Origin of the sequence: Megasphaera elsdenii DSM 20460 (assembly GCF_003010495.1) — a bacterium.
GTDB lineage: Bacteria > Bacillota > Negativicutes > Veillonellales > Megasphaeraceae > Megasphaera > Megasphaera elsdenii.
Genome location: NZ_CP027570.1, coordinates 1,088,530 through 1,203,872, shown reverse-complemented (window position 1 = coordinate 1,203,872; position 115,343 = coordinate 1,088,530). Strand labels below are relative to the sequence as shown.

The 115,343-nt window shown below is 51.1% G+C and carries 118 protein-coding genes, 7 tRNA genes and 1 riboswitch (2 of these 126 only partly in view); of the genes, 21 read left to right on the top strand and 104 right to left on the bottom strand.

Annotation, left to right across the window (positions count from 1 at the left end; genetic code table 11):
• The 14 genes from C6362_RS05675 to C6362_RS05610 all read right to left on the bottom strand — a co-directional run.
• Nucleotides 1-1,221, bottom strand: partial view of a nucleotide sugar dehydrogenase gene (locus C6362_RS05675; RefSeq protein WP_014015777.1) — the 5' portion only. Its footprint begins 12 nt before the window's first position; the window shows 1,221 of its 1,233 coding nt (coding positions 1-1,221); it begins with the start codon at nt 1,219-1,221; the stop codon falls past the left edge of the window.
• A gap of 64 nt (nt 1,222-1,285) precedes the next feature.
• Nucleotides 1,286-2,803: a murein biosynthesis integral membrane protein MurJ gene (gene murJ, locus C6362_RS05670; RefSeq protein ID WP_014015776.1), complete on the bottom strand. Its 1,518-nt coding sequence runs from the start codon at nt 2,801-2,803 to the stop codon at nt 1,286-1,288.
• Between the two features lie 19 nt (nt 2,804-2,822).
• A complete protein-coding gene (locus tag C6362_RS05665) occupies nt 2,823-4,094 on the bottom strand; it encodes an O-antigen polymerase (protein WP_014015775.1) in 1,272 nt (423 codons plus the stop codon).
• Nucleotides 4,095-4,123: 29 nt separating this feature from the next.
• Nucleotides 4,124-4,933, bottom strand: coding sequence for a glycosyltransferase family 2 protein (locus C6362_RS05660; RefSeq protein ID WP_014015774.1), 810 nt, complete (start codon nt 4,931-4,933; stop codon nt 4,124-4,126).
• 3 nt (nt 4,934-4,936) lie between these two features.
• Nucleotides 4,937-5,977, bottom strand: coding sequence for a glycosyltransferase family 4 protein (locus tag C6362_RS05655; RefSeq protein ID WP_106699286.1), 1,041 nt, complete (start codon nt 5,975-5,977; stop codon nt 4,937-4,939).
• Nucleotides 5,978-6,010: 33 nt separating this feature from the next.
• On the bottom strand, nt 6,011-6,796 hold the full coding sequence (locus tag C6362_RS05650; RefSeq protein ID WP_014015772.1) for a glycosyltransferase family 2 protein: 786 nt from the start codon (nt 6,794-6,796) through the stop codon (nt 6,011-6,013).
• An 85-nt stretch (nt 6,797-6,881) separates the two neighbouring features.
• On the bottom strand, nt 6,882-8,252 hold the full coding sequence (locus C6362_RS05645) for a sugar transferase (protein WP_014015771.1): 1,371 nt from the start codon (nt 8,250-8,252) through the stop codon (nt 6,882-6,884).
• Nucleotides 8,253-8,956: 704 nt separating this feature from the next.
• Nucleotides 8,957-9,655 carry a CpsD/CapB family tyrosine-protein kinase gene (locus C6362_RS05640; RefSeq protein WP_014015770.1) on the bottom strand — a complete coding sequence of 233 codons (699 nt, stop codon included), beginning with the start codon at nt 9,653-9,655 and terminating at the stop codon, nt 8,957-8,959.
• The gene (locus tag C6362_RS05635; protein WP_014015769.1) at nt 9,643-11,100 is read right to left on the bottom strand and encodes a GumC family protein; all 1,458 of its coding nucleotides are present in this window, start codon (nt 11,098-11,100) and stop codon (nt 9,643-9,645) included. Before C6362_RS05635 ends, C6362_RS05640 begins: the two co-directional genes overlap by 13 nt.
• Nucleotides 11,101-11,126: 26 nt before the next feature.
• Nucleotides 11,127-11,783 carry a polysaccharide biosynthesis/export family protein gene (locus tag C6362_RS05630; RefSeq protein WP_014015768.1) on the bottom strand — a complete coding sequence of 219 codons (657 nt, stop codon included), beginning with the start codon at nt 11,781-11,783 and terminating at the stop codon, nt 11,127-11,129.
• 19 nt (nt 11,784-11,802) lie between these two features.
• Nucleotides 11,803-12,597 carry a tyrosine-protein phosphatase gene (locus tag C6362_RS05625; RefSeq protein WP_014015767.1) on the bottom strand — a complete coding sequence of 265 codons (795 nt, stop codon included), beginning with the start codon at nt 12,595-12,597 and terminating at the stop codon, nt 11,803-11,805.
• Between the two features lie 61 nt (nt 12,598-12,658).
• A complete protein-coding gene (locus C6362_RS05620) occupies nt 12,659-14,188 on the bottom strand; it encodes a capsule assembly Wzi family protein (protein WP_014015766.1) in 1,530 nt (509 codons plus the stop codon).
• 237 nt (nt 14,189-14,425) lie between these two features.
• Nucleotides 14,426-14,899: an 8-oxo-dGTP diphosphatase gene (locus C6362_RS05615; RefSeq protein ID WP_014015765.1), complete on the bottom strand. Its 474-nt coding sequence runs from the start codon at nt 14,897-14,899 to the stop codon at nt 14,426-14,428.
• Between the two features lie 7 nt (nt 14,900-14,906).
• Nucleotides 14,907-15,329 (bottom strand): DUF3783 domain-containing protein, encoded by a 423-nt coding sequence (locus C6362_RS05610; RefSeq protein ID WP_036203215.1) that lies wholly within the window; start codon nt 15,327-15,329, stop codon nt 14,907-14,909.
• A 221-nt stretch (nt 15,330-15,550) separates the two neighbouring features.
• Here C6362_RS05610 and C6362_RS05605 point away from each other — a divergent pair, with 221 nt between their 5' ends.
• Nucleotides 15,551-15,832, top strand: a complete 282-nt coding sequence (locus C6362_RS05605) for a transposase (RefSeq protein WP_014015018.1) — start codon at nt 15,551-15,553, stop codon at nt 15,830-15,832.
• Nucleotides 15,829-16,743 carry an IS3 family transposase gene (locus C6362_RS05600; protein WP_014015019.1) on the top strand — a complete coding sequence of 305 codons (915 nt, stop codon included), beginning with the start codon at nt 15,829-15,831 and terminating at the stop codon, nt 16,741-16,743. The genes C6362_RS05605 and C6362_RS05600 overlap by 4 nt, the downstream gene beginning before the upstream one ends.
• 591 nt (nt 16,744-17,334) lie before the next feature.
• Here the strand turns inward: C6362_RS05600 and rplQ are convergent.
• Genes rplQ through rpsJ form a run of 31 tightly spaced genes read right to left on the bottom strand, consistent with a single transcriptional unit; the run spans nt 17,335 to nt 32,048 of the window.
• Nucleotides 17,335-17,673 (bottom strand): 50S ribosomal protein L17, encoded by a 339-nt coding sequence (gene rplQ, locus C6362_RS05595; protein WP_014015763.1) that lies wholly within the window; start codon nt 17,671-17,673, stop codon nt 17,335-17,337.
• 17 nt (nt 17,674-17,690) lie between these two features.
• Nucleotides 17,691-18,671: a DNA-directed RNA polymerase subunit alpha gene (locus C6362_RS05590; RefSeq protein ID WP_014015762.1), complete on the bottom strand. Its 981-nt coding sequence runs from the start codon at nt 18,669-18,671 to the stop codon at nt 17,691-17,693.
• A gap of 52 nt (nt 18,672-18,723) precedes the next feature.
• Nucleotides 18,724-19,113, bottom strand: a complete 390-nt coding sequence (gene rpsK, locus C6362_RS05585; protein ID WP_014015761.1) for a 30S ribosomal protein S11 — start codon at nt 19,111-19,113, stop codon at nt 18,724-18,726.
• A gap of 28 nt (nt 19,114-19,141) precedes the next feature.
• Nucleotides 19,142-19,510, bottom strand: coding sequence for a 30S ribosomal protein S13 (gene rpsM / locus C6362_RS05580; protein ID WP_014015760.1), 369 nt, complete (start codon nt 19,508-19,510; stop codon nt 19,142-19,144).
• Nucleotides 19,511-19,532: 22 nt separating this feature from the next.
• Nucleotides 19,533-19,646 carry a 50S ribosomal protein L36 gene (rpmJ, locus tag C6362_RS05575; protein ID WP_007391661.1) on the bottom strand — a complete coding sequence of 38 codons (114 nt, stop codon included), beginning with the start codon at nt 19,644-19,646 and terminating at the stop codon, nt 19,533-19,535.
• Between the two features lie 23 nt (nt 19,647-19,669).
• Nucleotides 19,670-19,888, bottom strand: coding sequence for a translation initiation factor IF-1 (gene infA, locus C6362_RS05570; protein WP_014015759.1), 219 nt, complete (start codon nt 19,886-19,888; stop codon nt 19,670-19,672).
• A gap of 14 nt (nt 19,889-19,902) precedes the next feature.
• Nucleotides 19,903-20,172, bottom strand: a complete 270-nt coding sequence (locus tag C6362_RS05565; protein ID WP_014015758.1) for a KOW domain-containing RNA-binding protein — start codon at nt 20,170-20,172, stop codon at nt 19,903-19,905.
• 2 nt (nt 20,173-20,174) lie between these two features.
• Nucleotides 20,175-20,927: a type I methionyl aminopeptidase gene (gene map, locus C6362_RS05560; RefSeq protein ID WP_014015757.1), complete on the bottom strand. Its 753-nt coding sequence runs from the start codon at nt 20,925-20,927 to the stop codon at nt 20,175-20,177.
• Between the two features lie 2 nt (nt 20,928-20,929).
• Nucleotides 20,930-21,580, bottom strand: coding sequence for an adenylate kinase (locus tag C6362_RS05555; protein WP_014015756.1), 651 nt, complete (start codon nt 21,578-21,580; stop codon nt 20,930-20,932).
• Between the two features lie 16 nt (nt 21,581-21,596).
• On the bottom strand, nt 21,597-22,859 hold the full coding sequence (secY, locus tag C6362_RS05550) for a preprotein translocase subunit SecY (RefSeq protein ID WP_014015755.1): 1,263 nt from the start codon (nt 22,857-22,859) through the stop codon (nt 21,597-21,599).
• Nucleotides 22,860-22,871: 12 nt separating this feature from the next.
• Entirely contained in the window at nt 22,872-23,336 is a 465-nt protein-coding gene (gene rplO, locus C6362_RS05545) for a 50S ribosomal protein L15 (protein WP_014015754.1), read from the bottom strand.
• Nucleotides 23,337-23,357: 21 nt separating this feature from the next.
• Nucleotides 23,358-23,537 (bottom strand): 50S ribosomal protein L30, encoded by a 180-nt coding sequence (rpmD, locus tag C6362_RS05540; protein WP_014015753.1) that lies wholly within the window; start codon nt 23,535-23,537, stop codon nt 23,358-23,360.
• Between the two features lie 18 nt (nt 23,538-23,555).
• On the bottom strand, nt 23,556-24,056 hold the full coding sequence (gene rpsE / locus C6362_RS05535; protein ID WP_014015752.1) for a 30S ribosomal protein S5: 501 nt from the start codon (nt 24,054-24,056) through the stop codon (nt 23,556-23,558).
• Between the two features lie 18 nt (nt 24,057-24,074).
• Entirely contained in the window at nt 24,075-24,437 is a 363-nt protein-coding gene (gene rplR / locus C6362_RS05530; RefSeq protein WP_014015751.1) for a 50S ribosomal protein L18, read from the bottom strand.
• Nucleotides 24,438-24,467: 30 nt separating this feature from the next.
• Entirely contained in the window at nt 24,468-25,010 is a 543-nt protein-coding gene (gene rplF / locus C6362_RS05525) for a 50S ribosomal protein L6 (protein WP_014015750.1), read from the bottom strand.
• A 20-nt stretch (nt 25,011-25,030) separates the two neighbouring features.
• Nucleotides 25,031-25,423 carry a 30S ribosomal protein S8 gene (rpsH, locus tag C6362_RS05520; protein ID WP_014015749.1) on the bottom strand — a complete coding sequence of 131 codons (393 nt, stop codon included), beginning with the start codon at nt 25,421-25,423 and terminating at the stop codon, nt 25,031-25,033.
• 31 nt (nt 25,424-25,454) lie between these two features.
• On the bottom strand, nt 25,455-25,724 hold the full coding sequence (gene rpsN, locus C6362_RS05515) for a 30S ribosomal protein S14 (protein ID WP_014015748.1): 270 nt from the start codon (nt 25,722-25,724) through the stop codon (nt 25,455-25,457).
• A gap of 18 nt (nt 25,725-25,742) precedes the next feature.
• On the bottom strand, nt 25,743-26,282 hold the full coding sequence (gene rplE / locus C6362_RS05510) for a 50S ribosomal protein L5 (RefSeq protein WP_014015747.1): 540 nt from the start codon (nt 26,280-26,282) through the stop codon (nt 25,743-25,745).
• 21 nt (nt 26,283-26,303) lie between these two features.
• Nucleotides 26,304-26,621, bottom strand: coding sequence for a 50S ribosomal protein L24 (rplX, locus tag C6362_RS05505; RefSeq protein WP_014015746.1), 318 nt, complete (start codon nt 26,619-26,621; stop codon nt 26,304-26,306).
• A 16-nt stretch (nt 26,622-26,637) separates the two neighbouring features.
• Nucleotides 26,638-27,006 carry a 50S ribosomal protein L14 gene (gene rplN, locus C6362_RS05500; RefSeq protein WP_014015745.1) on the bottom strand — a complete coding sequence of 123 codons (369 nt, stop codon included), beginning with the start codon at nt 27,004-27,006 and terminating at the stop codon, nt 26,638-26,640.
• A gap of 25 nt (nt 27,007-27,031) precedes the next feature.
• Entirely contained in the window at nt 27,032-27,286 is a 255-nt protein-coding gene (gene rpsQ, locus C6362_RS05495) for a 30S ribosomal protein S17 (RefSeq protein WP_014015744.1), read from the bottom strand.
• A 43-nt stretch (nt 27,287-27,329) separates the two neighbouring features.
• A complete protein-coding gene (rpmC, locus tag C6362_RS05490) occupies nt 27,330-27,530 on the bottom strand; it encodes a 50S ribosomal protein L29 (protein ID WP_014015743.1) in 201 nt (66 codons plus the stop codon).
• A gap of 1 nt (nt 27,531) precedes the next feature.
• Nucleotides 27,532-27,957 (bottom strand): 50S ribosomal protein L16, encoded by a 426-nt coding sequence (gene rplP / locus C6362_RS05485; protein ID WP_014015742.1) that lies wholly within the window; start codon nt 27,955-27,957, stop codon nt 27,532-27,534.
• On the bottom strand, nt 27,957-28,625 hold the full coding sequence (gene rpsC, locus C6362_RS05480; protein WP_014015741.1) for a 30S ribosomal protein S3: 669 nt from the start codon (nt 28,623-28,625) through the stop codon (nt 27,957-27,959). Before rpsC ends, rplP begins: the two co-directional genes overlap by 1 nt.
• A 13-nt stretch (nt 28,626-28,638) precedes the next feature.
• Entirely contained in the window at nt 28,639-28,974 is a 336-nt protein-coding gene (rplV, locus tag C6362_RS05475) for a 50S ribosomal protein L22 (protein WP_014015740.1), read from the bottom strand.
• A 13-nt stretch (nt 28,975-28,987) separates the two neighbouring features.
• Nucleotides 28,988-29,263 (bottom strand): 30S ribosomal protein S19, encoded by a 276-nt coding sequence (gene rpsS, locus C6362_RS05470; protein WP_014015739.1) that lies wholly within the window; start codon nt 29,261-29,263, stop codon nt 28,988-28,990.
• 24 nt (nt 29,264-29,287) lie between these two features.
• Nucleotides 29,288-30,115, bottom strand: a complete 828-nt coding sequence (rplB, locus tag C6362_RS05465; protein WP_014015738.1) for a 50S ribosomal protein L2 — start codon at nt 30,113-30,115, stop codon at nt 29,288-29,290.
• 30 nt (nt 30,116-30,145) lie between these two features.
• Nucleotides 30,146-30,430: a 50S ribosomal protein L23 gene (rplW, locus tag C6362_RS05460; RefSeq protein WP_014015737.1), complete on the bottom strand. Its 285-nt coding sequence runs from the start codon at nt 30,428-30,430 to the stop codon at nt 30,146-30,148.
• Nucleotides 30,430-31,053, bottom strand: coding sequence for a 50S ribosomal protein L4 (rplD, locus tag C6362_RS05455; RefSeq protein WP_014015736.1), 624 nt, complete (start codon nt 31,051-31,053; stop codon nt 30,430-30,432). Before rplD ends, rplW begins: the two co-directional genes overlap by 1 nt.
• A gap of 30 nt (nt 31,054-31,083) precedes the next feature.
• Nucleotides 31,084-31,722 carry a 50S ribosomal protein L3 gene (gene rplC / locus C6362_RS05450; RefSeq protein ID WP_014015735.1) on the bottom strand — a complete coding sequence of 213 codons (639 nt, stop codon included), beginning with the start codon at nt 31,720-31,722 and terminating at the stop codon, nt 31,084-31,086.
• 14 nt (nt 31,723-31,736) lie between these two features.
• Entirely contained in the window at nt 31,737-32,048 is a 312-nt protein-coding gene (gene rpsJ, locus C6362_RS05445; RefSeq protein ID WP_014015734.1) for a 30S ribosomal protein S10, read from the bottom strand.
• Nucleotides 32,049-32,573: 525 nt separating this feature from the next.
• Here rpsJ and C6362_RS05440 point away from each other — a divergent pair.
• Together C6362_RS05440 and C6362_RS05435 are read left to right on the top strand one after the other, a co-directional pair.
• A complete protein-coding gene (locus C6362_RS05440) occupies nt 32,574-32,855 on the top strand; it encodes a transposase (protein ID WP_014015018.1) in 282 nt (93 codons plus the stop codon).
• The gene (locus C6362_RS05435; protein ID WP_014015019.1) at nt 32,852-33,766 is read left to right on the top strand and encodes an IS3 family transposase; all 915 of its coding nucleotides are present in this window, start codon (nt 32,852-32,854) and stop codon (nt 33,764-33,766) included. The genes C6362_RS05440 and C6362_RS05435 overlap by 4 nt, the downstream gene beginning before the upstream one ends.
• A gap of 224 nt (nt 33,767-33,990) precedes the next feature.
• On the opposite strand, the gene tuf (C6362_RS05430) is transcribed toward C6362_RS05435, so the two are convergent.
• From tuf (C6362_RS05430) to C6362_RS05385, 10 genes are all read right to left on the bottom strand, one after another.
• Nucleotides 33,991-35,184 carry an elongation factor Tu gene (tuf, locus tag C6362_RS05430; RefSeq protein WP_014015733.1) on the bottom strand — a complete coding sequence of 398 codons (1,194 nt, stop codon included), beginning with the start codon at nt 35,182-35,184 and terminating at the stop codon, nt 33,991-33,993.
• 31 nt (nt 35,185-35,215) lie between these two features.
• The gene (gene fusA, locus C6362_RS05425; protein ID WP_014015732.1) at nt 35,216-37,288 is read right to left on the bottom strand and encodes an elongation factor G; all 2,073 of its coding nucleotides are present in this window, start codon (nt 37,286-37,288) and stop codon (nt 35,216-35,218) included.
• A 39-nt stretch (nt 37,289-37,327) separates the two neighbouring features.
• Nucleotides 37,328-37,798, bottom strand: coding sequence for a 30S ribosomal protein S7 (gene rpsG / locus C6362_RS05420; RefSeq protein WP_014015731.1), 471 nt, complete (start codon nt 37,796-37,798; stop codon nt 37,328-37,330).
• A 56-nt stretch (nt 37,799-37,854) separates the two neighbouring features.
• Nucleotides 37,855-38,226 carry a 30S ribosomal protein S12 gene (gene rpsL / locus C6362_RS05415; protein ID WP_014015730.1) on the bottom strand — a complete coding sequence of 124 codons (372 nt, stop codon included), beginning with the start codon at nt 38,224-38,226 and terminating at the stop codon, nt 37,855-37,857.
• An 80-nt stretch (nt 38,227-38,306) separates the two neighbouring features.
• Nucleotides 38,307-38,552 carry a L7Ae/L30e/S12e/Gadd45 family ribosomal protein gene (locus C6362_RS05410; RefSeq protein WP_014015729.1) on the bottom strand — a complete coding sequence of 82 codons (246 nt, stop codon included), beginning with the start codon at nt 38,550-38,552 and terminating at the stop codon, nt 38,307-38,309.
• A 441-nt stretch (nt 38,553-38,993) separates the two neighbouring features.
• Nucleotides 38,994-43,250 (bottom strand): DNA-directed RNA polymerase subunit beta', encoded by a 4,257-nt coding sequence (gene rpoC, locus C6362_RS05405; protein WP_014015728.1) that lies wholly within the window; start codon nt 43,248-43,250, stop codon nt 38,994-38,996.
• A 26-nt stretch (nt 43,251-43,276) separates the two neighbouring features.
• Nucleotides 43,277-47,038 (bottom strand): DNA-directed RNA polymerase subunit beta, encoded by a 3,762-nt coding sequence (gene rpoB, locus C6362_RS05400; RefSeq protein ID WP_027895364.1) that lies wholly within the window; start codon nt 47,036-47,038, stop codon nt 43,277-43,279.
• Between the two features lie 237 nt (nt 47,039-47,275).
• Complete coding sequence (gene tyrS, locus C6362_RS05395; RefSeq protein ID WP_014015726.1) at nt 47,276-48,532, bottom strand: tyrosine--tRNA ligase; 1,257 nt, start codon at nt 48,530-48,532, stop codon at nt 47,276-47,278.
• 544 nt (nt 48,533-49,076) lie between these two features.
• On the bottom strand, nt 49,077-50,192 hold the full coding sequence (gene nhaA / locus C6362_RS05390) for a Na+/H+ antiporter NhaA (RefSeq protein ID WP_014015725.1): 1,116 nt from the start codon (nt 50,190-50,192) through the stop codon (nt 49,077-49,079).
• Between the two features lie 111 nt (nt 50,193-50,303).
• Nucleotides 50,304-52,217 carry a fructose-bisphosphatase class III gene (locus tag C6362_RS05385; protein ID WP_014015724.1) on the bottom strand — a complete coding sequence of 638 codons (1,914 nt, stop codon included), beginning with the start codon at nt 52,215-52,217 and terminating at the stop codon, nt 50,304-50,306.
• A gap of 453 nt (nt 52,218-52,670) precedes the next feature.
• Between C6362_RS05385 and gdhA the strand changes: the two genes are divergently transcribed.
• A complete protein-coding gene (gdhA, locus tag C6362_RS05380) occupies nt 52,671-54,020 on the top strand; it encodes an NADP-specific glutamate dehydrogenase (protein ID WP_014015723.1) in 1,350 nt (449 codons plus the stop codon).
• A gap of 93 nt (nt 54,021-54,113) precedes the next feature.
• Here gdhA and C6362_RS05375 read toward each other — a convergent pair whose 3' ends face one another.
• From C6362_RS05375 to C6362_RS05365, 3 genes are read right to left on the bottom strand one after another with little or no spacing between them, the layout of a single operon-like run.
• A complete protein-coding gene (locus C6362_RS05375; RefSeq protein WP_014015722.1) occupies nt 54,114-55,292 on the bottom strand; it encodes an amidohydrolase in 1,179 nt (392 codons plus the stop codon).
• Between the two features lie 18 nt (nt 55,293-55,310).
• The gene (locus C6362_RS05370) at nt 55,311-56,258 is read right to left on the bottom strand and encodes an AEC family transporter (RefSeq protein ID WP_014015721.1); all 948 of its coding nucleotides are present in this window, start codon (nt 56,256-56,258) and stop codon (nt 55,311-55,313) included.
• A gap of 1 nt (nt 56,259) precedes the next feature.
• Entirely contained in the window at nt 56,260-57,054 is a 795-nt protein-coding gene (locus C6362_RS05365) for a carbon-nitrogen family hydrolase (RefSeq protein ID WP_014015720.1), read from the bottom strand.
• A gap of 109 nt (nt 57,055-57,163) precedes the next feature.
• Between C6362_RS05365 and C6362_RS05360 the strand changes: the two genes are divergently transcribed.
• The gene (locus tag C6362_RS05360; protein ID WP_014015719.1) at nt 57,164-57,826 is read left to right on the top strand and encodes a uracil-DNA glycosylase; all 663 of its coding nucleotides are present in this window, start codon (nt 57,164-57,166) and stop codon (nt 57,824-57,826) included.
• A gap of 131 nt (nt 57,827-57,957) precedes the next feature.
• On the opposite strand, the gene C6362_RS05355 is transcribed toward C6362_RS05360, so the two are convergent.
• The 3 genes from C6362_RS05355 to C6362_RS05345 form a co-directional block, all read right to left on the bottom strand.
• Nucleotides 57,958-59,187 carry a [Fe-Fe] hydrogenase large subunit C-terminal domain-containing protein gene (locus tag C6362_RS05355; RefSeq protein ID WP_014015718.1) on the bottom strand — a complete coding sequence of 410 codons (1,230 nt, stop codon included), beginning with the start codon at nt 59,185-59,187 and terminating at the stop codon, nt 57,958-57,960.
• 110 nt (nt 59,188-59,297) lie between these two features.
• Nucleotides 59,298-60,629, bottom strand: coding sequence for an anaerobic nitric oxide reductase flavorubredoxin (locus C6362_RS05350; RefSeq protein ID WP_014015717.1), 1,332 nt, complete (start codon nt 60,627-60,629; stop codon nt 59,298-59,300).
• 35 nt (nt 60,630-60,664) lie between these two features.
• Nucleotides 60,665-61,312, bottom strand: a complete 648-nt coding sequence (locus C6362_RS05345) for a cupin domain-containing protein (RefSeq protein ID WP_014015716.1) — start codon at nt 61,310-61,312, stop codon at nt 60,665-60,667.
• Nucleotides 61,313-61,458: 146 nt separating this feature from the next.
• On the opposite strand from C6362_RS05345, the gene C6362_RS05340 reads away from it, so the two are divergent.
• Nucleotides 61,459-61,532 (top strand) — tRNA-Gly (locus C6362_RS05340).
• A 223-nt stretch (nt 61,533-61,755) separates the two neighbouring features.
• Here the strand turns inward: C6362_RS05340 and C6362_RS05335 are convergent.
• From C6362_RS05335 to C6362_RS05320, 4 genes are all read right to left on the bottom strand, one after another.
• Complete coding sequence (locus C6362_RS05335) at nt 61,756-62,184, bottom strand: Hsp20/alpha crystallin family protein (protein WP_014015715.1); 429 nt, start codon at nt 62,182-62,184, stop codon at nt 61,756-61,758.
• A gap of 138 nt (nt 62,185-62,322) precedes the next feature.
• Nucleotides 62,323-62,763 (bottom strand): Hsp20/alpha crystallin family protein, encoded by a 441-nt coding sequence (locus C6362_RS05330; protein ID WP_014015714.1) that lies wholly within the window; start codon nt 62,761-62,763, stop codon nt 62,323-62,325.
• Nucleotides 62,764-63,089: 326 nt separating this feature from the next.
• Nucleotides 63,090-64,412 (bottom strand): MFS transporter, encoded by a 1,323-nt coding sequence (locus tag C6362_RS05325; protein WP_014015713.1) that lies wholly within the window; start codon nt 64,410-64,412, stop codon nt 63,090-63,092.
• Between the two features lie 492 nt (nt 64,413-64,904).
• Entirely contained in the window at nt 64,905-66,866 is a 1,962-nt protein-coding gene (locus C6362_RS05320; RefSeq protein ID WP_014015712.1) for a heavy metal translocating P-type ATPase, read from the bottom strand.
• 179 nt (nt 66,867-67,045) lie between these two features.
• Between C6362_RS05320 and C6362_RS05315 the strand changes: the two genes are divergently transcribed.
• Complete coding sequence (locus tag C6362_RS05315; protein WP_014015711.1) at nt 67,046-67,939, top strand: ketopantoate reductase family protein; 894 nt, start codon at nt 67,046-67,048, stop codon at nt 67,937-67,939.
• Between the two features lie 136 nt (nt 67,940-68,075).
• On the opposite strand, the gene C6362_RS05310 is transcribed toward C6362_RS05315, so the two are convergent.
• The 24 genes from C6362_RS05310 to C6362_RS05195 all read right to left on the bottom strand — a co-directional run bounded on the left by C6362_RS05310 (nt 68,076) and on the right by C6362_RS05195 (nt 92,041).
• Nucleotides 68,076-69,224 carry an acyl-CoA dehydrogenase gene (locus C6362_RS05310; protein WP_014015710.1) on the bottom strand — a complete coding sequence of 383 codons (1,149 nt, stop codon included), beginning with the start codon at nt 69,222-69,224 and terminating at the stop codon, nt 68,076-68,078.
• 205 nt (nt 69,225-69,429) lie between these two features.
• Nucleotides 69,430-70,548: a 2-hydroxyacyl-CoA dehydratase subunit D gene (locus C6362_RS05305; protein ID WP_014015709.1), complete on the bottom strand. Its 1,119-nt coding sequence runs from the start codon at nt 70,546-70,548 to the stop codon at nt 69,430-69,432.
• A complete protein-coding gene (locus C6362_RS05300) occupies nt 70,548-71,834 on the bottom strand; it encodes a 2-hydroxyacyl-CoA dehydratase subunit D (RefSeq protein WP_014015708.1) in 1,287 nt (428 codons plus the stop codon). Before C6362_RS05300 ends, C6362_RS05305 begins: the two co-directional genes overlap by 1 nt.
• Nucleotides 71,835-71,855: 21 nt before the next feature.
• Nucleotides 71,856-72,632 (bottom strand): acyl-CoA dehydratase activase, encoded by a 777-nt coding sequence (locus C6362_RS05295; RefSeq protein ID WP_014015707.1) that lies wholly within the window; start codon nt 72,630-72,632, stop codon nt 71,856-71,858.
• Between the two features lie 25 nt (nt 72,633-72,657).
• On the bottom strand, nt 72,658-73,572 hold the full coding sequence (locus C6362_RS05290; protein ID WP_014015706.1) for a VOC family protein: 915 nt from the start codon (nt 73,570-73,572) through the stop codon (nt 72,658-72,660).
• A 26-nt stretch (nt 73,573-73,598) separates the two neighbouring features.
• Entirely contained in the window at nt 73,599-75,152 is a 1,554-nt protein-coding gene (gene pct, locus C6362_RS05285; RefSeq protein ID WP_014015705.1) for a propanoyl-CoA transferase Pct, read from the bottom strand.
• 681 nt (nt 75,153-75,833) lie between these two features.
• Entirely contained in the window at nt 75,834-77,354 is a 1,521-nt protein-coding gene (locus C6362_RS05280; protein WP_014015704.1) for an L-lactate permease, read from the bottom strand.
• Between the two features lie 282 nt (nt 77,355-77,636).
• Nucleotides 77,637-78,533 carry a mechanosensitive ion channel family protein gene (locus C6362_RS05275; RefSeq protein ID WP_014015703.1) on the bottom strand — a complete coding sequence of 299 codons (897 nt, stop codon included), beginning with the start codon at nt 78,531-78,533 and terminating at the stop codon, nt 77,637-77,639.
• Nucleotides 78,534-78,897: 364 nt separating this feature from the next.
• Entirely contained in the window at nt 78,898-80,085 is a 1,188-nt protein-coding gene (gene tuf, locus C6362_RS05270) for an elongation factor Tu (protein ID WP_014015702.1), read from the bottom strand.
• Nucleotides 80,086-80,233: 148 nt separating this feature from the next.
• A tRNA-Met gene (locus C6362_RS05265) sits at nt 80,234-80,310 on the bottom strand.
• Nucleotides 80,311-80,315: 5 nt separating this feature from the next.
• Nucleotides 80,316-80,391, bottom strand: a tRNA-Thr gene (locus C6362_RS05260).
• A gap of 57 nt (nt 80,392-80,448) precedes the next feature.
• Nucleotides 80,449-80,524, bottom strand: a tRNA-Met gene (locus C6362_RS05255).
• Between the two features lie 5 nt (nt 80,525-80,529).
• Nucleotides 80,530-80,615 (bottom strand) — tRNA-Tyr (locus C6362_RS05250).
• A gap of 6 nt (nt 80,616-80,621) precedes the next feature.
• Nucleotides 80,622-80,697, bottom strand: a tRNA-Thr gene (locus C6362_RS05245).
• A 202-nt stretch (nt 80,698-80,899) separates the two neighbouring features.
• Nucleotides 80,900-82,228 carry a replicative DNA helicase gene (gene dnaB, locus C6362_RS05240; protein WP_014015701.1) on the bottom strand — a complete coding sequence of 443 codons (1,329 nt, stop codon included), beginning with the start codon at nt 82,226-82,228 and terminating at the stop codon, nt 80,900-80,902.
• Nucleotide 82,229: 1 nt separating this feature from the next.
• Nucleotides 82,230-84,149 (bottom strand): Lon family ATP-dependent protease, encoded by a 1,920-nt coding sequence (lonC, locus tag C6362_RS05235; protein WP_014015700.1) that lies wholly within the window; start codon nt 84,147-84,149, stop codon nt 82,230-82,232.
• Between the two features lie 22 nt (nt 84,150-84,171).
• Nucleotides 84,172-84,618, bottom strand: a complete 447-nt coding sequence (gene rplI, locus C6362_RS05230; RefSeq protein WP_014015699.1) for a 50S ribosomal protein L9 — start codon at nt 84,616-84,618, stop codon at nt 84,172-84,174.
• The gene (locus C6362_RS05225; protein WP_014015698.1) at nt 84,615-86,630 is read right to left on the bottom strand and encodes a DHH family phosphoesterase; all 2,016 of its coding nucleotides are present in this window, start codon (nt 86,628-86,630) and stop codon (nt 84,615-84,617) included. Before C6362_RS05225 ends, rplI begins: the two co-directional genes overlap by 4 nt.
• Before the next feature lie 18 nt (nt 86,631-86,648).
• Nucleotides 86,649-87,605, bottom strand: a complete 957-nt coding sequence (locus tag C6362_RS05220; RefSeq protein WP_014015697.1) for a YybS family protein — start codon at nt 87,603-87,605, stop codon at nt 86,649-86,651.
• A 78-nt stretch (nt 87,606-87,683) separates the two neighbouring features.
• The gene (locus tag C6362_RS05215) at nt 87,684-89,345 is read right to left on the bottom strand and encodes a ribonuclease J (protein ID WP_014015696.1); all 1,662 of its coding nucleotides are present in this window, start codon (nt 89,343-89,345) and stop codon (nt 87,684-87,686) included.
• Nucleotides 89,346-89,550: 205 nt separating this feature from the next.
• Complete coding sequence (locus tag C6362_RS05210) at nt 89,551-90,402, bottom strand: hypothetical protein (protein ID WP_014015695.1); 852 nt, start codon at nt 90,400-90,402, stop codon at nt 89,551-89,553.
• Nucleotides 90,399-91,205: a bifunctional hydroxymethylpyrimidine kinase/phosphomethylpyrimidine kinase gene (thiD, locus tag C6362_RS05205; protein WP_014015694.1), complete on the bottom strand. Its 807-nt coding sequence runs from the start codon at nt 91,203-91,205 to the stop codon at nt 90,399-90,401. The genes C6362_RS05210 and thiD overlap by 4 nt, the downstream gene beginning before the upstream one ends.
• Nucleotides 91,206-91,226: 21 nt before the next feature.
• Nucleotides 91,227-91,724, bottom strand: coding sequence for a SixA phosphatase family protein (locus C6362_RS05200; protein WP_014015693.1), 498 nt, complete (start codon nt 91,722-91,724; stop codon nt 91,227-91,229).
• A gap of 14 nt (nt 91,725-91,738) precedes the next feature.
• Nucleotides 91,739-92,041 carry an ArsR/SmtB family transcription factor gene (locus tag C6362_RS05195; protein WP_014015692.1) on the bottom strand — a complete coding sequence of 101 codons (303 nt, stop codon included), beginning with the start codon at nt 92,039-92,041 and terminating at the stop codon, nt 91,739-91,741.
• A gap of 247 nt (nt 92,042-92,288) precedes the next feature.
• On the opposite strand from C6362_RS05195, the gene C6362_RS05190 reads away from it, so the two are divergent.
• Nucleotides 92,289-92,813, top strand: coding sequence for a nitroreductase family protein (locus C6362_RS05190; RefSeq protein WP_014015691.1), 525 nt, complete (start codon nt 92,289-92,291; stop codon nt 92,811-92,813).
• Between the two features lie 220 nt (nt 92,814-93,033).
• On the opposite strand, the gene C6362_RS05185 is transcribed toward C6362_RS05190, so the two are convergent.
• The 3 genes from C6362_RS05185 to C6362_RS05175 are packed head-to-tail and all read right to left on the bottom strand — an operon-like array spanning nt 93,034 to nt 94,942.
• Nucleotides 93,034-93,459: a Fur family transcriptional regulator gene (locus C6362_RS05185; protein WP_014015690.1), complete on the bottom strand. Its 426-nt coding sequence runs from the start codon at nt 93,457-93,459 to the stop codon at nt 93,034-93,036.
• Nucleotides 93,456-94,274, bottom strand: coding sequence for a metal ABC transporter permease (locus C6362_RS05180; RefSeq protein ID WP_014015689.1), 819 nt, complete (start codon nt 94,272-94,274; stop codon nt 93,456-93,458). Before C6362_RS05180 ends, C6362_RS05185 begins: the two co-directional genes overlap by 4 nt.
• Nucleotides 94,274-94,942, bottom strand: coding sequence for a metal ABC transporter ATP-binding protein (locus tag C6362_RS05175; RefSeq protein WP_014015688.1), 669 nt, complete (start codon nt 94,940-94,942; stop codon nt 94,274-94,276). Before C6362_RS05175 ends, C6362_RS05180 begins: the two co-directional genes overlap by 1 nt.
• Nucleotides 94,943-95,070: 128 nt before the next feature.
• On the opposite strand from C6362_RS05175, the gene C6362_RS05170 reads away from it, so the two are divergent.
• Nucleotides 95,071-95,997, top strand: a complete 927-nt coding sequence (locus tag C6362_RS05170) for a metal ABC transporter solute-binding protein, Zn/Mn family (protein ID WP_014015687.1) — start codon at nt 95,071-95,073, stop codon at nt 95,995-95,997.
• A gap of 28 nt (nt 95,998-96,025) precedes the next feature.
• Nucleotides 96,026-96,748 (top strand): HAD family hydrolase, encoded by a 723-nt coding sequence (locus C6362_RS05165; RefSeq protein WP_014015686.1) that lies wholly within the window; start codon nt 96,026-96,028, stop codon nt 96,746-96,748.
• A 10-nt stretch (nt 96,749-96,758) separates the two neighbouring features.
• Here the strand turns inward: C6362_RS05165 and C6362_RS05160 are convergent, their stop codons facing one another.
• From C6362_RS05160 to C6362_RS05145, 5 genes are read right to left on the bottom strand one after another with little or no spacing between them, the layout of a single operon-like run.
• A complete protein-coding gene (locus C6362_RS05160) occupies nt 96,759-97,598 on the bottom strand; it encodes a MetQ/NlpA family ABC transporter substrate-binding protein (protein ID WP_014015685.1) in 840 nt (279 codons plus the stop codon).
• Nucleotides 97,599-97,649: 51 nt separating this feature from the next.
• Complete coding sequence (locus tag C6362_RS05155) at nt 97,650-98,309, bottom strand: methionine ABC transporter permease (protein ID WP_027895413.1); 660 nt, start codon at nt 98,307-98,309, stop codon at nt 97,650-97,652.
• Complete coding sequence (locus tag C6362_RS12115) at nt 98,309-98,692, bottom strand: NIL domain-containing protein (protein WP_232501488.1); 384 nt, start codon at nt 98,690-98,692, stop codon at nt 98,309-98,311. The genes C6362_RS05155 and C6362_RS12115 overlap by 1 nt, the downstream gene beginning before the upstream one ends.
• 5 nt (nt 98,693-98,697) lie before the next feature.
• Nucleotides 98,698-99,339, bottom strand: a complete 642-nt coding sequence (locus C6362_RS12110) for a methionine ABC transporter ATP-binding protein (RefSeq protein ID WP_014015682.1) — start codon at nt 99,337-99,339, stop codon at nt 98,698-98,700.
• Entirely contained in the window at nt 99,336-100,490 is a 1,155-nt protein-coding gene (locus tag C6362_RS05145; protein ID WP_014015681.1) for an amidohydrolase, read from the bottom strand. The genes C6362_RS12110 and C6362_RS05145 overlap by 4 nt, the downstream gene beginning before the upstream one ends.
• Before the next feature lie 571 nt (nt 100,491-101,061).
• Here C6362_RS05145 and C6362_RS05140 point away from each other — a divergent pair.
• From C6362_RS05140 to C6362_RS05130, 3 genes are all read left to right on the top strand, one after another.
• Entirely contained in the window at nt 101,062-102,408 is a 1,347-nt protein-coding gene (locus tag C6362_RS05140) for an MFS transporter (protein WP_014015680.1), read from the top strand.
• Nucleotides 102,409-102,424: 16 nt separating this feature from the next.
• Nucleotides 102,425-102,853 (top strand): hypothetical protein, encoded by a 429-nt coding sequence (locus tag C6362_RS05135; RefSeq protein ID WP_014015679.1) that lies wholly within the window; start codon nt 102,425-102,427, stop codon nt 102,851-102,853.
• Between the two features lie 63 nt (nt 102,854-102,916).
• A complete protein-coding gene (locus tag C6362_RS05130; protein ID WP_014015678.1) occupies nt 102,917-104,317 on the top strand; it encodes an FAD-binding oxidoreductase in 1,401 nt (466 codons plus the stop codon).
• A 105-nt stretch (nt 104,318-104,422) separates the two neighbouring features.
• On the opposite strand, the gene C6362_RS05125 is transcribed toward C6362_RS05130, so the two are convergent.
• Nucleotides 104,423-105,571, bottom strand: coding sequence for an MFS transporter (locus C6362_RS05125; RefSeq protein ID WP_014015677.1), 1,149 nt, complete (start codon nt 105,569-105,571; stop codon nt 104,423-104,425).
• A 266-nt stretch (nt 105,572-105,837) separates the two neighbouring features.
• Nucleotides 105,838-105,936: riboswitch (SAM riboswitch) on the top strand.
• An 88-nt stretch (nt 105,937-106,024) separates the two neighbouring features.
• Here C6362_RS05125 and C6362_RS05120 point away from each other — a divergent pair.
• The 4 genes from C6362_RS05120 (at nt 106,025) to C6362_RS05105 (ending at nt 109,261) form a co-directional block, all read left to right on the top strand.
• Nucleotides 106,025-106,849 carry a MetQ/NlpA family ABC transporter substrate-binding protein gene (locus C6362_RS05120; protein WP_014015676.1) on the top strand — a complete coding sequence of 275 codons (825 nt, stop codon included), beginning with the start codon at nt 106,025-106,027 and terminating at the stop codon, nt 106,847-106,849.
• A gap of 141 nt (nt 106,850-106,990) precedes the next feature.
• The gene (locus C6362_RS05115) at nt 106,991-107,656 is read left to right on the top strand and encodes a 3'-5' exonuclease (RefSeq protein ID WP_014015675.1); all 666 of its coding nucleotides are present in this window, start codon (nt 106,991-106,993) and stop codon (nt 107,654-107,656) included.
• A gap of 10 nt (nt 107,657-107,666) precedes the next feature.
• On the top strand, nt 107,667-108,644 hold the full coding sequence (locus C6362_RS05110) for an AEC family transporter (protein WP_014015674.1): 978 nt from the start codon (nt 107,667-107,669) through the stop codon (nt 108,642-108,644).
• A 17-nt stretch (nt 108,645-108,661) separates the two neighbouring features.
• A complete protein-coding gene (locus tag C6362_RS05105; protein ID WP_014015673.1) occupies nt 108,662-109,261 on the top strand; it encodes a hypothetical protein in 600 nt (199 codons plus the stop codon).
• On the opposite strand, the gene C6362_RS05100 is transcribed toward C6362_RS05105, so the two are convergent.
• Nucleotides 109,258-109,782 carry a Gx transporter family protein gene (locus C6362_RS05100; protein WP_014015672.1) on the bottom strand — a complete coding sequence of 175 codons (525 nt, stop codon included), beginning with the start codon at nt 109,780-109,782 and terminating at the stop codon, nt 109,258-109,260. The genes C6362_RS05105 and C6362_RS05100 overlap by 4 nt on opposite strands.
• A gap of 13 nt (nt 109,783-109,795) precedes the next feature.
• Nucleotides 109,796-110,194 carry a NusG domain II-containing protein gene (locus C6362_RS05095; protein ID WP_014015671.1) on the bottom strand — a complete coding sequence of 133 codons (399 nt, stop codon included), beginning with the start codon at nt 110,192-110,194 and terminating at the stop codon, nt 109,796-109,798.
• 33 nt (nt 110,195-110,227) lie between these two features.
• Here C6362_RS05095 and C6362_RS05090 point away from each other — a divergent pair, with 33 nt between their 5' ends.
• Nucleotides 110,228-110,878 (top strand): tetratricopeptide repeat protein, encoded by a 651-nt coding sequence (locus tag C6362_RS05090; protein ID WP_014015670.1) that lies wholly within the window; start codon nt 110,228-110,230, stop codon nt 110,876-110,878.
• On the opposite strand, the gene gmhA is transcribed toward C6362_RS05090, so the two are convergent.
• The 4 genes from gmhA to C6362_RS05070 all read right to left on the bottom strand — a co-directional run bounded on the left by gmhA (nt 110,879) and on the right by C6362_RS05070 (nt 113,516).
• Entirely contained in the window at nt 110,879-111,436 is a 558-nt protein-coding gene (gene gmhA / locus C6362_RS05085) for a D-sedoheptulose 7-phosphate isomerase (RefSeq protein WP_014015669.1), read from the bottom strand. It lies immediately after the preceding gene.
• 8 nt (nt 111,437-111,444) lie between these two features.
• A complete protein-coding gene (locus tag C6362_RS05080) occupies nt 111,445-112,011 on the bottom strand; it encodes a beta-class carbonic anhydrase (RefSeq protein ID WP_014015668.1) in 567 nt (188 codons plus the stop codon).
• Nucleotides 112,012-112,022: 11 nt separating this feature from the next.
• A complete protein-coding gene (locus C6362_RS05075; protein ID WP_014015667.1) occupies nt 112,023-113,381 on the bottom strand; it encodes an NAD(P)-dependent oxidoreductase in 1,359 nt (452 codons plus the stop codon).
• Nucleotides 113,382-113,439: 58 nt separating this feature from the next.
• Nucleotides 113,440-113,516: transfer RNA gene (locus tag C6362_RS05070), tRNA-Arg, on the bottom strand.
• Between the two features lie 182 nt (nt 113,517-113,698).
• On the opposite strand from C6362_RS05070, the gene murQ reads away from it, so the two are divergent.
• Together murQ and C6362_RS05060 are read left to right on the top strand one after the other, a co-directional pair.
• Nucleotides 113,699-114,610, top strand: coding sequence for an N-acetylmuramic acid 6-phosphate etherase (gene murQ / locus C6362_RS05065; protein WP_014015666.1), 912 nt, complete (start codon nt 113,699-113,701; stop codon nt 114,608-114,610).
• Nucleotides 114,600-115,343, top strand: partial view of a PTS transporter subunit EIIC gene (locus C6362_RS05060; RefSeq protein WP_014015665.1) — the 5' portion only. It continues 642 nt past the right edge of the window; the window shows 744 of its 1,386 coding nt (coding positions 1-744); it begins with the start codon at nt 114,600-114,602; its stop codon lies beyond the right edge, outside the window. Before murQ ends, C6362_RS05060 begins: the two co-directional genes overlap by 11 nt.

Here is a 115,343-nt window from a genome sequence, read left to right as displayed (position 1 = left end):
AAACAAATCCCTCGTATAAACCTTTTCTTTTACATCATCCAAGCAATGGTCATAGCGATTAGCAATAATAGCATGGCTTCGTTTTTTGAACTTTTCTAAATTATTGACAACGACACTGCCAAAAAAGGTAGTCCCGTCTTCGAGCGTCGGTTCATAAATGATGACCGTCGCACCTTTTCCCTTGATTCGTTTCATGACCCCTTGAATACTGCTCTGGCGGAAATTGTCTGAGTTTGATTTCATGGTCAGGCGATATACCCCAATGGTCATAGCGTGTTCCATATGCTGGTCATATTTACTATTACCATGATAATATCCTGCAATTTTTAAAACTTCATCTGCAATGAAATCTTTACGGGTACGGTTTGATTCTACGATAGCTTCAATTAAATTTTCCGGGACGTCCGCATAATTCGCTAACAACTGCTTCGTATCTTTCGGGAGGCAATAACCGCCATAGCCAAAAGAAGGATTATTGTAATAGTCGCCAATGCGAGGATCCAGACAGACTCCCTTTATAATCTCTTGTGTATTCAAACCTTTAGCTTCTGCATAAGTATCTAACTCATTAAAATAAGAAACACGCATAGCCAAATAGGTATTTGCAAACAGTTTTACTGCTTCTGCCTCGGTCATTCCCATAAATATGGTAGGGATATCTTTTTTAATAGCACCTTCCTGCAACAAAGCGGCAAAAGTTTGAGCAGCTTTAACTAAACGTTCGTCCTGCAAGTCAGTACCTACAATAATACGGCTAGGATACAGATTATCATATAAAGCCTTGCTCTCACGTAAAAATTCAGGACTAAAGATAATATTCTTACTTCCCGTTTTTTCTCGAATGTACTTCGTATAGCCAACTGGAATTGTCGATTTGATAATCATGATAGCTTCAGGATTGCATTTCATGACAAGATCAATAACGGCTTCCACTGAACTTGTATCAAAAAAATTCTTATTGCTATCATAATTCGTAGGAGTCGCAATAATGACAATATCTGCCGATTTATATGCGCTTTCGCCATCTAGCGTAGCCTTTAAATCAAGATTTTTTTCAGCTAAATATTTTTCAATATAATCATCCTGAATGGGAGATTTTCGTTGATTAATTAAATCAACCTTTTCTGGAATAATATCGACAGCTACAACATGATTATGTTGTGAAAGTAATGTTGCTAATGATAACCCAACATATCCAGTTCCTGATACTACAATATTCATATAATACTTCCTCCTAACATTCAAACGCTATAATAAACAAAAAACAAATTATTTCTAATAAAGTCTACTTTCTTCGTATAATCATTCCATAAGCTATTTTAAACAATTGAATTCGGAAAAATATTCCTAATACAAAATATATAATAATACTCAAAGGTATCACCATCAGTAGTTTGATGACGTTGCTAACATATATATCTAATATAAACCAAGCTGGAATCACGATAGAGATAAGACTTGCAAAAAAGACTTTCAATAAATCTTTAATATCAATCGACAATCCTCCACTTTTTAAATATTTATCACATCCCCACCATAATAATATAGCCGTAATCCATGCCGACAAACTCGTAGCCAAAGCCAAACCGGAAATTCCCCAAAATCTAGAAAATACAATATTAAATATAATATTAATAATAACACCAAATATAGCATTTCTAACGGGAATGATAGTATTAGAATGCGAATAATAAAATCTAGACAATATCTCGCGAATTCCTACAAATATTATTCCAAAAGAGTAAAAAAACAAAGCGCTAGATGTCATATGAATAGCCGTTTGATCAAAGGCTCCTCTTCCGAATAAAGAATCGACAATTATATATTTATAAACTATAAGTCCCAAAGTTAATGGTATCAATAATGTAAGTGTAAAATTTAATGTTTGTTCTACAATATTTTTAGCGCTTTTAGAATCTCTAATCGAAATATAATGAGTGATTTTAGGATAACAAACCGTTGCAATAGGTTGAACAATTCCTCCTTGAATTAGCATTATCAAACTATTCGCATACGTTAACGATGATATCCCGCCGACAGATATTTGAGAAGCTAAGGTTCGATCTACTAGTGTGTTTAATTCATTTACAGAAACCCCAATAATTACCGGCCCTAATAAGCAAAAAAATTCACGAACTGAATCATCTTTCCAATTAAAATTGAAATGGAAATGAAATCTCAGTTTATGTATCGGATAAAATAAAAATAATAGCTGAACCCCTACAGCTAACGTACTTCCAATTGATAAAATCCATATATTAAAAAAAGATCCTAAAATAATAGATAATATAATAAAAATACTATTAGGAATAGCGGCAAAAGCAGTGGGCGTAAATATATTATTTGCTTGTAAGTAGCTATTATATACATAAATAAAAGTGGAAAAATAGAGGCTCAGCACACCAATTCTGGTAAACTGACAGGCATAATATAAGGTATCCCCATTAAATCCCATAGCAAATAATTTAACAATGGTAGGAGTAAAAATCCAAATTAAAATAATAATGGCTGTCGAAAAGCTTAATACCAAAGTAATAATAGCGTTAGTAAAATAATTTGCTTTATTATCCCCATCTTGGTTAAGTAATTTGTAATATATAGGGATGAAACATGTAGTTAATCCAGTTCCGACAAACTGAAAAAGAGTTCCAGGAATCGTTTGGGAAATTAAATATGCATCTGAAATGCCAGTCGCACCAAAATAGTAAGACAATGTCACTTCTCGGAGAAAACCTAATATCTTGGCTATAAGGGTAAATAAAATAACACCGCTAATGGCCTTACTCATCGTCTTGGTAATCATAAAAAACCTCGTAATATATTCAAGTATTTTTATCTATATGATGATACGCAATAAAAACATAAACTAATACTATAAAAAATGCTACTATAAAAGAAAGATATGTCCATGGCGAAATAATCATTCCATACAAAAAAAAGAAAAGAATGCTCATCGCAATAGGCACTGAAATAAAAGGATTATATGAAGAGTGAATTGAATTAATGGCAATCCTTAGAAAAAATCCTTGTAGAGATATAAATATTATGCCTCCAATAATGCCAAAATCCTCAACAATTCCTCTAAATACAGTATATACATTACTTGATGTCCCTAGTAAGGACGTATAAACACCTTGTACACGTTGTACAAGCCCAAGTACATTAGAAATTCCTAGAAATGTCATCGCGCCAAAAGAGTAATCTTGCATCCAATAATAATCTTGCGAAAGCCAAATATCAAAGGACTGGATATTTCCGAATGCATATACAATAATTTTTTGTAATACAATAGAAATTGTAGAAAAGCTGCTGTCTCCCATACGAAGCATCATCGAAAAAATCATAATACTCAAAAAAATACTAAATGAAAAAAACAATAGTAAAATGGATTTAATATGTATCGACGGCCATTTCTTATATCTGCAATAATACCCTATAAGGTAGCTGTCTATAAATAATAATAATCCTCCAATCATCCCAGCTTTCGTATTATTAGTCATCGTCACTAAGAAAACCGGAATCAAAGAAAATATGGCTATTTTTTTGTGTGTTCTAGTAACAGCATATGGATAAGCAAATCCACCACAAAGCGGTGCTGAATAAACCATTGCATTCAATACAGAAATAATGATTCCGACTATTCCTCCTTCATTATCATTTCCACTATAACGATTAACTGCAAATTCATGATTCATCGCTGCTAAATTATCAAGTGATAAAAAATCAGTAAGGCTAAATCCATTAGTATATACTTGAGCTCCCCATTTAATTATTCCCAAAGTCATTAAAAATATTAAAACGGCCCAGGATAATTTTGAAATCGAACTTAAATTGACATCATTAACATGAGACGATGTTACAAAACGAATAGGCCTTCCGATAGCATAAAATACATTGAAAGAGAGTATCCCCAAATAAATCCACAATAAGCCGTAATAATCCCACTCATATAGAGATAAGGTTCCAACCAACGAAAAAATAGCTAAAAGACACCAATAAATGGAAACAACACCTACTGGAGAAAAAAAATTAGAATCTATATATTTAGAAAAATAAATTAGAATCAAGGAAGCAATAAATATAAATATAATCATCTATGGTCTCCTTTTTAGAATACAGTGTTTCATTTTCGATGTTCATTATAGTATATTACCGATTTATGGGCTTCTTTTCTAAGATTTACATTAGAAAGTTTCATGCTTCCATCTTCTTTGTGACGAACGAATATATCTTTGACATAATATATTGGTATGTGATTACAAAAAGCTCTATGTCCTAAATAAACTTCTTCATAAAATAAAAACATATGACTATCAAATAGTGGTTTTAAAATGTTTATCGCTGATTTAGAGATAATGAAAAAGCTACCATGAGCATTTCCAACTTTTATTTTTTTTAGTCGAAAAATATCCGCTATATAACTGTACAAAATCCTGGCAAACTTCAAAATCGCTATAACAAAATAATCCATTAATAAATTCTCTTTTTTACAAGCTATATACTGGAGATACTCTAATATATCACTGTGAAAAGCCCAATTCGGATTTTGCCGTTTATAATCCCTTGAGATAATCTTAGGTGCATAAATGGCTGCTTGATTGGAATTAAAAAGAACAGAGTGATCAAATTTTTCAATAACAGTATCTGGATTGCAAATAATAATAAATTCAAAATCAAAATTTTCTTGTGCATACTGTACACCTGCATTATTTCCGGCTCCATATCCACGATTTTCAACAGAGAGGAAAGAACAATCTGTTCGATTTCTGGCTATTTCCAATGCTTCTTCTTCCGTGTTCTCATCGAAAAAGCTATTAACTAAAATAATATGATAATTATCGCAAGTTTTTTCAATGGATTTTATTAAATCAAATATATCCACCATATTTTTATACAACAGGACTACAAATATGTATTTATACTTTTTTTTCATATCCTACACGCTTTCTTTTGACATAATATTCACGATAGATTGTGCAGTTTTTCGATAATTAAATTTATCAAAATCATCAAATGAAATAAAGGATTCTGTTGGTTTTAATAATAATTGCTTTATGGTATTCTCAATATTTAAATCATCTAACGGATTAACAAATCCAACATATTTTGAATAGTGATTCAAAAATTCCACCTGTCCACCCGTTCTAGGACAAACAATTTTACAATTAGATAATAAAGCTTCAACATAGGTTAACCCAAAAGACTCCGATTCCCCAAGAGAAATAAAAAGTTCTGATTCTTGATATAATTTATAAATTTCATCATGAGAAACCCGTCCCATAAAATTGACAGATACATCTAATTGTTGTGCTAGCTTCATCAAATGTGACAATTCAGGTCCATCTCCAGCAAGGACAAAATTATATCCAATACCATCTCGGTTCAATAAAGATAAGGCCCGAATAATGGTATCTATTCTCTTGCTAAGAACAAGTCTTCCCGTAAACAAAATTTGACCGGATTTCTTTTTTACTGAATTCCTGTTTTGTGATATTTTTTTTAAAAAACACTCATCAGCGCCAAGATGCGCGATACCATCAACGGGTATATTCCAAATTCTACGATTAATTGTTGCTGTAAAATTACTATTAGCTAAAATTTTATCACTATATTTGGCCATAAATTTAGTCGCGCCAACCGCCAATAAGGTCTTTAAAATGCCATATGACTGAAAATTAAAAAAACCATGCAAAAACAATATCTTTACACCGTAATGTATAAAAGGAAAATAAGCAGCATATTGCAAAGATGCAATTACTAAATCAGGTTTATATTTCCTTATATTAGCAACAACTTGTAACTTAGAAACCTGTTTAATATTCAAAGACAGATTGGTCACCTTACTCCTCTGCGTTGTAATTATAAGAACTTCATATCCCAACTGTGAAAAAGCAAAGGCAAGTCCTTCATCAAAAGTAGCCACCCCACCAAAATATTTTTTAGTTATCACCGGTCCTAATATGGCTATTTTCATCATTCTTCCTCCATTAGCAAGATAACAACAAGGTTATTACCTAATACGTTTCTTTTTTTGACCAATATGTGTACCTTTTACCAAAACCCAACAACCTAATTCATATAGACTTTGCAGTCGACTATGACCTTCAATTTGGCGATATAACTGCCAGTGATATTTAGCTTGCTTCAACTTATTACTACTAACGGAACCTTTCCGACCGAGCCGATAGGTTCCTAAGACCTCTTGCATACCGTAGCAGTATGGCGTCTTCTTCAAAATTTGGAGCCACAGGGCAAAGTCATTACGTTTTTTAATCAAGGGAACAGCAAATTTTCCTAAAGCTTCCTGATCATACATAGCTGTCAGATTACCGATAGGATTCGATAAGCGAATACACCGTTTATAATCAGTTTGTTCAGGTGGATATAAAGCAGTGTGCAAAGAATTGCCGTCAGCATCCATCTGAGCATATGCGGTGCACGAAAAAGCAGCCTCTTTTTTTTCCATAAAGGAAATTTGTTTCTCTAATTTATCAGGGAACCATAAATCATCGCTATCTAAAAAAGCAATATATTTCCCAGCTGCTCTTTTAATGGCTTCAGTTCGCGCCACAGCAGGGCCTCCATTTTCAGGTAAACAGTAATAATGAATATTGGGATATTTTTTTAAGTAAGGTTGTAAAACAGATTGGGTATTGTCCGTGCTGCAATCGTCAACGATTTGAATTTCCCAATCCGTTACTGTTTGTGAAATAACAGATTCAATAGATGTGCTAATATAGGCAGCACAATTATATGTAGGCATAATGACACTTACCAAAGGTGATTTATGAAACATAATAATGACTCCATCCTTTGTAAAAATAGGAAGAACCCTTCCGGCCCTTTCGGGCCACCTCCCCTTCTCAGGGGAGACGGAGGCTTTAGCGTTCAAATTTGCTCAGGTCTAGGTCTTTGCCGCTGACGTCTTTGCCTTCGGTGGCGCTCTTGGTGACTAGGATCTTGATGGTCTGGATCATGATGACGAAGTCTTCTAAGATGCTGTAGTTTTCGATGTACATGAGGTCGTAGACGAGTTTGTCATAAGGCGTTGTGTTGTACTTGGCAAAGACCTGGGCTAAGCCGGTAATACCCGGTTTGACGTTATGGCGATAGGCGTATTCAGGGTTTTCTTGTTTAAACTGTTCGACGAAGTACGGCCGTTCGGGTCTCGGGCCGACGAGGCTCATGTCGCCGTTGAGGACGTTGAGGATCTGCGGCAGTTCATCGAGGCGGGTGGCGCGGATAAATTTGCCGACTTTGGTAATGCGCGGGTCGTCTTCGGTGGCCAGCTGGGGACCGGAATATTTTTCGGCATCGACGCGCATGGAACGGAATTTATAAACCTTATATTCCTTGCCAAAGCGGCCGACGCGGACCTGGCTGTAGAGGATGGGACCGCCGTCGCCGAGTTTGATGGCCAAGGCGACGGGGATGGCGAAGGGCAAGGCGCAGATAGCGGCGATGCCAGCCAAGATGATGTCGACAGTGCGCTTGACCGCCCGCTGTTCTACGCTGAGGCGCAGGCTCTTAGGCCGGAAGACGGGCACGTCATCGATTTTCTGGAGCATGGCCCCGTTACAAAAGATTTCATAAGAACCGGGAATGATGTATGGTTGAATTTCCTTATCCGTACAATAATTGACGATTTTGGCTTTCGTGGCAATGGGGATATCTGAGCAGATGATGAGCGTATCGATATCACAAGCTTCCAATTTCTGGCGCCAATCGGTCTGCGGATCCATGATGACGTGCTGGAGCTGCATTTTAAGCTGTGGCTGAGCACTCATGCGATAATAGACATGGCGGCATTCGTCTTCATTGCCTATAATCATGACCTGGCGAACGGGATGAAGGCTCTGTTCCCAATGCTGGACGGCCCGCTTCCACAAACCGAGCAAGACGAATTGCACAGCCGTACTGGTGACAATCAAAACGCGGGAATAAGCGAATTCATGGATTACGAAGCTCAAGGCCATGATGAGGATGAGAACCAAGAATAGACTGACTGCCAGGCTGATGAGGACTTCGCTGAATCGCTTGTGCTCGATGGTATACAGGCCATTGATGCTAAACATCATGACTGAAAAGATGATAACAACAGGCAACATACCGGAATATAAGGCATGATTCATAGCCCGTGCGCCTGGCGGAATAATCAAATAGGTCAGGAGTATGTAAGTTAAGGTAATGATGGTCACGTCTCCGAGTAAGCCAAAGAGTTTACGTGACGTAGGATAAACACGGGTCTTCATGACCTTTTCCTTCCTTTCGTGAGGATTGGGGCCGGTGGCCCCAGTGGCTAGTGGCTAGTGGTTCGTAGGCGCCCTCACGGGGGCGCGTCGGTCGCAGGTCGTTCGTCGTTAAGCCTCCCCTCATAGGGGAGGTGGCCGAAAGGCCGGAGAGGTTGGTTGGTCGTGGGCGCCCTTGTAGGGCGCGCCGGTCGCAGACCACAGTTCGCAAAACCATGCCACATTAGCTCGCAAGTTATATGGCCGACTGTTCGCGGCGGGCCGCCCTAACCGGGACGGCCCCTACGCACGAGGCCACAGGCCGTGGATAATTATTATCGCCTGGATGCGACTCCGTAGGGGACGTCCTGGAAAGGCGTCCCGCTACGCGCTGAGGGTACCCCCGAAGCGTCGTTGTTAGTTTGAGTCTGACGCCGCGCAGCGGCACCTGAGTCCGAGATAAACGCCGGTCGCAGTTCGCGAAAATCATGCCACATTGGCCCGATTGGTGTATGGCCGTCTGGTCGCTGTAGGAACCTCTCAGTCAGCTTCGCTGACAGCTCCCCTATCAGGGGAGCCATACGCGCCCCAAAGGGGCGTTTTTTACGAGCCGAGGGTTACTCGAGGCGATGTTGTCAGTTTGAGTCCGTCGCCGCGCAGCGGCATCTGAGTCCGAGGCGGCCTGCGGCCTGCGAACTGCGGCCTGCGCCTCCCCTTCGCAGGGGAGGCTAGCGTCTTTTACGTTTTTTATTATGGTTTTCGTCATAATAGTAGTAGTAATAGTAGCCGCTCTTGTGGTGCTGCGGAACTTTGTTCAGTATGACGCCTAGGATGTTGGCGTGGACTTTTTCCAGGAGGGATTTGGCTTGTTTGCCTTCATCTGGGCCGATGTCGCCACTGCCCAGGATAATGACGGTGCCATCTACCCGGCTACTCATGAGGGCAGCGTCAGTGACGGCCAGGACCGGCGGCATATCCAAGAAAACGTAGTCATAGGTTTCCGCTGCTTCCTGCAATAAGGCTTCCATTTTCTTCGATCCCAGAAGTTCTGCCGGATTCGGCGGAACCGGGCCGCTAGTGACGACGTCCAGGTTGGGGAAGACGTCGGCCTGGATGACTTCTTTCAGCGGCAGGTCTTCGGCAAAGCAGTTGCTCAAGCCCCGGTTTAAGAGGCCGAAGCGGCGGTGGACGACGGGCTTACGCATATCACAGTCTATGAGCAGGATTTTTTTATCATCCTGTCCCATGGCGATAGCTAAATTGGCAACAGTCGTCGATTTCCCTTCGCCAGGAATGGCCGACGTAAAGACGAGGGTTTTCAATTGCTTTCCAGCACCGGCAAACTGCAAATTCGTCCGGATAGCCCGATAGGCTTCGGATACGGGCGACCGGCTGTCATAATGGGTGATGAAATCTATTTCCGCCATAATTTCCTCCTAATTTTCGACCACAAACCATCGCTGCTTCCCGTTTCTACCTGTAAGGTGCTGGTATCGGGAATCATGCCCAAGACAGGCAAGCCCAATTCTTTTTCCACATCTTCAGCTGTCCGTATCTTGCGATACATGAGAGACTGAACGATGACGGTCCCCATACCGACGATGAGCCCTAATAAGGTCATAATGGCCATAATCAAGACCTTTCGCGGCTTAATCGGTTTTTCCGGCAGTGTAGCCGCATCGATGACCTGGACTTCATTCGGCACCATGACTTCGGCGACCTTGGCTTCTTCCAATCGTTTGGCCAGCATAACGTAGATTTCGTTGGAAACGTCGGCATCGCGCTTGACCCGGACGAAGCCCTGTTCTTTTTCCGGCAGCGATGAAATGATGGCGTCGTTCTGGGCATCCATCTGGTCCAAAGCGGTCTTCTTGCTCTGGGCTACGGCAATGGCCGCTTCGTTCTTGAATTTATCGGCCAGTAATCCCTGTTGGACGCTGTTGCTGGACGGCGCCTGCTGGGAAACGATCTTGCTGATTTCCTGGTTCAGGGAATCACGGGTGGAGTTGATCTGGTTGTTGATTTCCTGCATCTTTGGATGTTCATCCGTGTATTTGCCGACGTAGCTGGCTTTCGTCGCTTCCAACTGAGCCAGCTGGGTCTTGTACTGCTGAATGGCCGGGCTGTCGGCAATGGAGACGCCAGCCGAGCTGAGCTGTTCATTGACACTGTTCAAGCCGGCCTGGGCCGTTTCCAAATTGAGCTGGTTTTCAGCCTTAGCCTTGTCAACGATGTTCAGCTTATCCGTAAGCTGTTTCATCTGGTCATCTGTGGAGTACATCTTATTGGCAGCTTGGTACTGCTGCAGTTTGTCTTCGGCCTGGCTCAGTTCATCCTTAGAAGCACCTAGCCGCTGTTCCAGGAACTCGCGGGTCCGCTTCTGTTCGTCATGACTCAGTTCGGTCAGGCGGTTCATAAAGCCCTGGACAATAAGATTATTGGCCTGCTGGGCCTGTTCCGGCGATTTGCCTGTGACGTCGACTTCCAAGATTTCCGTATCTTTATACGGTTTGGTGACGATGTGCTTTTTAACGTAACTTTCATAATCGGGTAATTCGCCGTCATCATTTCGTTCTTCTGTCTTTTCGATGACCGGCAGGACGACGTTGCGGCTCTTGAGGATTTCCGCATCCGTCATCATGCGCTGCTTATCGTCCAGTGTATTGCCCCCGGACACCTGAGACATGATCGAGTCGCCCAAGCCTTTATCCTGCTTGATGCGCAATAGCGACGTCGACTGGTACACTGGCGAAGCAATGCAGAGATAGGCCCCTCCGGCAATCATGAAGGCCGCCGTAATGGCAGCGATTTTCTTTTTATGGTCCATGACGACTTGAAAGAGGTCCTTCAAATCAATGGTTATTTCTTCCACCCTGTTCAACTCCTGTATGGGAAATACTAGTTATTATCTAAGTTGTCTTTCGCTTCGGTAATCATATAGATACTGCTAAAGATTGGCGCAATATCGCGAGCAAAGTCGATGCGATGATTCTTGGTCAAGTAGAGGATGTCCCCTTCGCGGAGGGTGACATTCTGCGACATGTCGCCAGTTTTGAGCATATTATTGAGATTAATGGGGATGAGCGATTTCGGTTGGTCCTGATGGATGAGGAAAATCTTCTTCTTCGCCGTATCCCGCGTAAAGCCCTGGGCCGCGCCGATAGCGTCGATGACCGTATGGCCTTTGTCTAACTCTACCGCACCGGGTTTACGGACTTCGCCGAAGACGTAGACCCGGACGCGGCCTAACTTGGAAATATTGACAGATACATCGGGATCGACAATATACCGAGACAAGCCCTGCTGCAAGACATCTGTGAACTGGGAGACCGTCATGCCTTCGGCGTGGATTTCCCCGACTAAGGGAAACGATACGTTACCATCGGGCCGGACGACGAAGGGCGACTGATTCGTCGATGAATTGCCTAAATCCTGCTGCTGGGTGACGACGATGTTGAGCTCATCGCCAGGGCGCATATAATATTCTTCAGCGCAGGCCGTCCCGGTCCATAAGGCAGTCACGACAGCCAGCGCCAGTATACTTTTCTTCAACATATTTATTCACATCCTAAATTCAACCAAAGAGACGATGGAAAAAGCCTTTTTTCTCTTTTTGCCAATGCGACGGCAAATCGGGATAAAAGACGCGGTGTTTCAAAATATATTCAGCATTACGCGTCGCTGTATTCCAAAGATTGACATGCGGCTTTTCCTTGGCGGCCAAGCGATCTAATTCTTCATGGGCCTGACGGATATCCGTCGTGCGGAATTCCACGCGATGACCGTCGCTGCCGAGGAAATGAATCATATTATTGCGGTAGAGGTCGCGGACGCGCTGTTGCAACTTTGAGCCGAAATAGCCCGTGAAACTGCCTGTATTGCATTGAGCCAGGACGCCCTTATTCATCCATGCCAGAAGCGTTTCCGGACGTTCCATGAGGCGCTCATAGCGTTCTACGTGGGCCAGAAGTGGCAGGAAGCCGCGCATCTGCAACTCATATATCATCTTTTCCACAATATCCGGCTGAGACTGGTCCGTCAGTTCCAACATGACATAGCGGCTGCCGGCCAGACAATAATCGTCGTGATTTTCCTTCATGAAACGTAACGTATCGCCGTTAAGTTCTACTTCGGCCCCCGTATGGATACGAATAGGAATATTGGCCTTATCCGCTTCCTCCTGAAGGGCTGCTGCCTTGTCAAGGATGGTCTGCCAGGACGGAATGTGTCCTTGTCGATTGACATGAGGCGTCGCAATAATATCGGTGACTCCCGAATCCACAGACATGCGCAGCATCTGCAGGGACATGTCCAATGATTCAGAGCCATCATCAATATCGTATAAAATATGTGAGTGAATGTCTATCATGATTGTTCTCCGTTTGGGGCCGAAGGCCCCGTGGTTAGTGGTTAGTGGCTCGTGGTGTTCCCTAGTATCTCCACTGGATGGTGGCAGTGGCGAATTTGTCGTGGTCTGTACGGACCGTGAAGTCAGCGTTTTCTACCTTGGCGTAGCCGATGATGCCGTTGAGGTAGACGTCCTGGCCGAGTTTTGTCTGGCCAGTCAGACCGAATTCATTGACTGTGGGATGGGGGCTCATGCCCCGTTCCATTTCCGTCCGCTGGGCGTACAGGCCGAGAGATGTTTCGTTGGGCAAATAATGGCGGATCGCGCCGTAGTATTTGCGGGCATCGCGGCCCATGGCGTCACCCATGATGGCGTCATGATAGGTCCAGCCGTTCTTGAAGCGCTGATGACCGTACCAGGCGTCGCTGGTGTCGGCCATTTCCAAGGTCATATCCCACGAGCCGTCATGGGCCAACTTCGGCAGATACATACCGGCCCGGTAAGCCACTTTAGACGGCATGTAGTGGGACTGGTCTTCACCGTAAAGTTCACCGTAGAAGGTGACACCGGGCAGGCTCAAGCGAAAGTCACCGCCGGCGATGTCGTCCCAGCGGTCCTGGTCGCGATCATCGTTACGGCCATAGAGCCAATGCCCCCAGTCAGAGCTATCCAAGCCATTGCCGTCACCACCGAGCATGGACAGGCGGGATACGCCAAACGTGAAGTACGACGTTGGCGAGAAATCGGCACGGATGCCAAAGAGACCGGCATTATCGTAATCTTGGGCATTCGCGCGGCCGGAGCGGTCGTCTTCGAGGAAGCCGTAGAAGAGATGGACGTCGGCCTGGCCGAGGAAACGGAAGAAACCACCGACGCGCTGGGGTTCCATGAAGTGGGCCTGGATGGTCGTCAAGGGACGCATGTTGTCGCCTAAGACGAGGTTCCCCGTTTCCCCCTGTCCCCAGGTCATGGCCTGTTTACCGGCTTCAAAAGCCCAGATACCGGCCCGGGTCTTGATATAGCCTTCTTCCAGGCTGGCACTGAAATCATTATCCTTGTCATAGCTGAAGCGGGGCCGCAGGGCAATAGCCGTTTCATGACCGATGTTCCCGGAGATTTCGGCTTCCAAGATACCGTTACCATCGCGGCCGTATTTATAACCATTGCGGTCAGCGCCGAAAGTCTGCCAGCCGGCGTTAACCACGCGGCTATAAGAATGGCGCGGCGTATCCGAAAGCTGGGCTGCTGCCGTCAGCGAAACGGAACGGAGCTTCAACGGATCATAGGTCTTTTCCCCGCGCAGGGTCGCCACTTCCGGCGCTACGTACTGCGCCAGGGCTTCGACTTCATCGGACAAGTATTTTGGCATAGGCTTGGTCTGGGCCTTATCCTGGGCCTGGACGACCCACTGTGCCATCTGCATGCGGCTGTATGGTTTGGCCCCGTTGGGCATGGTATCGAGATAGCCCATGGCACTCAGCTTTTCGATATAGCCATAGTACGGGCTGTCTACCGAAACATTGGCCGTCGTCGCCGGGGCTGCCCAAGCTCCCGTAGTCATGCCTAAGGTCAGCACAAAAGCCGCCATCAAAGCCGCATTCATCTTCTTCATACTTATCCAACTCCACTTCATTATGAAAATCAAATAAAAGATATACGTTATACTAATGTATATATGCAAAACTGTAACAAGTGATTATGTGACCTTTATCACCTACTAATACCTTATAACTATAGAATAAAAGCCACCGTCCTGTCAAGTCCCTCATATTGTCTAAACTGTAGTCTAGATGACAAAAAACAGACAGATAATGTCTATCTGCCCGTTTTTTCGTATATATACTTATTTTTATGCATCAACTGTATGTAATTCCATGTGAGCTACGGTATCATTATCTTCGGCAAAGGTAATGATGCCCTTTACCTTTTCTTTTTTTAGCAACATAGGAATCCACGTCCGATCCCCTTTCCACATTTCATCATACGGAAGGGCTGCTGGGTCGAACCATGTCGGTTCCATTTCTTCCGTTTCCTGGATAGTCCCCTGCCATGTATGGAGGAAATAGACAAAACCGATGTGGTTGAGTTCCGGCGAGGCGGAAAAATGAAAATCGAGAAAGCCGACGAGTTCCAGATCTTCTTCCCGAGCGATGAGGCCCGTTTCTTCCTGGAGTTCCCGGACGGCGCACTGCAGGAAGTCTTCGCCGGCTTCAATCTTGCCGCCGAAGCCATTCCACTTACTGACGCCGAAGCCGCGCTTTTTGCGGCCTAATAAAAGCTTCCCGTCCGAACGGACGGGAAAGCAAAGTGTCGTAGGACGCATAGTCGTCTTACCTCTTTTTATGGAAATATTCGTGTTCTTTCGACAATTCCTGCAAAATCGTTTCGATAGTCCAGGAAATGTTGTTCGGCGTCAACATCGCCTTGAGGGGAACATTCTTCAGACGCCCCCGGCGGATGCTGCTCAAGAGCAGGTTGACGGCCTTGTTGTCAAAGCCACAGAGAATCAGAGCTTCCTTGGTCACAGGCGGAAGATTTTCGTCTTCGTTCATCTGTTCATGGACCTTGGTCTGTTCCGTTTCCTGTTTCATGGCTGCAATTTCAGCGATTTCATCGTCCGTCAGTCCCAGGACTTTGCCGACGGTTTCACTTTTTTCATCTTCCGTAACCGCTTTGACCTTTGATTTCGTCAAGAGGGCCAGGAGCTTGACCAGCTCCAGCCGTTCCGGTGTAAAGTTGACAGCTAACATCATACGATATGGCATTTATATCACTCCTTTTGGGGTAGGCTCGCGTAGCGAGCCCGTGGTTAGTGGTTAGTGGTTAGTGGTTAGTGGCTCGTGGTTAGTGGCTCGTGGCTTATCGCCTTCGGCGATGCGTTCGTCGTTATGCCTTGGTGTTAGCATATAAATAGGACAAGTCAAACTGAGGTTCCTAATGGTGGTACAATAGGATTAACTAAGGAGGCCTCAGTATGGCAAAATTCAACAAAGAATTCAAAATCAACGCAGTTAAATATTATCATGAACATCGGGAACTCGGCTTGGTTGGCTGTGCTACGAATCTAGGTATTGCTCCACAAACCTTGTCCCGTTGGCAAAAGCAGCTGAAGGACAATGGCGAAATGCCTTATCGTGGTTCCGGCAACTATGCTTCGGATGAAGCTAAGGAAATCGCCCGTCTGCAGCGTGAACTGCGGGATGCGAAGGATGCGTTGAATGTCCTAAAAAAAGCTATCAGCATTCTGGACAAATGACCATTGCCATCTATCGCAGTGTCCAGGAAGAAGCCGAAAATGCCCATCAGGCAGAACGTCGTTTTTCGGTGTCCGGAGTGCTTTCTGAACTCGACGTTTCTTCTTCAGGATATTATGACTGGGCGGCGCGCAAACCATCGAAACAGGCCCAGCACCGCAAGGAGATGAAGAAAAAGATTCAAACTATCTACGACGATTCCAAGCAGATTTACGGAGCCCCGAAGATTGCCCAAGTTATGCAGCAGAACGGGGACAGTATCTCTGAACGCACAGTTGGCGTATACATGCGGCAAATGGGCATTCAGGCCTGCTGGGTAAAGCATTACACCGTAACGACCCGTAACAGTGACTTTGACGTGGCGCTGGTGAATATCCTTCAGGAATGCTTCAATCCTGAAGAACCGGATCAAGTATGGTGCAGCGACATCACCTATATCTGGACAGCTGAAGGTTTCGTCTATTTGGAAAGCATTATGGATTTGTTCTCCAGGAAAATCATCGCCTGGAATCTGGCCCGTAATCTGGACGTCGCCGGCATCGTCAAGATGCTGCAGGAAGCCAAACAATGCCGGAAACCCGGACAGCTGTTGGTTATCCATTCGGACCGTGGCTGCCAGTATGTTTCGCAGGCATATATTCGGGAGACATCCCAAATGCGCCGCAGCTATTCGAAGAAAGGCTATCCATGGGACAATGCCTGCATCGAATCCTTCCACTCCCTGATTAAACGGGAATGGCTCAATCGCTTCAAGATTCAAAATTATCAGCAAGCGTACTTGTTGGTGTTTGAATACATCAATACCTTTTACAACACCGTACGCATTCATAGCCATTGCAACTACATGTCACCGGATGACTATGAAAAGCTGTATGCTGATTTCCAGAAACATAATATGCGTCTGGGAATCTAAGAAACGAAAAACCTCAATTTAATTTGTCCGAAATCTTGACATAGGACCACCTCCCCTTATAGGGGAGGTGGCCTAAAAGGCCGGAGAGGTTGGTTGGTCGTGGGCGCCCTCATAGGGCGCACCGGTCGCAGGCCGCAGGTCGCAGGTCGCAAAACCATGCCACATTGACCTGATTGGTGTATAGCCGATTGTTCGCGGCGGGCCGCCCGTTGGGACGGCCCCTACGCACGAGGCCACGGGCCGTGGATTATTTATTATCGCCTGAATGCGATTTCGTAGGGGACGCCCAAAGGGCGTCCCGCTACGCGCTGAGGGTTTCCCGAAGCGTCGTTGTCGGTTTGAGTCTGTCGCGGCGGAACGCCGCATCTGAGTCCGAGATAAACGGCCGGTCGCAGCCGCTGTTCGCCGTTCGCAAAACCATGTCATGTTGACCTGATTAGTGTATGAACGACTGGTCGCTGTAAGAACCTCTCAGTCAGCTTCGCTGACAGCTCCCCTATCAGGGGAGCCATTTGCTAACTACTAACTGCTAGCCACTAACCACTCAAAAGGGGCTGTCGCACATGCGACAGCCCCTTTTTTCTTACAAGCTTATACTAATTCGATGATTACCATCGGAGCAGCATCGCCCTGACGAACGCCAGTTTTGATGATGCGAGTATAACCGCCCTGACGATCTTTGTATTTCGGTGCAATTTCGTCAAACAGTTTTTTGACAACATCTTCATCCATCATGTATGCCAAGACCTGACGGCGAGCGTGGAGATCGCCGCGTTTTGCGAGGGTAAGCATTTTATCAGCGACTTTGCGAAGTTCTTTTGCCTTTGCTTCTGTCGTTTCAATGCGTTCATGCTGGAATAAAGAGGTGACAATGCTGCGCAGCAAAGCTTTACGTGCGGAGCTGTCTCGTCCCAACTTTCTATAAGCCATCGTTCATCCTCCTCGAACTATTCTTCGTTACTCGATTTTAAATCGTAACCTTCTTTTTGCAACTTTTCAATGATTTCATCGACAGACTTCTTGCCGAGGTTGCGAATCTTGGACAAGTCGTCTTCCGTCCGTTCTACGAGGTCGCCTAAGGTGTAGATATTTGCACGTTTCAGGCAATTCGAAGCGCGTACGGAGAGGTCGAGGACATCAATCTTGATGTCGTTGAGGTCCGGTTCTTCCGGTACTTCCGGTTCTTCGCCATCTTTGTTGGTAAATTCAGCCAATGTGTCGTTGACTTTGGCGTCGGTGGCGATGTCCTGGAAGTAGTTCAAATAGCTGATCATAATGGATGCAGCTTTGGCGACGGCGTTTTCAGCAGTGATGCTGCCATCCGTCGTCACTTCAAGCGTCAACGAATCGTAATCCATTTCGTTGCCGACCCGGATATTGCCTACTTCGTAGTTGGTGCGCACAATAGGCGAAAAGATGGAATCGATGGGGATGACCCCGATCATATCCGTTTCTTTCTTGTTCTTCGTAGAAGGAACATACCCTTTGCCGCGTTCAATGTGGCACTGCATGCGGATGTTGGCATCCGTATCCAATGTGGCAATATGAAGATCCGGGTTTAAAATTTCAATGTCTGAGTTTACGTTAAGATCGTTTGCAGTGAATTCACATTCACCAGAGATATCGACGGTGATATCGAGTGCGTCAATATCATCATCCAAGAATTTCATCCGCACCTGTTTGAGGTTGAGGATGATTTCCGAAACATCTTCCCGGACGCCGGGGATGGTCGAAAATTCATGGAGCACACCATCGATTTTAATCGAAGTGATTGCTACGCCATCCAGAGATGCCAGGAGGACACGCCGCAAACTATTACCCAATGTGATTCCGTAACCCCGATCGAGAGGTTCACATACGAATTTTCCATAGGTACCGTCTTCATTGATTTCGACGGTTTTAACTTTAAACTTGTTATCATCGATCATTAGGAAAATCCTCCTATTTCAGAATCAAAACACCTTGGTTAATTATCTACGATTATACGCGTCTCCGTTTCGGCGGACGGCAGCCGTTATGCGGAATAGGAGTTACGTCTTTGATGGAGTTGACTTCAAGACCTGCAGCCTGCAATGCGCGGATAGCAGCTTCACGGCCGGAGCCCGGGCCTTTTACGAAAACTTCTACCTGACGGAGGCCATGTTCCATAGCAGCTTTAGCAGCCTGTTCAGCAGCCATCTGTGCAGCGAACGGAGTGCTCTTACGGGAACCACGGAAACCGAGGCCGCCGGCACTTGCCCAGGACAATGCATTGCCTTTTGCGTCAGTGATCGTAACGATCGTGTTATTGAAAGTAGAACGGATATGTGCTGCGCCCGATTCTACATGTTTCTTTTCTTTTCTTTTGTTGCTTCTTACGTTCTTAGCCAAAATCGTTTCCCTCCTTACTTAAAGAATCTTATTTCTTCTTACCTGCTACAGCTTTTCTCGGGCCTTTACGGGTACGTGCGTTCGTCTTGGTGCGCTGACCGCGGACCGGAAGACCTGCACGATGACGTTTGCCGCGATACGAATTAACTTCGATCAGGCGTTTGATGTTGAGTGCTGTTTCACGGCGAAGGTCGCCTTCAACTTTATATTCAGAACCGATGACTTCACGAATCTTCTGTACTTCGTCTTCTGTCAGGTCGCGAACGCGGGTATCCGGGTTTACGCCAGTCTTAGCCAGAATTTTCTGGGAAGAAGAAAGACCAATACCTAAAATGTAAGTCAAACCAATTTCAACTCGTTTATCACGTGGTAAATCCACACCGGCTATACGTGCCATCTATTCATTCACCTCCTGTTTATTAACCCTGTTTCTGTTTATGTTTCGGATTTTCGCAAATGACCATGACGCGGCCTTTACGTTTGATAATTTTGCATTTTTCGCAAATCTTTTTTACTGACGGTTTTACCTTCATCGTTAACCTCCTGCGTAATACTCTTACTTAAAGCGGTACGTGATACGACCGCGATTCAGATCATACGGTGTCAATTCAAGTGTGACCCGGTCGCCCGGAAGGATACGAATGAAATTCATCCGCATTTTACCGGAGACATGAGCCAGCACGATGTGATCGTTTTCAAGCTTGACTTTGAACATGGCGTTTGGCAAAGCTTCAACGACGACGCCTTCTACTTCAATGACATCTACCTTCGACATAGTAACCTCCCTGGTCAATTCTTCACAGCCCGGTTCAAGACGGACCGTATCCATTCATTGCTGATTCTCGCGGGACCAGCGCTTCCAGTGGATACGCTCGTTCCCAATATCCGGAGATGCCGGCAATTCTTTTTCTTCGGCTTATCCAGGTTGTACTTTCTACCGTCAGCAATCCATACGTAGGGATAAGCCAGACTGCCGACAACAACATACAAGTGGCCTTTATCCCTGCCTGCCAGGCTTTCTACGACCGTGCAGACAGGTATCATCTGAGTCCGTTCCATACTTACTCTTCCGGTAACGTCAGAATTTCAGGACCGTTTTCCGTGATGGCTACTGTATGTTCGAAGTGGGCTGCCGGTTTGCCGTCACGCGTGACGACGGTCCAGCCGTTCTTCAGCTGGCGGACCTTTTCGGTGCCCATATTGATCATCGGTTCAATGGCCAGGACCATGCCCGGTTCCAGCAGTTCGCCGTGACCGGCCATGCCATAGTTCGGCACTTCCGGATCTTCATGCATATCCGTGCCGATGCCGTGGCCGACGTAGTCGCGGACGACGCCGTATCCGAAGGATTCGGCATAAGACTGGACTGCGTGGCCGATGTCGCCGAGGTGATTTCCGGCTACGGCCTGTTCGATGCCCTTATAAAGGCTTTCTTCGGTGACCTTCAAGAGCTTGAGGGTCGCCGGACGAACGTGGCCGACAGGAATCGTTACCGTCGAATCGCCATGGTAGCCATTCTTGTTTACTACTAAATCAATGCTGATTATATCGCCATCTTTGAGCTTGCGGTGGCCCGGGATGCCGTGGACGACTTCTTCATTTACGCTGGCGCAAATGGTTGCCGGGAACCCGTAGTAGCCTTTGCAGCTCGGAAAAGCGCCGCAGCTGCGGATGTATTCTTCACAGCGCTGGTCGAGTTCGCCTGTCGTAATGCCAGGCTGAGCCAGTTTCTTCATGAGTTGAAGTGCGTTAGCAGTAATGCGGCCAGCTTCGCGAATATACTCAATTTCCCGTTTCGATTTTAAAATAATCATGCTTATTTACTCTTTTCAAGACTAGCGACGATGTCTTTGTAGACATCTTCCATGCTCTGTTTGCCATCGATTTCGATGTAGAGATTGGAATTCTTATAGTAGTCGATGAGCGGTTTCGTCTGTGCAGCGTAGACGCTCAAGCGTTTCTTGACGGTTTCGACTTTGTCGTCATCGCGCTGATACAATTCACCGCCGCATTTATCGCAGACGTTCTTCACCTTGGACGGTTTGAATGTGACATGGTATGTCGCACCACAGGAGCGGCAGATCTGACGGCCCGTCGTCCGTTTGATGAGTTCTTCATCGGGGACGGCGATGTTGATGACGCCATCGAGTTTGATGCCTAAATCCCGGAGGATAGCATCGAGGGATACAGCCTGGCTGGTCGTGCGCGGGAAACCGTCGAGGATGAAGCCTTTTTTGCAATCATCTTTGGCAAGGCGTTCTTTGACGATGCCAACGGTAACAGCGTCCGGTACGAGCTGGCCGTTATCCATGTACTTCTTGGCTTCGAGGCCGAGCGGGGTCTGTTCTTTTACAGCCGCCCGGAACATGTCGCCTGTCGAAATCTGGGGAATACCATATTTTTCAATCAATCGTTCAGCCTGGGTACCTTTACCAGCACCCGGAGGGCCCATTAAAAGAATATACACTCAAACTACCCCCTTATTATTTCATAAATCCTTGATATTGTCTATTCAAAACTAAGGATTCTGCCTGTTTCATCGTGTCGATGGCAACACCGACGACGATGAGGATGGCTGTACCGCCGAAGTAGACCCCTTCGATGCCCGTGATCCAGCCGATGAAGTTCGGCAGGATGGCAATGAAGGCCAGGAAGAAGGCACCGGCGAGGGTGATCCTCGTCATGATGCGATCGATATACATGGCCGTCGGCTGACCCGGTCGGATGCCAGGGATGAAGCCGCCGTATTTCTGCATATTTTCCGTAAGCTGCGGGATGTTCAGCGAAATAGCCGTGTAGAAATATGTGAAGAACATAATCAGGAGTGCGTACATGACGGTGTTGGTCACCGTGCCCCATGCAAAGAAGCTTGCGACCCACTGGATCGTGTCATTCTGTACGAACTGTGCGATGGTAATCGGGAACATCAGTACAGACGAAGCAAAGATGATGGGAATGACGCCAGCCTGGTTGACTTTCAGCGGAATGTGTGTCGAGTGACCGCCATACATCTTACGGCCGACGATACGTTTCGCATACTGTACCGTGACGCGGCGCTGACCCTGGGTGACTTCGATGACCACGACGATCATGAACAAGGCGATAACAGCAAAAAGCAAGGCCTGGAAGATGTTGATCGAACCAGCCTGGATATACTTGTAAATCGTCATGCACCCTTGAGGGAAACGCGCTACGATACCCGCGAAGATGATGAGAGAAATGCCGTTGCCGATCCCACCAGCTGTGATCTGGTCACCGAGCCACATGAGGAAACACGTGCCTGCCGTGAGGATCAGCGAGACCATGACGACCATGGCCCAGCTGTCGACGATGAGGGCATTGTTGACTTTCAGCGCATAGCTCATGGCGAAAGCCTGGATCAACGCCAGGACAACCGTACCGTACCGCGTGACCTTTTGGATCTTATCGCGGCCTTCCTGATTGTCCTTTGCCCATTGTTCAAAGGTCGGGACGACGGCTGTCAGCAGCTGCATGATGATCGACGCGTTGATGTACGGCGTGATGCTCATGGCCAGGACGGAGAACTTACTCAGTGCCCCGCCGGCGAACAAGTCCAGAAGACCGAACAAGTTGCCGCTGCTGAAGAGGTTTTCAATGACTGACGAATCAACGCCCGGTACGGGGATGTGAACGCCAAGTCTGAAAATGACGAACATGATGAGGGTGAAGACTGCCCGTTTCCGAAATTCCGGGACGTTCAGTACGTTTTGGATGTTTTCTAACACCGCAAATCACCCCTACTGTTCAGCTACCGGTTCTTCTCCCGGTACTACAACCTTGCCGCCAGCTGCTTCGATTTTAGCCTTAGCGGATTTCGTGAAGCCGTTAGCTACGACAGTGAGTTTCTTTTCGAGTTCACCGTTGCCGAGGATGCGGACGCCATCGCGGACATTCTTGAGGATGCCAGCTTCAACGAGAGCGACGGGATCGACAGTCGTGCCATCTTCAAAGCGGTTGAGTACAGAAACGTTAACTTCTGCATATTCTTTAGCCCAAATGTTTTTGAAGCCGCGTTTCGGGAGCAAACGATACAACGGCATCTGGCCGCCTTCGAAGCCCGGGCGCTTGCCGCCACCGCTACGGGAGAGCTGACCTTTCATACCTTTGCCAGCCGTTTTGCCATTGCCGGAGCCGATGCCGCGGCCGACGCGGTTGCGTTTTTTCTTGGAACCAGGAACAATACTCATTTCATGAAGTTTCAATTCAGCGCACCTCCTTCTATATTAGATTTCTTCTACTTTTACTAAGTGTTCTACTTTGTGAAGCATCCCTTTGATCTGCGGGGTAACTTCTTTTACTACGCTGGAGTTCGTCTTGTGGAGACCGAGGGCAACGATGGTTGCGCGCTGGTCACCAGGACGGCCTGCCAAACTCTTTACGAGAGTAACTTTAACCTGAGCCATCTTGTCATATCCTCCTTATTAACCGTAAATTTCTTCTACAGTTTTGCCACGGAGTTCAGCAACTTTGTTGACATCCTTCAAGCGGCTCAAGCCTTCGAGGGTTGCCTGAACCATGTTGTTCGGGTTGGAAGAACCGATCGATTTGGTGAGGATGTTGCGGACGCCTGCCAGTTCCAATACGGCACGGACCGGACCGCCAGCGATGACGCCAGTACCTTCAGCAGCCGGTTTCAGGAATACTTTGCCTGCACCGAAGATACCTGTGATCGTGTGGGGGATGGAGCCGTTCTTGAGAGGAACGGAAATCATATGTTTCTTAGCGTCTTCAACGCCTTTACGGATTGCTTCAGGAACTTCGCCAGCTTTACCTAAACCTGCGCCGACATTGCCGTTGCCGTCACCGACAACAACGAGGGCACTGAAGGAAAAACGGCGGCCGCCTTTAACTACCTTAGCAACGCGGTTGATGAATACTACATTTTCCTGTAATTCGAGACCTGCATGGTCAACTTTTGCCATGTGTTATTTCCTCCTTGATTAGAATTTCAAGCCAGCTTCACGAGCTGCTTCAGCGAGAGCTGCAACACGGCCGTGATAAATGTAACCGCCACGGTCGAAGACAACCGTCGTGATACCTTTTTCGATAGCCCGTTTTGCAACTAAAGCACCGACTAATTTTGCGCCTTCGGCGTTGCCGCCGCTGACGTTCTGACCTTTGATTTCTTTGTCCAAAGAGCTTGCGGAAACCAAAGTTACGCCGTTCTGGTCATCGATGACCTGAGCGTAGATATTGTTAAGGCTGCGGAAAACGTTGAGACGCGGACGTTCTGCCGTGCCGTTGATGTTCTTGCGTAAACGCCAATGCCGTTTCAAACGGATTGTGTTTTTACTCTTCTTCAAGGAATTCACTCCTTTCTAATTAAAGGTTAATTATTTCTTCGTACCAGCTTTACCGGCTTTACGACGGACATGTTCGCCAACATAACGGATACCTTTGCCCTTGTACGGTTCAGGCAGGCGGTAGCCGCGGACTTTAGCAGCAAATTCGCCGACAACTTCGTTATCAGCACCGGAAATGGTGATCTGCGTAGCGCTCGGGCATTCGATGGTGACACCAGCCGGAGCATCGAGTTCGAGGGGATGGGAGAAGCCAAGAGTCAAGGCAAGTTTCTTACCTTTCATCTGTGCTCTGTAACCAACGCCAACGATTTCCAGTTCTTTTTTGAAGCCTTCCGAAACACCTTTTACCATGTTGGCAATAAGGGCACGGGTGAGGCCGTGCAGTGCACGGTGATTTTTATCGTCAGACGGACGTTCTACAGTGATGACGTTGTCAGCCACTGTGATTTTCATATCCTGGTGGAGCGTACGTGTGAGTTCGCCTTTCGGGCCTTTAACGGTAATTACGTGGCCATCGAGGTTTACATTTACGCCTGCCGGGATATCAATAGGCATTCTACCTACTCGGGACATATTGACACCTCCAAAACGATTTACCAGACGTAAGCGATAACTTCGCCGCCCAAGCCGAGTTTACGAGCTTTTTTGTCGCTCATGACGCCCTGGGACGTGGAAATTACTGCGATCCCCAAACCACCGAGAACGCGCGGGAGTTCTTCTTTGCCAGCGTATACGCGCAGGCCCGGTTTGGAAATTCTCTTGATGCCGGTAATTACTTTTTCTTTATTAGAACCATATTTCAACGTAACTTTCAGCGTTTTGCCTTCGTTTACGGATTCGTAGTTTTTGACGAAACCTTCTTCTTTGAGGATGTCGAGCACTGCAGCTTTCATCTTCGAAGCAGGGATTTCTACTTTTTCGTGATATGCCGAGTTAGCATTACGGATTCTTGTGAGCATATCCGCAATCGGATCGGTCATTGCCATAATCTAAAAACCTCCCTCCATGGAATACGTGTTACCAGCTGGCTTTTTTAACGCCAGGGATCTGACCTTTGTAAGCCAGTTCACGGAATGTGATGCGGCAGATGCCGAATTTACGCATATAACCGTGAGGACGGCCGGTTACTTTGCAACGGTTGTGCAGACGGACCGGAGATGCGTTAGCCGGCAGCTGAGAAAGTGCTTCATAGTCGCCTTTTGCTTTGAGTTCAGCGCGGAGCTTAGCGTATTTGGCAACCATTTTTTCACGTTTCTTTTCACGTTCGAGCATCGATTTCTTTGCCATGTATGTTATCCTCCTCTATTACTTTTCAAAAGGCATGCCCATCATTTTCAGCATGTCACGGCCTTCTTCGTCGGTCGTAGCTGTGGTAACGATGGTGATGTCCATGCCGCGAGCTTTATCAACCTTATCGTATTCGATTTCCGGGAAGATAAGCTGTTCTTTCAGGCCGAGGGTATAGTTGCCGCGGCCGTCGAAACCGGTGGCACTGACGCCGTGGAAGTCACGGACGCGGGGCAGTGTCAAGTTCATCAGTTTGTCGAGGAATTCATACATCCGTTCGCCGCGCAGGGTAACTTTGCAGCCGAGGTTCATGCCTTCACGGATTTTGAAAGCTGCGATGGATTTCTTAGCTTTCGTGATGATCGGTTTCTGACCGGAAATGATGGTCATATCATTGACAGCAGCGTCCAAGGCTTTGGAGTTGGTAACAGCTTCGCCAACGGCCATGTTGATAACAACTTTGGTAACCTTCGGAATCTGCATTACGTTTTTATAATTGTATTTTTCCTGCAAGCCTTTTACGACTTCGGAAAGGTATTTGTCTTTTAATCTGGACACTCTCAAGGGCCTCCCTTCTTATTAGATAGCTTTACCGCTCTTTACGGCTGTACGGACTTTGGTGCCATCGGCCTGCTGGACCATTTTGACACGGGTCGGTTTGCCGCTTTCAGGATCTACGAGCATTACGTTGGAAACGTGGATTGCTGCTTCCTTAGTGATAATGCCGCCTTGAGGATTGTTCTGACTCGGTTTCGTGTGGCGCTTAACCAGGTTAAGGCCTTCAACTACGACACGGTCTTTTTTCGGATACGTTGCGATGACCTTGCCTTTTTTGCCTTTTTCTTTACCAGCGATGACGATGACCGTATCGCCTGTTTTAACGTGCATTTTACCCATTGAGAACACCTCCTCCTTATAATACTTCCGGAGCCAGGGAGATGATCTTCATGAAATCTTTTTCACGCAGTTCTCTGGCAACGGGCCCAAAAATACGAGTACCTTTCGGGCTTTTATCATTATTGATTACGACAGCTGCGTTTTCGTCGAAGCGGATGTAAGAACCGTCTGCACGGCGCAAACCTTTCTTGGAACGAACGATAACAGCTTTGACTACGTCGCCTTTCTTGACAACGCCACCGGGTGATGCATCTTTAACAGATGCGGTAATGATATCACCAATGTTGCCATATTTACGATACGAGCCACCCATGACCTGGATGCACAAGATTTTCTTGGCGCCAGTGTTATCGGCAACATTCAACACAGTTTCTTGCTGAATCATGGCTTAACCTCCTAATTAATGAAGCTTATTTAGCTTTTTCTACGATTGTCACTACTCTCCAGTGTTTCTGTTTGGACAGCGGACGAGTTTCTTCGATGCGGACTACGTCGCCAACATGGCATTCGTTGTTTTCATCGTGGGCTTTGAATTTTACCGTCGAGATAATCGGTTTTTTGTACAGCTTGTGCTGTGTCTTATATTCTACAGCAACGACAACGGTTTTGTCCATTTTATCGCTGACAACTTTACCTACGCGGATTTTCCGTTCATTTCTTTCCATCTGTGCTTGTGACCTCCTTTTAGATTCCAATTATGGACGCTTCTTACGCCTGCGCTTTCAGTTCTGCTTCACGCTGTACCGTTTTGATGCGAGCGATTGTCTTCTTGACTTCGCGGATACGCATTGGATTTTCTAATTGGCCGGTCGCATGTTGAAAACGGAGGTTAAACAATTCTTCTTTCAGGCTAACCACTTTTTCATCCATTTCGGCAGCGCTCAGCGCACGGATTTCTTTAACCTTCATTTTATTCACCACCTAATTCCTGACCTTTAACAACAAACTTCGTTTTAATCGGCAGCTTATGGCCAGCAAGACGCATTGCTTCACGAGCAACTTCTTCGCTTACGCCGCCCATTTCAAAGAGTACGCGGCCCGGTTTAGCAACGGCAACCCAGTATTCAGGAGCGCCTTTACCGGAACCCATACGAGTACCAGCCGGTTTAGCCGTGATCGGTTTATCCGGGAAGATTTTGATCCAAACTTTACCACCACGTTTGATATAACGGGTCATAGCAATACGGGCAGCTTCGATCTGGCGGTTCGTGATCCACGACGGTTCGAGAGCGACGAGGCCGAAATCACCATGAGCTACTTTATTACCGCGATGTGCCTGGCCTTTCATGCGGCCACGGAACTGTTTACGATATTTAACACGTTTTGGAATTAACATTATGCTTCACTCCCTTCGCGTTTCTTCGGAGCTTTCTTAGCTTCCGGGAGGATTTCACCTTTGTAGATCCAGCATTTGACGCCGATGCAGCCATAGGTCGTATGAGCTTCTGCAAAGCCATAGTCGATGTCAGCACGGAGCGTATGCAGGGGGATGGAACCGTCGCGAAGGCTTTCGCTGCGAGCGATTTCAGCACCGCCGAGACGGCCGGAGCACATGATCTTGATACCTTTAGCGCCCATACGCATGGTACGGCCAACGCACTGTTTCATAGCGCGGCGGAAGCCGATACGGCGTTCGAGCTGGCCGGCAACGTTTTCAGCAACGAGAGTTGCATCCATTTCGGCCTGTTTGATTTCTGCGATGTTTACGTCGACAGTCTTAGTGGTGAAGGCTTTCAACGCTTTTTTAATATCTTCAATACCTGCACCGCCACGGCCGATGACCATGCCCGGTTTTGCGGTATGGATAATCAATTTGATACGTTTTGCAGAGCGTTCGATTTCGATACGGGAAACACCTGCGATGTATAACTGTTTCTTTAAGAATTCACGGATCTTAACGTCTTCGTTCAAAAGTGCAGCGTAATCTTTTTCTGCATACCATTTTGCGTCCCAAGGTTTGGAAACGCCGACGCGGAATCCATGGGCATTAACTTTCTGACCCACTCCATTTCCCTCCTTATGCTTTTTCGTCAACAACAACCGTCAGATGACTGGAATGTTTGAGAATTTTGAAGGCCTGTCCACGGCTGCGCGGATGAATACGTTTCATCGTGGAATCCTGGTCAACAAAGATTTCAGAAATGAACAATTTTGCAACGTCCATATCATTGTTATGTTCCGCATTAGCAACGGCACTGCGCAAAGTTTTTTCAACTACACGGGAACCCACTTTCGGAGTGAATTTCAAGATAGCGAAAGCTTCGCCGACGTTTTTGCCCCGAACCAAGTCAGCAACAATCCGAATTTTACGGGGAGCAATGCGAATGTGTTTCGTAACAGCTTTTACTGCCATTTAAGTTACCCCCTTATTTAGTTACTTTTTCGGCTTTAGCATGACCCTTGAATGTACGAGTCGGTGCAAATTCGCCTAATTTATGACCTACCATATCTTCCGTGATATAGACAGGTACATGTTTACGGCCGTCGTGTACAGCGATGGTGTGGCCGACGAAGCTCGGCAGGATCATCGATGCACGGGACCAGGTTTTGATTACTTTCTTTTCGTTGGCTTCGTTCATAGCGTCGATTTTCTTCAAGAGATGGTGTGCTACGAATGGGCCCTTTTTAATGGATCTGGACACTTAGTTATCTCCTTTCCTCAACACTTATTTACGTCTCTTCACAATGAATTTATTGGAAGCTTTCTTAGCGTCGCGAGTCTTAACGCCATAAGCAGGTTTACCCCAAGGAGTAACCGGACGTTTACGACCAACAGGAGCTTTACCTTCGCCGCCGCCATGCGGATGATCGCACGGGTTCATGACGACACCACGGTTGCCCGGACGGATGCCTTTCCAGCGGGAACGGCCGGCTTTACCGATGGTGATGTTTTCATAGTCCGTGTTGCTGACTACGCCGATCGTAGCGCGGCAGCGTACGTGTACCTGACGAAGTTCGCCCGACGGAAGGCGGAGCAGTGCATAGTTGCCTTCTTTAGCCATGAGCTGAGCCGATTCACCAGCGGAGCGGACCATCTGGCCGCCTTTGCCGATTTTCAGTTCGACGTTGTGTACGAGCGTACCGAGGGGGATGTTCTGGAGCGGCAATGCGTTGCCGATCTTGATATCCGATTCAGGACCGCTGTAGAGAACGTCGCCGACTTTCAGGCCGTTCGGAGCGATGATGTATTTCTTTTCGCCATCTGCGTAGAACAGAAGAGCGATGTTAGCAGAGCGGTTCGGATCGTATTCGATCGTCGCAACTTTTGCCGGGATGTTATCTTTAATACGTTTGAAGTCGATCAAACGGTAACGGCGTTTGTGACCACCGCCCTGATGGCGGACAGTCATACGGCCGCTGTTATTACGACCGCCCTTATTGGTTACTTTAGCCAATAAGGATTTTTCCGGTTTAGACGCCGTGATTTCTTCGAATGTCGAAACAGTCATGAAACGGCGGCTAGCGGAGTACGGTTTAAATGATTTAATGGCCATTGTAGTGCCTCCTCCTTATTCGTTAATTCCTTAAGCTCCTTCGAAGAATTCGATGGTTTCGCCTTCCTGAAGGGTTACGATGGCTTTCTTGTAATCCGGGCGCTTGCCGATGTACTTGCCCATGCGCTTGAATTTGCCCATCGTGCGAAGTGTTGCTACGCTTTTAACTTTGACGCCGAAGACGGCTTCAACAGCTTTACGGATTTCAACTTTATTAGCACGGAGCGGTACTTTGAATGTGTATTTGCCATCAGACATCATCATCGTTGTTTTTTCAGTGATGACCGGTTTCAGCAAGAGATCATGCATGTTCATTATGCGAGCACCTCCTCAATCTTAGCTACAGCGCTCTTCGTAACGAACAATTTCGTGTAGTGGAGCAGGTCAAAGATGTTGACGCCAGTAGTGGAAATGGCTTTAACGCCTTTGATGTTGCGTGCGCAGCGTTCTACGACTTCATCGTTGTCGGTGATGAAAAGGACTTTTTCACCAGCGAATTTGAAGTTGTTGATGAGTGCGACGACTTCTTTCGTCTTCGGAGCTGCGAGATTGATTTCGTCGAGGACGAACAATTCGTTTGTATTGACTTTATCGCTCAAAGCGGATTTAACGGCGAGGCGACGAGCTTTACGCGGCATTTTCTGTGCGTAAGAGCGCGGATGGGGACCCCAGATGGTGCCGCCACCAACCCACAACGGGCTGCGGCTGCTGCCTACACGGGCCCGGCCGGTTCCTTTTTGTTTCCAAGGCTTTCTGCCACCACCGCGAACGAGGCCGCGAGTTTTGGTGGAATGTGTGCCCAAGCGCTGGTTGGCGAGCTGACGGAGAACGGCCTGACGCATAACGGCTTCGTTCACTTCAACGCCAAATACGCTATCGTTCAATTCGATTTCACCGGTCTGTGCGCCGGTAATATTATACGTGCTTACTTTTGGCATTATATTTTATCCTCCTTCCTTAGACAACTATTAGCGGGGTTTTACAGTATCGCGAATCATGACGAGGCTGCCTTTGGCGCCCGGGATACCACCTTTAACCAGGATCAGGTTCTTGTCCATGTCGACTTTGACGATGGAGAGATGAAGAACGGTTGCCTGATTGCCACCCATTTGTCCAGGAAGTTTTTTACCTTTGACGACTTTACCGCCGCCACCACTGGTCATAGGTCCGAGAGAACCGGGTTCACGATGAGATTTGGAGCCGTGACCCATCGGTCCGCGGTGGAAACCGTGACGTTTGATGGTACCTGCAAAACCTTTACCCTTGCTGGTGCCAATTACGTCGACGAGATCGCCGCTTGCGAAAATATCAGCTGCCAGAGTTTGGCCTACCGTATATTCCGGCGTATCTGTCAAACGGAATTCGCGAAGATACTTAACAGGAGCAACGCCTGCTTTGTCGAATTGACCCTTAACGGGTTTTGTCAGATGTTTTTCTTTGATTTCACCATAGCCGAGCTGAATGGAGTTGTATCCGTCCGTATCAACGGTCTTGACACGTACAACTACGTTCGGGGAAGCTTCGACGACGGTTACAGGGACGACTGCGCCTTCTTCAGTAAAGACCTGAGTCATACCTAATTTTTTACCCAAAATAGCTTTAGACATAATCGCACCTCCTCCTATAATTTGATTTCGATGTCTACGCCTGCCGGCAGATCGAGTCTTGTCAAGGCATCAACGGTCTTGTTGGATGCTTCGAGAATGTCGATCAAGCGTTTGTGCGTACGGAGTTCGAACTGTTCACGAGAGTCTTTGTTGACATGGGGAGAACGAAGAATCGTGAAGATGTTCTTTTCTGTCGGAAGCGGAATCGGTCCGGATACCATAGCACCGGTACGTTTCGCCGTGTCGACGATTTTCGCCGCGCTCTGATCAAGCGTTTTGTGATCGTAAGCTTTGAGGCGAATACGAATTCTTTCCTGTTTTGCCATTACTTAATTCCTCCTAACGTCTATTTCCTTGAATAGACTGCTCCATAAGAGTTTCCCCGCAAGGCGGGCAACATCTTATATCATAGTTTAGCGCGTTTCAGGGCGTATTTCCCTGTTGTCGCGTACTTACTTAGTTTACTACAAAAAACCGCATGATGCAAGGATTTTTCAAGGTTTTTGAGAAATAATCGAACAGATTTCACATGGGACCCATGTCGTTACATCATGATAAAGTGAAGCAGCTTGCAGCTGCTTCACATGGCGCCCGCAGTTCGCAGGCCGCAGGCTGTGATTCGTGCGTAGGGGCCGTCCCAGAGGGCGGCCCGGCTCTCCTGTTAGGAGAGCTGTCAGCGCAGCTGACTGAGAGGTCAACCTCTCCGGCCCTTCGGGCCACCTCTCCTATGAGGCGAGGCTTTGGTGCTCCACGTCACTGTAACCGTGATTCTGGTGTTAGCATATAAATAGGACAAGTCAAACTGAGGTTCCTAATGGTGGTACAATAGGATTAACTAAGGAGGCCTCAGTATGGCAAAATTCAACAAAGAATTCAAAATCAACGCAGTTAAATATTATCATGAACATCGGGAACTCGGCTTGGTTGGCTGTGCTACGAATCTAGGTATTGCTCCACAAACCTTGTCCCGTTGGCAAAAGCAGCTGAAGGACAATGGCGAAATGCCTTATCGTGGTTCCGGCAACTATGCTTCGGATGAAGCTAAGGAAATCGCCCGTCTGCAGCGTGAACTGCGGGATGCGAAGGATGCGTTGAATGTCCTAAAAAAAGCTATCAGCATTCTGGACAAATGACCATTGCCATCTATCGCAGTGTCCAGGAAGAAGCCGAAAATGCCCATCAGGCAGAACGTCGTTTTTCGGTGTCCGGAGTGCTTTCTGAACTCGACGTTTCTTCTTCAGGATATTATGACTGGGCGGCGCGCAAACCATCGAAACAGGCCCAGCACCGCAAGGAGATGAAGAAAAAGATTCAAACTATCTACGACGATTCCAAGCAGATTTACGGAGCCCCGAAGATTGCCCAAGTTATGCAGCAGAACGGGGACAGTATCTCTGAACGCACAGTTGGCGTATACATGCGGCAAATGGGCATTCAGGCCTGCTGGGTAAAGCATTACACCGTAACGACCCGTAACAGTGACTTTGACGTGGCGCTGGTGAATATCCTTCAGGAATGCTTCAATCCTGAAGAACCGGATCAAGTATGGTGCAGCGACATCACCTATATCTGGACAGCTGAAGGTTTCGTCTATTTGGAAAGCATTATGGATTTGTTCTCCAGGAAAATCATCGCCTGGAATCTGGCCCGTAATCTGGACGTCGCCGGCATCGTCAAGATGCTGCAGGAAGCCAAACAATGCCGGAAACCCGGACAGCTGTTGGTTATCCATTCGGACCGTGGCTGCCAGTATGTTTCGCAGGCATATATTCGGGAGACATCCCAAATGCGCCGCAGCTATTCGAAGAAAGGCTATCCATGGGACAATGCCTGCATCGAATCCTTCCACTCCCTGATTAAACGGGAATGGCTCAATCGCTTCAAGATTCAAAATTATCAGCAAGCGTACTTGTTGGTGTTTGAATACATCAATACCTTTTACAACACCGTACGCATTCATAGCCATTGCAACTACATGTCACCGGATGACTATGAAAAGCTGTATGCTGATTTCCAGAAACATAATATGCGTCTGGGAATCTAAGAAACGAAAAACCTCAATTTAATTTGTCCGAAATCTTGACATAGGACCATTCCCTCAGAATCAAGCGGGTCGCCCTTTGGGCGACCCCTACGAAATCGCAGCCAGGCGATAAATCTTTCACGGTCTGTGACCTTGTGCATAAAGGCACGCAAAAAAGAGGCCGTCGCATATGCGACAGCCTCTTTTTCAACTTTGAAGTTGATAGTCAACCATCAAACAATATTTTAGCCTTCGATTTCGGAAACGACGCCAGCGCCTACCGTACGGCCGCCTTCGCGGATAGCGAAGCGGAGGCCTGCTTCGATAGCGATCGGAGTGATGAGTTCAACATCCATTTTGACGTTATCGCCAGGCATGCACATTTCAGTGCCTTCCGGGAGCTGGATGACGCCAGTTACGTCAGTCGTACGGAAGTAGAACTGCGGACGATAGCCGTTGAAGAACGGGGTGTGACGGCCGCCTTCGTCTTTCGTCAAGACGTAAACCTGAGCTTTGAATTTCGTGTGCGGATGAATGGTACCCGGTTTAGCGAGAACCTGGCCACGTTCGATTTCTTTACGGTCTACACCACGGAGAAGAGCACCGATGTTGTCGCCTGCTTCAGCGCGGTCGAGGATCTTACGGAACATTTCAACGCCCGTAACAACCGTATCTTTCGGTTCGTCAGCGAGGCCGACGATTTCAACTGCGTCGCCAACTTTGAGTTCGCCACGTTCAACACGGCCTGTAGCAACAGTACCGCGGCCTGTGATGGTGAAGACGTCTTCGACAGGCATGAGGAACGGCTGGTCAGTCGGGCGCTGCGGAGTCGGGATGTATTCGTCAACAGCATCCATCAATTTGAGGATGGACGGTTTGCCGATTTCGCTTTCGTCGCCTTCGAGGGCTTTGAGAGCGGAGCCAACTACGATAGGAACTTCGTCGCCGGGGAAATCGTAGGAGCTGAGGAGATCACGAACTTCCATTTCAACGAGTTCGATGAGTTCCGGATCGTCAACCTGGTCAGCTTTGTTGAGGTATACGACGATAGCCGGTACACCAACCTGGCGGGCCAAGAGGATGTGTTCACGAGTCTGGGGCATCGGGCCGTCAGCAGCGGAAACGACGAGGATAGCGCCGTCCATCTGAGCAGCACCGGTGATCATGTTCTTGACATAGTCAGCATGGCCCGGGCAGTCAACGTGTGCATAATGACGTTTGTCTGTTTCATATTCAACGTGTGCCGTGTTGATTGTAATACCACGTTCACGTTCTTCCGGAGCCTTGTCGATATCAGCATAGTCTTCGAATTTAGCGTAGCCTTTTTCAGCCAAAACTTTGGTGATGGCAGCTGTCAAAGTAGTTTTGCCGTGGTCGACGTGACCGATCGTGCCAATGTTAACATGCGGTTTGGTTCTTTCGTAATGTTCTTTAGCCATTTGCTGTTCCTCCAGTGTAAATTAAATTATATTAGCCTTTTTCGCTGATGACTTTTTCGGCTACGTTCTTCGGAACTTCTTCGTAGTGGTCGAATGTCATCGTATAAACGCCACGGCCCTGCGTACGGGAACGCAAATCCGTTGCATAGCCAAACATTTCTGCCAGCGGTACGAATGCGTTGATATGTTCTGCACCGGAGCGCATTTCCATACCTTCGACACGACCACGGCGGGAGTTGAGGTCGCCGATGACGTCGCCCATGTATTCTTCAGGAACGACAACTTCGACTTTCGTGTACGGTTCGAGGAGAACCGGGTCTGCCTTGCGGGCACCTTCTTTGAAGCCCATAGAGCCAGCGATCTTGAAGGCCATTTCCGAGGAGTCGACTTCATGGTAAGAACCGTCGTATACGACGACTTTGATATCGACCATCGGGAAACCTGCCAAAACGCCTGTTTCCATTGCTTCTTTGACACCAGCTTCAACGGAGCCGATGTATTCCTTAGGAATAGCGCCGCCAACGACTTTGTTTTCAAATTCGTAGCCTTTGCCCTGTTCCTGCGGAATGAGTTCGAGCCAGCAGTCACCATACTGACCACGGCCGCCGGACTGACGCTTGAAGAAACCACGAGACTTGACATCTTTGCGGATGGTTTCGCGGTAAGCAACCTGCGGTTTGCCGACGTTGCAGTCTACTTTAAATTCGCGGGACATGCGGTCGACGATGATATCCAAATGGAGTTCGCCCATGCCGGAGATGATGGTCTGGCCGGTTTCAGCATCGGTCTTGACTTTGAACGTCGGGTCTTCTTCAGCCAGACGAGCCAGGGCGATGCCCATTTTTTCCTGGTCAGCTTTGGTCTTCGGTTCAACGGCTACGGAAATAACCGGATCCGGGAATTCCATCTTTTCGAGGATAATCGGGTGTTTTTCATCGCACAGCGTATCGCCTGTGGTCGTATCTTTCAGACCGACGATGCCGCCGATGTCGCCCGTGTAAGCTTCCTGTACTTCTTCGCGGTGGTTAGCGTGCATCCGGAGGATACGGCCAACACGTTCTTTTTTACCTTTTGTCGAGTTGTAGACATAGGTACCGGCCTGTAACGTGCCGGAGTAAACGCGGAAGAATGCCAGTTTGCCGACAAAGGGGTCAGCCATGATCTTAAATGCCAATGCGGAAAGCGGTGCATTGTCATCAGCTTCACGAGTTTCTTCTTCGTCTGTGTCGGGGTTAGTGCCTTTGACCGGAGGAATATCCAACGGGCTCGGCATGTAATCGACGACAGCGTCGAGGAGCATCTGGATCCCTTTGTTCTTGTAAGCAGAACCGCAGAGGACCGGGAACAATTTGTTCGTGCAGACGCCTTTACGGATGGCTGCTTTCAATTCGTCGATGGTGATTTCTTCACCTTCGAGGTATTTCATCATGAGGTCTTCATCGGTATCGCAAACAGCTTCAACCATGATGTCATGATATTTTTTAGCTTCTTCTAATTCGTCTTCCGGGATGTCGACAACTTCGATTTCTTTACCGAGAGCATCGTCATAGACTTCTGCTTTCATGGTAATGAGGTCGATGATGCCGCGGAAGGTTGCTTCAGCACCGATTGGGAGCTGAATAGCAACGGCATTTGCCTGAAGACGATCTTTCATCATGTCGACAACGTTCAGGAAGTCAGCACCGGTCGTATCCATCTTGTTGACGAATGCGATACGGGGAACATGGTAATGTTCAGCCTGACGCCATACCGTTTCCGACTGCGGTTCTACGCCGCCCTTTGCGGAGAAAACAGCAACAGAGCCGTCGAGTACGCGCAGCGAGCGTTCAACTTCAACGGTGAAGTCAACGTGCCCCGGAGTATCGATGATGTTGATGCGGTATCCTTTCCAGTGAGCCGTCGTAGCAGCCGATGTAATCGTGATACCACGTTCCTGTTCCTGAGCCATCCAGTCCATGGTAGCAGCGCCATCATGAACTTCGCCGATCTTGTGGACGCGGCCGGTGTAGAACAGGATACGTTCTGTTGTCGTGGTTTTACCAGCATCGATGTGAGCCATGATGCCAATATTTCTCGTTTTTTCCAAAGAAAATTCTCTTGGCACGGTTTTTTCCACTCCTCAAAAAATAATAAATATCGTAAATTACCAACGATAATGAGCGAAAGCTTTGTTAGCTTCAGCCATTTTATGAGTATCTTCCTTTTTCTTGATAGCAGCGCCTGTATTGTTGAAGGCGTCCATCAATTCGCCAGCGAGCTTTTCTTTCATCGTGCGTTCGCCGCGTTTACGGGCATAGCCGACAGTCCAGCGGATACCGAGGGACAGGCGACGGTCTGCACGTACTTCGACAGGAACCTGGTAGTTAGCACCACCGACGCGGCGGGCACGGACTTCCAGGACAGGCATAACGTTGTTGAGAGCCTGTTCGAATACTTCCAAAGGATCTTTATTCATTTTAGAACGGATGATGTCGAAAGCATCATAAACGATGGTTTCAGCGACACCTTTTTTGCCGTCCAACATAACTTTGTTGATGAAGCGCGTTACCAATTTGGAATGGTACACCGGATCCGGCAGCACATCACGCTTCGGCACGGGGCCTTTTCTTGGCATGTCTAATTCCTCCTCTATGCTATGTAAGTCATCTTGTTCATCTTAAATGGCAAATCTTATTTGCCTTTCTTAGCGCCGTATTTAGAACGGGACTGCTGACGATCTGCTACGCCAGCTGTATCCAAGGCACCGCGGACGATGTGATAACGTACACCAGGAAGGTCTTTGACACGACCGCCTCTGATTAATACAACACTGTGTTCCTGTAAATTGTGACCAATGCCGGGAATATAAGCAGTTACTTCGATGGAGTTCGTCAAGCGAACACGGGCAACTTTACGCAGAGCCGAGTTAGGTTTTTTCGGGGTAGCTGTGTATACACGAGTGCAGACACCGCGTTTCTGCGGGCAGTTTTTCAAAGCCGGTGCTGTCGATTTAGTTACGGCAACCTGACGTCCTTTACGAACCAATTGGCTGATTGTTGGCATTTGGGCACCTCCTCTCCAAACAATTAGATTTATAATGTAATCATCAACGAGCAGAGCTCATGAGATGATGTTACCGAAAATTATTTTAACAAGCCTACGGCTGCAGCTTTTACCTTGATGTGGCAGGCCATGCCCAATTCGGTCATGGTGTAAGCGCGGTCGACGGGGATGTGAGCGCCTTCGGCTTCTGCTATGAGCGGCGCTACGACCTGTGCATCGCAATCATTGGCGATGTACAGCTGTGTGACTTCGTTTCGTTTCATTGCTTTCAGGGTTTGCTTCGCGCCCACGGTCTTGCGGACACTGGCAGCTAGTTCCAAGCTCACGAAACCTCACTCCTTACGTCTTGCAATTTAGACGCAATGCATTCATTGCGACACTTAGATATTTTATCATCACGAATATGATATGTCAATGAGTTTTTGGGTAAAAACTGCGTAATCAGTACATCTTTTATTACACGGTACCTAGTGGCTCGTGGTTCGTGGTTCGTGGTTCGTGAACCACAAGGCGTAGGGGCCGTCCCAAAGGGCGGCCCGCCATGAGATACAGCAAGCCTCGTGAAAAAACAACCTCTCAGTCAGCTTCGCTGACAGCTCTCCTACCAGGAGAGCCGGGCCGCCAGCCACTGCTGTCCGTTTTGGCAGCCGTCTTGCGCCTTCCACTGGTCAGCACCTGACGGGCCAAAAAGGCCTTTGGGCGGCCCCTACGAACTACTAACAACAAAAAAGGCGCTGTCTTCATGGGACAGCGCCTTTTTTACTCTCTTAATGTCCGGCTTCCGGTGTCGTATCGGCACCTTCCGGTGCTTCTACGGGGTTGCCTTCTTCGTCTTCATAGCTGATAGACGGGACGGTCTTTACGACCTTGATCTTGCGGTAACGGCTCATACCCGTACCAGCCGGGATGAGTTTACCGATGATGACGTTTTCTTTGAGGCCCAGGAGCGGGTCGATCTTGCCTTTGATAGCGGCATCGGTCAGGACACGGGTCGTTTCCTGGAAGGATGCAGCCGACAGGAAGGAATCCGTTGCCAGTGCGGCCTTAGTGATACCGAGGAGCATCGGTTTGCCGATAGCCGGCTTGCCGCCGTTGCTGACGATGCGCTTGTTCATATCTTCAAAGATATTGACGTCAATGTAATCGCCCGGCAATACATCGGCATCGCCGGCGTCTTCGATCTTCATCTTGCGCAGCATCTGGCGTACGATGACTTCGATATGCTTATCGTTGATACCAACACCCTGAGATTTGTATACCTTCTGTACTTCGTATACGAGGTACCGCTGGGTAGCTTCGACGCCCTGGATGTGCAGGATGTCGTGGGGGTTGATGGAGCCAGCCGTGATACGGCTGCCCTTTTCGATGACATCGCCTTCGTGTACGACGAGGTGCGAGCCGAAGGGAATGGTGTAGCTCCGTTCTTCGCCGTCCTTGGACGTAACGTGGACGATATTGATATCGTGGTGGTCTTCTTTTTCCGTAATCGATACGGTCCCACTGATTTCCGTGACGATAGCATTGCCCTTCGGCTTACGGGCTTCAAACAATTCTTCGACACGAGGAAGACCCTGGGTAATATCGCCGGCCGTTGCGACACCGCCTGTATGGAAGGTACGCATGGTCAGCTGTGTGCCCGGTTCGCCGATGGACTGAGCAGCGATGGTGCCGACCGATTCGCCGACATTTACCTTGCCGCCCGTACCGAGGTCACGGCCATAGCACTTAGCGCAGACGCCATAACGGCTGCGGCAGGTGAGGACGCTGCGGATCCGGACTTTATCATAATATTTTGCGATTTCTTTGGCCTGGTCAGCCATGATTTCTTCGTTGAGGGCCACGATGACTTCACCCGTTTCCGGATTGACCAGGGTTTCAGCAGCCGTACGGCCTTCGATGCGGTCTTCCAGCGATTCGATGACGCCGTTGCCGCTGTCTTCGACGATAGCCGTGACTTCGACGCCGCGGATGTCGTTGTTGCGGACCTTGACTTCATCGACGTCGCTGTTGAGGATGCGGTCGATGGCATCTTCCGTGAGCGGCGTGCCTTTGGCGCAGATTTCAATGCCGTTGGAATCGATGACGGCCTTTTCGACGGTCTTGCCGAGCATGTTTTCCGCCATGGATTTGCGGATAGCTGCACGGAAACCTTCTTCCGGTGCGCCGAGGGAGACCGTTTCGATGACATTGGTGTGGTTCAGGTCATCGTTGATGTCCATCTGGCTGCCGCGGAGATAGAGTTTCGGGATCTGGTGTTCGATGACCGTATCCATATCGTCGTTGGTCAGGAGATGTTCTGCCGGGAAGACGATGTCGCCTGTTTCCGGATCCGCAATATCGCGGGCCAGGACGCGGCCGATGAGCTTGTCGCGCAAGAGGTTGACAGCCTGGCGGCAAGAGCTTGCCAGACGGGCACGTTCGCGGACGAGGTCGATGCCGAATACGTCGCAGTCATCTTCGCGGACGATGACGTCCTGGGAAACGTCGACGAGACGACGGGTCAGATAACCCGAGTCAGCTGTACGCAGTGCCGTATCGGCCAAGCCTTTACGGGCGCCGTGAGACGAAGTGAAGTAGTCCAGTACGGACAGGCCTTCGCGGAAGTTCGCCTTGATCGGCAAGTCGATGATACGGCCCGACGGGTCAGCCATCAAGCCACGCATGCCGGCAACCTGACGAATCTGGTCGCGGCTGCCTCGAGCACCGGAGTCAGCCATCATGAAGATTGAGTTGAACGGGTCCATGTTATCCATCATGACATCCGTAACATCGTTGGTAGCCTTTGTCCAGATTTCGACGCTCTTGTTATAGCGTTCGTTTTCGGTAATCAAACCGCGCTGGTACATGGCATAGGCATTCTGGACTTTCTTGTCGGCTTCATTGAGGATATCCCATTTTTCTGCCGGGATCTGAATGTCCGAAATAGCGATGGACATACCGGCCTGGCGGGCGTAATGGTAGCCGATGGCCTTGATCTTGTCCAACAGTTCTGCCGTCTTGGTGTTGCCGACGAGGTGGAAGCAGGCATCGACGAGTTTGCCGATCTGTTTCTTGCTCATGAGGACGCCCAGGCAGTTGACGTCGACATATTCTTTATCTTTCTTGAATTCAGCGACAGCGGCTTCGTCGATCTTGCGTTTCGGCAAGGGACGCGTAGCCGTGAGGTCGACGCCGAATTTTTCTTTCAGCTGCGAGAAGCCATAGTCATGGATATGGCCGTCTTCGTCTTTGATCTTGACGAAGTGGGACCAGTCGATGAGGCCGTTTTCGTAAGCAAAGACCGTATCTTTCGGATCCGTGAAGACCATGACCTTATCCGTATGGAAGAGGCGCAGTGGTTCGTAGATCTGATAGTTGTAGAGCAGTTTGCCTGCCGTCGTTTCGATGAGGCCGTGGCCGGGGATGCGGACCTTGATCAGGGCTTCGATGTCGATGACCTTGGCATCGTAAGCGAGCATGACTTCGTCGTAGTTGGAGAAGATCTTGCCTTCGCCCTTGGCGGCCGGTTTGACCAACGTCAGGTAATAAGCACCGAGGACCATGTCCTGTGTCGGGACAGCAACCGGTTTGCCGTCTTTCGGAGCCAGGATGTTGTGCGACGAGAGCATGAGCGTCCGGGCTTCGGACTGGGCTTCTACGGACAAGGGCAGATGGCAGGCCATCTGGTCACCGTCGAAGTCGGCGTTGAATGCCGTGCAGACCAGCGGATGAAGCTTGATGGCGCGGCCTTCCCAGAGGATCGGTTCGAAAGCCTGGATACCCAGACGATGCAGTGTCGGGGCACGGTTCAAGAGAACAGGATGTTCCTTGATAACGTCTTCCAGGACGTCCCATACTTCCGTGTTCACGCGTTCGACTTTCTTCTTGGCGTTCTTGATATTGGTAGCAATGCCCTTTTCGACAAGTTTCTTCATGACGAAAGGCTTGAAGAGTTCCAGGGCCATTTCTTTCGGCAGGCCACACTGGTGCATCTTCATTTCCGGACCGACGACGATAACCGAACGGCCGGAGTAGTCGACACGTTTACCGAGCAAGTTCTGACGGAAACGGCCCTGTTTCCCTTTCAGCATGTCCGACAGGGATTTGAGGGGACGGTTGCCCGGGCCCGTGACCGGACGGCCGCGGCGGCCGTTATCGATGAGGGCGTCGACGGCTTCCTGGAGCATACGTTTTTCGTTGCGGACGATGATATCCGGCGCTCCCAGTTCCAGGAGGCGGCTCAAGCGGTTGTTACGGTTGATGACCCGGCGATAGAGATCGTTCAGGTCAGACGTAGCGAAGCGGCCGCCGTCGAGCTGGACCATCGGGCGCAGTTCCGGCGGGATGACCGGGATGACGTCCATGATCATCCATTCCGGTTTGTTGCCGGAGTGACGGAAGGCTTCGACGACTTCCAGGCGGCGGATAGCGCGGACGCGGCGCTGGCCCGACGAATCGCGGAGTTCATCGCGGAGCTGTTTGTCCAACTGGTCCAGGTCCAGGCCCTGCAGCAGTTCCTTGACAGCTGCAGCGCCCATGCCGACGCGGAATTTATCGCCGTACATATCCAGGTACTGACGATATTCCGTTTCCGTCATCAGCTGCTGCTTGGAGAGCGGCGTATCGCCCGGATCGAGGACGATGTACGAGGCGAAGTACAAGACTTTTTCCAGCGAACGGGGAGAAATATCGAGGATCAGGCCCATCCGGCTGGGGATGCCTTTAAAATACCAAATATGAGATACCGGTGTAGCCAGTTTAATATGGCCCATCCGTTCACGACGGACTTTGGCGCGCGTGACTTCGACGCCGCAGCGGTCGCAGACGACACCTTTATACCGGATACGTTTGTATTTGCCGCAGTGACATTCCCAGTCCTTTGTCGGCCCAAAAATGCGTTCGCAGAACAACCCATCCCGTTCCGGTTTCAATGTACGGTAATTGATCGTTTCTGGTTTCTTGACTTCCCCGTGGGACCATTCGAGGATCTTTTCCGGCGAAGCAAGACCAATCCGCATGGAATCGAATTCATTCACATCAAGCACTAATACCGCTCCCTTCTATCGACTCGTTATTCATCATCTTCAGTAATATCATCATCGTCGGCCTGTTCAGCTTCAGCGACGGCATCGAGGCTCATAGCGCTCATGATGTCATCTTCATCGCCGTTGGCGACGGGTTCCTGTTCTTCGCCTTCTTCTCCTTCGGCAGGAGCGTCTTCAGCCGGTGCAGCCGGGGTATCCGGACCATTTTCACCTTCCATGACGCGGCGGAGTTCATCGGTCTGTTCCGGTTCCGTTTCATCGTCATCGTCGAGTTCCTTGATGACGACTTCTTCACCGTCTTCGTTCAGGATCTGGACGTCGAGGCCGATAGCCTGGAGTTCTTTGAGGAGGACCTTGAACGATTCCGGTACGCCCGGTTCAGGAATATTTTCACCTTTGACGATCTTTTCGTAAGCCTTGACACGGCCGACGACATCGTCAGACTTGACAGTCAGCATTTCCTGGAGGGTATAGGCTGCGCCATACGCTTCCAGAGCCCAGACTTCCATTTCACCGAAACGCTGGCCGCCGAACTGGGCTTTACCACCGAGCGGCTGCTGCGTAACCAGGGAGTACGGGCCGGTCGAACGAGCATGGATCTTGTCGTCGACAAGGTGATGCAGTTTGAGGAAGTACGTGTAACCAACCGTGACGCGGCGGTCCATCGGTTCCCCTGTACGGCCATCATAGAGGACGGATTTACCGTCTTCCGGCAGGCCGGCGATCTTCAGGGCTTCAAAGACGTCTTCAGCCTGAGCGCCATCGAAGACCGGTGTTGCAATGTGGATACCGGCGACATCCGGTTTCGGCATGCCATATTTATCGAAATCATAACCGGCAGCGCGCAGTTTTTCTTCCAGACCCGGATCCATTTCCTTGATCTGTTTGCCCAATTCATGGACAGCCCAGCCAAGGTGGGTTTCCAAAATCTGACCGATATTCATACGAGACGGTACGCCCAAGGGGTTCAAGACGATCTGTACCGGCGTGCCATCGGGCAGGAACGGCATGTCTTCCTGGCGCATGACGCGGGAAACGACACCCTTGTTCCCATGACGACCAGCCATCTTATCGCCTTCGTGGATCTTACGTTTCTGGGCGATGTAGACGCGGACCAGGCGGTTTACGCCAGGCGGCAGTTCATCGTTGTTTTCACGGGAGAAGATACGGACGTTGACGACTTTACCCGATTCGCCATGAGGTACGCGCAGCGATGTATCGCGGACTTCGCGTTCTTTGTCGCCGAAGATGGCGCGCAGGAGGCGTTCTTCCGGTGTCAGTTCCGTTTCGCCCTTCGGCGTGACTTTACCGACCAGGACGTCGCCCGGGAAGACGTCGGCACCGATCATGATGATGCCGTTTTCGTCGAGGTTCTTCGTGCTTTCTTCACTGACGTTGGGGATTTCGCGGGTAATTTCTTCCGAGCCCAGTTTCGTATCGCGGGCATCACATTCGTATTCTTCGATGTGGATGGATGTGTAGAGGTCGTTCTTCGGGAGTTCTTCACTGAGGAGAACGGCGTCTTCGTAGTTATAGCCTTCCCAAGGCATATAGGCTACGAGGATATTGTAACCGAGAGCCAATTCGCCGCCATCGGTAGCCATGCCGTCAGCCAGGGCCTGGCCTTCTACGACCCTTTCGTTCTTATAGACCAAGGGACGCTGGTTGATGCAGGTACTCTGGTTGGAGCGGACGAATTTGATGAGTTTATACGTATCGACAGAACCGGAATCCGTGCGGACCTGGATCGTGTCGCCCGTAACGCGGGATACGACGCCGCTGTGTTTAGCCAGGACGCAGACGCCGGAGTCACAAGCCGTCTTGTATTCCATGCCGGTGCCGACGAGCGGAGCCTGTGTGCGCAGCAAAGGCACAGCCTGGCGCTGCATGTTCGCACCCATGAGGGCACGGTTAGCATCATCGTTTTCCAGGAAGGGGATCATGGAAGTACCGACGGAGACAACTTCCTTAGGCGATACGTCCATGAAGTCGACGCGGTCAGCCCGGAATTCGCGGGTATCTTCACCGTGACGGCAGGCAACGCGTTCGTGGACGAAATGGCCGTCTTCGGTCAGCGGTTCGTTAGCCTGGGCGATGACGTACTGTTCTTCTTCGTCAGCCGTGATGTAGTGGACCTCTTCCGTGACGACGCCCGTTTCTTTATCGACGCGGCGGTACGGAGCTTCGATGAAGCCAAATTCGTTGACTTTCCCGAAGCAGGCCAGGGACGAGATCAAGCCGATGTTCGGGCCTTCAGGCGTTTCTACCGGGCACATACGGCCGTAGTGGGAGTGATGGACGTCGCGGACTTCGAAGCCTGCACGTTCACGGGACAAACCGCCAGGGCCAAGGGCGCTCAGACGGCGTTTATGTGTGATTTCGGCCAGCGGGTTGGTCTGGTCCATGAACTGGGACAACTGGCTGGAACCGAAAAATTCTTTAATAGCAGCGACGACAGGACGGATGTTGATCAGGACCTGGGGCGTAATGCTTTCGGCATCCTGGATGGTCATGCGTTCGCGGACGACGCGTTCCATACGGGTCAGGCCGATGCGGAACTGGTTCTGCAGGAGTTCGCCGACGCAGCGCAGGCGGCGGTTGCCCAGATGGTCGATGTCGTCGACAGTGCCGAAGCCGTCCATGAGGTTGAGGAGATAGCTGATGTGGGCGATGATGTCTTCGCGGGTAATGGTGCGATGGTCATAGGGAAGGTCGCTGTTGTTGCAGATAATCTTATAGACCGAGCCGTCGGGCTTTTCGACGAAAGCTTCGACGAAGCCGCCGCCATCACCAGCCGGAGCGCCATCAGCAATTTCACGGTGGAAGACACCGCTTTCGCGGATCTTTTCGACTTCAGCCGAGCCGATTTCCGTATGGGCATCGACGATGACTTCCCCTGTTTCCGGATTGACGATCGGTTCGTGAAGGGTCAGGCCGAAGAGACGGCGTTCCCAGCCGAGTTTCTTGCCGGCTTTATAACGGCCGACGCGGGCCATATCATAACGGCGCGGGTCGAAGAACAGACCTTCAAAGAGATTGCGGGCGCTTTCGACAGTCGGCGGTTCACCGGGGCGAAGTTTCTTATAGATTTCAACGAGGGCTTCGTCCTGATTTTCTGTCGTGTCTTTTTCAAACGTAGCCTTCAGGCGCTTATCGTCGAAGAAGAGCTGCAGGATATCGGCGTTGGACGACCAGCCCAGGGCACGGATGAGTACCGTAACAGGGATTTTGCGGTTGCGGTCGATGCGGGCATAGACGATGTCATTGGCATCGGTTTCCAATTCGATCCAGGCCCCGCGGTTCGGGATGACCGTTGAATTGTACAGGCGGATGCCCATCGGGTCGATTTCGCGGCCATAGTAGACGCCAGGAGAACGGACGAGCTGGCTGACGATAACGCGTTCTGCCCCATTGATAATGAAGGTACCTGTATCGGTAATCAGTGGGAAGTCACCCATGAATACTTCCTGGTCCTTGATTTCACCTGTTTCGTGGTTGACAAGACGGATCTGGACACGGAGCGGTGCGGCGTATGTCGTATCGCGTTCCTTACATTCACGAATGTCGTACTTCGGTTCCCCTAACTTAAAATCCTCGAAGGATAAAGACAGGTTACCCGATGCATCTTCGATGGGAGAAATGTCTTTGAAGATATCTTTCAGTCCCTTTTCCAGGAACCATTCGTAGGATTTATTCTGTAAATCCAACAAATGAGGCATTTTCAAGACCTCGTTAATCTTAGCATACGTGTATCGAGTCCTTTTCCCTACTTGTACAGGTTTGAACATGCTGATTCTTCACCCCTTATAAAAAGTAAACCATTATGATAGCGTTGTACAGCGCTGTGTAAAGCGACAAAAAAGCAAGGCTCTCAGACGATTTGAACCTTGCTTAATTTTTTGCTCACCGGAAGCGCTTCCTCCATGTATCTCATAATATCAATTGAACATTTTGCAATGAGTTATTATAGCATATGAAGTTGCTTCTGTCAATATTTAATTTTAACAAATTCCTAAAATTTCCAATTACTGATGGACCCGGGCCAGGGTGTATTTCTTCTTCCCCTTGCGGACGATGACGAATTTGCCATTGGAGTTCTTATGGGGTTTGACGATTTCGTCGAGAGCCGTCACTTTGACGCCGTTGATGGTGACCGCACCGTGGGTGATGTCTTCGCGGGCCTGGCGCTTCGATTTATAAATCTGGGAATCGACGAGCCAGTTGACGACGTCTTTTTCTTCGTTGGAAACGTCTACTGTCGGCATCTTGCCGAAGGCCTGTTCCAATTCGTGTTCCGACAGATCAGCAATGCTTCCGTGATACAGGGCTTCCGTGATGTTCTGAGCTTCTTTCAAAGCTTCCGGGCTGTGGACGAATTTTGTGACTTCTTCAGCCAGGCGGCGCTGGGCCAGGCGTTTTTCCGGTTCTTTTTCGACCGATTCAGCCAGGGCGTCGATTTCTTCCTTGCTGAGGAAGGTGAAGTATTTCAAGTATTTGACGACGTCCGCATCGTCCTGGTTGAGCCAGAACTGATAAAATTCAAAAGGCGACGTCTTTTCCGGGTCGAGCCAGACAGCGCCGCCGGCAGTCTTGCCGAACTTGGTGCCGTCCGATTTCAGCATGAGGGGAATGGTCAGGCCATAGGCTTTGGCTTCGCTGCCGTGGATCTTGCGGATCGTGTCGATACCAGCCGTGATGTTGCCCCACTGGTCGGCGCCGCCGATCTGCAGCTGGACATCGTTGTGAGCGAAGAGGTGTTCAAAATCGATGGACTGGAGAATCTGGTAGGAAAATTCCGTAAAGGAAATACCGGCTTCCAGGCGGCTGGCGACGACTTCTTTGCTGAGCATGATGTTGACGCTGAACAATTTGCCGTAATCGCGGAGGAAGTCGAGAAGACTGATCTGGCTGAGCCAGTCGTAGTTATTGACAAAAGTGATGTTTTCCGAATCGCCGAAGAGATGCATGAACTGGGCTTTCAATTTTTCGGCATTGGCCTTGATTTTATCGAGAGTCTGGAGCTGGCGTTCCGTCTTGCGGCCGCTCGGGTCCCCGATAGCACCGGTGCCGCCGCCGATGACGACATAAGGATGATGGCCGGCGTTGGCAAAGCGTTTGAGCATCATAAAGGGAATCAAGTGGCCGATATGCATGCTGTCGCCTGTCGGGTCGACACCGCAATAGAGGGAAATGCTCTTTTCTTCCGTAAGCTTCCGCAACCCTTCTTCATCTGTCATCTGATTGACGGCACCGCGCCAAGACAATTCATCAATGATATTCATCGAATTCGCTCCTTTATATAAAAAATGATAAGTTACACTCCATTATAGCGACCTGAACGGGTTACGTCAATGTGCGTAAGGGCTTGTCGCATGAAGGCAGCGCCTTTTTGAGTTTTAAGTTTGTAGTTTTTAGTTTGCAGCAAATAGTAAAAAATTTAAAACCAGCTTCTACAAACTACAAACTCCGTACTACAAACTATAAAGTAAAAGGGACCTCGCATAATAGTAGAAGCCTTCGTGCGACAGTCCCTTACGTTGTTAGTTGTTAGCAGATGGATTTAAATTTTAAGGTGCCGTTTGTCGCCGTTCGCAAAACCATGCCACATTAGCCCCTTGAGCATATGGCCACCTGGTCGCAGCGGGCCGCCCTAGCCGGGTCGGCCCCTACACACGAGGCCATAGGCCGTGGATTCTTTTATCGCCTGGCTGCGATTCCGTAGGGGCCGTCCTGGGAAGGCGGCCCGCTACGCGCTGAGGGTTTCCCGAAGCGTCGTTGTCAGTTTGAGCTCATCGCGGCGTCACCGCCGCATTGGAGTCCGAGAGGCTACTGGCTGATCCGGTTCACGATGAAGCCGCCCAGTACGGCTGCTGTGAGGGACGCAGCGATGATGGCCGTTTTGGCCGTCATCAGGACAGGACTTGCAGGAAAGGCCAGGCCGGCGATGAACAGGGACATGGTGAAGCCGATGCCGGCTACGAGGCCGACGGCCCAGAAGTGGCGCATCGTCAATCCGTCTGGGAGAGATGCCTTTTTCAAGGATACCAATACCCAGACAGCCAGGCCGATACCTAAAGGCTTACCCAGGACGAGCCCGGCAAAAATCCCCAGGCCCGGTGCGGATAACAGGCCGGACAAGCCGCTCAGGTCGAGGCGGATACCGGCATTGGCCAAGGCGAAGATGGGCATGATGAGGAAAGCCGAAACCGGCGTCAAGGCGTGTTCCGCCCGCAGCAGCAGGCCTTCCCGCCCATCCTTTCCAGGCACTGCCGGCATGGCAAAGCCCGTCAGGACACCGGCCATGGTCGGATGGATGCCGCCGTAGAAAAAGGCCAGCCAGATGAGGATGCCACCGGCTGCGTAAAGCCAGGGCTGCTGCCAATTCCGGCGGCAGGCTGCCAGCATCAGCAGCCAGACAACGAGGCCTCCAGCCAGGGCCGGGGCGTTGAGGGCCCCGGCATAAAAGACAGCGATGACGACGATGCCGCCGAGGTCATCGACGATGGCCAGGGCCGTCAGGAAGACGACGAGGCTCCGCGGCGCTCTGGGAGCCGCCAGGGACAGGACGCCCAGGGAAAAGGCGATGTCCGTCGCCATGGGGATTCCCCAGCCGCCCGCCGTCGGCAGGCCGGCATTAAAGACACTATAAATAGCCGCTGGCGCCAGCATGCCGCCTAAGGCAGCGGCCATGGGCAGCATCGCTGCCGACCGGGATTTCAGTTCTCCGTAGAGGAACTCCCGCTTCACTTCGGCACCGACGACGAAGAAAAAGACAGCCATGACGGCGTCGTTGATCCAGTGCAGCAGAGACATATGTGTCCCTGCCGGCAGCGGGGCCTGGAGCCAGTGGTCATAAACGGGACCGAAGGGAGAATTAGAGATGGCCATGGCCAGGATGGCACAGGCGATGAGTAACAGTCCGCTTAACGATTCTCGTTTCATATTTCCTCCTTGATTGGGCGGGCCGCCCTTTGGGACGGCCCCTACGGGATTGGCAGGCCGCCCTTGGGGACGGCCCCTACGGGATTGGCGGGCCGCCTTTTGGGACGGCCCCTACGGATTCGGGCGACGTTCAAGGATGACGCCTTGACGATAGGCTTCCAAGAGAGCCTTCAAGTCGCGGATCATCTGCAGGAGTTTCTTACCGTTATCCGTGTCGCCGATCATGACCCGCTTCGGTTCCAATTCGACCTGTGTCGATTCGGAATCGATGTCGACATTGTTCATGAGGGCCTGATAGACGTCTTCAAAGGGATAGTGGGATTTGATGCGGATACCATGGGAGTTGAAGATGAGCGTGTAACCGGCAATGCCCGTAGAGCCCTGATAAGCTTTGCAGAAACCGCCGTCGATGCAGATTTCCTTGCCTTCCGCACGGATTGGGCTTTCGCCTTTCTTGACCTTGACCGGCGTATGGCCATTGATGATGTGGCCTTGGGGCGAGTCGATGCCAAATTCGTGAAGGATCTTGATACATTCATCTTTATCGCGATTCAGGCGGTAGTAAGCATTCTGCGGCTCTTTCCACGTCGATTCATCGATGATGTAACTCCGTTCAAAAGTCTTGACGATACGGCCGGATACGGGAGAATCAGCACCGCACCAGAGATACCACATATAATCCAGGCTGTCCGTATCGCGCTGGTCGTAAGCCCGGCGGATGAGGTGTTCCGCTTTATCCATGAATGCCTTGCCCTTATACGGCTTGCCGTCGAGGTAGATTTCCTTGAAACTGCCGTCTTCATTAAGGGGCAGGCCGCCGTGGAACAAGAGGTTGTTATTCATGCAGCGGTATAAAGAACCGTGGCTGTAGAGGAAGCGGATATGGCGCTGAAGGCGTTCGCTTTCGGTAAATTCAACCTGGATGTCATTCATGAGCTGATGTTCTTCCGGCGACAGTGTATACGGGTCCTGCGGGTTGACGGTCGGGAAATCTTTGGTCTTCAGTTCATACGTCTTGCCACCGAGGGTGATGACGCCTTTTTCCCAATCGATTTTATGGAACAACAGGCGGTCGTCCATATTATAGTCGGGATGACGGTAAATCGTCTGGCCTTCCAGTTTAGCCACGATGACGTTGATGGCCTTGACCATCGGTTCCATGCCGTCGTCCTGTTTATACGTATCCAAGGCGAACAGGGCAAAGGGGCGCAGGCTGATGCCATAACCGCTTTCTAATATTTCCATATTATGGTAACGGATGTTATTGCGCAGGACATTGGCGATGCAGGCGGCATTGCCGGCAGCGGCCCCCATCCAAAGGACGTCGTGGTTGCCCCACTGGATGTCCAGGGAATGATGGTGCATGAGGGTATCCATGATCTTATCGGCATGAGCGCCGCGGTCGTAAATATCGCCGATGATGTGCAAGTGATCGACAGCCAGGCGTTTGATGAGATTGGCCAAAGCGTAGATGAATTGCCGCGTACTGCCCGTTTCTAAGATGGTATCGAGGATTTTCATATGGTAGACCAGCTGATTCTGGTCTTCATCGGGCTGGGCATGCAAGAGTTCATCGATGACGAAGCGGAAGACTTCCGGCATGGCTTTACGGACCTTCGACCGCGTGTACTTCGAAGACAAGAGCTTGGCCAGGTCGATCATCCGTTCCAGCGTCGTCCGGGCCCAGTCATCGTTGACCTTGCCTTCTCGGTATAGCATGTTCAGTTTTTCTTTCGGATAGTAAATGAGCGTCAATAAGTCATCTTGTTCGGCCTTGCTCATCTTGTCAGAAAAAATCATTTCTACTTTTTCCCGGATGACGCCGGAGCAGTTGTTCAGGATGTGATAAAAGGCTTCATATTCGCCGTGCAGGTCACTCATGAAGTGTTCCGTCCCCTTGGGCAGATTGACAATCGCCTGCAGGTTGATGATTTCTGTAAACGTCGCAGCCTGTGTCGGATACTCCTTGGACAAGAGCTCCAAATAGCGCAGATATTCGGGAGAATAAGTATCGTACGTTTCCATGTTGCGTACCTCGCTTTCTCATATAGTATATATAGTATGGCTTATTTAATTTCTATTGTATATCATCATTGTCAGAGTGGCTAGATTCTTTTTCTGCTTTTTACCAACTTTGGCTCTATTTTGTTCATTCCGCATATACAATTACCCTTTTAGCAAAAGACAACACATGATTTTCCCTTTTCATCTTTAATCAGTATAGTTCTATTTATACCATGATTTTTATTCATATTGCAATTATTTTTAACGAATATGTCCTTTTAACCTACTATAACGTTTATCCTGTGCCATAAAAATCCTTGAATTTTGATGTCCTTTTTCACATAACGGCAATGCGGTGCCAGCATGGAAAAATCTTTTCCTCATTGTGGTATTTTCAAGGGCAGAAAAACATGCTATTATGTAATTGTAGAAATCAGTTTTAGGTATAATTAATTTTAAATGAGGTGATTACATATGAATAAGTATTTGGAATCTGTTATCGAAAATGTACGTACGAAACACGCAAACGAACCGGAATTTGTCCAGACCGTCGAAGAAGTCTTGAGCTCCCTGGACCCCGTCGTTGAACGCCACCCGGAATATGAAAAGTTCGACCTCCTCAACCGTCTCGTCGAACCGGAACGGCAATTCACATTCCGCGTCGTCTGGCAGGACGATAAAGGCGAATACCATACCAATACGGGCTACCGCTTCCAGTTCAACGGCGCTATCGGGCCCTACAAAGGCGGCCTCCGTTTCCAGAAAAACGTATACTCAGGCATCATCAAATTCCTGGGCTTTGAACAGATCTTCAAGAACGCCTTGACCGGCCTGCCCATCGGCGGTGCTAAAGGCGGTGCTGACTTCGACCCGACAGGCAAGTCCGACGCCGAAATCATGCGTTTCTGCCAGAGCTACATGCAGGCCCTCTATCGCTACATCGGTCCCGATATCGACGTACCGGCCGGGGACATGGGCGTCGGCGGCCGTGAAATTGGCTACCTCTTCGGTGAATACCGCCGTTTGAAAGGCTGCTTCGAAAACGGCGTCCTCACGGGCAAAGGCTTCAGCTTCGGTGGTTCCCGCATCCGTCCGGAAGCTACGGGCTACGGCGCTGTCTACTATCTGGAAAACGTCCTCAAAGATGACGGCCAGGACATCAAAGGCAAGACCATTGCCGCTGCCGGCTTCGGCAACGTAACCTGGGGCATCTGCAAGAAAGCTACGGAACTCGGCGCCAAAGTCGTTACCCTGTCCGGTCCGGACGGCTACATCTATGACCCGGACGGCGTCGCTACGCAGGAAAAAATCGACTACCTCCTCGAAATGCGCAACAGCGGCCGCAACCGCGTCCAGGACTATGCTGATAAATTCGGCGTCGAATTCTTCCCGGGTGAAAAACCGTGGGGCCGCAAAGTCGACATCATCATGCCGTCGGCTATGCAGAACGACGTCCATCTGGAACAGGCTAAACAGATTGCCGCCAACAAGATCCGCTACTACATCGAAGTCGCCAATATGCCGACGACCAACGATGCTTTGAAATTCTTACTCGACCAGAAAGACATCATCGTCGCTCCGTCGAAAGCCGTCAACGCCGGCGGTGTCGCTACATCGGCCCTGGAAATGAGCCAGAACAGCGAACGCCTGGTATGGACTGCCAAAGAAGTCGACGACCGTCTCCATGAAATCATGAACACGATTTACCAGAACTGCAAAGACGCAGCTGCCCGCAACGGCCTGGGCTACAACCTCGTAGCCGGTGCAAACATCGCCGGGTTCGAACGCGTCGCCGATGCAATGCTGGCACAAGGTGTCTTCTAAGTTATACCTGAAACTGAATATATAGAGCGTGAAAAAAGGAGCTGTCGCATCGCGACAGCTCCTTTTAAGTGGTTAGTGGTTAGTGGCTAGTGGCTAGTGGTTACAGGAAAGGCCATTCGACATAAACTCGTCTTTCATCTGCTGACGCAAGGCGGCGTCCTGAGCAAAGAGGAGGGCCAGGCGGCCCATGATTTCGGCGCCTTTGACGATAGTCGGTTCGATGGTCCTGGCTTTGACGGCATTGGCGATATCCGTCGAGTGTTCCGGCATGGGGACGTCGCCTAAGGCCAGGTGGACGTGGACGGCCGGGCACTGGTGGCTGACGTTGCCGACGTCGGAGCTGCCGCAGTCTGTCGGATATTCATAGGGGATATCCATGGCCTGAAGGACTTGTTCCGATGCCTTTGTCGCCGCTTCGTTCCAGACCATGTTGTCGAATTTGCAGCCCATCTGGCTGACATCGTACGTCGTTTCCGTGGCAATGGCCGCACCTTTGAAGCAGTTCATGACTTTGGCTACGACCGTATCGAGGTATTCCCGTTCGCTGTGGCGGATACAGCATTCGATTTCGGCGTAATCGGGAACGACATTGGAAGCCATGCCGCCGTTGACGATATACGAGCCGATGCGCGTTTCCGGACGGACGTGCTGGCGCAGCATATCGATGGCGTGAAGGGCCAGCATGGCCCCGTTCAGGGCATTGCGGCCATTCCAGGGTTCACCGGCGGCATGGGCTGTCTGGCCGTGGAAGGCGATGCGGTAGTCGTCAAGAGCCAGGAAATGGGAATTGGCATTGGTCTTCGTCGGTGAAATGTGGACCATGACGGCGAAATCATAATCCTTGAAGACGCCCTGGTCGCACATGATGACCTTGCCGCCGCGCAGTTCTTCGTCCGGTGTCCCGATGAGGTCGACATCGACAGGCAAATCGGCTAAATCTTTCAAAGCAGCCGCTGCCAGGAAACTCATAGCACCGTTGGCCGAATGGCCGCAGCCGTGACCGACGCCGGGCAGGGCATCGTATTCGGCCAGGAGAGCCATCTTGAAGACAGGCTTATCAGCCCGATGGGCAACGGCGCGGAAGGCCGTGGGCTGACCGGTGAACTGGTCTTCCACTTCCATGCCCAGGGAACGGCACAAATCGACGTAATGCTGGCAGGCATGGTATTCTTCGCCGGATAATTCCGGATCGTCAGCAATGGTATAATTGAGCTGAAAAGCCTGGGCTTCATGGGCCTTCAAGGCTTTTTTCAAATCTTCGAGTGTATTCATAATCTAAAAAAACTCCTTCTATCCAATGATGAACATATATAAAGGGATGACAATGATGCCCATGACGACGGTGATGAAGCTGACTTCCGTCGAATAGCGGACATCGGCACCGACGGATTTGGCGACGACCGTCATCTGAGTCATGGCCGGCATGCTGGCCTGCATGGTGAAGACCTGGGCCGACATAGGCGTGACCGGGATGAAGGGCAGCAATACCAGGACGCAGGCCGGACAGACCAGGAAGCGGCCGACGAGGGCGCCGATGATATCCCGGTCCCAACGGACCGAAGCCAAAGAGATGCCCGTCATTTCAATGCCGATGACCATGAGCGACAGTGGCGTCGCCATATTGCCGACGTATTGGAACGACGTCAGCAGGAAATCGGGCAGCTTGATATTGGCCATGATCAGGGCCAGGCCGGCTAAAAAGCCCAGGAGAGGCGGCGAAAAGACTTTCTTCAGGGTCTGCAGGGAAAACAGGGGCATACTCCCCTTGCCGCCCAGGCTGTCGTTGACGATGTGGTAGACGCCGAGGGTCCAGAACATCGTCGTATTGGCCATGTAGTAGAGCATAACTGACGGCACGCTCTGCGTCCCGAACAGGGCCAGGTTGACGGGCAGTCCGATGAAGATGGTATTGGCAATGAAGAAACACGTAATGAAGACGCCTTGCCGTTCCTGTCGGATGTGCAGGACTTTGGCTGCCACGCGGCCGACGGCATAGGCCAAAAGGATGGACGCAAAGGGCAGGAGCAGGTCCGGCGCAATGCGGATCAGCGAATCGTGGGTGAAATCCTTTTCCAGCTGGCAGAGCATGTATAAGGGCAGGCTTATCTTCATGACCAGCTTGGTAAAGACGGCGCTCATGTCCGGGCCGAACCAGCCCTTCTTAGCCAAGATGAAACCGATAGAGATGATGAACAACACCTCAAAAATCCCTTGTAACCCGTGCAATACCCCTTCCACGTTACCGCTTCCCTTCTAACTGGTATAATTCCGGCCGCCGGTCGCGAAAGACGTTGATGCGGCTGCGAATGTCGTCGATGACGGACAAGTCGATTTCCCCGGTGACGACGACTTCCCCGTCACCGCCTTCGGCCAGGACTTCGCCCCACGGGTCGATGATCATGGAATGGCCGCAGAAGTGGTAATCCCCACAGGTACCGCAGCTGTTGACGGCGACGACGAAAAGCTGGTTCTCAATGGCCCGGGCCCGATTGAGGATCTGCCAATGAGCCAGGCGGGGATGAGGCCAGGCGGCCGGGACAAAGAGAATCTTGGCACCGGCCAGGGCAGCCATGCGGACCCATTCACCGAAACGCAGGTCATAACAGGTGATGGATGCCATCGGCACATCGCCTAAAAAGAAGGTATTCAAATGGTCTCCCGGCGTGAAGACTTTCTCTTCCCCACCAGGCGTAAATAAGTGGCATTTGTCATACGATGAAACGAGGTTCCCCTCTTCGTCGATAATATACGTCGTATTGTATAATTTTCCCTGCTGGCGCCGGACCAGGGACCCGCCGACAAGCTGGATATGGCAGGAAGCGGCCAAGTCCTGTAAAAACTCCCGTCCCTGACGGCCGCCTTCATCGGCCAGGTCGAAGACATCAGGCGGATAGAACGATAAATCCCATAGTTCCGGCAAGACGGCCAAGTCGGAACCAGCCGCAGCTGCCGTATGGACATGACTGCGGACCTGGGCGAAATTGGCCGGCCTGTCGCCGGTGACGATGGGAAATTGGATGAGCGAAATTTTCACGGTACTCCCCCCCTGCTAGCATATATATTAGTTTTATTATACCATAGACTTGAAAAGAATCATCCTTCTTGCTATAGTAAAATTAACATGTACAAAAAGAAGGGGTATTATGGAAGAAAATGAAAAGATGAAGGATTGGCTGGCAGGGCTCATGAGCTGTACGTCCTGTCACTTGCGGGATGAAGGCAACCGCGGGCCGACGCGCTATTCCGGCGACTGCGCGTCGCCGCTGATGTTCGTCGGCGAAGGACCTGGCGGTGTGGAAGATGAATACGGCGTTCCCCTGGTCGGCCCGTCGGGGCAGCTCCTCGACAAGGCCTTGTGGAGCGTCGGCCTCACGCGGGACCACGTCTACGTCACCAACATCGTCAAATGCCGTCCCAAGAACAACCGCACACCGACCCTGGAAGAAGGGCGTCACTGCGCAGATATCCATTTGGTCAAAGAAATCGAGCTGGTCCAGCCGAAGGTCATCGTCTGCCTGGGCAAAGTCGCTTTCCAATATTTCTACGGCCGTGCCGCCAGTATCATGCGCAACCGCGGCAAGTGGTTCACGTGGCGCGGCTACGACATCATGCCGACGTATCACCCGGCCTTCCTCCTGCGCCAGACCGGCCACGAACTGGTCGAATCGAAATGGCAGGTCTACTACGACTTCAAAGCCGCCGTAGAAAAAGCCAAGGCCGCTATACCCGACTATATCTACCAGAGCCCGGAAAAGCCGGACCTCCTGACAGAATATGCGGCACTGAAAGAGACCCGGCATCTGTAGGCGGCCGCAGGCCGTGAAAAAAGGGGCTGTCGCACGTGCGACAGCCCCTTTAAAGTTGTTAGTGGCTACAAACTATAAATTAAAAATATCAATCCATCGCGATGAACGATGAACTATGAACAAAAAGCGGTTTAGTCAAATTTACGATCGTACAGGTGGCTCCGTTCGAGGAATTCTTCGACCGTCGGGAAGCCTAATTTTTTCAAGAGTTCGATGACATACGGATTTTCCATCGGCGTCTTGTAGGCCGCTTGTTTCCCATAGGCCTGGACATTGGCTTTGCCTTCTTCTTTCTTGATGATAGCCCGAGGACCGCCGACGCAGCCGCCCATGCAGCCCATGCCTTCGAAGAAGTTGCCGTCGCGGTTGCCGGCCAGGATATCGTTAATCATGGCTTTGCAAGCCGGGACGCCATCGGCTTTGCGGGTCTTGATGTCGACTTGGCGGTCCGGATTCAGCTGATGGACCGTTTCCGTGACGGCTTCGGAGACGCCGCCGGCATAGGCATAGCTGATGCCCGCTTCCGAAGCGTGAGGCAGATTATCTTCCGGCAGGGATGCCAGGTCGATATTGGTGACGGAAAAGAGGTCGCGCAGTTCCTGATAGGTCAGGACGTAATCGACAGCACCGACCAGGTCCGGTTCTTTCCGTTCGGCTTTCTTAGCCAGGCAGGGTCCGATGAAGACGGTCTTGGCTTTGGGATGAAGGGCTTTCACCGTGCGGCCGCCGGCAATCATGGGCGAAACAGAGCCAGGCACGTTAGGCAGGAGCTGGTGATAGAGTTTCTTGATCATGGCGATCCACATGGGGCAGCAGCAGCTGGTGAGCTGGAACTGATCTTCGCTATTGATGTTCTTGTCAAATTCCAGAGCTTCTTTCAAGGTCAGGATATCGGCAAAGACAGCGACTTCCAGCATGCCCGTAAAGCCCAGGCGCTTGAAAGCCGTCCGCAATTTCCCCATGGTAATATCGGGACCGAACTGGCCGGATACGGCAGGGGCGACCATGGCGTAAATAGGGCCGTCGTAATCATGCAGTTCCTGAACGACAGGGATGATGTCTTTCCGTGTCTTCAGGGTATCGAGCTTACAAGCATCGACACAGGCCTGGCAGCCGACGCACTGGCTGTCGTCGATGGCAATGCCGTCGGGACCAGACGTAATGGCGCCCCAATCGCAGGCTTCCTGGCAGTGATGCGGTTCATCAGGCGGACAGAGACAGGGTTTGACCCGCCAGATCAGGGGATGGTCATCGGGATGAGCCAGACAGTCAATCAATTTCGGGTCGCCATCGACACCGACCGGTTTGCCTTCCGCAGCCCGCTTGAGCATCTGCTGATATAATTCATCTAATGTTTTCATGAAAACAGCCTCCTCTACAAAAAAAATCTGCTATAACGGATTGATGCACTTCCATTGTAGCAGATTTTTTGTCATCGCAACAGCATTAAAATACAAATACAGGAAACAACTTAGCCAGCAAAGCCGCCTTTGACGCCTTCGCGAGCGTCTTTTTCCCAATCTTTGAAATGTTCTTTAGCAGCCTGGCCGATCTGTTCGTCGTTGTTGTAATCGCCCAGTTCAGTCGGTACTTCATCTTCTTTGGCTTCGGAAGCGCTGACGGCAGCTGCAAAATCCCGGCCGTATTGACGGCACGTATCCTGCGTAGCCTGGTCCGGATTCCACTGGCAGCGCAGGCCGTCGTTGACGACGTCGAAGCCAGCGCCCTGAAGGAGAGCCGTAATCTGTTTGACTGCTTCGCCGCTCCAGCCGTAGCTGCCGAAAGCAGCGGCTTTCTTATTCTTGAATTTCAGGCCGCGGATCATTTCCATGATACCGCCGATGGAGAAGAGGAAGCCGTAGTTGATGGTCGGCGAACCGACGAGGATGGCTTTCGATTTGAAGACTTCTGTAACGATGTCGTTCTTGTCGTCGACAGCGGAGTTGAAGAGTTTCACCGTCAGCGTCGGGTCCGTTTCGCGCAGGCCTTCGGCGATGCATTCAGCCATGCGGCGCGTGGAATTCCACATCGTATCGTAGATGATGGTAATCTGGTTTTCCTGGTAGGCTTTGGCCCATTCCTGGTATTTCGCGACGATTTTCAGGGGATCTTTGCGCCAGATGACACCGTGGCTCGGGCAAATCATGCTGACCGGAACATCCATCTTGAGGATTTCGTCGATTTTCCGCGTAACCATGGGGCTGTAGAGGTTGAGGATGTTGGCATAGTATTTCATGGCTTCCTGATAGAGTTCAGCCTGGTCGACGCAGTCGTTGTACATTCTTTCGCTGGCATAGTGCTGACCAAAACCGTCGTTGCTGAAAAGGATGTTTTCACCGGTCATATAGGTGAACATCGTGTCCGGCCAGTGGAGCATGGCGGCTTCGATGAAGACGAGCTGGCTGCCGCCCAGATCCAGGGTATCGCCGGTCTTGACGTTGACGAAGTTCCAGTCCTGATGATAGAGGCCGCGCAGGATGGCTTCCCCTTTCTTGGTGCAGTAAATCGGCGTATCCGGGATTTCCCGCATCAGTGCCGGCAACGCGCCGCTGTGGTCATTTTCGTTGTGGTTCATGACGATATAGTCGATGTCTTTGAGGTCGATTTCTTTTTTCAAGTTGGCGACAAATTCATCGTCGAAAGGTTTCCAGACCGTATCCATGAGGACCGTCTTTTCATCGCGGATCAAATAAGAGTTATACGAAGAACCCTTTTCTGTGGAATATTCGTGGCCGTGAAATTCGTTCAATTCCCAGTCGATTTTACCTACCCAAGTTACTTTGTTTGTAATTTTTTTACCCATGATGATTCTCTCCTCTTCTTAATCTTCTATTTAAATTATTCTAATGTCAGCAGCAAAGCCATTTTGAAGGGCCCATCGGCAGTGATGGCATGGCGGCCGTTTTTAGCGAAGGCAAAGTTTTCGCCGGCCTTGATTTCATGATCTTCCCCTTCATAGCGGATGACGGCTTTCCCTTCCAAAGCGAAGATCAGCGCTTCGCCCGGTGCGGCATGTTCCGAAAGGCCCGTACCGGCACCGAAACTCATGACGACGAATTTGACTTTAGGCGACTGGATGATGTCGCGATTGATGATTTTCCCGTCCTGGCAAGGTACGAGACCGGCCAGGGAAAAGAGTTTTCCTGTATCGATATTCATAAGAGTTTCCTCCTTAACCGTAATTTCTACATAAACAGCCCCGTGAAGGCTCTTCATGCCGACAGGGATACCGGGCCGGGCGATGTAAACCTGGCCTTGCGGAACTTCCCGTTCGCCTTCCGGACCATAGAGGCACAGCATCCCAGCGGTGACATAAAGTATCTTGACCTGGTCATACGTTTCAGGACTGATGTCCGTCTGAGCAGCCAGGGAAAAATAAAGGACCTGGCAGTCAGCCTGATGGACTACGTCCTTAGAAATCGTGCAGCCTGCAACGGGTTCATTGTCCTGGCTGATAGAAAAAACACAACCTTTTCGTTCTTTCATGGTATCCCTCCCTTTCATGGCCTTAGTATACCGTCATACCGATGAAAGAGCTGTTGCAATTCCAACACATTAAAAAAAATATACGCTAAAAGAAAAACCTTTACAAAACTGCGGAATACTGGTAAAATGGACAAGTAAAAGTTCATGCGGGTGTAATTCAGTGGTAGAATACGAGCTTCCCAAGCTTGGTACGAGGGTTCGATCCCCTTCATCCGCTCCAAAAGATGAAAAGGGCTTGTCGCACGACGACAAGCCCTTTTAAGTTGTTAGTGGCTAGCAGTTAGTTGTTAGCGGATGGTTTTAAATTTAACAGCAACCTCTCAGACCGCCTCCGGCGGCCAGCTCTCCTATTATGAGAGCCTTGAAGCCAGCCTCTACAAGCTACTAGCCGCTAGCCACTGAAAAAAGGACCTGCCGCGTATGCGGTAGGTCCTTTTTCATTCTCACTGGATTTCAATGGTGTTAGTCGGTTGTGCCTGTTGAGCATCTTTCGGGAGGGTTATGGTCAGGACGCCATCTTTGAAAGCAGCCTGGATACCTTCTTTTTGAATGCCTGTGACAGGGAACTGACGGCAGAAGGACGAACTGGAACGTTCTTTGCAGATGTAGTTGTGCTGGTCATCCTGGGAGTCCTTCTGTTCGTTGTGGCTGGCAGCCAAGGTCAGGACGTTGTTGTCATAGCTCAGATGGATGTCTTCCTTCTGGACGCCCGGCAGGTCAGCAGTCATAACGTATTCGCTGCCTTTGTCTTCGATGTCGACTTTCGGCATCGTGCTGGTAAATTCACTGGGCCACATAAAGCGATTGAAGAAGTTATCAAAAACATCGGGAACGGAAAATTCATTGTCAACAATGGGGAATAAGCTATTCATAAGTCATGCCTTCTTTTTAATATATTCGGGAACATTTTGGAAATTTGGCGGGCGCCCCACGCGGGCGCCCCTACGTTTCGGGAACGTTTCGGGACATTTTGGAAATTTGGCGGACGCCCCACGTGGGTACCCCTACAATTATTTAACTTCGATTCGATGGGCTTCGGCCACTTTCTTCGGGTCTTCTTTCGGCAGGGTTATGGTCAAGACACCGTCTTTAAAGGCTGCCTGGATACCATCTTTCTGGATGTTGCGGACCGTGAACTGACGGCAGAAAGTATGGCTGCTGCGTTCTTTGCGGATATATTTCTTCTTATCGTCTTTTTCATCTTTCTTTTCTTCATGTTTTGCCGTCAACGTCAGGACGTCATCTTTGTAGCTGACGTTGATATCTTCTTTAGCGACACCCGGCAGATCCGTCGTCAGGATATAAGCCTTGTCCGTATCTTCGATATCTACCTGCGGAACGCGGTAGTTCGCTTCTGTCGGATTTTCAAAACCATTGAAGAAGTTGTCAAAAATCGTATCAGGGAATACAAAATCACTGTTCGTTACAACTGGAAATAAACCTTTCATCATAATCATTACCCTCTTTCAACATATCGTTCATTGTTGCTATGAGTGAACCTTCTTTTCAGTTCTGTTCTTTTGACCTTTTTGCTTATCTCTCTGTAACCTCTTCCTGATTACAGCTATATCATAGACCCTATTAGCACTCTTGTCAAGTGAGTGCTAATAAAAAATTTCAAAAAAAAAGCGGGCCGCCCTTTGGGACGGCCCCTACGAATGTATCCGTGGCCTGCGGTCTGCGGGCCGCCCTTTGGGACGGCCCCTACGAATGTATCCGCGGCCTGCGGTCTGCGGGCCGCCCTTTGGGACGGCCCCTACTAGCCCCTAGCCACTAATCACTTATCCTGCGGGACGAGTTGTTTGCCCGGTTTTACGAAGATCCAGGCTACGATGGCGATGATGCCGAACAGGGACGTTGCCGTGAAGGCATTGTTCCAGCCGTAGTTGGTGACGAAGAAAGCGGTGACAATCGGAGCCAGGACGCCGCCGATGTTGCCCCAGAGGTTGATCCAGCCGGAAACGGAACCGGTGTATTTGCCGCCCAGGGAGATGACGGAAGACCAGCTGGCGCTCATAGCGAAGCCCAAAGCACCGAGGGAAACGGACATCCAGAAGATGTTCATAGCCGGGTCGGCCGTATGAGATGCGATGTACAGGCCGAGAGACGTAACGGCTACGCCGGCCATGGCCGTAACGGTACGCATTTTATACTGCATTTCGCTGTGGCTGCCATTGGCGATCTTGTCGGAAACGAAGCCGGCTAAGAAGACCATAGCCATCAAAGCAATCCACGGGCAGGAAGCCCAGAAGCCCATGGATTTCAGGGACATGTTGTGAACTTCCGTCAAATACATGGGAAGCCATGCCAGGAAGACGTACATGATGTAGTCGACGACCATGAACTGGATGCCGACAGCCCAGAACTGGGTCGAACGAAGGAATTTGCTCCAGGGAGCGACGGCTTTCTTCAGGGAGTCAGCCGAACGGCCTTCGTTGATGTAAGCAGCTTCTTCCGCATTGACATAAGGGCTGTCTGCCGGATTATCGCAGGCGAAGCGGTGCCATACCCAGGCCAGGGCGATGCCGACGAGACCGAAGATGATGAAGACGGCGTGCCAGCCGAAGAGGCCCATGAGAGCGACTGTAGCGACGGGACCGACGACGGGGCCGAAGAAGGTGCCTAATAAGATGGACGAGCTGGCCTTGCCTTTTTCGTGTTTATTGAACCACGTAAAGGTGGCAGCCCCTAAGGACGGGAAAACGGGACCTTCGCCGAGGCCGAAAGCCAGGCGGACAGCAGCGAAGCTGATCTTGCCTTTAGCTAAGGCAGTCAGGGCCGTGAAGACGGACCACCAAAGAATAGCCAAAGCCCCGGTCTTGCGCATGCCGAATTTTTCAGCCAGGATACCGCCGGGGACCTGCATCAAAGCGTAGCTGGCGAAGAAACAGGTCTGAATGAAGCCCATGTCGATTTTGGTGAAACCAAATTCCTGCATGATGACCGGCGTTGCAACGGAAAGGTTGACGCGGTCCATATAAGCGACAAAACTGATTAAAAAGATTAAAAACGCGATTTTCCATCGGAAGTTCGTCATCGTACCAGCAGCAGCCCGCGTTTCAGCTGCGGCGGTCATGATCTTACCCATTGCTTTTTCCATAGCCAATACCTCTTTACCTGAATACCAAAATACCTAACATAAATTGATAATGAATACTGTAAAAGTCACACCCAGGGGATATAAAAAGCCCCTGCTGCTCCGGCGGAGCAACAGGGGCGATGAGTCGCGGTACCACCCTGTCATTATACTCAGTGTCTTTGACAGACATCCTATAACGCGGGATTGCGTCTGTACCTCAATTCCCTAGAAAAACAGTCGGTACAGAAACTCCCGGGCGAAGTCGGACGATTGCACCTCGCCGGATTCTCAGCACCGCCGGCTCTCTGCAGAGGATGGGATCTCGTCTTTTACCCGTTCATCGTCAGTATATCTGCACTGCTTTCACAGTGCCCTGTTTGTGTGATGTGCCTATTATCCATGAAAAGAGGCTGATTGTCAAGGCTTTTTATTAATATTTTTAAATTTTATTCCGTTAAACGTTATATTATTAATTTGGTTAAACGTTTTTATTACCTATTTGCCAGAAAGGCTTTATTTTTTGTAAAGCATGCGCACTGAATTGAGGACACAGAGAGCGGCCACGCCGGAGTCGGCAAAGACGGCAGCCCACATGGAAGCATAGCCGGCAAAACCGGCGATCATGACGACGGCTTTGATGCCTAAGGCAAAGACGACATTTTCCATGGCGATCTTCATGGTTTCCCGGGACAGGTGGAGCGCTGCCGGTACGGCGCTGACACGGGACTGCATGAAGACGACATCGGCCGCTTCGACAGCCGCATCGGCCCCGCTTCCCATGGCGGCACCGACATCGGCCCCGGCCAGGACAGGCGCATCATTGATGCCGTCGCCGACGAAGAGGACCGGACCGTACTGCTGGCGCAGCACATCCATCTGGTTGACTTTATCCTGCGGCAACAGCTTGGCCCGGACATCGTCGATGCCCGTCTTGGAAGCGATGTAGTCCGCTGCCTGCTGGGAATCGCCAGTAAGCATGGCCGTCGTAATGCCCATACGGGAAATAGCCTGAATGGCATCGACGGCATCGTCTTTGATAGTGTCCGAAATGACCACCCGGCCCGCATAGGCCCCATCGACGGCGACGTACAGTTCCGAACCGTATTCCACCTTATCCATGGCCGGCAAGGTGATGTGCTGGCCGTCCAGGAGCTGGCGATTGCCGCAGAGGACGTCATGGCTGCCGACGCGGGCTTTCAGGCCCTGGCCGGCGATTTCTTCCATGGCCGACGGTTCTGTAAGGCGCAGGCCCTGTTCACAAGCCTGGGCGACGACGCTGCGGGCAATGGGATGGTTCGACGCCTGTTCTGCCGACGCACAGAGGCAGAGGACGTCATCGGCACTGCGGTTATCGGCAGGGAGAACTTGGTGGACGACGAAATTGCCTTTGGTAATGGTCCCGGTCTTATCGAAGACGACAGCTTTGATATGCTTCATCTGTTCCATAGCAATGCCGCCCTTGAAGAGGATGCCCTGCTTGGACGCCGCGCCGATACCGGCAAAGAAACTCAAAGGTACGCTGAGGACCAGGGCGCAGGGACAGCTGATGACCAGGAAGGTCAGGGCCGTGTAAATCCAGTAGTGCCACTGGCCGGTCACCAGGGATGGGACGATAGCCGTAGCGGCGGCGATGGCGACGACAGCCGGCGTGTAGATGCGGGAGAAACGGGTAATAAAGCGGTCGATTTTCGGCTTGCGGGCCGCTGCCCTTTCGACGGACTCCAGGATTTTTGTGACCATCGATTCGTCCAAGGGCTTCGTCACTTTGACCTGCAGGACACCTGTCGTATTGATGCTGCCCGACAGGACTTCCGCCCCTTCCCGGCAGATGACCGGCACTGGTTCCCCGGTCAAGGCCGACGTATCGATAAGGCTCTCGCCGGCCGTGACGATGCCGTCCAGGGGGATGCGGTCGCCGACGCGGACGACGACGACATCACCGGCTATGGCTTCTTTCGCCGGAATCGTGACCGTCGAGCCATCAGCCCCTAAGCGGTGGACCACTTCTGGACGCATATCGATGGCAGCGGCCACTTGTTTGCGGCTGCGGTGGACAGCCCGGTCTTCCATGGCTTCGCCAATGCGGCTGAAAAGCATGACGGCGACAGCTTCCGGATAGTCCCCGATAGCAAAAGCACCGATGGTAGCGACGGCCATGAGGAAATTTTCATCGAAAGGCCGGCGCTTCATGATATTTTCCCCAGCTTCCCGCAGAACGCCATAGCCTAAGAGCAGATAGGCGATGATATAAGCCGGCAGGGAAACGGCTTCCGGGATGATATTCGTCAGGTAGGTAATTAAAAAGAGGACGGTACCGGCGATGAGGGTCCACAAGGGACTTTCTTCTTCATCGTCCTCATCGTCGCCGTAGCCACAACTGCAGGTGCCGACTTCATTCAGTTTGATGCCTTCGTCTTCGTCGTGATGGCCGTTGCAGCAGGAACAGCCGTGGTCTTTCAAAAATTCTTCTGCCATAGATATGCCTCCTTTGGGAATCCTTTGTATTTGCCTCCATGATACCATTAAAGTTAAATATGTTCAAGTGTTCATATGTTGTTTTTATATACTTTTTGGGCATACCCTTCCCTATTTGCCCTTTATCCAGCCCTGTGCGATAATAAGATGTACGTTGTTCATCGAAAGAGGTTGATACTATGAAAATTATGGTTACTGGCATTGGCGGCGTCGGGGGATATATCGCGTCCGTCCTCTGTGCCAATTATGATGATGTGACACTCGTTGCCCGGAAAAAGCGCAAAGAATCGCTCCAGACGAAGGGCCTCGTCGTCCACAGCGACTTCTTCGGCCACCACGTCGCCCACCCGGCTGTCACCGATGATCCATCTTCGGCAGGCATACAGGATGTGATTTTCGTCTGCGTCAAGAATTATTCCCTGGAAGCAGCCCTGACAGCGGTCCTGCCCTGCATCGGTGACGATACGATCGTCGTCCCCGTCCTCAATGGCTTCACCTATCACGATACGGCTACATCCATCATGAAGAACGGGAAAATCGTTGACTCAGCCATTTACATCACATCGTCTTATCAAGAAGACTATTCCATCCGCCAGGAAGGGCGCTTCGCCCGTATCTACATCGGATCCGATGACGCTGAAGCGACGAAGAAGGTCTACGATGTCCTAAATCATCCGGGCCTGACTTGCTGCATCGCAGAGAACATCACCGTCGAAATATGGCGCAAATTCATCCTCAACTGCGCTTACAACGTCCTGACGGCATATTACCGGACATCTATCGGCGGAGCCCTCTCCCAGCCCCAGGGCAAGGAAGAATTCCGGGCCCTCCTGCAGGAAGCCTATGACGTCGGCAAGGCTGCCGGCGTTCCCCTGCCCGATGACGTCGTCGACGACCAGTACCGGCGCATCCTGGGCAGCGACGACATGGACGCCACGAGCTCCCTCAAACGAGACATCGCTGCCGGTCACCAGAGCGAACTGGATACCTTCAGCGGCGCCCTCATCCGCCTGGCCCATCAGTATGGCGTGCCCGTCCCCATATCGGAAAAGTGCTATCAAGCCTTGGTGTAAAGGCGCTCCAAACGCAAAAAGAGAGGCTGTCGCATCGGCGACAGCCTCTCTTTGTAAGCGGTTTTATCTCATACTGTTTTATACTATTTCTATACGTGTTTCGAAAGGAGGAGAGTTCTGTTAGGAAACTCTTTGATTATCTGAGGATTGCGCCGGAGATAACCATCTGCTGTACCTGGTTGGTACCTTCGTAGATCTGAGTGATCTTAGCGTCGCGCATGTAGCGTTCAACCGGGTATTCGCGAGTGAAGCCATAGCCGCCGAATACCTGGACAGCATCGGTGGTGACCTGCATAGCTACGTCAGAAGCGTATTTCTTAGCGATAGCTGCGTCTACGGAGTAGGATTTAACGTCGGGCTGAGCCATTTTCCAAGCTGCTTTGTAGACAGCGAGGCGAGCCGTTTCGATTTTGAGTTTCATGTCAGCGAGCATGAAGCTGATAGCCTGGAATTTAGCGATCGGTTTGCCGAACTGTGTACGTTCTTTAGCATACTGAACAGCTGCATTGTAAGCGCCTTCCGCAATGCCGAGAGCCTGTGCGCCAACGCCAACACGGCCGCCGTCGAGGGTCATCATAGCGATCTTGAAGCCTTCGCCTTCTTTGCCGAGGAGGTTTTCAGCCGGAACTTTTACGTTCTGGAATACGAGTTCACGCTGTACGGAAGCGCGGATACCCATTTTAACTTCTTCTTTGCCATAGGTGAAGCCTTCCATACCTTTTTCGAGGATGAAAGCGCTCATGCCTTTAGCGCCTTTGGATTTGTCCGTGGAAGCGAATACGACGGTAACGTCAGCTTCGCCGCCGTTGGTGTTGAAGACTTTGGAGCCGTTCAAGGTGTAGCTGCCGTCTTCGTTTTTCGTAGCAACGGTGGAACCGTTCAAAGCGTCGGTACCAGCGTTCGGTTCAGTAAGGCCGAAAGCGCCGAGTTTTGTGCCTTCTGCGAGGGGTTTGAGGAATTTAGCTTTCTGTTCAGCTGTGCCAAATTTCCAAATCGGCCAGGAGCAGAGCATGGTGTGTACTTCGAAGCTGAGAGCGATGGAGGGGTCAACTTTAGCTACTTCTTCGCAAGCAACTGCGAGGCTGAGGAAGTCAGCGCCTACGCCGCCGTTTTCTTCTTCCCAGGGAATACCGAGAAGGCCGAGAGTACCCATTTCGTCAAGGATAGCACGATCGAAAACTTCTTTTTCGTCACGTTCTTTGACAGTGGGAGCTAATTTTTTTTCTGCGAAATCTTTTGCGAGATTTGCGATATCTTGCTGTAATTCAGAAAGTTTGAATTCCATGATTGAGTTTCCTCCTAATAGATTATATATGGTTTTATGTTTTTATTTAAAAACGGCAGAGCCGTCTTTAAAGCATCATTGACAGCTTGCAGCCCGTACAATGGGGGCCGCAAGCTGCAAATCTGTCTGCCTGAAAACAGGCAATGTATCATGTAGCAGGCACCTTTCGGAGTCCCGCCCAGATGTTTGATGATTCAGGCGATTCTTAGAGGATTTCCGAGAAAGCCTGGATACGGGTGCGGAGCTGTTCGAGGGACGGAGATTCGATGTCGAGGTCGAGGACCGTGTAACGAACGCCAGCAGCTTCAAATTCCGGTTTGTAAATCGGATAGTCGAATTCTTCAGGATCGCAGAAACGCATCATGCAGATGACGACGGCGTCAGCATTGTATTTCTTAGTCATGTCGATGAGCATCTGGCCACGCGGTTTGTCTTCGTTCAAAGCGAGCGGGCAGCCATCGAAGTCCTGCCACTGCTGAGCGAGCTGTTCGAGGGGATCGATGCCGGACGGTACGTCTGTACGGAACTGGCGGGATTCCTGAGCGAGGTCGTCAGCGACGACAGCGATGTTGAATTCGCTGAAGATATCGAGGAATTCATCCGGTTCTGCCATGATACCGGAGAGGATGACTTTTTTGCCATTCCACGGCTGTACCGGTTCTTTCTTGACAGCGTCGATGAGTTCGCGGACCAAAGCGGTGTGTTCAGCTTTGTCCATGAACCAGCGGGCTTTGATGACGTCATGACGTTTTACCGGAGTGAAGATCTGCGGGTACTGAGCAGCTACGTCGCAGAATTCACGCATAACCTGACGGTTTTCGTTATATACTTTGATAGCTTCCTGGATAGCCAGGTCGGAGATTTTTACGTTGAGGATACGTTCCAATTCCGTACGGACATGTTCGTATTCAGCTTTGAGGAAATCGACAGCCGGGCGGATCTTACGGTTCTGCGGCTGTGTGAAGACGATGACCGGAGCTTTGCCGTGCCATTTCTGGCTCATGCAGCGGAGAGTGTCGCAAGGAACGGAGAAGATAACAGCGTCGAGGCAGTCATAGGTGCCGTTGAGCTGGAGTTCCATGTCAGCCTGCATCAAGGAGCAAGCGAACGGAGGAAGGTACGTACGAGCTGCGGAGATCTGCGGGTTCTGGGAACCGAACATGCCTACCGGGAGGTAGCCTGCAGCATATACGATTTCTTCCGGAGCGTAGTAGGGCATCATGCCTACGAGGCCTTTACCCTGTTTTTTATAATTCAAAACCGTCTTCTGGGGATGGTTGGATACTTCCTGTAATTTGCTGATAAGTTCGTCGATCTGACTCATTAGTGGTTTCCTCCTTCATTGGCTTTTTTGTCTGCCATCATTTCTGCCAAAGCTTCTACGCGGGTATCGAACTGTGCTTCCGAGAAGTTACGAGCATCGGTCTGGTCGCCGTCGAAGATGACGTACGGTACGCCGAGGTTCTTCTGGATGCGCTGGCCGCCTTCGTTGTTGAGGAGGCTCATGTTCTTGCAGGAACGGTTCTGGTGCATGATCAAGCCGTCGCATTTGCCATCGCGGACAACTTTTTCAAGAACAGCACCGCGCTGTTCGAGGCAGCAGTTGATGTATGTACGGGAATAAGCTTCTGCCATGGATTCGAGGTCGCCCGGTTCGTAGGAAACGTCCCACATGCCAGGATAAGCGGAACCAGTCATGAGAGCGCCCTGACCTTTGAGTTCTTTGAAGGTGTGGCCGAGAGCGATCCAGACAGCGATACCTTCCCAAGTAACACGGGATTTTTCGTTTTCACCGAAAGCCCATTTCTTATTAGCTACTTTTTCGTCCAATTCTTTGAGGAATTTGTTGAACGTGATTTCCGAGTAGTTCAAGGAGCGGGCAGCAACGGCGAGGCCCATGTAGTTGAAGAGGTCGAAGCCGTTGAGCGGCGACGGTTTGTACTGGAAGTACGTAGCGATTTTGTTCCAGGCAGCGATGGAGCGCTGTGTCTGTTTCTGTACTTCGAAGAATTTGTCATAGTCGAAGGGACGGCCGCAAAGGTCTTCGAGCTGTTTGATAGCATGTTTGAATTCGCCGACGATGTACTGTTTAGCGTGTTTCGTAACAGGGAATTCATGGTTGAACGGTACGTCGATGTTGATGAGAGGTACGTTCAATTCTTTAGCCAAGTTTTCATACCATTTGAGCAAGGTATTGCAGATGTTGTTGCAAGTGAGGACAACATCCGGAAGGGGAATCGGAGAAGCCGGGGAGTTTTTGAGGACTTCCGGCGTTTCGCCTGTCAGAGCCTGCTGTTTGAGGAGTTCCATGTAGCCCATGTTGACGCGGCAGTAGGAACAGATGTCCTGGTTGTAACCTTTGTTTTCAGCAACTTCGAGCATGGCCGGAGCACCGTGACGGGCACCGATACCAGCTGCGTGAGTTTCCGGATAGACGATGGCGATGTCCATAGCCGTGCAGAATTCCGGAGGAGCGACAGAAGCGGACCAGCAAACGAGGCGGCCTTCTTTTTTCGCTTTACGTGCGTCTTCATCGACTTTCGGCAAGAAGTAACCAAGGGCTTCCTTGGAGCTCATGCTTTCAATATCTACTGTTTTTTCTTCACTCATGATTTTGTTCTCTCCTTTGACTTATTTCTTGATTTTATCATAAGCAATCAAAGCAGCTCCGAGAGCACCCACCGCTTGGGGATGCAGAGCGACTCTGACAGGAATACCTAATTCTTTCGATACGGCATCGACGACGCCGGGATCGCGGGAGCCACCGCCGGTCATGGTCAGGTCTTCACCGACACCGACGCGGCGCACGAGAGCGCAGGCTTTGGCGGCGATGGACTGATGGACACCGGCTACGATATCTTCTTTCGGGACATTCTTGGAAAGAAGGGAAATGACTTCCGATTCAGCAAAAACCGTGCAGGTACTGCTGACGGCAGCGGGATGCTTCGATTTGAAGTACCAGTCCCCCATTTCAGACATGGGGATTTCCAGTACCTTCGACATGACGTCGAGGAAACGGCCCGTACCAGCGGCGCATTTGTCGTTCATGGCAAACTGCATGACCAGGCCCTGGCCATTCAATTTGATGGACTTGACGTCCTGACCGCCGATATCGAGGATGGTCGTCGTACCGGGGCATTCAAAGAGGGCCCCTTTGGCATGGCACGTGATTTCGCTGACTTCGCCTTTGGCGCAGTCGACATTGAAACGGCCATAGCCTGTGGCGATGATGTTCGCCATGTCTTCAATTTTTAAGTTGGTATCTTTGAAGACTTCGTCCAGGACGCGTTCCGGACCGGTCGAACCGGTGCCGATTTCAACGACGGCATGGGCGACGATCTTCTTGCCATCTTCCAGGATGACTGCCTTGGAAGAAGAAGAACCAACGTCGATTCCGAGAGTATACACAGTTTTCACCTTTCTTTATAAAAAATCAATCATTAAAAGGGTTGGGATTGCTGCGATTGATGGGAGCTACGGTCTGGACATATTCGACGAGGATGCCGGCGTCCGTGCTGGGACGGCGGAAGTTGACGATGATATCGTCCGTTCCCCGGACGGCTTTCTTTTCGAGCATGCAACCAGGCTTCTGGCTTTCCATAATCTGACGTACCTTTTCGACATCATCCACTTCAAAGGCGATATGAGCGATACCTCCCCTGCCATGATTGAAATCTTTGAGGACCCCTTCACGGGGAATAATGAATTCGATAGGCGTACTGTTTTCACCTTTTTTAGTGAAAATGAGATCCGCATGGTAGGCGTCGACGAAACCGGAATAATCCACTTCCAGACCATTGGTCTTGATGAATTCATGGGCCTTTTCCAAGGTCGGCAAGACGATGCCGATATGGTGCAGGCGCATGGGATGCCATGTTTCGTTGAGCTTCCCTTTTTCCGGGCCGAGATTCTTAACGAAAGGATTTTCGCCGCGGCCGGTGATAGGTGCTGTCGTCTGAACATATTCAACGAGGATACCCTGGTTGGTTGTCGGGCGGCGGAAGTTGACGATAATGTCGTCCGTACCCTGGACAGCTTTCTTTTCTAACATGCATCCCGGACAATCTGCTTCCATTTCCTGGCGGACAGCTTCGACATCGTCCACTTCGAAGGCGATGTGGGCAATGCCGCCGCGGCCACCATTGAATTGGGTAAGCACACCGGAGTGCGGGATAATCATTTCAATCGGGCTGGCAAATTCACCAAACTTAGTGAAAATGAGATCAGCCTGGTAAGCATCGACATAGCCGGCATAGTCGATTTCAAGTCCATTATTCTGCATGAATTCATGGGCTTTTTCTAAGGTCGGCAGGACAATGCCTACGTGATGTAGTCTCATTGGTTTCATAGTAAAGTCTCCTTTACAGCAGAGATTTATTTTTTCAGTCCCATGGGACCGTCCTGGAAGAGGCGGGCATCCATGAGTTTCGGATTATCAATGATCGGCTTGAAGTCCATGTGAGCGAGGATATCTTTTTCAATATCGATGCCCGGTGCGACTTCGATGAGTTTCAAGCCTTCTTTGGTCAGTTCAAATACGCAGCGTTCTGTGATGTAGAGAACGTGTTTGCCGTTGCGGGCTGCATAGGAACCGTTGAAAGTGATCTGGTCGACAGCTTTGATGAACTTCTTGGCTTTGCCTTCCTGGAGGATCTTGACTTTGCCGTCTTCGACAGCGATTTTCAAGCCGCCAGCCGTGAAGGTGCCGCAGAAGTAAACATTCGGTGTCTGCTGGGAAATGTTGGGGAAACCGCCGCAGCCGGCAACGTTAGTACCGAACTTGCTGACGTTGATGTTGCCCGAGCCATCGCACTGGGCCAGGCCGAGGTAAGCGATGTCCAGACCGCCGCCATCGTAGAAGTCGAACTGATAGGTGTGGTCGATGATGGCATCGGCATTGCGGGACGAACCGAAGCGGGCACCGCCCTGCGGTACGCCACCGATGGCGCCACCTTCGACGGTCAGGGTAATGGTATCGGCGATACCTTCTTCACCGGCAACAGAAGCAACGTATTCCGGAGCACCGACGCCGAGGTTGACGACAGCGTTTTCAGTCAATTCCAAAGCGCCGCGGCGGCCGATGATTTTCTTAGCGCTCATGGGGAGAGCTGCATCGGTAGCGCCTTCAGGAGCACGATGTTCACCGCTGAGGGACGGATCGTATTCGCAGTCATACGTCTGCTGATGGTCTTCCGGAGCTGCTACGACGACGTAGTCGACATAGATGCCAGGGATCTTGACCATGCGCGGGTCGAGGCTGCCGTGAGCGACGACGTCTTTGACCTGGACGACGACTTTACCGCCACAGTTGTGAACGGCCTGGGCTACGGAAGTGCTTTCGAAAGGCCCGATTTCTTCGTCCATGGTGATATTGCCGGATTCATCAGCATACGTACCGCGGAGGAAAGCTACGTTGACCGGGAAGGTCGGGTAGAAAAGCTGTTCATGACCATCGACTTCGATCAGTTTGACGAGGTCTTCTTTGGTTACGTCATTGAGCTTGCCGCCGAGCTGACGGGGATCGAGGAAAGTTTCCAGACCGATGTCGGTGAAGACGCCGAGCTTATGACCTGCCAAGGCGCGGAACCAGTGGACCAACGTGCCCTGCGAGAAGTTGTAAGCTTCAATCTTGTTTTCGACAGCCAGTTTACCGATAGCCGGTACAGTCTGCCAGTGACCGATGATGGCGCGTTTCAAAAGGCCTGTGTGTGCCAGATGTTCAGCGGCACGGCCATCGCGTTTGCCCTGAGAGCCTGCATAGATGTAGGTCAAGTTCTGCGGGGTGTTCGTGTCCAGGAACCGTTTTTCCAAAGCTTTGGTCAGTGCTTCCGGATGGGCGCTGCTGACAAAGCCGATAGACGTAATCGTGTCGTTGTCTTTTACGAGCTGAGCTGCTTGTTCAGCTGTAATGATTTCTACTTTTCTCATTACCGTAACTTCCTCCTGCTAAATGGAATGTATCGACGCTTCTGTCGTACTGCCTTTGTGAAAATTTTCCAAAGGTGAATTACTGACTAGAATGATATCATGGAAAATCCATAACGTCAATGAATAAATCGTGATAAATTAGTTAAAATGCATGGAAAATGCACAAATCCATTCCACTTTAGAATTATAAATTTTGATATTTATAATTATTTATATAAAAGATAATCGTACCCTTTCTGTCCACGAAAACAGCTATATATGGCCATATAAATGACATTCAAAGCAAATATTCCCAAAAATAAAATGATACTATTTATCATAAATTAGGAAACCCCTGTAAAATAGCCATGACCAAAAAGTACTGTTGAAAACCAAGCATGATAATTCGTTATAGTATGTGAAAAACGGCACTTATTCTTTCGTTATAGAATAGTTCGTAAAGGGAAGTTTTGTGACTAGTGGTTCGTGGCTAGTGGTTCGTGGCTCGCCTGAATCATCTGAAAAGGGGCTGTCACACAAAAGCACATGCTATTATGTGAGGCCCCTTTCTCCTTATAGTCTGTAGTATGAAGTTTGTAGCTTTCAGCAAAACATTTAAATTTAAAACCATCTACTAACCACTAACTGCTAGCCACTAACAACTTGAAAGGGACTGTCGCATGTGCGACAGTCCCTTTTTCCCTACCCTACCAGGACCTGTCCGAAGTAGACGATGGCCCCTAAGAGGATGATATATGGTACATAGACTTTCATGATTGCCTGAAGGATTTCGTTATCCTTGCCGGTCAGGGAGATGGCCCCGACGGCAATGGCGATACTTTGCGGCGAAATCATCTTGCCCGCGCAGGTACCAGCCGAGTTGGCAGCGGCCAGCCAGGCTTTATTGGCATTGATGGCGGCAGCAGCATCGGTCTGGAGGTTGCCGAAGAGGACGTTACTGGACGTACCGGAACCGGTGATGAACGTGCCGACAGAGCCGATGAGCGGTGCAATGGCCGGATACATCATACCCGTCGCTTCGACAGCCGTGCGGGCGATATCCGATGTCATGCCGCTGTAGCCCATGACTTTCGCCGTAGCGATGACGGCAATGATGGTGATGATCGTATTGCGGAGGCCTTTGATGGTGTTCAGCAAGACGAAGAACATTTCACTGAAGCGGGCCGACTGGGCTTTGCCGCTGATGAAGGCAGCCAGGAGAATGAGGATACCCGGTGTATTGACCCAGATGAAGGTATAAGGTACGCCGCCCTGACCGGTATAGATGAGGACCGACGATTTAATAGCCATGAGCGGAGCATGGATGAAAGGAACGAGTTTCGACGTCAACAGTAAGAAGACGAAGATCAAGATGAAGGGCAGGCAAGCCAGCAGACCGCCGCGGAGCGGTACGTGAGCCGGGTTGATGTCCATGGCATATTCCGGATCATTGACAGGACGGAAATGGGAATAGACGACGATGAGGGCCATGATGACAATGGACGCACCCATGACAGCCAGTTCCGGGCCGACAAAAGACGAAACGATGAGTTCCGGCACAGCCAGACCCAGGGCCGAAAGCAGGGTGATCATGAAGACGCCTTTGAGGGCTTTCAGCGATCCGCCGACGATGGCGACGATGATGAACGGGCAAAGGATATTGAGCGGCAAGAGCTGCAAGCTGATGTATGTCGACAGCTGTACCGGATCGATACCTGTCAAGTTAGCCAAAGTGCTGGCCGGAATACCAATGGAACCATACGTCGTAGGAACGGAGTTAGCGACCAGGCAGACCAGGATGGCCTTGATCGGGTCGAAACCCATGGCAACCAACATCGAGGCCGGGATAGCGATAGCCGTACCAAAGCCGGCCATGCCTTCCATGAAGGCACCGAAGCCCCAGCCGATGAGCAGGGCCAGGACGCGGCGGTCCTTGCTGACCGTCGTCAACATGTGCTTGACGATGTCCATGCTCTTGGTGTACAGCGTCAGATTATACGTAAAGATAGCGGCGATGATGACCAGCAAGATAGGCCAGCATGCCAGGGCCACGCCTTCCAGAGCAGCCGTAGCGGCATCCATGCCAGGCATATGATACCAAGCCAGGGCGACAGCAAAAGAAATGATGAGTGCAATCGGACAAGCCTTGAAGCTTTGCATCTTCAAGAAGCCCAGCGAGATGATGAGCCACAGAATCGGTGACAGTGCCAATAAAAATACCATAATACAAATTCTCCCTTTCTTTGTTCAATTTTGAACTTACTATATGCTCAAAAACTATTAATAATTAAATAATTAATTCCCGAACAATATGATATTATTATATAATAGAGAAAGGGAATAAATCAACAGCTCAGTAATGCTATTAAAGTATAGGTATTGCCTCAGTTAGACGAAAAACGCAAGGATATTGTTCCATTCTGGCAGTCATTCTTATTTCAAGACCTTATTCTTTTTTTCACGTAGTAAGGGGCTGTCGCGCGTGCGACAGCCCCTTTTCTTTCCCTACTTCCCTTCCCGCTGTACGTAAACGACGCGCTGGGGATAAGGGATATCGATGCCATTGGCATCGAAGGTGTCCTTGACTTTAGACATGATATCGTAGTAGACGGGATAGTAATCCGCCTTGGCAACCCTGGGAAAGGCGGCGATGCGGACGGAGTTCTCTGCAAATTCACGGATACCGATTTCCAGGGTATCGGCATTGAGGATCCTTTTATCTTCTTGAAAGACCTGTTTCAGCAAGGCAATGGCTTTATGGTGGTCATTCTGATAACCGATATCGAAGAAAAAAGTAATGTAACGATCTTCCTGGTAAGAGCTATTGGTTACCTGGGACGACGTGATGATAGAATTCGGGATGAAAATGGTCTTATTGTCCTTGGTCGTAATGGCCGTATTCATCATCTGTATCCCTTTGACGCTGCCTTCTACGCCGCCGACGGCAATCCAATCACCGGCTTTGAAAGGCTTGAAGATCAGGATCAAAAGGCCTGAAGCAAAATTCGACAGATTGTTCTGTAACGCCAGGCCGACAGCCAGGCCGAAGGCACCGAAAGCGGCCAGGAAGGAATTCGTCGGAATCCCCGCCTTATTCAGTGCCGACAGCAGGACCAGGGCCATGATGGCATAATAAATCAGCTGGCTGACAAAGGTGATGACCGTATGGTCGTAATTGGCATGAGTCATCATGCGGACAGCCAAGTTCTTGAACCCTCTGGCCACGTAGCGGCCAACGATGAAGATGACAATGGCATAGATGACATCCGGGCCGTGATTGAGCAAAAATTCCTTGAACTGGTCCAGCGTCGTGACGCTCTGCGTGACCTGATTCTGGACATCGGCCTGGACGACATGGGCCGCCTGCTGTGCCGTATCAGCCGTATTTTCAGCAATATTCATAGTTGCACCCTCCTCTCGTGTGTGCTTCTATTATACCCGGGTTCGTGGCTAGTGGCTAGGGGCTAGTGGCCCGGCTCTCCTGCTAGGAGAGCTGTCAGCGCAGCTGACTGAGAGGTTAACCTCTCCGGCCCTTCGGGCCACCTCTCCTATGAGGAGAGGCTTTGGTGCTCCATATTACTGTAACCGCGATTCCCTCAGAATCAAGCGGGTCGCCCTTTGGGCGACCCCTACGAAATCGCAGCCAGGCGATAAATCTTTCACGGTCTGTGACCTTGTGCATAAAGGCACGCAAAAAAGAGGCCGCCGCATATGCGACAGCCTCTTTTTCAAGTTTGAAGTTGACAGTCAACGATCAAACAATATTTTAGCCTTCGATTTCGGATACGACACCGGCACCTACGGTACGGCCGCCTTCACGGATAGCGAAGCGCAGGCCTGCTTCAATAGCAATCGGTGTGATGAGTTCGACATCCATCTTGACGTTATCGCCAGGCATGCACATTTCCGTGCCTTCCGGCAGGTTGATGACGCCCGTTACGTCAGTGGTACGGAAGTAGAACTGCGGACGATAGCCGTTGAAGAACGGCGTATGACGGCCGCCTTCATCTTTGGTCAAGACATAGACCTGAGCCTTGAATTTCGTGTGCGGATGAATGGTGCCCGGTTTAGCCAGGACCTGGCCGCGTTCGACATCTTTACGGTCGATGCCGCGGAGCAAGGCGCCGATGTTGTCGCCTGCTTCAGCGAGGTCGAGGATCTTACGGAACATTTCAACGCCCGTAACGACCGTATCTTTCGGTTTATCGGCGAGGCCGACGATTTCGACAGGGTCACCGACTTTAATCGTACCGCGTTCGACACGACCTGTAGCAACGGTGCCGCGGCCTGTAATAGTGAAGACGTCTTCGACAGGCATCAGGAACGGCTGGTCTGTCGGACGCTGCGGAGTCGGAATGTAGCTGTCGACGGCATCCATCAAGTCGAGGATGGATTTTTCAGCTTCCGGATCGCCTTCGAGGGCTTTCAACGCAGAACCTACGATGATAGGAACTTCATCGCCAGGATAATCATATTCAGTCAGGAGGTCACGGACTTCCATTTCAACGAGTTCAATCAGTTCCGGGTCGTCGACCTGGTCAGCTTTGTTGAGGTATACGACGATAGCCGGTACGCCGACCTGACGGGCCAGCAGGATGTGTTCACGAGTCTGCGGCATCGGGCCATCAGCTGCGGATACAACGAGGATAGCACCATCCATCTGAGCAGCACCGGTGATCATGTTCTTGACATAGTCAGCATGCCCCGGGCAGTCAACATGTGCATAGTGGCGTTTTTCCGTTTCATATTCGACGTGCGCCGTATTAATCGTAATACCACGTTCACGTTCTTCCGGTGCCTTGTCAATATCGGAGTAATCTTCGAACTTGGCAAAGCCCTTCTTTGCTAATACTTTCGTAATAGCAGCCGTCAATGTCGTTTTGCCATGGTCGACGTGACCAATCGTACCGATATTGACATGCGGTTTTGTTCTTTCATAATGTTCTTTTGCCATTGTAATCATTTCCTCCTTTAGGAAAAAAAACAGCTACCCACTTGTATTCTATCACACATCCATACTCTTTGCTTAAAAAAAAGGATAAATTTAAACAAAAAATATTTTTGCATATAGAAATAACCTCGTATGCACGAGGTTATTAGTGTGGTGGCGGCTCGGAGATTCGAACTCTGGACACTGCGGGTATGAACCGCATGCTCTAGCCAACTGAGCTAAGCCGCCATGTGTGGAGCTATTGACCGGGATTGAACCGGTGACCTTATCCTTACCAAGGATACGCTCTACCGACTGAGCTACAACAGCTTATGAACTGGTCAAAGCCAATTATGAAGTTGTTTTTTACCTTGCAGTAAAAAAATTTGGTAGCGGGGGCAGGACTTGAACCTACGACCTTCGGGTTATGAGCCCGACGAGCTACCAACTGCTCCACCCCGCGATAATTGGTGGTGGGGGAAGGATTCGAACCTTCGAAGGCAAACGCCGGCAGATTTACAGTCTGCTCCCTTTAGCCACTCGGGAACCCCACCATTTACTGGAGCCAACGATAGGACTTGAACCTACAACCTACTGATTACAAGTCAGTTGCTCTACCAATTGAGCTACGTTGGCTTACTGTTCCGTGGAACGTAGTCTATTATATCAAAGGACTGACGTTCTGTCAAGAACTTTTTTATCAGCTTTTCTTATTTCTTCTGACGAGGCAGAACCTCGTTTCAAAAGTCTCTGTCAGAACCGCTGACTTGATTAGTATACTATACCCCACGGAATAATGCAAGTACTTTTTTCACTTTTTTTAAATTAATTTGTCAAACTAGCCTTCATGCTGCGTATCCAGGTTGAGGAACAACGTGAACTCGTTCTTGAAGTACAATTTGACCGACCCGACAGGGCCATTGCGGTGCTTGGCCAGGATGACCTCGGTGATGTGCTGGTTCTCCGTTTCCTTGTCGTAGTAATCTTCGCGATACAAGAAGGAAACGATGTCCGCATCCTGTTCCAGGGCCCCCGATTCGCGGAGGTCACTGAGCATGGGCCGTTTATCCTGCCGGCTTTCGACGCTTCGGCTGAGCTGGGACAAGGCGATGAGCGGCACTTTCAGTTCCCGCGCCAGGGCCTTGAGGGAGCGGGAAATCTCGGAGATTTCCTGCTGCCGGCTTTCGGCATTACGGCCCTGCATGAGCTGCAGATAGTCGACGATAATCAGGTCCAGGCCGTGTTCCGATTTGAGGCGCCGCGCCTTCGAGCGCATTTCGGCGACGGAAATGCCCGGCGTATCGTCGATATAAATAGGCGATTCATAGAGCTTGTCGCAGGCATCGGTCAGGCGCGTCCATTCTTCATCGCTGTTGAGCTGGCCTGTGCGCAGTTTCTGCGAATCGATATGGGCAATCTGGCAGAGCAGTCGCTGGACGAGCTGTTCCTGAGACATTTCCAGGGAAAAGAAGGCCACCGTCTTATGCTGGCGGACGCCGACGTTCTGGGCGATGTTCAGGGTAAAGGCCGTCTTGCCCATACTCGGCCGGGCAGCGACCAGGATCAAGTCTGACGGCTGCAAGCCCGACGTCATGCGGTCCAGGTCGCGGAATCCCGTCGGCAGGCCCGTCAGGCCCGCTTTATTTTCATAGAGCTTGGTGATTTTATCGAGGGTCGCTTCGACGACGGTCCCGACGGAAGCAAAATCGCCGCGGTTCTTTGTATCCGACAACTGAAGGATACGCCGTTCGGCATCGTCCAGGAGGTCTTCCGTTTTCTTCTCGCCGTCATAGGCTTCTGTCGCCAGCTCGGTACAGGTGGAAATGAGATTACGGGACAGGGCCTTCTCGACGACGATATTGGCATAGTATTCGGCGTTCGACGCCGTCCCTACCATATTGGGCAGATTCAGGACATAGCCGACGCCGCCGACGTCGTCCATTTTTTTCATGCGGTTCAATTCTTCCGGCAAGGTGATGACGTCGATTTCCTTGTTCTCCCGATGAAGATGTTCCATGGCTTCAAAGATGATGCGATGGGCATCGCGGTAAAAATCCCGGGGCTGGAGCTTTTCCATGGCGACGATGACGGCATCATGGGATAAGAGCATGGCCCCCAGGACGGCCTGTTCTGCTTCTACATTCTGCGGTGGAATCCGCTGTTCCATATTATGATTCCCCCTGTTTGACTAACATCAATTTCAATACATCGTCGATGGTGACGGCATAGTGGATATGGAGACCCAAATGGCGTTCCGGGATGTCGTGGGCATTTTCCTCTGGGATGATGATGCCCTTCATGCCGGCCTGGCGGGCGCCATAAGCCTTTTCAAAGACACCGCCAACGGGTTTGACCTGCCCCTGGATGGAAATTTCTCCGGTCAGGGCCATATCCTGGCGGACCGGCGTCCCCGTAATGGCCGAAATGAGGGCTGTCGTAATGGCACAGCCTGCAGACGGGCCGTCGATATTGCCGCCGCCGATGAAGTTGATGTTGACGTCGTAATCAGACAGTTCCTTCCCCGTCATGCGGCGGACGACAGCGGCGGCGTTGAACATGGAATCCTTGGCCATGGAACCGGCTGTGTCGTTGAACCGGTAATAGCCCTTCCCCGGCGCCCGTGCCGGGAAGGCCACGGCTTCGATTTCGATGGCCGAGCCGAGGTAACCGGCGACGCCGAGACCGAAGACCTTGCCGACGACCGGCGTATCGCTGGCTTTCTCCGTCACGTAAGGCACGAGGCGGCTGATCTGGGCGACGCGGCGGACATGGTCGCAGGTGATGCGCACATGGTCCTTGGACCCCGATTTAAAGACAGCCAGGCCGTAGGTATCGGCCAGGATATTGACAGCCTTCCGGCCTTCAATGGTAAATTCACTGATCATCCTGGCTACGCCTTCTTCGAGTTCTGCCCCTAACTGGACAGCGGCGTTGGTCACAATCTGTTCGATATCCGCCGGGATGAGGGGTTCAAAAAAGACTTCTGCACACCGCGACCGGATGGCCGGATTGATTTCCGACGGGTCCCGCGTCGTCGCACCGATGAGGATGAAATCGGCCGGTGCGCCTTCGGCAAAGAGTTTCTTGATATATTTCGGCACATTCGGGTCATCTTCATCGTAATAAGCCGATTCAAAACGGACCCGCTTGTCTTCCATGACCTTGAGCAGCTTGTTGAGCAGCATCGGGTCCATTTCTCCGATTTCATCGATGAACAGGATACCGCCGTGGGCTTCTGTAACCAGGCCCGGTTTCGGTTCCGGTATACCTGTATCGGCCAGATCGCGGCGGGCGCCCTGGTAAATCGGATCGTGGACCGAACCGATGAGGGGGTTGGTCATATCCCGCGAATCCCAGCGCAGCGTCGTGCCGTCTGTTTCGACAAAGGGCGCATCGGGACCAAAGGGCGTGAAGGGCAGCTTCTTGGCTTCGTCCAGGACGATGCGGGCAGCCGTCGTCTTGCCGACTCCCGGCGGTCCGTAAAGGAGCAGGTGCTGCGGATAAACCGATGCCAATTTGCTCTGCATGGCTTCGACAGCCCGTTCCTGGCCGACGATGGCGCTGAGGTGCTTGGGACGGACCCGTTCCATGACCGATTCCGTCAGGCTGACTTTTTCCAAGTCGTCCAGTTCCTTGAGTTTCCGTTTGGTCTGCGGCGTTTCTACATCGTGCAGTTCTTCCTTGATGAGTTCCATCTTGATTTCCCGCACGTATTCCTGCTGCTTTTCATCCATGCGCTGGCTGATTTTCTTTTCCAGTCGTTCTTCGACGGCCTGGCGGGCCAGCATTTCAGCCAGGACCATTTCCAGCTCGTTGAGGACGTTGATGACTTCCTCGTCATCAGGCACTTTATCATACGAGACGTCTTCGTAGATCAGGCGCTGCAGGCCGACCAGGCGCTGGCGTGGATCTTCAGAATGGATATACGACAGGGCCGAGTATTTGCTGGCCCGAAGGACCATCTTCTCAGACCCTATAAGACCAGTAAAAGCGCCATAAAGCACGTTGACCTGACGGCGGAGTTCTTCCTCCGCCGTCGGTTCGAGGTACTTATGGCGCTGTAATAATTTGTCCAATAATTCTTTCATTGTATCCCCTTATGGCTTATGATCAGCCTTCTACAACGTGTATTTTGATGACACTGGTAATCGTCGGATGGACGCGGATGGTGACATCATAATCGCCGAGCGATTTAATCGGATCCTTGATTTCTACTTTCTTCTTGTCCAAATCGATGTCATACTGGGCCTTCGCAGCTTCGCTGATGTTCTTACCCGTAATGGCACCGAAGACTTTGCCGCCTTCGCCGACTTTGACGGGAATGGTGAGTTCAACTTTTTTCAGCTGGCTGGCCAGGATGACAGCTTCATCCGAAGCGACCTGGGCTTTATGCTTGGCAGCGGCTTTCTTCTGTTTGGCATCATTGAGGTTTTCCGACGTGCCCGGAGCAGCTAACTTGCGGGGCAGGAGGAAATTGCGGCCATAGCCTTCCGATACTTCGATGATATCCCCTTTTTTACCGAGTTTCTTTACATCCTGTAATAAGATTACTTTCATTTTTCATCAATCTCCTTATCTTTGTCTATGATTTCATGGAGCGCTGCCATGACGTCTCCCTGAGCTTCCGCCAGGGTACGGCCACGGAGCTGGGCACCGGCCACCGTGCGATGACCGCCGCCGCCCAGGGCTTCCATGACTAATTGCACATTGATTTCGCCCTTGGAGCGGGCACTGACGCCGATGCAGTCATCGGCGAGATAATAGAAGGTGAAGCTGGCTTCGACATGGTCGATGTTGATCAGCATATCCGCGACCTGAGCGGCAATGATCGTAGCATTTTGCTGTCCCTTGGGACAGCTGGCCATGGCGACACCGTCGCTGATCTGGGCGCCCGACAAAATAGCGGCCCTGTCCTTGACCGTATCGAAATCGCAGCTGAACAGTTCGCGGACGATATCGGGATCGGCCCCGCAGCGGCGCAGGTACGACGCGGCATCAAAGGTGCGGACGCCGGTCTGGACAGCGAAGTTCTTAGTGTCGACGATGATGCCGGCATAGAGGGCTGTCGCCTCTATCTTAGACAATTCTACATCTTCCTGGAAATACTGCAAGAGTTCCGTGACCAATTCACTCGTCGAAGAGCTCGACGTTTCCGTATAGGTCAGCAGGGGCTTCTTGATGAAGTCCGAACTGCGGCGGTGATGGTCGATGACGACGCGGCGGTCCGTTTCTTCCAGCAAGGCCGGCGCAACGGTCATGTCCGGGCGATGGGTATCGACGATGAACAGCAGGGTCTGGCTGTTGCAGATGTTCTCGGCCGTTTCCGCCGAAATGAGCAGGTCCTTGAAGTCCGGATTGTCCATGATCTGGTTTTCCAGGCGCCGGATGGCATCGGTCTGGTTGCTGACGACGACGTGTACAGGCTTGCCTGCCAGACGGGCCATGTGGGCCACGCCGACGGCAGCACCGATGCTGTCGTAATCTTCCCGTTCATGGCCCATGACCAGGACCATGTCGCACGTATCGATGAGTTCGTGGATCGCCTGGGCGACGACGCGGGCCCGGACGCGGGTGTTCTTTTCGACGCAGCGCGTCTTGCCGCCATAAAAATGAGGCGACCCGTCTTCTTCATAGACGACGACCTGGTCGCCGCCGCGGCCCAGAGCCAGATCGAGGCCAGCTCGGGCTTTCGTAGCCAGTTCACTGAAATTGGCCTTACCAGCTGCAATGACTTCGCTCGGGAAGAGGGCAATGCCCATACTGAGCGTCACCGGGATGCGGTTGACCGTATGTATGGAACGTATCTTTTCCAGGAAAGAAAAATTGTCTTCCTTATAATATTCCAACGTGTCCCGGCTCATGCAGGCAATATATTTTTCATTGCCATAAGCCCAGATGAAGCAATTATGGCCGGATAGTTCGCCGATGAGGCAGTTGTTGACGTTGGTCACCAGCGTAGCCCGCTGGACGGCCGTCATCCCCTTGGCCACTTCTTCCAGGTTGTCGATCTCGATATCGCAGAAAACGGGGACAGCCGCCAGGGAATTTAGCTTCTGCCGTTCCGTATCGGTAATATCTTCAAAATAGAGGATGAGATAGTTATCGTCTTCGGCGGCTTCTGTCTGCAAATACTTGTAGACGACGCGGTAATAGCGTTCGCCGATATGCTCAAAGAAATACCCCGATTTCCCCCAGAACTTATCGACTTTCAAATTCGGCATGATATGGTCCAGCTGCTGGTCGTTGTCGATGTCGCCGACCCAGTCGCGGAAGACGCTGTTGGCCCAGCACAAGTTGGACTGCATGTCGATGATGGCTATGCCGATAGGCAAATTCTGTACCGCATAGGTCGAAGCCTGGTCGACGCTCTTGGAAATCGCATCAAAGAACTGGCTGATTTCCCGGTTGCGTTCGTTGTGGTTCTTGCGGGTCAGGACATAGGCTCCGCCAATGAGGATCAGCGCCAATAAGGCGATGACCCAATTATATACGGCAATGATGATAAGCAGCAAGACCGTAATCAGGAAGAATGGCTCTTCCGACCGCCTTGACAGCAATGTTTTAAACATGGTTCCGCCCCCTGCGTACTAAAGCGTACGACCTTTTTTTCTATAATTCGTGAGCATGTCGAAGATGCCGGCTAAAAAGGCAGCATACGAAAAAACAGGCATGACAAAAAATGAGATGAGGATCAGGGCCTGAAGGCCATTCCCTAAATGGAAACGGCGGCTGAGGAGATAAAAGACAAAGGCAATCCCCTGGATACAGATGAAGAAGAAGGCAATCTGATTGAGATTCATGCCGATGATATTAAGCCAGGCAATATCCCGCGTCACTCCCCAGTATTTCATGACCAAGGCCAATATATATAAGTATATCATACTGCGGGGGATTTCCCAATAACGGATAGGTAAAAAAGCCTTAAGCGAGAAGCCGAGCCGGCGCAGGACGACCTGGGAAACCTTGATGTTCGCATAGGCGATGATGGCTGTCCCCAGGCAGAGGAACATAGGCAGCAGAGACGGCAGCATCTCCCGGACCTGGTTGAGCTGGGCCCGCGTTTCGGCCAGTTTGACATCGGACATGCCCTGCTGCTGGTACTGGGCCATCATGTTGTCCATGAACTGCGTAAAGAAGTCATTCATCTGGGTGAAGAGATTGACATCCAGGACGACATAGGACAAGAGTGTGATGACGACGAAGACGGCGACCAGGGCCGCCGTGACGGTTCCCAATAAGCGCACAGCCGACCATTCATAGCGGAAGCCCGCCCCCAAGGTCAGGCCGACAGCCCCAAAACTCAGGAACTGGACCAGCGCTGTCACCGGATCGATGAACAGCCCCATGAGGAAGCCCACAGTCACGCCCAGGAGCAAGGCCTGGCGCAGGCCGTATTTCATGAAAATGATGACCATGGGAATGGGCATGATGAAATAACCAATAAAAGAAAAAATCGGCACGTATGTACTGAGAAGCGCAAAGACCAGCATAATGGCGGCAAAACAGCCGGCCGTCGTCAGCGGCGTGACACGCCTCTGCTCCATAACAGTTCCCCCTTTCACCGGGACTGAGAAACAGCGGAGGCATGAGATGCCTCCGCTGTCACAGTAAAGAATATCAAATTATACTTCCATAATAATCGGCAAGATCATCGGACGGCGCCGTGTCTTTTCATACAAGTAGCGGCTCAGCGTATCGCGGACCTGGGACTTGATGACAGCCCATTCGCGGATATTGCCGGCTTCGCAGCGTTCGAGGACAGCGGCGACGCGGTCATGCGCTTCGCGGATTAATTCTTCCGAATCGCGGACATAGACGAAGCCGCGGGAAACGATATCCGGCCCGGCCAGGGGATGGCTCGTCCCTTTGGCCAGAGTCATGACGACGATGACGACCCCTTCCATAGCCAGCTGCTGGCGGTCACGGATGACGATGTTGCCGACATCGCCAACGCCGAGGCCGTCGACGAAGACGCGGCCGGCATTGACATGGCCCGTCTTATGGCCGGAACGGTTCGAGAACTCAAAGATCTGGCCGTTGTCGCCGATGAGGACGTGGTCCTTGGCGACGCCCATCATGACGGCCAGGTCACCGTGGGTCTTGAGCATACGGTATTCGCCGTGGACAGGGATGAAATACTTCGGCTTGATCAGTTCCAGCATGAGTTTCAATTCTTCCTGGCTGGCATGGCCCGATACGTGGATTTTCTTATCCCGGCCGGCGATGACGTTGGCACCGAGGCGCATGAGGTTATCGATGGTGCGGCCGACGCCGGTTTCATTGCCCGGGATCGGCGTTGCCGAAATGATGACCGTATCGCCAGGCATGATGCTGACACTGCGGTGATTGTTAGAAGCCATGCGCGACAAGCCGGCCATCGGTTCGCCCTGGCTGCCCGTCGTCAGGATGAGGATCTGATCGTCAGGATAACGGTTCAGTTCATCCGGTTCGATGAGGACCCCTTCGGGGACATCGAGATAGCCCAGTTCGATAGCAATCTGGACGTTATTGACCATGCTCCGTCCGAGGACAGTGACTTTGCGTTTGAACTGCACAGCCGTATTGATAGCCTGTTGGATACGGGAAATATTCGAGGCGAATGTCGCCAAAATAATACGGCCTTTGGCAGCGCGGAAGGCTTTACGGAAGGCATGACCGACGGTCGTTTCCGATTCGGTATAGCCAGCCCGTTCCGCATTGGTGCTGTCCGACATGAGGAGCAGGACGCCGCGGCGGCCTAATTCCGCAAATTTATGGATGTCCATCTGCCGGCCATCGACAGGGGTCAGATCCATCTTGAAGTCGCCTGTATGGACGATGGTTCCGACAGGCGTACGGAAATAGAGGGCACTGGCGTCGGGGATAGAGTGATTCGTATGGATAAAGCCGACTTTCATGCAGCCAATCTGTACTTCATCACCGTGATGCACTTCGTTCAGTGTATAGTTCGTAATGTGGTTTTCTTTCAGTTTCCCTTCAATGAGGCCGCATACGAGTTTCGTCGCGTATACGGGCACATTTACTTCATTGAGCAAGTAGGACAAACCGCCGATATGGTCTTCATGGCCGTGCGTGATGACGACGGCCCGTACTTTGTCCCGGTTTTCAATCAAGTAACTCATGTCCGGGATGACGAGGTCGATACCGAACATGTCGTCATCCGGGAAGGCCAGGCCGGCGTCGATGACGATGATGTCATTTCCGTACTGGATGACCGTCATATTCTTGCCGATTTCACCTAAACCACCTAAGGGAATTACCATGAGTTTTTCTTTTTTAGCCAAAATATACCTCCTAAAAATAAATATAGTTGTATCCGTTCCAACCGGAGCCCGGCGCACCAGGCTACAGGTCTATCCGATATTAAAATATAACGAACAGTAATGGAAATTTGTTCCTTCTCTCATATTTTCCGTTATTTCCGGGACTCTGTCAATAATCTATTCTCTTTTTTTGTGAAAAGTCTTACTTTTCATAAAAATTTTACATTTATTTAGCCGCTTTGATGACTTTTTCCGGTACCGTCAGCGTCGTACCCTGAGGCAGGGCCGTGCAATCGATGGTCAGGCTGACTTCGCTCAGCTTGATGAATGACTGGGCTACGGCCTTGTCGGCGTCGCTGCGGCCATATTCATCGACCAGGGTCAGGGCCAGGCTGCGCAGCTGGTCCGTCAAGGGCAGAGAGATGCGGGAAATGCGTTTCGTCGCCGGATCGATGGTCACGACAGTCGACAAATCGCCGCACTGCTGCAAGCCCTGGAGGACTTTAGCGGTAACGCGGATCTGTTCGTCGGTCATGCCATTTTTCTTCCATAAAGCCTGGTCGGCCGGACTGTAGATGTGCGCTGCATCGAAGACGACGTTATAGTCATTGCCGCCGGCAGCGGTGACGGTTTTCACGCCGGCCAGGACATTATGACTGGCTGTCAGATAATCGGCCAGAGGCTTGCTGTCTTTCAAGTCATAGCTTTTCTTTTCCCAAGACTTGTCATCGCCTTCATGATTGTAATAGACGTCGAGCTTCTTTCCATTCTGCACGGCATAGGCCTTCCCTTCCGGCGCCTTTTGCAGGGTCGTCGCAGCAAAGCCCGTCGTCTTGGCCTGGGACTGGATGACGAAAGGCCGTTCCTGGACGTCGATATTGTTGACAATGGCGCCTTCACCGATAAACGGCATCTTGAGGCCTAATTTCAGCGTATAGGACCCCTGCGGATGGGCTGCCATATTGCGGGCTGCTTCTTCATACGTCGCCTGCGGCGAAGCAGCCAGTGCCATACCGCTGATGGAGGCCGCTGCCACGGCCAGGCAGCACAGTTTCTTCCAAGAATGTGTCAATTTCATTTCGTCCACCCTGCTTTCTTATATAATTCATAAAAGTGATGAATCGGGCCATGGCCCTTGCCAATGGGTTCGGCATGGGCAATTCCTTCAAAGACGTACTCTTTCGCCGCGCCGACAGCCTCGGGCAGGCTCAGGCCGTTGGCCAGGTTCGACGCGATGGCACTCGATAAAGAGCAGCCCGTACCGTGAGTACTCGTGCTTTCCAGGCGCTGTCCCTTATAATAATGAAAATCATGGCCGTCGAAGAGGATGTCCGTCGCATCGGCAATGCGATGGCCGCCCTTGACCAGGACCGCTTTAGCGCCCATGGCAGCAATGGCTTTGGCTGCCTCTTCCATATCATGCAGACTTTCAATGGATTTCCCTGTCAGCACTTCCGCTTCCGGCAAGTTCGGCGTCAGGACATCGGCCAAGGGAAGGAGGACTTCCTTCAGTGTCTGTTCGGCTTCCGGCACCAGCAGGCGATGGCCGCTGGTAGCCACCATGACCGGATCGATGACGACGTACGGCGGCTGGTACTGCTTCAACTTATCGGCGATGACGCGGATCGTTTCCGGTACGCTGACCATACCGATTTTGACGGCATCGACGTCGATATCTTCAAAGACCGCATCGATCTGCGAAGCGATGAGTTCCGGCGTGACGTCCATATACCCGCGCACGCCCTGGGTATTCTGGGATACGACAGCCGTAATGACATTCAGGGCAAAACAACCGTGAGCGCAAAAAGTCTTACAATCCGCTGCGGCGCCGGCTCCGCCAGAAGGATCCGTCCCGGCAATGGATAATACATGTTTCATCATGAATAAAACCTCCAACTCTGTTTATTCTTTATAAGAAGGACCCAAGAATTTCAAGGCCTTCGGATGAGCGTAAAAAAGAAGCGATGCCGAACCGATGCGGCCGCCGTGAACGTCGAAGTCGAACAGGGCCATGCTGCCCGGCTTGAAATCGACAGCCGTCCCCGTCCAGGCCTGGGCCCAGCGGTCGAGGAAAGGCGAATGGCCGATGAGGCATACGACGTCGGCTGTTTCCCGGCTCAATATCTCGTCGTAGACAGCCACTAAGTCCCCGGAAGCGATGGCCTTATGGGTATGGAACTGCTCGATAGGCAGATATTTCTCTAAATAAGAAGCCGTCTGGCACGTCCGCACGTACGGGCTGACCCACAGGGCCGTCTTGCCCGACGGCCACCAGGAGGCTGCCCATTTTGCCATGGACGAAGCCTGGTTACATCCTTTTTCAGTCAATTCACGCAGTTTATCCGGTTGATGCAGTTCAAAAGGCTGCGCCTTCCCATGGCGCATTAAACAAACGTACATAAACGACTCCCCCTTTATTCAGCAACGTGTTCCAGGCCGACGTCAAGCAATGTAAAGACATGGGCATCGGCCAGCGAATAGTATACCGTCTTGCCATCGCGGCGGAACTGGACCAGCCGGGCATCGCGCAGGATGCGCAGCTGATGGGATACGGCAGACTGGCCCATGCCGAGCTCATCGGCAATATCCCGGACACAGACTTCCTGATTCATGAGGACGCGCAGGATGCGCAGCCGCGTCGGATCCCCGAGGACCTTGAAGACATCAGCCAATGGCTGGATATACTGTTGTGAAAGTTCCGGTGCTTGTCGTTTCAATGCTATCGCTCCTAATGCTGTGTATCACTATCTTAATCGTTTTATTATAGCACACTTTTCACATCTCCTGCTAGAGGGTCGGGCACCAGGCAGGCCGAAGGTACGGAGATAGAAAACAAATTGTAAAGGAATTATAAAAAGTCCTAAAAAGGCGTGAAATGTCCTGACAAAAGCCTTTTTCCTCAGGCACAAATACTCTATAATATAACAAAAGTGCAACAAAATATATTTCTTAGGAGTGAATATCATGAATGAAACCATCCATACCCTCATCACGCGGCGCAGTGTCCGCAAGTACAAAAAAGCCCAGATCAGCGACGAAGATTTATACTTGATCCTCCAGGCTGGCACGTATGCCGCCAGTGGCCACGGTCTCCAGCCCTGCACCATCGTCGTCATCCAGGACACGGATACCCTGGCCCGCCTGAGTGCCCTCAATGCCAAAATCATGGGCACGACGAGTGACCCCATGTACGGCGCACCGACGGTCCTCCTGGTCCTGGCCGACATGGAAAAATCCCCCAATGCCTGGTCCGATGGCTGTCTCATCCTGGGCAACCTCATGAACGCCGCTGCGTCCCTGCACCTCGGCTCATGCTGGATCAACCGGGCCAAAGAAGAATTCGAAACGCCCGAAGGGAAAGCCCTCCTCAAAGAATGGGGCCTGCCGGAACACCTCGTCGGCGTCGGCCACTGCATCGTCGGCTATGGCGACGGGCCGGAACCGGCTGCCGCTCCGCGGAAACCAGATTTCATCAAATTTGTTAAATAAATAGTGGCTCGTGGCTCGTATGGGCGCCCCGTGGGCGCTTGCAGGCCGCAGTTCGCTGGCCGCGGTTCGTGGCTCTCCTCATAGGAGAGCTGTCAGCAAAGCTGACTGAGAGGTTGCTTTTTCCAGCTACTAGAAAAGGGACTACTGTATGAAGGCTTATACCATCATGCGTAGTCCCTTTTACGTCGTAGGGGCGCCACCAGCCACTAGCCGCTAGCAATTATCTCCCCTTCTTACATTCCGGACAGTAGCCGTAGAGTTCCAGGTTATGGCCTACGATATCGAACTGGGTCTTTTGGGCCACTTCTTTTTCATAGTCGCTGAGCGGGCAATGGGACAGGTCCACGACTTTATGGCAATGTAAACAAATCAATCGGTGTGTATGGCCGGGACGACAGAGCGAAAAGCCGTATTTTCCTTCATCGGGAAGGAAAATCTTTTCTGTCAGCTTACGTTCTGTAAACATTTCCAGGATGCGGTAAACGGTGGAAAAATTGACTTTACAGCCTTGTTCTAACAAAGCTGCATACACGGCTTCGACCGTAATGACACGGGTATTCCGGCTGAGGATGGCCAGGACGCCATTGCGGGCCTTGGTACTCTTCAGGCCGTGGGCACGTAAACAATCTTTATAAGCGTCAGTCATGGACGGCGCCTCTTTTCTTGCAGGGAAAAGACACATTCTTTATAGACGATGACCAAAAGCAGCATAGCCACTGACGTCAAGGCCGTAACCCCGCCCGGAGCGGCATCGATATAATAAGACAACAGGAGTCCCGACAAGATATCGATGAAGCTGAAGACGACGGAGTAAATGAGCGTCCGCCGGAAGCCTTTGCGCAGCTGCAGGGCCGTCGCCACGGGCAGGGCGATGAGGGAGCTGATGACCAGGATGCCGACGATGCGGATGGAAACAGATATCGTCGCCGCTACCAGGACGGCAAAGACGTAATTGATGAGCTTGCTGCGGACGCCGGCAATCTGGGCGCCGTCTTCGTCAAAAGTCAGCATGACCAATTGAGGGTAGAGTTTGGCAATGACGGCCAGGGAAATGACGCTGAGGGCGACGACAGAATAGACATCGCCTGTCGATACAGTCAGGATACTGCCGAACAAGAAGGATTCCACGTTCGTATGGACCAGGCCGGCACTGATGATGGTAATGGCGATGCCCACGGAGAGCGATAAAATAATGACCAGGATGAGCTCGGCATAACGACGGAAACGGCGGCGCAGGACTTCGATGAGGATGCCGAAAAAGCTGGTCAGGCCAAAGGCACTGAGGACCGGGTTCCAGTCAAAGAGGAGGCCTACGGCGACCCCAGCCAGGGATGCATGGGATAAGGCGTCGCCGATCATGGAATAGCGGCGCAGGACCAGAAAGATGCCGATGAGCGGGCAGACGATGGAGATGAGCAGGGCTACGATGAAAGCATTCTGCATAAAGGCATATTCAAACATTACTGATTCCCTCCCATCGTGGCCGATACGTATTCATCGAGGTAGGCCTTAGGCGAGCAGAAATGACCGCGGCCGCCGACGACATGGAACATCTTCGTCGAATTGCGGACGGCGAATTTCAGATTGTGTTCAACCGTAATGACCGTAACGCCTTTATTTTCATTTAAATCCTTAATAAAAGGGTAGAGTTCTTCCTGGCTGCGGACATCGATACCCGTCGACGGTTCATCGAAGATGAGCAGGTCCGGATGCCCCATGAGGGCCCGGGCGATGAGGACCTTCTGGCACTGGCCGCCGGACAAATTACCGATGAGCTGGTCTTTCAGGGAATAGACATTCATCTGCTCCAGGCAGTCCCGGATGATTTCTTTATGCTTCAAGTGCAGTACCTGGCGGTAGCAGTTGAGGACTTCCCAGACGGTAATCGGGAACTGGCTGTTCAGCGTCTCGAAACGCTGCGGCACATAGGCCCGGTGATGATAGGTATTGGAAATAGACCCGCGGCTCGGCGACAATAAACCCAGGATGAGCTTGATGAGCGTGCTCTTGCCGCTGCCATTTTCACCGACAACGGAAATATAATCGCCGTCACGGATGGTCATATTGACATCTTCCAACAAGTATTGACCGTGTTCATAGGCGAAATAAACGTGCTGTAAATCAATCATAGTGTTCCTCCCTTGTCGTACATCGAGATTTTATTATAGCCCTGTCTAAACGAAAATGCAAGGCATTTGCAAATAATTGACAAAAAAAGGCGTCCGTGATACGATGGACGCCATAGGAGGTCCTCATTATGTTGTTTCATACCCTCAGCCGCCTCGCCCGTTACATCACGGTCCTGGCGGCCTGCTTATGCGTCATCAGCCTGGCTGGCTGCGGCCCCGCCGCCGACGTCCCCGATGACGGAAAATTAAAAGTCGCTGTCACTTTCGACGCCCTGAAAGAATTTACCCAGGCCGTAGGCGGCGATAAAGTCGATGTCTACACGCTCATCCCCGATGGGACAGAACCCCATGAATTTCAGCCGACGACGCAGACCATTAAACACCTCGGCAAATCCCAGCTCTTCGTTTACAGCGGTCTGGGCATGGAACCGTGGGCTCCCAAAGTCGTCGAGGCCGCCAAGAATACGGCACTCCACACGGTCAATGCGTCCCAAGGTGTCACGCCGATTGCCCTGACCGATGAAGAAGACATCAAGGAGCACGGCGCTTATGACCCGCACATCTGGTTGAGTCTGGTAAACGCCCAGATAGAAGTTTCCAATATCGCCGCCGCCCTGGCTGAAGCCGATCCGGCCAACGCCGACTATTACCGCAACAATGCCGGGAACTACAAAAAGCAGCTCCAAGCCCTGCAAGATGAATATGCCCGCAAATTCGCCAGCGTCCCCCGCAAGGATTTCGTCACAGGCCATGCAGCCTTTGCCTACCTCTGCCGCGACTTCGGCCTGACCCAGCACAGCGTCGAATCCGTCTTTTCCAGCGGCGAGCCCAGTGCCCGCCAGCTGGCCCGCCTGGCCGACTATTGCCGGGCCAACGACGTGCGGACGATTTTCGTGGAAGACATGGTCAGCCCGAAGACGTCGGAAACCCTGGCCCGTGAAGTCGGCGCCCGTGTCGAAACGATCCACACCATCGAAACGAGCGAGGACGACGAATCCTACCTGGACCGCATGCACGACAACCTGGAAAAAATCTATGCCAGCAGCCTGTACTAAGATTTCAGAATATAAACTGGAGGAGAACATGCAACATAAAACATATAAAGCCGCGATTTTCGATATGGATGGGACTGTCCTCAATACCCTGGAAGACCTGACCAGCGCCTTGAACCATGTCTTAGCCGAAACGAGGCATGACCATGCCTATGGGATAGCCCAGGTCCGCCAATTCTTTGGCAGCGGTGTCCAAGTGGCCATTACCCGCGCCTTGGCCATTGAAAAGGGAATTGCCTCTTACGAACAGCTGGAATACGTCGGCCAGGACGGCGATACGATTACGCCGCGTGTCGACGCCCAGGAAGTCCGCCGCATCCAGGACATCTTCCGTCCCTACTATGCCGCTCACTGCGCCATCCAGACCGGTGAATATGCCGGCATCAGCCCGCTCCTCCGCCAGCTCCGGGCTGCCGGCATCCAGACGGCCGTCGTCTCCAATAAACCCGACCCGGCCGTGCAGAAACTGACAGCGGACTACTTCCAGGGCCTCTTCGACCTCGCCTTGGGAGAACAGCCCCAGATACGGCGAAAGCCTGCGCCGGACATGGTCCTCAAAGCCTTGAAAGACTTGGGACTCACGCCGGAACAGGCCGTTTACATCGGTGATTCCGAAATCGACATCCAGACGGCAGAGAACGCCGGACTGGACTGCCTCAGCGTCACCTGGGGCTTCCGTTCCAAAACCTTCTTACAAAACCACGGTGCCCGCTTCCTCGTCGATACGCCGGAAGAAATTGCCGCATTTTTCTAAAATCTAAATCTTATTCTCCATCCGGTACGAACCAAAGACCATTGTTGTTTTTCTTCATGTATTCTTTAAATTCGTCAGAATGGTATGCATCGGCAATATCTTTAACCCACTGTGCATCTTTATCTTTATCCTGGACAACGAGCTGTAACAGGAGATGCGGTAAGATATCTTCTTTGGCCAAAGCTGTCTGAGGATCGATCTTAGCATTGTAAATGATAGCACCGGTGATGACAATGTAGCTGAAATCACTGCGGACCGACGGAATCGTCAACGACTTCATTTCGGTGAATTTCAAGTGATGCGGATTTTCTACGATATCCTGCTGGGTGACGGTCGATAAATCTTTGTTCGGGTCCAGTTTAATCCAGCCGATTTTCTGGAGCAGGGCATAAGCACGAGCCGTGTTGGAAGCATCATTCGGAACGGCAATCGTATCGCCATCGGCTACCTGGTCCAAAGAAGTCTTAGCCCCCGGGAAAATACCGGCCGGAACAGTCGGAATCGGCGTAATAGCTGCTAAATGGCCGTTTTGTTTCTGGTTGAAGTTTTCCATATAAGCCGTATGCTGTTCGACGTTGAAATCGACTTCACCTTCGTTCAGGGCAACATCGGCTTGTAACAAATCAGACATATCCTTACCCGTAACTTTATAGCCTTTCTTTTCCAAAATCGGCTTAATTCCCTTTTCAAAGAGATCAGAATATGGGCCTTGCGATTTACTGTACGTCAGCTCTTTCTTATTCGCACTCGATGAACTGCTGTTATCGCTACCACATCCAGCAAGAAAAGCTGCCCCCATGATGACGGCCATCGCAATGACACCAAACTTTTTCCATGTTTTCCATTTCATATAAATACCCCCTAAATAAACATCCCTATATACATATAGACTTGTGCAATCTTAATGATTGCGCGTCTTATAGGCAAAATGATTCCCAATCGATTGAATGATTTGTACAAAAATAACTAAGATGACGACTGTAAAGAACATGAGCGGTGTATTCAGTCTTTCATAGCCATAAGTCAGCGCTAAATCACCAACACCGCCGGCCCCGATGACACCTGCCATGGCCGTAGCCCCGATAAGGCCGATCGTCCCAGTCGTAATCGATAAGATCAGAGAACTTTTAGCTTCCGGCAACAAGAAATACCAAACAATTTCAAAGTATGAAGCGCCCATGGACTGAGCCGCTTCGACAATACCTTTACTGACTTCCAAAATGGAATTTTCAAAAAGCCGGGTCAAATAAGGCGCAATGAAAATGACCAGTGGGACTAAAGCCGCTGTCGTCCCAATGCGGGTTCCGACAATCATTTTAGTCAATGGCAAAATAAAGACCATCAGGATGATAAACGGAATACTGCGGATAATATTGATTACTGTATTGAGGACGGTAAACACATATTTATTCTTCAAAATACCATCTGCATTGGTCAATACTAAGACGACCGACATGATGATAGCTAAAATCGTCCCCAAAAACAGGGAAACAAAGACCATATACACGGTCTGTTCTGCCGCCAAGATAATCTGCGACATCGGCACGCCTAAATCAATCATCATAATTCAACCTCCTGCCACTGAACCAGTTGTTCATCAATGTATTGGATAACCTTGGCAATCTCCGCATCATCCCCGATAATCTGAAGGATGAAAATGCCGAGGATCGTCTTTTGTAATTCATTGACCGATGCAAAGAGAATATTCGTCTGCACGGAAAATGTCTTGTTGATATGATACAAGAGATGGTCTGTTGCGTTATCACCAAGGAAACGGAGCCGCAAGATTTTATAATTGTCTTTTTCCTCGTGAATCTTTGCTACGACAGAAGGTGGAATCTGGTCGGGAATAACGGTACGGACAAATTTTTTGGTCATATCCTGCTGAGGATTACTGAAGACTTCCAGAACAGAACCTTTTTCTACGACTTTCCCATGTTCCATGACAGCTACGCGGTTGCATAAGCGCTGGATGACTTGTATTTCGTGCGTAACGATGAGCATCGTAATATCGTAATATTCAATTCTTTATGAATCCGTTCCAGGAGCTGCAGAATCGATTCGGTCGTTTCCGGATCCAAGGCACTCGTCGCTTCATCGCACAAGAGAATCGATGGATCCGTTGCCAGTGCGCGGGCAATACCGACACGCTGTTTCTGGCCGCCCGAAAGCTGTCCCGGATAGGCATCGGCTTTATCTGCCAAATTGACGTATTCCAAAAGTTCCATGACCTTTTTATGCATCGTGTCTTTATCTACTTTATTAAGGCGTAAGGGAATGGCCACATTGTCGAAGACGGTCCGCGAGTCGAGGAGATTGAATTGCTGAAAGACCATACCAATGGATTTGCGCAGTTTACGCATTTCATTATGAGAAACTTTGCTCAAATCCTGGCCGTTGATTTCTACATGACCTTCTGTCGGCATTTCCAGACCATTGACCATCCGCAGCAGCGTCGACTTACCAGCACCGCTGAAACCAATGACGCCAAACATATCTCCGTCTTCGATAGTCAGGGATACATGCTGTAACGCCTGCGTAGTAACCCCTTTGCTTTTAAAGGTTTTACTGACATCTTTAAATTGAATCATTCCTTGCTGCTCCCTTCTTGCCGAATCTGTACCACTGCCTGGCAAGCCAGTTCAGCCATATATTGTGAGGCCGGATATAGTGCGGCCGGATTTACCTTGAATTTAGCATTGTGATTCGGATAGGAATGACCGGTTCCGATAAAGACGAAATATCCAGGTACCTTATCGTAATAAAAAGCAAAATCTTCTCCTCCCAGGGAAGGAGCCATCGGTTGTTTATCAAAGCCCTGTTTCTCTGCTACTTTACGGGCCAAGATACCCCAATGAGCATCATTGATGAGCGCAGGAGGCCCTGGAATCCATTGGACTTCGGCTCTTGCCTCATAAGCAGCCGCCGTTGAAGCAGCTAACGTTTCAATCCGATTCCGGATTGCCTGACGCCCCTCCTTGCTCATGCTCCGCGTCGTACCTTCAACAAAAGTTTCATCAGGAATGACATTCCAGTTATAACCGCCTTCAATGTGCGTAACACTGACTAAAGTAGCGGCGAAGGGATCCATGTTTCGACTGACGACGGTCTGGACAGCACCGACAAAAACAGCTGCTGTCACAATAGGATCGATACCTTTATCAGGATGGGCCGCATGGACCCCCTTTCCATGGAAGGTAATACGGAAAGCATCAACAGCAGCCATGGCCGGTCCATCGAGAATCCCCATTTGTCCCACATCGAGAAGCGGCGTGCAATGCATCCCAAAAATCGCATCGACATCATCGATAATTCCTGTCTCAACGATTTTCAAAGCACCGCTTGGGCCTTCTTCTCCGGGCTGGAAGATAATGCGGACAGTCCCTTGGATTTCCGCTTCTCTCTCCTTCAACAAATAGGCCGCGCCTAAAACAGAAGCGGTATGGAAATCATGACCGCAGGCATGCATGCACCCGGGATGTTCCGACCGATAAGGTACATCGGCTTCTTCATTAATAGGCAGCGCATCGATATCACAGCGAATAGCAACAATAGGCTGTTCCCCAGTCCCTACTTCTGCGACTACCCCCGTTTCCAGAGGAAGGTTTAAAATACGTAAACCACCTTTTTGCAAATCCTGACGAATACGTTCAGTTGTTTCTACTTCCCTAAAAGACAATTCGGGATGACGATGAAACCATTGAAATTCATCGTGAATATATTGCTGTATGTCCTGTATCATACGTACCCCTTCTTTCTCGTTTCCCCCACATATCCTTGACAGGATATACAAAAAGACCACCCTCCCCTTTGACAGAGACGGTGGCCCGTGGTTCCACTCTGTTTACAGCCAACAACTGTATCTCATGACTGTATAACGCCAGTCAGACGTAACTGCATACTACAAAATTCCGCAGCTATGCAACCAAAGGCATTCCATCCTGTTTCCTAACGATGCCGGTTTGCAGCCCCAGACCCGCACTCTCTGACGCAGTACACAGGTGTACTTGTTTTGGTTATCGCATTTCTCAATGTTTACGCCTATGGTACTATCCAAAAAGCTACTTGTCAAGTATAGTTTTCTCTTTTTTATATATTTTCAATAAATTCGTAAAAAAAATCATGTCAACATATCATTTTGATAAATATTATTTTGACTCATTCAGATATCGCTTGTTAATTCCCTCATAAAATGTGATAATGTAAAAAAATTTCTGTCCTTTCTTAGTCCGCGATTTTCTTCGCCAGCTCCCGCCGTCTCCGGCTCATATGGTATAATAAGAGCAGAATTATTACGTTTGTGAGGTGCGGATATGTCGACGGAAAAACGGATCTTTTACTCGATTTGCCTGGTCAGTTTTGTCGGGCCTTTTCTTTCTACGTCCATCAATATCGCCATTCCCGTCATGGCCGGTCAATTCGGCGTCGCGCCGGACCGCATGAGCTGGGTCGTGACGATTTTCTTGATGACGACGGCTGCTTTTCTCCTGCCCTTGGGAAAGGTCTCCGATGTCCATGGACGGCGGCGGACTTATTCCCTGTCGCTCATCGTCTTTGCCATGGCGACAGCGGCGGCGGCCTTTGCCCAGACCCTGACGATGCTCATCATTTTGCGGGCCATCCAGGGCATCGCCCTATCCGGCGTCTATGTGTCCTATATGCCCCTGCTCCTGGCGACGACGGATGAAGCCCATCAGGGCCATATTCTCGGCCGGGCTGTCGCCCTGACCTATCTCGGCCTGTCCCTGGGGCCGGTCATCGGCGGGGCCCTGACGCAGTTCGTCGGCTGGCGCTGTATCTTCCTCTTGTCTGCCCTGGCCATCGTCATTTCGTACGCCTTCATCCGTCCCATCAAAGAAGAATGGTATGCCAACGGCGCGCCCTTCGTCAACCTCGTCAGTTCGGGTCTGTCCATCGCCGGTATCCTCTGCGCGCTGTACGGGCTATCATCCTTTGAAGATTACAGTGCTTCTTTCTGGATCGGCCTGGTCTTGCTGGTCGTCTTCGTCATCCACGAAGGCAAGTCCTTCCACCCCCTGCTGCCGCTCTATTTATTCCGTAATCTGACCTTTTCTATGTCCAATTTGGCAGCCCTCATCCAATACAGTGCTACCTATGCCGTTTCCTTTCTCTTATCCCTTTATTTCCAGGTCATCCTCGGCCTGCCGCCGGCTATGTCCGGAGCGATTCTGCTAGTACAGCCCATCATCATGGCTTTCTTGTCGCCCCGGGCCGGTGACTTATCTGATAAGTATGGTCCGCGGGGCATTGCGTCTATCGGCCTCGTCTTGACGGCGCTGGGGCTGGCGGCGTTTGCCTTGTTCCCGCGCGTCCCCGTCAGCGGTGCTGCCATCTTCCTGGTCTTCATCGGACTGGGGGCGGCGCTGTTCGGCGCTCCCAACAACAGCGCCATCATGGGGTCTGTCAAAAAGATGCACCACGGCATCGCCTCGAGCATTTTGGCCTTGTCGCGCAATCTCGGCCAGGCCCTGAGCATGGCTGTCGTCACCTTTATCATGACGATGGAAACGGCTAAACAGCCATCTTATACCGACGGCGTCCTGGCGGCCCTGCATGCCTCGTTCGTCATCTTAGCCGTCCTCTGTTTCCTTGCCGTTGCGGCCTCGCTAGCCCGCGGCCATCATCAAAAAAAAGCTTGATTCAGGAGGTATTTCCATGAAAAAACAACTCATTGCAGCCGTTACGATTGCGTCACTTCTCGGTTTCGCCGGCGGCACAGCCGTCCAGGCCTTCAACCTCGGTTCTATCTTGAAAGTCGGCGGCATTTCCATCCTCGTCTCCAAGTATGGCGATTCCATCAACGACTTTCTCAACAAACTGCTCATGAAAAATGGCGTCGGCACGGATTATGCCACCAAAGTCGTGCCTATCGTCAGCGTCGGTACGGGTAAATATATCGGCGCCGTCCAGGTCATCGGCCCGTCGGCCCAAGTCGAAAAGGTCAAAGCCGTCGCCCAGCTGGAAGGCGAATTTAACGGCATCGCCCGGGCCAATGCCCTCATCCCTATGGCGACGACGAATGTCAGCAATCTCAATCGAGTCCAGGGCGTCGGCGTCTCGGCAACGATTGATTTCAAGTTCTGATGCCTTCCCTAGGGGCGGCGAGCGTGGTAGAATAAGACAACAAATGAAAAGGAGGCCCTTTGCTTGAAAACTTATCAGCCCATTACGCCAGAAATCATTGAAAAATTAAAAGCCATTACCGGTCCGACTTATGTCAAGACCGATAGAGACATGCTCTTACAGTATCAGACCGACTATGAAACCAACCCGGCCATGTTCCACGTTCCTGACGCTGCGGTATCGCCGGCGAACGCCCAGGAAATCTCGGAAATCGTCAAATTAGCCAACGAATACGACTTCCCCATTACCGTCCGCAGCGGCGGCACCAGCCTGGCCGACGGGGCCATCCCGGTCTGCGGCGGCCTGGTTCTCTGCATGGACCGTCTCAACAAGATTCTCGAACTGAATGAAGAAGGCATGTACATGACCGTCGAAGCCGGTGTCCGCACGGTAGACTTGCAGAATGCCGCCAAGAAAGTCGGCCTCATGTATGCCGGTGACCCGTCCAGCGCCGAAAGCAGCCTCATCGGCGGCAACCTGGCTACCAATGCCGGCGGCCTGCGCGCCGTCCGCTACGGCGTCACCCGCGACCAGGTCTACTGCCTGGAAGTCGTCACCCCTACTGGCGATATCGTCGAATGCGGCCGTATCCTCAAGAAATGCTCGACCGGCTACGACCTGGAACAGCTCATCATCGGCAGTGAAGGGACGCTGGGCATCATCACCAAAGTCACAGTCAAACTGATTCCCCTGCCGCCGTACCGCTTCGACGTCCTGGCCATCTATACAGATCCGCGCCAGGCTTTGCACATGGTACCGAAATTGATGAAAGCCGGCATCGATCCGACCAGCGTCGAATACATGGACAATTCCTACGTCCGCGGCTGTGCAGACTACTGCCATTACAAGGATATGCCCCACTACGACGACGGTATCTACGTCATCATCACCGTCGAAACCTTCCACGAAGATGAACTGGACACCAAGATGGACGCCGTCTGCACGATCTGTGAAGAATCAGGCGCCGCCGAAGTCCTGGAAGCGGATGACCGCGTCTGGAACATGCGCCGCAACTGCCAGACCTCGGTTGAACTGCAAAGCAAGGTCTTCCTCACAGACGACGTCGTCGTGCCGGTCCATAAAATTGCCGGAACCATCGAAAAGATTATGGATATCGGCAAGGACTATCCCTTTGAAGTCAAGATCAATGCCCACATCGGCGACGGCAACCTGCACATCGTCCTCTGCAAGATGGACATGAGCGACGAAGAATGGGAAAAGAACGTCGAAGAATTCCATCAGCAAGTCTACGCCTATGCCTACAGCGTCGGCGGCCGCCTGGCCGGCGAACACGGCATCGGAGCCAAGAAATTAAAATACATGGAACAGTTCACACCAAAAGGCGAACTGAAAATCATGAAAACCATCAAGCGGGCCATGGACCCGAAAGACATCCTCAATCCGGGGAAAGTGATTGATGCGTAAGAAAAAAGCCTGCCCCTGCGGCAGGCTTTTTTAGTTTGACGTTTGATGTTTGACGTGATGGTTTCAAATTTATCCCTACTTACATCAAACTTCAAACATCAAACCTCAAACCTCAAACTTCCCCAACAGCCGCATGGCCATGACGGTCATGATGATTAAGAGGACTGTGACCAGGGTAAAGGAAATGGTCAGGCTGAAGACACGGCCGATGAAGCCCAGTACGGCCGGTGCCAGGAGGATGCCGACGTAGCCGATGGTACTGACTGCGGCGACGGCATCGGCGATGGGCATTTCTTTTTGCGTCCCCAAGAGGGAGTAAAAAACGGGGACCGTGTTGGCGCAGCCGATACCGATGAGGACGTATGACGCGAACAGTAACGGGCCGCCGCTGATGAGCAGGATTCCCAAAAAGCCGACAAAGGCGATGGGCAGGGAAAAAGCCAGGAGACGCCGCGGCCCGATATGCATGGTCAGGGAATCACCAGTCAGGCGGGACAGGAAGGCCGAAGCCGTGAACAGGGTCAGACCCAGGCCGGATTGGGAAATGTCGATGCCTTTTTCCGTCGTCATGAAGACGCCACTCCAATCGTTGATAGAGCCTTCGACGAGGAAAGATATCGTACAAATCAGCCCAATGAAGACAATCGTTCCTTTGGGCCGCACGAAATGGCTGCCGCCACGGCTTTCATTCCGCTCACTGTGAAGATGGGGCGAAAAGAAGAAGACACAGGCGGCAATCAGGACGGCACCGGCCAGGGCAACGCCTTGCCAGGGCAACCGAAATTGCAGCAGCAGGGCGAAAAAGGCAGCGCCGGCAAAGTTCCCCAAAGACCACATGGCCTGCATTCCCGACATGAGGCGCTTGCGGACTTTCCGTTCAATGAAGATGCCGTTGATGTTGACGACGACATCGAGCAGCCCCAGGGAGGAACCGAGGAGAACTGCCACCAGCAGCGCCGCAGTATAAGCCGGCACATAGCAGAGAACGTTCAAGACGACGGCAATGGACAGGCCGGCAGCAGTCAAAGAGCGGCGGCAGCCTAAGCGCCCGGCAATAGAGCCGGCCAGCATCATCATGATCAGGGCTCCCAAGCCGACGGCCAGCAAAAGAAAGCCCAGATGGTCGTCGGGAATCTGCAATTTCCGCTTCAGGAAAGGAATGAGCGATGCCCATGATGTAAAACCGAAGCCGCCAAGGAAGTAAAAGGCTTTGGCACTGTAAATCTGCCAAAGGATATCTCGTTTATTCAGCATTCCATCACCTCACAACAAAAAAGCCGGATAAGAAACCACCCAGGCCTGCAACTTTATCGAAGAACGTGTTTACGTACACGCCCTTCCTCCGCTACAGGACTGAAGTGACATCTTATCCGGCTCTATACCATACGAGTATAAGCCTCCGATGAGTTTTCTTATTATAACATAAAAAGAAATTTTTCTCAAGAAGCGCAGGATTGTCAAAAATTTCTTGACAGATTCCCCGCCAGGTGATAACATGTACACCAACAACAAAACATTGTCTTTCATCAAGAGCAGTCGAGGGAATGGCCCGATGACGCTGCGGCAACCCCCTATCGGGATAGGTGCCAAGTCCAGCGGTATATACCGGCAGATGAACGAATCGCAAATTGAGCCGTCATCTGTATGACGGCTTTTCTTTTTGACCGGCAAGCCCTTATATTCGTCATCCAGAAAGGAAATGATTACATGAATGCAACAGTAAAAAAACTCTTCGCCGCCGTCCTCATCACGACGACGTGCCTCTTTGCCGCCGGCTGCGGTTCGTCTTCCAATTCCGGTGCTTCCGGTGATAAAAAAGAAATCAAGATGGGCGTCACTGCCGGTCCCCACGCGGAAGTCATGGAAGAAGTCGCAAAAGAAGCAGCTAAACAGGGTATCACCATCAAAGTCGTCGAATTTAACGACTATGTCCAGCCGAACAAGGCCCTGGCCGAAGGCGATCTGGACATGAACTCCATGCAGCACCAGCCGTACATGGACAACGTCGTCAAGAAACAAGGCCTGAAGATCACGTCTATCGGCAAGACCATCATCCTGCCCATGGCTGTTTACTCGCACAAATATAAAGACATCAAAGATGTCGCCGACGGTGCCAAAGTCACCATCCCGAACGACCCGACCAACGGGGCCCGCGCCCTGCTCCTGATCCAGCAGGCCGGCCTGATCAAGTTGAAGAACGGCAACTCCGTCGACGCTTCGGTTACGGATATCACAGAAAATCCCAAGAACCTCCAGTTCGTCGAACTCGATGCCGCTCAGATTCCCCGTTCCCTCGACGACACGGACCTGGCTTGCGTCAACACCAACTACGCCATCCCGGCTGGCTTGAATCCGCAGAAGGATTCGATCCTCGTCGAATCGAAGGATTCGCCGTATGCTAACGTCATGGCAGTCCGTCAGGGCGACGAAAACAACGAAACATACAAGAAAGTCTTAGAAATCTACCAGTCGGAACCGATCAAGAAATTCATCGAAGAACACTTCCAGGGAACTATCCTGCCGGCATTTTAATGGCTCATGACTCGTAGGGGCCGCCCAAAGGGCGGCCCGCCTGATTCATCTCAAAAGGGCTTGTCGCACGTGCGACAAGCCCTTTACTTATGGTATAATAAAGATTGTCCATCAGATTCAGAAAGGAGACACTTTTTTATTATGAAAGCCGTATTTGTCGATTTCGAGATGAACCCTATCGGCCGGGACCAGAAGGAAGCGCGCCGCATCTGCAAGGGTGAAATCATCGAAATCGGTGCTGTCAAGATAGACGAAGACGGGAAGGAAATCTCGTCGTATAAAGAATATGTGCTGCCCGAATATACGACAGCCATGAACCAGACCTGTCAGGAATTGACGGGAATCACTATGGAAATGCTGGCCGGGAAGCCCCATTTCCGCCAGGCCTTCGACCATTTCCTGACTTGGTGCAACGAAGGCTGCCCCAATGCCTACGAAATGTTCGCCTGGAGCGAAAACGACTGGCGCCAACTGGACTGCGAACTCCGCCTCAAGGAAATCGACGAACACGACGACCGCGTCCGCTGGATGCTCGACCACTGGCAGAATTTCCAGCAGATTTACTGCAATCTCCTGGGCCTGGACAAAGTCATTTCCCTGGACAAGGCCGTCAGTACCCTGGGCGAAACCTTCGACGGCCAGATGCACGACGCCCTCTGGGACGCCCGCAACACATCCAAGCTCTATGTCTTATCAAAGAAGAAAGAAGAGTTTCGCGACATCATGCAGCCTATCATCGACGCCACCAAGCCGGCAGAACCGCTGACCTTCTCCCTGGCCGACGCCTTCCGCGCTGCCCGCAAGTAAAGAGGACACCATGGAAGATACGACACTCCGGATGATTTATATTTTTACAGACATCATCCTGCCCATGCTAGCTGGCTATGCCGCCAAACAGCGGCGCTGGCTGACGCCGGAACAGTCGAACTGGCTCATCCGCTTCAACATCATCGTCATCATGACCGCCTTGACCCTGCTCAGCTTCTGGGTCCTGCCCATGCGGACCGATTTACTGAGTCTGCCGTTCTTTGCCTTTTTCAACGGCCTCCTGCCCTTGGCGGTCGTCCTCTTACTGGGGCGGCAGCGCAAATTCTCATCCTTTGTCGACCGCGGCAGCTATCTCATCGCCGCCATCCCGGCCAATACCGGGACGCTCGGCGGCCTGTGCAGTTACATTCTCTACGGGGAAATGTCCTATGCCTACGTCCAGATTATCGGCGTATTCCAGAACCTGCTCATGTTCTTCGTCCTTTTCCCTATGGGATACTACTATCAGCACAGCGGGAAAGACCATAACTTTTTCGTCTTTTTCAAAGATAATTGGAAATCCATCTTCATCAACTGGAACCAGCTGTCCGTCGTAGCCTTAGTTATCGGCACAGCCTTGCATGCTGCCGGGATTCCCAGACCCGCTGCGGGAACGACGATTTTCCAGGCCCTCATCCATGTCAGCGCCTGGGTAGCCCTCATTCCCGTCGGGTATCTCATTGATTTTTCCCATTTCAAGGACTACGCCCGAAAGACGTTAGACCTCATCCCGATAAAGATGATTCTGACGCCGTTGGCATCGTATGGCCTGGCTCTCTGCTTTACGTCAGACCCGGTCCTCCTTGGGACCATCATCATCGTCATGGGCACGCCTTGTGCCATTAATGCCTTGATTACAGAGCGGCTCTACGATTTAAATGTCAATCTGGCCATGGCGCCTTTCATTACGACACAAATTCTATATATCCTTATCCTCTATCCGGCATTTTATCTGCTCGTATCCTGGGGATATTTACCTTTTAAATAACACTAGCGAGGTGTATTATGACTCATACCCGAATCCGTTCCTTTTTATTGGCCCTCTTCCTGGTCATCCTGACCTTGAGCCTGACGGCCTGCTATACGATTACCCTGAAAGAAAAGCGCATCGACGGCATGGGCTCGTCCATTACGGTGAAACTTCCCGGAAATCCGCAAAAACTCGACTTCCCCGTCCCTGTCGACCCGCTTACGCAGCGCTATTTCAAGGGCAGCCGTCTGTACGGGGAAATAGACAGCGGCCTGTATGTCGCCATCTATACCAACAGCATCGATACCCAGCAGATGTACGACGACCTGCACATCAGCCAGGGTCAGGCCATCAGCCAGCGCCTCAATCAGACGGCTGAAGCCGCAGCCGGCGCCGTATTGTCGAAAATCGACGCTAAGAACGTCTCGGTCAGCCAGGACACGACGACGGTCAGCGGCCAGCACGCCGTCGTCCAGGACTTTACCTTCACGTACGAAGATAAATCCATGCGCGCCCGCCTCATCGGCTTTGCCGACGGACCGGCCACGTGGATCGTCGTCGTAGCCTGCGATGGCAGCAAAGAAGATAAAGTAAAACTGGCCGACGAAGTCTTGGACTCTATCCGGATTAATTAATCACCTTCCTGCATGCGACGGTAAATGGGCAGTTTCTTCAGATGGCGCAAGGTGAAGATGGCCGTAATGCCGATGAGGATGCCCGTACCGGTACCGGCGACGGCCAGGACCGGCAGATAAAGCATGATCTTGATATTTTCTACGACCAGGGATGCCACGATGACCTGCCCCAGGTTATGGAAAATACCGCCGGCTGTGCTGACGCCGATGATAGAGAATTTCCCTGTCTTCTGCAGGACCATCATGGCCCCCAGGCTGAAAGCGGCCCCGGAGACACTGTACAGGAAAGCGTTGATACCGCCGCCAAAGGCCGTAGCCAAGATGATGCGCACGAGCAGGATGAGGCAGACGTCGCGCTTGCGCGGCAGGGCATAGAGGGCGATGACCGTAATCAGATTGGCCAGCCCCAGTTTCGCCCCTGGCGCGATGAAGGGCACAGGCAGCATCCCTTCGACGATATATAAGACCAGGGACTGGGCAATGAACAAGCCCAGGATAATGATGTGGAATGTCTTTTTCATAAGCTACCTACCTCTAATGGGCCGGAATGACATCGGGTTCGTCCCCGCCGGCAGACTTCACTTCGACTAACACCTTGTGCGGCAGGCAGACGACGGTCGCACCGGGCTTGCTGACAAAGCCTTCACTGATGCAGATTTTATCGGGACAATCGGCTTCGGTAATGCCGACGCTCTCGTCCTGGATGACGACCAGGTTGTGGCCTTTATCGGTATCGATAGAAATCATATCGGTCCCATGGTGGCCTGACAAGGGTACTTCCTTATAGACTTTGCCATCGACTTGGATGACGGCATACGTCCGGTCTATCGACGCATCATTGCCGGTCAGGTAAAAGATGCCTTCCGGGATGAAAGATAAGACGAGCAGCGTGATGATGAGGATGATGTCCCCTTTTTTGATGATATGTTTCATAGGATTTTCCATTTGACGAACAGGAGAACGAACATGAAGAACAAACACTTGGCCATCCTGCTCCTGCTGGCATTAGCTGCCGGGAGCGGCGGATGCAGTACGCAGCCATCATCGTCTCAGCCGGCACCGGCGGCACAAGAAGTACAGACTTCGGCGGCACCGGCTATCCAGGCCGATTCGCAGGCCTACAGCGACGCAGGGCTGAAAAAATACCAGGCCGGCGATTATGCCGGGGCCATCAGCGACTTCGACAAAGCCCTTTCTATGGACGCCCATAATTACCAGGCCTTGAGCAATAAAGGCGTCACCCTGGCCATGCGCGGCAACAGTACGGGTAACAAAAACGACGTCGCCCAGGGCATCGAGCTCATTGAAAAAGCGCTGAAAATAGCCCCGAAAGACGTCGCTTCGTTCTACAACCTGGCCTTGGCCTATAAAATAGACGGCCAATACGATAAAGCCCTGACGTATTTCAAGAACGTCATCGCCGCCGACCCGGGCAATACCTGGAGTTACTACGGTATCGCCACCATCTACGGCGACCTGGGCAAAGCCGACCAGGCTCTGCCTTATCTGAAACAGGCCATCGACCTGGGCGGCGAAGACGTCCGTCAGGCAGCCCGGACACAGAGCCATTTCGATAAAATCCGGAACAACAAACAGTTCCAGCAGATCGTCGGCTGATTACATATCTTCTTCAGCGATTTCGCAGAGGATATGACCGATCATAATATGCATTTCCTGAGCCCGTGCCGTCACTTTTGCCGGTACAGACAGGCAGATATCACAGGCCTCCTTCATCTTACCGCCGCCATAGGCGGTCATGCCGATGACAGTGAGGCCTTTTTCGCGGGCTGCCTCGATGGCTTCCAAGACATTCTGGCTGTTGCCGGACGTAGAAATGCCGACCAGGATATCGCCCTTTTCACCTAAAGCCCGGACCTGACGGGCAAAGACCGTGTCGAAGCCGTAATCATTGCCGACAGCCGTCAAAATCGACGTATCGACAGTCAAAGCCAGAGCCGGGAACGGCCGCCGTTCTTTCTGGAAGCGGCCGACGATTTCTGCGGCTAAATGCTGAGAATCGGCAGCACTGCCGCCATTGCCACAAAATAGGATTTTGTGGCCCGAAGCCAGGGCCTCTTTGAACAAGGCCCCGGCTTTTTCAATATCCGGAATCAAATCCATCGTCGCTTCGAGGACAGCGGCATGGTCTTTCATTCGTTGTGTGACAAGACTCATAATACCTCCTATTTCTGGCCTTCTCCATCGTCGACGACTCGGATTTCACCGGTGTGCGGATGGATGACCATACCATAAATCGTAAGGGATGAAGGCAAGTAGGGATTGGCCCGCAGGCGGCGGACCGTATCACAGACGGACGCATCGATATCGGTAATGGGGTCGGCCCATTGTTCCAGCTTGGGCCGGACGGCGGCGATGGCCGCATCATCGATGCCTTCTTCTGCCATGTGACGGCACAGGCTGTCTGCCGTCGTCTTGAGCATGCCGCAGTCGTCGTGGCCCATGACGATGATGTCGTGGACATGTAATTCGTAAACGGCGACCATGAGGCTGCCGATGACGCTGTCAAAATCTTCAAAGGCCGTATTGCCGGCGACCTTGATGAGTTTAGCTTCCCCCCGAACGAGGCCCATAGCCGGTTCAAGGAAGCTCAAAAGGCGCGTATCCATGCAAGTCAGGACAGCCAGGTTGCGGCTGGGATACTTGCTGACCTCATCGAAGCCGCCCTGGGACAGGGACTGTTTGACGAAACGTTCATTGGCCTTCAATATCTGCCGTGTCAGTTCACTCATAGCCGGCCTCCTCATGCTTTCGCAGCGGACATGACCTTTTTGGCCTTCAAGTACTGGTCGATACCGGCAGCCGTCTTACGCCCTTCGCGCATGGCCAGGACGACGGTCTGCGGTTTGTGGACGATATCACCGGCGGCAAAGACACCTTCTTGGCTGGTCATGCCGTAGGGCAGGTCCTTGACGGCGATGTAGCCATCGTCATTGGCGTCGACACCGAGGGCTTTGACGATGGGCAGTTCCGGTTTATTGCCGATAGCAGCGATGATCTTATTGGCCGGAACGACGCCGAATTCGCCTGTCGGAACCATGGTGGCATCTTCGAGGATCTGCTGTTTTTCATATTTCAGCCCTTCTACATGGTCCGTCCCGACGACGGCTTTCGGTGCCGAGTAGAACTGGAACTGGACACCATCAGCCTTGGCTTCTTCATATTCCGACGGCAGGCATTTCATGTTCTTTTCAGCCCGGCGGTAGACGATCTTGACGTCTGCCCCGAGGCGCAGCGATGTGCGGGCGGCATCGATGGCGACGTTGCCGGCACCGACGACGATGACCTGGTCGCCTTTCTGGACGGGCAGGTCTTCCAAAGCGACTTCCCCGTTCTGGACGCGCTGGACGTCGCGCAGGAACTGTTCGGCATCGACGACGCCATCGATAGTATCGTTATCGACACCGAGATTCCAGGCATTCATCGTCCCAATGGCGATGAAGACGGCATCGAAAGCTTCCTTCAGTTCGGCCAAAGACTTATCGACACCGATTTTGACATTGTATTCGATAGTGACGCCCATGGCCGTCAGGGCCTGGGCTTCGCGCTGCAATAATTCTTTATGGAGCCGGAAAGTCGGGATGCCATAGGTCATGGTACCGCCTGGCTGGGAAGCGGCTTCAAAGATGGTCACATCGTAATCGAGGCCGGCCAGTTCCCGCGCAGCTGCCATGCCGGCCGGGCCACAGCCGATGATGGCCACGCGGCCGGCGGTCTTGCGGCTGACAGGCTGCGGGAGGAAGCCGCCGTCCAGGGCCATATCCGCTACGAACCGTTCCAATTTGCCGATTTCAACAGGCTTTCCCTTTTTGCCGAGGACGCAGTGGCCTTCGCACTGCTTTTCTCTCGGACAGATGCGGCCGCAGATGGCCGGCAGGTCGCTGCGATGGTAGATGTGGTCCGCAGCAGCCCCGAAATCCCCCTGGGTCATGGCATGGATGAACTGGGGGATTTCGTTTTCAATGGGGCAGCCTTTGCGGCATTGCGGTACTTTGCAATTCAGGCAGCGCTTGGCTTCGGCGACGGCTTCGGCCAAGGTATAATCGGCATCATGCATGACTTCTTCGTGGAAAGAAGCCAGCTGGTTCTTAGTATCGGACATGAAGGAACCCACCTTTCCGGACTGATAATTTAATGATTAGATTATGTAGATAAAAAAATGGTGCGCCCAAGATGACTCGAACATCCGACACGCAGTTTAGGAAACTGCTGCTCTATCCAGCTGAGCTATGGGCGCACAGGGCACACAGGTCTGCTGCGTGCAGATTAATCATACCATGAAATGGCAAAAAAATAAAGGTCATGGCTCATGAAAAAAAGGCCTATTGCAAGTCCTGCAAACACTCTCTATAATTAGAGATGTGTATATTGTTCCCAACGAACGAGAATCACGACTGCAAGGAAAGAAAGGAATCAAACATGATCAACTTAGAAACTCTGGCTACGGAACAGCGAAACAGCCACAGCCAGCATATCGACAGCGTGTCTACGGAAGACATGTTGCGCATCATAAATGACGAAGACCATAAAGTCGCCGATGCCGTCGGCGCCATTATCCCGGACATCGCCAAGGCCGTCGACACCATCTCCGACAGGCTGCGCCACGGCGGCCGCCTGTTCTACATGGGCTCCGGTACGTCCGGCCGCCTGGGCATCCTCGACGCCGTCGAATGTCCGCCGACATACAGCACCGACCCGGAACGCATCCAGGGCCTCATCGCCGGCGGTTATGAAGCCATTTTCCGTGCCAAAGAAGGGGCGGAAGACTCGCCGGAACTGGGCCGTCAGGACCTGATAGCCAAAAATCTGACCGCCGACGACGTCGTCGTCGGCCTCAGTGCATCGGGCCGGACACCGTATGTCGTCGGCGGCCTGACTTATGCCGCTTCCGTCGGTGCGGCGACGATTGCCATCGACTGCTCGCCTCATTCGGCCATCGGCGCCTGTGCCGACATCGACCTCTGCGCCGTCGTCGGGCCGGAAGTCGTCACCGGATCGACGCGCATGAAAGCGGGCACGGCCCAGAAGATGATTGCCAACATGCTGTCCACCGGCGCCATGATCCGCCTGGGCAAAGTCTATGGCAACCTCATGGTCGACGTCAAGTCGTCTAACCAGAAACTGGAAGAACGGGCACGGCGCATCGTCATGACGGCGACGGGCTGCAGCCGCCAGGAAGCCGTAAAGGCCTTGGCCGAAAGTCAGGGACGAGCCAAGACGGCCATCGTCATGATTCTCCTGAACCTGCCTGCCAAAGAAGCCGAAGACCGCCTGGCAGCCGCCCAGGGATACGTTGCTGCCGTCCTCAAGGAGGCTGCCCATGGATTATGATAAACTGGCCAAGGCCATCTACGACATCACCGGCCCGGCGGCCAATATCGAAAAGGCTTACAACTGTATGACCCGTCTTCGCCTGACGGTAAAGGACGAACACTTTACCAAAGAAGACCTGGCCAAACTTCCTGGCGTCATGGGCATCAATAAATCCGGCGACGAATGGCAGATCGTCGTCGGCCCTGGCAAGGCGACGAAACTGTACCAGGCCTTTGCACCGCTAGTCGAAGGCGGCAGCAAGGAAAATCCGGCACCATCAGCTAGGCCTGACAGCAACGATGACAGCCAGGGTCCTTTCGACGGCCAGGCCCTGCATGAAGAAATACGGCGCAAGAATGCAACGCCAGCCAAGCTGGCCTTAAAAAAGATCGCCCACATCTTCGTACCCATCATCCCGGCCTTCATCGCCTGTGGCCTGATTACGGGCCTGCTCAATGTCGCTTTCAAGATGGACCCATCCCTGGCGGCCCAGCCGCTCCTGCAGGTCCTGGCCATTGCCGGCAACGCCGCCTTCTATGGCCTGAACATCTTCGTCGGCATCAACGCGGCCAAGGAATTTGGCGGCTCGCCCATGCTGGGCGGCGTCATGGCGGCCATCCTCAGCCACCCCAACCTGGCTCAGATCAATCTTTTCGGCGATCCCCTGGTCCCTGGCCGGGGCGGCATCATCGCCGTTCTCCTGGTCGTCTTCTTCTCGTCGTGGCTGGAAAAGAAACTCCACCGCATCGTA

Coding starts and splice junctions, on each gene's coding strand:
- murJ (WP_014015776.1), bottom strand. CDS start 2,803: ATGATTACCAAGACGATGAGTAAGGCCATTAGCGGTGTTATTTTATTT.
- C6362_RS05665 (WP_014015775.1), bottom strand. CDS start 4,094: ATGATTATATTTATATTTATTGCTTCCTTGATTCTAATTTATTTTTCT.
- C6362_RS05660 (WP_014015774.1), bottom strand. CDS start 4,933: ATGAAAAAAAAGTATAAATACATATTTGTAGTCCTGTTGTATAAAAAT.
- C6362_RS05655 (WP_106699286.1), bottom strand. CDS start 5,977: ATGATGAAAATAGCCATATTAGGACCGGTGATAACTAAAAAATATTTT.
- C6362_RS05650 (WP_014015772.1), bottom strand. CDS start 6,796: ATGTTTCATAAATCACCTTTGGTAAGTGTCATTATGCCTACATATAAT.
- C6362_RS05645 (WP_014015771.1), bottom strand. CDS start 8,252: ATGAAGACCCGTGTTTATCCTACGTCACGTAAACTCTTTGGCTTACTC.
- C6362_RS05640 (WP_014015770.1), bottom strand. CDS start 9,655: ATGGCGGAAATAGATTTCATCACCCATTATGACAGCCGGTCGCCCGTA.
- C6362_RS05630 (WP_014015768.1), bottom strand. CDS start 11,783: ATGTTGAAGAAAAGTATACTGGCGCTGGCTGTCGTGACTGCCTTATGG.
- C6362_RS05625 (WP_014015767.1), bottom strand. CDS start 12,597: ATGATAGACATTCACTCACATATTTTATACGATATTGATGATGGCTCT.
- C6362_RS05620 (WP_014015766.1), bottom strand. CDS start 14,188: ATGAAGAAGATGAATGCGGCTTTGATGGCGGCTTTTGTGCTGACCTTA.
- C6362_RS05615 (WP_014015765.1), bottom strand. CDS start 14,899: ATGCGTCCTACGACACTTTGCTTTCCCGTCCGTTCGGACGGGAAGCTT.
- C6362_RS05610 (WP_036203215.1), bottom strand. CDS start 15,329: ATGATGTTAGCTGTCAACTTTACACCGGAACGGCTGGAGCTGGTCAAG.
- C6362_RS05605 (WP_014015018.1), top strand. CDS start 15,551: ATGGCAAAATTCAACAAAGAATTCAAAATCAACGCAGTTAAATATTAT.
- C6362_RS05600 (WP_014015019.1), top strand. CDS start 15,829: ATGACCATTGCCATCTATCGCAGTGTCCAGGAAGAAGCCGAAAATGCC.
- rplQ (WP_014015763.1), bottom strand. CDS start 17,673: ATGGCTTATAGAAAGTTGGGACGAGACAGCTCCGCACGTAAAGCTTTG.
- C6362_RS05590 (WP_014015762.1), bottom strand. CDS start 18,671: ATGATCGATGATAACAAGTTTAAAGTTAAAACCGTCGAAATCAATGAA.
- rpsM (WP_014015760.1), bottom strand. CDS start 19,510: ATGGCACGTATAGCCGGTGTGGATTTACCACGTGATAAACGAGTTGAA.
- rpmJ (WP_007391661.1), bottom strand. CDS start 19,646: ATGAAGGTAAAACCGTCAGTAAAAAAGATTTGCGAAAAATGCAAAATT.
- infA (WP_014015759.1), bottom strand. CDS start 19,888: ATGTCGAAGGTAGATGTCATTGAAGTAGAAGGCGTCGTCGTTGAAGCT.
- C6362_RS05565 (WP_014015758.1), bottom strand. CDS start 20,172: ATGGAACGGACTCAGATGATACCTGTCTGCACGGTCGTAGAAAGCCTG.
- map (WP_014015757.1), bottom strand. CDS start 20,927: ATGATTATTTTAAAATCGAAACGGGAAATTGAGTATATTCGCGAAGCT.
- rpmD (WP_014015753.1), bottom strand. CDS start 23,537: ATGGCTCAGGTTAAAGTTACTCTCGTAAAGAGTTTGGCAGGCCGTCCT.
- rpsE (WP_014015752.1), bottom strand. CDS start 24,056: ATGGCAAAAGTTGACCATGCAGGTCTCGAATTACAGGAAAATGTAGTA.
- rplF (WP_014015750.1), bottom strand. CDS start 25,010: ATGTCCCGAGTAGGTAGAATGCCTATTGATATCCCGGCAGGCGTAAAT.
- rpsH (WP_014015749.1), bottom strand. CDS start 25,423: ATGGCAATGACCGATCCGATTGCGGATATGCTCACAAGAATCCGTAAT.
- rpsN (WP_014015748.1), bottom strand. CDS start 25,724: ATGGCAAAGAAATCGATGCTCGAACGTGAAAAGAAACGTGAAAAAATG.
- rplX (WP_014015746.1), bottom strand. CDS start 26,621: ATGGGTAAAATGCACGTTAAAACAGGCGATACGGTCATCGTCATCGCT.
- rplN (WP_014015745.1), bottom strand. CDS start 27,006: ATGATTCAGCAAGAAACTGTGTTGAATGTTGCCGATAACACTGGCGCC.
- rpsQ (WP_014015744.1), bottom strand. CDS start 27,286: ATGGAAAGAAATGAACGGAAAATCCGCGTAGGTAAAGTTGTCAGCGAT.
- rpmC (WP_014015743.1), bottom strand. CDS start 27,530: ATGAAGGTTAAAGAAATCCGTGCGCTGAGCGCTGCCGAAATGGATGAA.
- rplP (WP_014015742.1), bottom strand. CDS start 27,957: ATGTTAATTCCAAAACGTGTTAAATATCGTAAACAGTTCCGTGGCCGC.
- rplV (WP_014015740.1), bottom strand. CDS start 28,974: ATGGCAGTAAAAGCTGTTACGAAACACATTCGCATTGCTCCCCGTAAA.
- rplB (WP_014015738.1), bottom strand. CDS start 30,115: ATGGCCATTAAATCATTTAAACCGTACTCCGCTAGCCGCCGTTTCATG.
- rplW (WP_014015737.1), bottom strand. CDS start 30,430: ATGAACATGCATGATCTCTTGCTGAAACCGGTCATCACTGAAAAAACA.
- rplD (WP_014015736.1), bottom strand. CDS start 31,053: ATGCCAAAAGTAAGCACGTATAATATTACCGGCGCACAGACCGGTGAA.
- rplC (WP_014015735.1), bottom strand. CDS start 31,722: ATGTCTAAAGCTATTTTGGGTAAAAAATTAGGTATGACTCAGGTCTTT.
- rpsJ (WP_014015734.1), bottom strand. CDS start 32,048: ATGGCAAAACAGGAAAGAATTCGTATTCGCCTCAAAGCTTACGATCAC.
- C6362_RS05440 (WP_014015018.1), top strand. CDS start 32,574: ATGGCAAAATTCAACAAAGAATTCAAAATCAACGCAGTTAAATATTAT.
- C6362_RS05435 (WP_014015019.1), top strand. CDS start 32,852: ATGACCATTGCCATCTATCGCAGTGTCCAGGAAGAAGCCGAAAATGCC.
- tuf (WP_014015733.1), bottom strand. CDS start 35,184: ATGGCTAAAGAACATTACGAAAGAACCAAACCGCATGTTAACATTGGC.
- rpsG (WP_014015731.1), bottom strand. CDS start 37,798: ATGCCAAGAAAAGGCCCCGTGCCGAAGCGTGATGTGCTGCCGGATCCG.
- rpsL (WP_014015730.1), bottom strand. CDS start 38,226: ATGCCAACAATCAGCCAATTGGTTCGTAAAGGACGTCAGGTTGCCGTA.
- rpoB (WP_027895364.1), bottom strand. CDS start 47,038: ATGTTCAAACCTGTACAAGTAGGGAAAAGGACTCGATACACGTATGCT.
- tyrS (WP_014015726.1), bottom strand. CDS start 48,532: ATGAATATCATTGATGAATTGTCTTGGCGCGGTGCCGTCAATCAGATG.
- nhaA (WP_014015725.1), bottom strand. CDS start 50,192: ATGAAACGAGAATCGTTAAGCGGACTGTTACTCATCGCCTGTGCCATC.
- C6362_RS05385 (WP_014015724.1), bottom strand. CDS start 52,217: ATGGAAACGTACGATACTTATTCTCCCGAATATCTGCGCTATTTGGAG.
- gdhA (WP_014015723.1), top strand. CDS start 52,671: ATGAATAAGTATTTGGAATCTGTTATCGAAAATGTACGTACGAAACAC.
- C6362_RS05375 (WP_014015722.1), bottom strand. CDS start 55,292: ATGAATACACTCGAAGATTTGAAAAAAGCCTTGAAGGCCCATGAAGCC.
- C6362_RS05360 (WP_014015719.1), top strand. CDS start 57,164: ATGGAAGAAAATGAAAAGATGAAGGATTGGCTGGCAGGGCTCATGAGC.
- C6362_RS05355 (WP_014015718.1), bottom strand. CDS start 59,187: ATGAAAACATTAGATGAATTATATCAGCAGATGCTCAAGCGGGCTGCG.
- C6362_RS05350 (WP_014015717.1), bottom strand. CDS start 60,629: ATGGGTAAAAAAATTACAAACAAAGTAACTTGGGTAGGTAAAATCGAC.
- C6362_RS05345 (WP_014015716.1), bottom strand. CDS start 61,312: ATGAAAGAACGAAAAGGTTGTGTTTTTTCTATCAGCCAGGACAATGAA.
- C6362_RS05335 (WP_014015715.1), bottom strand. CDS start 62,184: ATGAATAGCTTATTCCCCATTGTTGACAATGAATTTTCCGTTCCCGAT.
- C6362_RS05330 (WP_014015714.1), bottom strand. CDS start 62,763: ATGATGAAAGGTTTATTTCCAGTTGTAACGAACAGTGATTTTGTATTC.
- C6362_RS05325 (WP_014015713.1), bottom strand. CDS start 64,412: ATGGAAAAAGCAATGGGTAAGATCATGACCGCCGCAGCTGAAACGCGG.
- C6362_RS05320 (WP_014015712.1), bottom strand. CDS start 66,866: ATGGCAGAAGAATTTTTGAAAGACCACGGCTGTTCCTGCTGCAACGGC.
- C6362_RS05315 (WP_014015711.1), top strand. CDS start 67,046: ATGAAAATTATGGTTACTGGCATTGGCGGCGTCGGGGGATATATCGCG.
- C6362_RS05310 (WP_014015710.1), bottom strand. CDS start 69,224: ATGGAATTCAAACTTTCTGAATTACAGCAAGATATCGCAAATCTCGCA.
- C6362_RS05305 (WP_014015709.1), bottom strand. CDS start 70,548: ATGAGTCAGATCGACGAACTTATCAGCAAATTACAGGAAGTATCCAAC.
- C6362_RS05300 (WP_014015708.1), bottom strand. CDS start 71,834: ATGAGTGAAGAAAAAACAGTAGATATTGAAAGCATGAGCTCCAAGGAA.
- C6362_RS05290 (WP_014015706.1), bottom strand. CDS start 73,572: ATGAAACCAATGAGACTACATCACGTAGGCATTGTCCTGCCGACCTTA.
- pct (WP_014015705.1), bottom strand. CDS start 75,152: ATGAGAAAAGTAGAAATCATTACAGCTGAACAAGCAGCTCAGCTCGTA.
- C6362_RS05280 (WP_014015704.1), bottom strand. CDS start 77,354: ATGGTATTTTTATTGGCACTGTCACCGATTCTGTGGCTCATCATCTCG.
- C6362_RS05275 (WP_014015703.1), bottom strand. CDS start 78,533: ATGAATATTGCTGAAAATACGGCTGATACGGCACAGCAGGCGGCCCAT.
- tuf (WP_014015702.1), bottom strand. CDS start 80,085: ATGGCAAAAGAACATTATGAAAGAACAAAACCGCATGTCAATATCGGT.
- dnaB (WP_014015701.1), bottom strand. CDS start 82,228: ATGGAACAGCGGATTCCACCGCAGAATGTAGAAGCAGAACAGGCCGTC.
- lonC (WP_014015700.1), bottom strand. CDS start 84,149: ATGAAAGAATTATTGGACAAATTATTACAGCGCCATAAGTACCTCGAA.
- rplI (WP_014015699.1), bottom strand. CDS start 84,618: ATGAAAGTAATCTTATTACAGGATGTAAAGAAACTCGGTAAAAAAGGG.
- C6362_RS05225 (WP_014015698.1), bottom strand. CDS start 86,630: ATGTTTAAAACATTGCTGTCAAGGCGGTCGGAAGAGCCATTCTTCCTG.
- C6362_RS05220 (WP_014015697.1), bottom strand. CDS start 87,605: ATGGAGCAGAGGCGTGTCACGCCGCTGACGACGGCCGGCTGTTTTGCC.
- C6362_RS05210 (WP_014015695.1), bottom strand. CDS start 90,402: ATGAAATTGACACATTCTTGGAAGAAACTGTGCTGCCTGGCCGTGGCA.
- thiD (WP_014015694.1), bottom strand. CDS start 91,205: ATGATGAAACATGTATTATCCATTGCCGGGACGGATCCTTCTGGCGGA.
- C6362_RS05200 (WP_014015693.1), bottom strand. CDS start 91,724: ATGTACGTTTGTTTAATGCGCCATGGGAAGGCGCAGCCTTTTGAACTG.
- C6362_RS05190 (WP_014015691.1), top strand. CDS start 92,289: ATGAATGAAACCATCCATACCCTCATCACGCGGCGCAGTGTCCGCAAG.
- C6362_RS05185 (WP_014015690.1), bottom strand. CDS start 93,459: ATGACTGACGCTTATAAAGATTGTTTACGTGCCCACGGCCTGAAGAGT.
- C6362_RS05180 (WP_014015689.1), bottom strand. CDS start 94,274: ATGTTTGAATATGCCTTTATGCAGAATGCTTTCATCGTAGCCCTGCTC.
- C6362_RS05175 (WP_014015688.1), bottom strand. CDS start 94,942: ATGATTGATTTACAGCACGTTTATTTCGCCTATGAACACGGTCAATAC.
- C6362_RS05170 (WP_014015687.1), top strand. CDS start 95,071: ATGTTGTTTCATACCCTCAGCCGCCTCGCCCGTTACATCACGGTCCTG.
- C6362_RS05165 (WP_014015686.1), top strand. CDS start 96,026: ATGCAACATAAAACATATAAAGCCGCGATTTTCGATATGGATGGGACT.
- C6362_RS05160 (WP_014015685.1), bottom strand. CDS start 97,598: ATGAAATGGAAAACATGGAAAAAGTTTGGTGTCATTGCGATGGCCGTC.
- C6362_RS05155 (WP_027895413.1), bottom strand. CDS start 98,309: ATGATTGATTTAGGCGTGCCGATGTCGCAGATTATCTTGGCGGCAGAA.
- C6362_RS12115 (WP_232501488.1), bottom strand. CDS start 98,692: ATGGAACATGGGAAAGTCGTAGAAAAAGGTTCTGTTCTGGAAGTCTTC.
- C6362_RS12110 (WP_014015682.1), bottom strand. CDS start 99,339: ATGATTCAATTTAAAGATGTCAGTAAAACCTTTAAAAGCAAAGGGGTT.
- C6362_RS05145 (WP_014015681.1), bottom strand. CDS start 100,490: ATGATACAGGACATACAGCAATATATTCACGATGAATTTCAATGGTTT.
- C6362_RS05140 (WP_014015680.1), top strand. CDS start 101,062: ATGTCGACGGAAAAACGGATCTTTTACTCGATTTGCCTGGTCAGTTTT.
- C6362_RS05135 (WP_014015679.1), top strand. CDS start 102,425: ATGAAAAAACAACTCATTGCAGCCGTTACGATTGCGTCACTTCTCGGT.
- C6362_RS05125 (WP_014015677.1), bottom strand. CDS start 105,571: ATGCTGAATAAACGAGATATCCTTTGGCAGATTTACAGTGCCAAAGCC.
- C6362_RS05120 (WP_014015676.1), top strand. CDS start 106,025: ATGAATGCAACAGTAAAAAAACTCTTCGCCGCCGTCCTCATCACGACG.
- C6362_RS05115 (WP_014015675.1), top strand. CDS start 106,991: ATGAAAGCCGTATTTGTCGATTTCGAGATGAACCCTATCGGCCGGGAC.
- C6362_RS05110 (WP_014015674.1), top strand. CDS start 107,667: ATGGAAGATACGACACTCCGGATGATTTATATTTTTACAGACATCATC.
- C6362_RS05105 (WP_014015673.1), top strand. CDS start 108,662: ATGACTCATACCCGAATCCGTTCCTTTTTATTGGCCCTCTTCCTGGTC.
- C6362_RS05100 (WP_014015672.1), bottom strand. CDS start 109,782: ATGAAAAAGACATTCCACATCATTATCCTGGGCTTGTTCATTGCCCAG.
- C6362_RS05095 (WP_014015671.1), bottom strand. CDS start 110,194: ATGAAACATATCATCAAAAAAGGGGACATCATCCTCATCATCACGCTG.
- C6362_RS05090 (WP_014015670.1), top strand. CDS start 110,228: ATGAAGAACAAACACTTGGCCATCCTGCTCCTGCTGGCATTAGCTGCC.
- gmhA (WP_014015669.1), bottom strand. CDS start 111,436: ATGAGTCTTGTCACACAACGAATGAAAGACCATGCCGCTGTCCTCGAA.
- C6362_RS05080 (WP_014015668.1), bottom strand. CDS start 112,011: ATGAGTGAACTGACACGGCAGATATTGAAGGCCAATGAACGTTTCGTC.
- C6362_RS05075 (WP_014015667.1), bottom strand. CDS start 113,381: ATGTCCGATACTAAGAACCAGCTGGCTTCTTTCCACGAAGAAGTCATG.
- murQ (WP_014015666.1), top strand. CDS start 113,699: ATGATCAACTTAGAAACTCTGGCTACGGAACAGCGAAACAGCCACAGC.